Source organism: Moraxella nasicaprae, assembly GCF_025643275.1.
GTDB classification, from domain to species: Bacteria; Pseudomonadota; Gammaproteobacteria; order Pseudomonadales; family Moraxellaceae; genus Moraxella; species Moraxella nasicaprae.
Map to the genome: position 1 here is coordinate 1798530 of NZ_CP089977.1, position 115343 is coordinate 1913872.

A 115343-nucleotide genomic window follows, 5' to 3' on the forward strand; every position below is an offset into this window, starting at 1 on the left:
CGCAGGCGGTCAAAGTTAATGCCAATCCAGCAGATAACAATGTAACGATATATTTCATTTTTGCACCTATTTGTTAGTATGTTATAAATAATATTACCAAATTGTTAATTTATTTTCAATATAAATTATGATAACATAACAACATGGCATGAAATTATGATAATTGTGCTTGGTGGTTTTATGCTAATCGGTTGTTTCGTGTTAAGATTTGCTGGCGTAATGTTATCTTTCATGGATTATTTGGTTGGCGATGGATATAATATTCAGTGGTTTTTTGATGATTTTTATGGAATTAAATGATGAATTTGAATAATGAATATCGAATGGCAAAAGTATTACTTGCCCTAAGTGGTACGATTGCCACGATGTCTTTTGCTCAGTATATACAGGGCTTGACCGAACAAAATCAACAAACTCAGATGAGCAAACCGACCAATCCTTTAACCGCACCTGTGGCAACTTATGACATTAATACAGTGGTAAATCTATATCAAAATACAGGTTTGACTGTTGTACCATCTGACACCAATACCCTTGTGTCAGCTCAATCTTTTCATCAGGCAGACAAACAATCGTCCCAACAGGTGGGTAATCAGACCAACAATAAGGACTTAAACAGTAAAGATTGCACACCCAATCCAGTGGCTAAAACTGTCGGTATTTATTTTTATAAAATGCCAGAGGCAAATGCAAAAGATTTGGTCAGTGTCAATGGTTTTCGAGTGCATAAAGAGGCGGCGACATCATTAAAACAAATGCTGGCAGATGCTAAATCGAGTGGCGTTAATCTAACGCTAGGTTCGGCATTTCGCTCAGTTGCTCATCAGCAACGCATCATCAACCGCAAAATCAAGGCAGGACAAACAAATAAGCAGATTTATCATATGTCAGCACCTGCTGGTTATTCTGAGCATCATACAGGATTTGCTGTTGATTTTAGTCCAATCAATAGTGAATTTGCCAAAACGGCAGGCTATCGCTGGCTAAAAGCCAATGCTCACAAATACGGGTGGTATCAAACCTATACCCCAGAGTATTCGGCAAAAAGTGGTGTATCAGAAGAATCATGGCATTGGAAATATAAAGGTAGTGCAACCGCTGTATCCATGCTACAAAATGATGATTGTCTATAAAAATTTAAACCAAGCCATTAAAGCTTGGTTTATTTTTATATCAATACCAATGAAAAAAGCCCAAATCTTTCGATTTGAGCTTTTTAAAATTTGGAGCGGGAAACGAGATTCGAACTCGCGACCCCAACCTTGGCAAGGTTGTGCTCTACCAACTGAGCTATTCCCGCTTGATGGTTGGATATTATATATAAAAAATTTTATTTGTCAAATGGTTTTTATAAAAAGTTTATAACTTATTGATTTTTATAAATTTTTATTCTTTTGATAAGCAGACGGTGAGTTTATCATATTTGTCTTTATTGACCAATTTACAATAAGGGCATAATGATTGATACACCGCCAAAGTCTCAGCAACCATCTGCTCGACCACATATTCATGGGTCATGGCAGGTCGAATACGGTTGGATAGTTGAAATTTGATGGCTTTGCACAGGGCGATGGCACTTTGCTCTTTAACCAAACCTTGCGGGAATAACGCACTTAGAATGTCAGCAAACGCTCCTTTTGCCCAACCGATGACAGGCGTACCCAAATGAATGGCTTGCAATGCTGTCATGCCAATACTTTCTGGACGATTGGCAAGTGCCAGTACAACATTGGCGGAGGCCAGCCATTCTTTTTTATCCACAGGATTGCGACCAATGAAAGTGACGCGTTTGTCCAGATTTAGTGCGTGCAGCCGCTGCAAAAATTCTTCATAAAAGACACATTGGGTCTGTTTATTTTCTGGGTCTTCGTCCATGATGATGATGTGGATATTTTCAAATTTATGTTGTAGATTTCCTAAAATATCAACCAGCCATTCCTGCCCGTATTGATTGCCAATCGGTGTAGGGAATAACAACCATTTTTTGTGTTCCAATTCTGGATATTGGGCAAATACTTGATGCAGCCAATAGACTGAGGAATGATGTCGGTAGGGATATTTGCGAACATCAACACCACGAGAAACGCAGACCAGCTGTCTGTCATGTTTTTTGGTTAATTTTTTAAGAAAATAATTTTCGATACTTTGTGAAGCACAGATTAACACATCAGCATCAAAGATTGCTTTACTATATTGGTTTAATGGATAAAATCCATACAAGCTACTGACGATTTTTGGGCGATGCTCTACATTGATATGACGCAACGCCCAGTGCAGCACCCATGCAGGCGTGCGAGAATGCACATGAATGACATCAGGGTGATGGGTGTTAATAATGCGTCTTAACGCCCAAATATGCCGCAATGCCCACCAGCTTTTTTTGGGCATATCCAAGCGATAATAATCTGCACCATCACGAATCAGGCGAGTAACCAGCTCATCATCTTCATCAGCGGAGGCAATGACAACCGACTCATGCCCTGCCTTGATGAGTGCATGAGAAATGGCGTAAACACCTCGTTCAGACTCATCGTGTTTGAGCGATGAACACAGCTGTAAAACTTTCATAAAATTAAATGGCGGTTTTTAGAAAATCAAGCAGGTTGGTCAGGTGTTCTTTGGCTTTGACATTGCGAAAGCTACCAATCATTTGACCATTACCATCAAATACAAAAGTTGAACGCACAACACCCAGATGAGTCTTGCCATACATCATTTTTTCTTTGATGACATCAAAATGCTGGCATAATGCTTCATCGGTGTCGCTGATGAGGTCGATGGTTAAAGCGTGTTTGTTGATGAAGTTTTGGTGTGATTTGACCCCATCTCTGGATATGCCAATCACTCGGTAGCCAAGCTGTGACAGGGTCTTGATTTCTTGGCTAAAATCGGTGGCTTGAACGGTGCAGCCTTGTGTGTTGTCTTTGGGATAAAAATATAAAATCAGCCCCTGTTTATCTGCACAGATTTCATCAAAATTGGTTTGGCAATGCGTGCCATCAGCTTTGACCAGATTGACAGAAAAGGTAGGTAGGGCGATGTTTTCTTGGGTGTTTTTCATACAAAAATAAGTAGATAAATTGGTGGTTATTCTACCGCTAATTGGTTGGCGGTGCGTTGATTTTTTACAAAAAATTAGGGCTATTTTACAAATGAATACAAAAATTTGCAAATGATTAAGTTTTTATTTGTAATTCTTTGGCATTTTCAGTAAAATTAGCGGATTTAATTGATTGTTAGGGCTTGCGATTGTTGTTACATCGGCTGGTGTGATGTGTCAATGATGGCAAAATTTTGTTAATTCTTTGGATTTGTCATGTCTTTATTTTCATTTTTGCAGGTTCAAGAGCGTGGTTCATCAGTTCGTCAAGAAGTGATTGCTGGTCTAACCACTTTTTTGGCGATGGTCTATTCGGTCATCGTAGTGCCAAATATGCTATCACAAGCAGGATTTCCTGCTGAGTCGGTGTTCATCGCAACCTGTTTGGTGGCTGGCTTGGGTTCGATATTGATTGGATTGTGGGCAAATGTGCCAATGGCGATTGGCTGTGCGATTTCGCTGACGGCATTTACTGCGTTTAGCTTGGTGCTTGGGCAGGGTGTCAGTGTACCTGTGGCGCTGGGGGCGATTTTTTTGATGGGTGTGGTGTTTACGCTCATCTCGGTCACAGGCATTCGTGCGTGGATTTTGCGTAACTTACCTGCCTCAATCGCTCACGGAGCTGGTATTGGGATTGGTTTATTTTTGCTATTGATTGCTGCTAATGGTGTGGGGTTGGTTGTGGGCAATGATGCTGGATTGCCTGTCAAAATGGGGCAGTTTACCTCCTTGCCTGTGATGTTGTCATTGCTTGGCTTGGTGGCAATCATTGGTCTAGAACGCCTAAAAATCAAAGGCAGTATCTTGTGGGTCATCATTGCTATTACCGCCATTGGACTGATTTTTGACCCACAGGTCAAGTTTACAGGTTCTATCCTAAAAGTGCCTAGCTTTGGTGCAGAATCGCTGTTCATGAGCCTAGATGTAATGGGGGCGTTGAATACGGCGATTTTGCCAGTGGTATTTGCATTGGTGATGACGGCGATTTTTGATGCCACAGGTACGATTCGTGCGGTGGCAGGACAAGCCAACCTGTTGGACAAAGATGGTCAAATCATCAACGGTGGCAAGGCACTAACTTCTGACTCACTGGGTAGCATTTTATCTGGTGTTTTTGGAACTGCTCCTGCGGCAGTGTATATCGAGTCAGCAGCAGGAACGGCTGTCGGTGGCAAAACAGGCTTGACCGCCATTGTGGTGGGTGTGCTGTTTTTGTTGATGTTGTTTTTTCAGCCATTGGCGTTCTTGGTACCAAGTTATGCTACTGCACCTGCGTTGATGTATGTTGGTTTGCTCATGCTGAGCAATGTCTCAAAACTTGATTTTGATGACTTTATCGGAGCAATGAGTGGTTTGGTGTGTGCTGTTTTTATCGTACTGACCGCCAACATCGTGACAGGCATCATGCTTGGTTTTGCAACTTTGGTATTAGGTCGCTTGATTGCAGGTGAATTTAAGAAACTTAATATCGGTACGGTGCTGATTGCCATTATTTTGGTGGCGTTTTATGTACTTGGTTATGCCATCTAATCTAAGTATAGCAAGCATCAAAAAACCCTGTCGCATGGCAGGGTTTTTTATTTGACTAAAACAAGGTGATGATGTGCTGATAGATGCGTTGTCGATGTGTTTCATCGGTGGTTAATAAGTCGTCCAACCAAGCACCATCAACGGCATAGCGAATGACGGCAAATTTTGGGTCGCCATCGGTTGTCTCAAATTGGCGTAGTTTTTGATTGAGCCAGTCCTGCCATTGTGCCTGCATTTGCCCATCAGCATTGATGACCTGACGCAAATTTGCCCAAGCACTCGCCATGCCAATATTAGGGTCATAAAATAGCACATCAAGATAAGACCGAGTAAAGATACCCGCCTGCTTGGGGTTTTGGTTAATTTTTGCCAAAATCGCTGTATTTAGCTGTGCGATGAACAGTCCAATGACCGCAGCAATCAGCTCTTCTTTGCTTTTAAAATGATGAAATAATCCGCCTTTGCTGGTGCCAGCGTGGTCAGCGACTTTTTGCATGGATAGATTGGCAATGCCTTCTTTGACCATCAGGTTTTTGGCGGTCAAAATTAGGGTGTGTCTGAGTTGTTCTGGATTGTTTTTGCGTTTTTTTGGGGTATTTTGATGTGCTTGATTGTCATCAAATAAAGTGTCTGCTTGCATTGATTTGCCTTAAAAATAAAAAACCATCTGGTCGGTATTTTATAAAAAAAGCAACCAGATGGCAAGCGTGATGATGGGTTTGATGATTGTATGGATGTCGTGTGATTGCTAAATCGACACCAAAAACCAATCATCTGCAATCCATCAAGGCTAAGACAAATCTTGATAGCGAGTTTGGTCAGCCATGCCTGCTTCTAAAAATCCTTGCATACGCAAATGACAGCTGTCGCACGCACCACATGCACGCCCAGATTCATCAGCACGATAACAAGATACAGTCTGTGCATAGTCCACGCCAAGCGATGAACCTAATTGTAGTGTTTGTGCCTTTGATAAGTGCTGTAAAGGAGCAATGATTTGCAGGCGGTTGCCTTGTCTGCCAGCCACCGTTGCTAGGTTTGCCAAGCGTTCGAAAGCCTCGATGAAATCGGGACGACAATCAGGATAGCCTGAATAATCCACCGAGCTGACACCGATGACGATGTGGTTGGCTTGGGAGACTTCCGCCAATGCTAACGCATAAGATAAAAAAATCGTATTACGAGCTGGTACATAAGTGATGGGGGCAACCTGAGCCTCGTCACTATATGTGGTGTTTTCATCATAATTTGGCACAGCAAGCGTTTCATCGGTCAAGGCAGAGCCACCAAGCTGAGCAATGTCAATATCAATAATGCGATGCTCCACGCCAAGACTGCTGGCAATATTGATGGCACAGTTTAGCTCGCTAGAATGTTTTTGACCATAACGAAAACTTAGGGCAATGACTTTATCAAAATGAGATTTTGCCCAATAAAGGCAAGTGGTTGAATCCAGTCCGCCTGAAAATAGTACAATGGCGGTTTGTTGATTGGTTGTTTGCATAAGTGTATTTTGCGATGAAAATAAACTGATAAAGATAGCTTATTTTGTCTTGCATTTCAAGAATTAAGCACGCTGTGCTGTATAATTTTTCAATAAATTTATGTTATAATGACACTTTTAGATATATTGGACTTGGTTTTTTGGTCATGGATACAGAAATTATCAAAATTATTTTGGCACTACTTGTGCTGATTAACCCTTCTGGTGCATTGATTTTGTTTTTACATTTTACCAGCGATTATGATTTGGTTAGTAAACGCAAAGTGGCACAGATTGCCTGTTTGACGGTGTTCATCACGATTGCTTTTTTTGTGCTGTTTGGACAGTCTATCTTAAACGGCTTGGGCATTTCTTTGGGGTCGTTTCGTGTTGCAGGCGGGGTGTTGTTATTTTTAATCGCACTTAGCATGATGAGTGATGGCAAAAACCCTGTCAAACCAAAAGGCGATGAAGTTGCTCAGGAAGTATCGCACTCGCTTGGTATTGCGGTTGTGCCACTTGCCATTCCGATGATGATTGGTCCAGGTGGTATCTCAACGGTCATCATCTATTCTGCCCAAATGCAAACCATGATGGATAAGATGACTATTATTGTGGCAGGCTTGTGCATCAGTTTATTTTGCTATTTGTCTTTGATGGCGGCAGAACGCATCAGTCGCTTGTTGGGCGATACAGGACTGAGTGTCATCAATCGTATCATGGGCATCATTTTGGCAGCATTGTCTATCGAAATCATCGTGTCTGGCTTGCGTGCCATTTTCCCCATGTTGGCTTGATGTGAAATTTGATAAAATTAAAAAAATCCCTCGATAGGCTCATCGGGGGATTTTTTATTGGGCAAATCATGCTCAATCTGCCGTCAGAGGTGTTTGTAATCTGGGGCGATTTGGGCTGATTTTTTTGAGCAGTTCTGCATCAATAGGTAGGATACCACCTGTGATGATGTCTGCCAAAATCTGTGAACATAGCGGAGCAAAACAAAAACCCTTTGACCCCATGCCGTACATGGCATAGCGTTTATCATCATCGCCAATCATGCCGACAATGGGGTGATAGTCGGGCGTCTGAGCTCTGATGCCAGCCTTCCCAAATAAGGGTTGATGGCTGATTTGTTTGGCAATCTCTGGTAGGGCGTGTGTCAATTTATCTTGATTAAACTGATGTTCTTCATCATACACACCATCATCTGTGCTATTTCGCACAAAACTTGCCCCAAATAATAGATGTGTTTGATTGTCTTCATGAAACTGCCCACAATAGCCGTCATATTTAATCGGCGTGCTGGGTAGTTGATGATGTTCATCATTCATCGCTACCCAAGATAATTGCCCACGAATTTTGCGACAAACAAACAACTCGTCAGACAAGGTATCGCTTAAAAATCCTGCACAAATCACCACATGGTCGGCTGTGATGTGATGTGTTTGGCTGACAAGATGAGCCTGTTGGTCGTCTGTGTTGATGTGGTGAATCGCTGTTTGCACAAAATGAATATTGGGCTGTTTTTTGATGGCTTGATAAATATTAGCAGGGCTAAGCAGTCCACCCATTGGGACATGGCAAACGATGTCAGCCGTTGGATAAAGATGTGTGTCTATTTGATGAATCAGTTCATCTGGATAGGGAGCGATTTGTTCGGCTCGTTTTTGGGCGGATTTTTGGCTGGGCAACAAAAAGTCAATCACGCCCGTTTCTTCAAAGACCGACTGGTCGGTATTTAGATGGCGATAGACTCGCCAAGCATACAAAAATCCCACTGTGGATAGATGTTGATGAGCAGTTTGAATCAGACTAAGTTTTGGAGCAAACAACGCTCGTGGATTGCCTGACGCACCGCTCATTGGTGGATTTTGGTCAATGAGTGTGATGTGATGTCCACGCTTGGCAAGTGCATCAGCCAACATCACACCACTGATACCAGCACCAACAATGGCGATGTGCTTGGGGTGTTGTTGCGTTAAAGAGGACGGGGTGTCTTGATGGATTGTGGCGGTCAGCATTTCTCTTTTAAAGCCAAAGCCTTTGGTTTTTTTGACCAAAAAACCTGCCGCCATCAAACCACGCCGAACAAATCCTGCTGCGGTAAAAGTTGCCAAAGTTGCCTGATGATGGCAAAGTTTGGCAATCAGCTCAAATAATTCATCAGACCACAAATCGCTATTTTTACTGGGGTTAAAACCGTCTAAAAACCACGCCATCACACCGCCAGTCCTCCCCAGCATTGTTTGGGTCTCCAAGAGAGTGGTCAGGCTTTGTTTGGCATCGCCATACCATAAATCAAGTGTGATTTGTTCGCTGATGTGTAAGCGATGACAGCCCATCATTGGCAAGGGATAATTATCCAGCAAGGCATCAATCCAAACACTGGTATCGTCATTTCGCCATGTAAAAAGAGCGGTGCTCAAATCTGATTTGGATAGGGGGAATTTTTCGGTGCTGATAAAATGCAGATGAGCGTCTTTGGGGGCGGTTTGTTGCCACAGTAGGCAAGTCGCCAAAAAATTTAACCCTGTGCCAAAACCCGTCTCAGCAATGACAAATCGACTGCCTGATGGCAAATTGGCAAATCGATTGGGCAAATCATTGCCTGCCAAAAACACATGATGAGTCTCATCAAGCCCTCCTGCTTTTGAAAAATACACATCATCAAAGATGGGAGAGGTGGGGACAAGATGACCTTGTGCGTCTGATTGCCAGTCGATGACGGCTTGCTCAATGTGATTCATGACTAATCAATTTTTGGTAAGGCTTGTACAAAAGGCTTAATATCCACATGACTATACACCCCTGCTGTGATGTAGGGGTCGGTCTCTGCCCATGCCTGAGCCGCTTCTAGACTATCAAAATGAGCGATGATTAGACTGCCGCTCATGGCAGGTTCTGCGTGTTTGATGGGGGTGGGGCCTGCGATGACGAGACGATTTTGGGCATCTAAGGCGGTCAATCTTTCGATATGAGCTGGGCGTGCTTGTAGGCGTTTTTCGGTGCTGTCAGCAACATCATATCCGATAATGGCAAACAGTGGCATTGATTTCTCCTTGTAATTCACTGGTGTTTGATGTGGTCTAAATTAAGCATACCAAGCCAGCTTGTATGGTGCAAAAACCTTTGTGGCAGATTGCCTTGATGTGTCAAGAGTGGCTTTTGGCGATATGCTTATTTCATCATTTTTTTATTGATGATAAGGTGTTTATTGGATTTTTAGATGTTTACGCATCACAAAAAACATGATAATCATAAAGGCAAACATTACCATCATATCGCCAAAAGCGGTAAACTCGCCCCAATACTTACCATCAGCAAAAACAAAAGCAAAGAAAGTATGTAAAACTGCCATCAGGACAAACAGTCCCACCCAAGCTAGGTTTAGGCGTTGCCAGCCTGCTTTATCCAGCTCAAATACTGGGGTAAATAGCTTTTGGATAATAGGCATTCTGTCTTGATTAAACCAAGGCGACAACAGTAAACCAATGGCAAAAACAGCATTGATGATGATTGCTTTTAGGCGGATAAAATAATCATCGCTTAATGCCAGCGTAATGCCGCCAAAAACAACCGTCATCAGCAAAATAAACCATTGCTGCTTATTTAAGGAAAATTTTTGTTGAATGAATAAAAAACCATACACGATGATGCTGGCAATCAGCAAGCCTGCGGTGGCGGTCAAGGTGTGGTTATTATCCACGCCAGCCCCAAAAATCTGCAATAAAGGGTGGCTGGTGTCTTTTGGGTCGGTGGTTTTATATAAATAAAAAAAGACAAAGAGCGGAATGTAGTCAAGTAGGGCTTTCATAGATTTTGGTACGATTAAAAAACCATCATTTTACACGCTTTTGGGGGTAAAAGTAAAACAAAATACCATGCGTTTGGGCTGATGAATGAAGATGGGTGTTTGATGGCGATATTGAAGGAGTTTATTGTGATGGTAAAAACGACTTACCTATCTTAAAAATCTGCCAGCAGTCAATCAGGCTAAGGTTTTGATTTAGTTAGCATAGGATTGTGGCTTGTCTTTTTTTAAAGACTTAATGATTAAAGTTTGAATGAAGCACAAAGAGTTAATAAGCAAAACCCCACCATCAGGCAGGGTTTTGTGGGCAGATTAGTTTTTGAGTGTTTGCTCATCTGTTTTGCTTGCCACGATTGGTTTTAGTGGCATTAAAGGAGCGATTAGAGCGGCTTTTAATACCTCTTCAATCGTCTCCACAGGTTCGATAATCAAGCCTTCTTTGACATTGTTGGGAATTTCTGCTAAGTCTTTTTCATTGGACTTTGGAATCAGTACATGCTTGATACCACCACGATGAGCGGCAAGCAATTTTTCTTTTAGACCGCCAATGCGTAGCACTTTGCCACGCAAAGTAACCTCGCCAGTCATTGCAATATCAGCACGAATGGCAATGCCAGTCATCGCAGACACAATGGCGGTGGTCAGGGCAATACCTGCCGATGGACCATCTTTGGGTGTAGCACCCTCTGGGATATGAATGTGCAGGTCGGTATTCTTAAATTTTTCATATTCAATACCAAAACGCTCTCCGCCTGCTCGCACCACACTCATGGCGGCACGAATAGACTCTTTCATCACATCGCCCAAAGAACCTGTGAACACCAGCTCGCCTTTGCCTTGCATGGTGGCGGTTTCGATGGTCAGTAGTTCGCCGCCAACTGAGGTCCAAGCAAGTCCTGTGATACGACCAACCTCGGGTTCTTTTTCTGCCAAGCCATAATCAAACGGTTTAACACCCAGATAGTCATGAATATTAGCATCTGTGATGGTCAGCGTCTGAGCTGGTGCGGTGGCTGATTTTTTGCCTTTGGTTTTGGGTTGGTTTGCGTCGTGTTCAACGGCAGTGCGCACCGCTTTTCGGCTGATTTTATTGATTTCTCGTTCCAGATTTCGCACACCAGCCTCACGAGTGTAGTGACGAATGATGCTGGTGATGGCTTCATCTGTGATGTTAAGCTCATCTTTATTTAGCCCATTTTGCTCCAAGGCTTTTGGCGTTAGATAGTTTTGGGCGATGGCAAGTTTTTCATCTTCGGTATAGCCAGGCAATCTGATGACTTCCATGCGGTCAAGCAAGGCTGGCGGAATGTTCATGCTGTTGGCAGTACAAATGAACATGACTTGCGATAAGTCCAAATCTAGGTCAAGATAATGGTCATTAAAGCCGTTATTTTGTGATGGATCTAGGACTTCTAACAATGCTGATGCAGGGTCGCCACGAAAATCTTGTGCCATTTTATCGATTTCATCGAGCAAAAATAGCGGGTTTTTGACACCGACTTTGGATAAAGACTGTACAATCTTACCAGGCATGGCACCAATGTAGGTACGACGATGTCCACGAATCTCTGCTTCATCTCGTACGCCACCTAATGCCATACGCACAAACTTACGCCCTGTGGCCTTGGCGATGCTTTCGCCCAGTGAGGTTTTACCCACACCCGGAGGACCTACCAAGCACAATACAGGACCACAAATTTTTTTGACACGAGATTGTACCGCCAAATATTCTAAGATACGGTCTTTGACATCGTCTAGTCCATAATGGTCTTTATCCAAAGTTTCTTTGGCTTTATCCAGATTGATGGAGACTTTGCTGGATTTATTCCAAGGGGTGTCCAAAATCCACTCCACATAGCCACGCACAACAGACGCCTCAGAGGAGGTCGCTGGCATCATTTTGAGTTTTTTGAACTCGCTTTCTGCTTTTTTGCGGACTTCGGTAGGTAGGTCGGCTTCTTTTAGACGGTTTTCTAGTTCGTTGTCATCGTCATCAGCACCATTGTTCAAATCAGAAAGCTCATTTTTAATGGCTTTCATTTTTTCGTTCAAAAAGTATTCTCGCTGATTGTTTTCCATCTGCTTGCGAACCGTGTTTTGTAGTTCGTTTTCGATGTTGCGTTCGGTTTTGCTGCTGATGAAATATTCACTGACGGTGGTGAAATTTTGGGCAAAATCATCGGTTTCTAGCAATGCTTGTTTTTTGTCCAACGCCAAAGTGGTGCGAGTGGCGACAAAATACATCAACTCTAATAAGTCATCAATCTTGCTGGCAACACGCACCAATTCTTTGGCATTTCGCAAATTGTTTTCGGCATAATCCTCAAACAGCTCCAACAATAGGTTTTTGTGTGCCGTGATTTCATCTTGGCTAAGTGTCATTAGCACAGGAGCGGCTTGATATTGAGCAAATAGGCTGTTGGTATCAGTATCAATGATGGCTTGGTTGAGCTGCGTTCTTTCTAGACCTTCAATCAGCACTTTTAGACAATTTTTGTCCGAATCGTGCGGTATGGTGCTGATGATACGGCAACGAGTGCCAAATTGGTACAGGTCTTGAATGTCAATCTCTTCGCTGAGCGAATCTTTTTGGGAGACGACCATAATTTGCCCATCGTATTGTTCTTGGGCAAGTTCGATGGCATTGACCGACTGTTTTCGACCGACAAATAACGCAATCTGCATTTGTGGATAGACGACCACATCACGGACAGCCAGTAGGGGTAATTGGGCTGGTGCATTCATCATTGTTGTTCCTATTATTATTTATGATATCCGCTTTATGGTGGCATTGCCAAAAAATACAAGTGTTTTCTTGGTGCTGGGGCTAAAAAAATCATCAATCATCTGGCGATTTTTTGGAAAAAAGCATGAAAACAAACCAAATAAATCTTACCAAATATTTACCCCAAAGTTACAATCTTGTGCTATTTGGGGTAAAGATATTATGTAAATGATTGAATTATCATGTTTTTTAATAATGCTTAATGCTTGATAAATTGTTATAATACTGTTTTTTGCCCATAGGTGTATTTGGGCAATGATTTGTGACATAAAAAAGAGTAATTGTAATGATAAATGCTGTATTGCTTGCCGTCATTGTGATGGTGGGATTGTCGCTTTTGCGAGTGCATGTGGTGCTGTCTTTGGTGATTGGTGCATTGGTTGGCGGATTGATGGCAGGGTTGTCAATTCCTGATACCTTGACCGCTTTTCAAGATGGTCTAAAAAACGGGGCTCAAATTGCCTTGTCTTACGCCATGCTTGGGGCATTTGCGATGGCGATTGCTCATTCTGGATTGCCAAAACTGCTTGCCAATAGCATGATTGATAAGATTAAGCATGGGCAGGGCAGTAGCATCAAGTGGGTACTGTTTGCATTGTTGGTGCTGATGGCGATGGCAAGTCAGAATATTGTGCCTATTCATATTGCGTTTATTCCATTGGTTGTGCCGCCATTATTGATGGTGATGAATGGGCTAAATCTAGACAGACGAGCGGTGGCGTGTATCTTGACCTTTGGTTTGGTCAATACTTATATGTTTATTCCTTATGGATTTGGCGATATTTTTCTTAATCAAATTATCCTAAAAAACATCAATGATGCAGGCATGGCAACAGGCGATGTATCCATGATGCAGACGATGGCGATTCCTGCACTAGGTATGCTTGTTGGTCTGTTGATGGCGGTTTTTGTCAGCTATCGTAAGCCAAGAAGCTATCAAATGATTACCCCAACCACCAGCATTGAGAATACCAAGACGGTCAAAGGTGCTAATGTCATCATCGCTTTATTTGCCATTGTGGTGGCGTTTGTGGCACAGCTTGCGACTGATTCGCTGTTGATTGGCTCGATTGTTGGTTTTGCGGTATTTATGGCGACAGGCGTGGTCAAATGGCGTGATGCTAACGATGTATTCAATGATGGCATCAAAATGATGGCGATGATTGGCTTTGTGATGATTTGTGCCCAAGGCTTTGCCGAAACAATGAAAGCCACAGGGCAGATTGCCCCTTTGGTCGAGTCAGCAATGCAGATGTTTGGCGATAATAAAGCCTTGGCAGCATTGGTCATGTTGCTGGTGGGTCTGATTGTAACGCTGGGCATTGGTTCATCATTTTCAACCGTACCCATCATTGCCAGTATCTATGTGCCACTATGTATGGCGATGGGATTTAGCGTGCCAGCAACCATTGCATTGGTTGCAACCGCAGGTGTGCTAGGTGATGCAGGCTCGCCAGCGTCTGACTCTACGCTTGGTCCAACAATGGGTCTTGATGCTGATGGTCAGCACGACCACATTAAAGATTCAGTAATTCCTACCTTTATCCATTACAATATCCCGCTCATCATTTTTGGCTGGATTGCAGCGATGGTGCTATAAAAAGTGTTTTTGATAAAAAATCCGCTCAACAACTGGGCGGATTTTTTTGGTGTTTGTGATTGATGATGAGAAAAAATTGATGATGTCATCACAGCCAGCCAGCTTTACGAAACTTTTGGTATAAGAACAAACAAATCGCAATCACCGCACCCACGATGATGAAATAGGCGTATTTAAAATGCAGCTCTGGCATGTAGTCAAAATTCATGCCATAAATACCTGCCACCGCCGTTGGTACAGCAGCGATACCAGCCCAAGCAGCAAGTTTTCGCACCACATCGTTTTGCCCCATTGTAACCATCGCCATATAGGTATCCATCGCCACTGACAGCATTTCATTTAGTCCATTGACTGCATCGATGGAGCGTAGTAGATGGTCGTTCACATCACGAAAATAAGGCTTGGCAGCGGCAGGAAATGCAGAAACGAGCTCGTTTTTTTTGTGATTGATGAAAAAATTACAGACATCTTGGACGGGTAAGATGACCGCTCGCATGTGTACTAATTGAGATTTTAGCTCATACAGGCTTTTTAGGGTAGATTTGCTAAATTCGTACGAAAAAATATTGCGTTCTTGTTCTCTTAAATAGTTGCCCAAACGGTCGGTAATCGGCAAGTAGTTATCGACAATAAAGTCCATGATGGCGTGCAGGACAAAGATGGGTCCTAGTCGCAGTTTTTCTGGTCGTCGATGGCAATGCTCACGCACAGGGGTGTAGGAGTTGGACGCACCACGACGAATGGAGATGATGAAATTTTTACCCATAAAGACAGCGGTTGTGCCATAGCGGATTTGGTTATCTTCAAGTTTGGCGGTACGCACGACGACAAAGATGGTGTCATTGCCATAGCTTTCAACTTTTGGGCGTTGGTGGTCGGCAAAAGCATCTTCTAGGGCAAGTTCATGCAAATCAAAGGCATCTTGGACTTCTTGCACGGTTTCAAAACTGGGGTCATACAAACCCAGCCAGATGAATTGACCGTTATTGGTTAAGGCACGACTGACTTCGCTGATGGCAAGTGACTCGATGGGCATGCCTGTTTTACGAGAGTAGGAATAGCAAACGATGGTTTCGTTATCGCCTGATTGCTCAAAATCTTCCAGACGGTCAGCATCAGGGTCATAGACAGTCATCGTCTCAAAGGTATCTTCGTCTGTTGCCTCAGAGTCGCCATAGATATAACTGTCTTGGGTGTCGTGAAAGGTTTCTAGACTTTCTTCTTCGTCCTCATCTTTCTCATTGTCCAGTTCTTCTTCGTAGTCGTGAGCGGTCAAGGGGGTTGCTTGTTGTTCTTGGTAATCAAACTCTTCGTTTTTTTGCATCATATTACCCCTTGTGTTTGCCAATATCATATGCCTTTGAAAAAGCATGCCCAAAAAAGCTAGATTATAGCAAGTTTTGTCATCTTTTTCATCAAAAAAAGACACATAATTTGACCCTCTTTGTATTTCATTATGTGTCAATTAAGTCGTCTGACACCAGCACCGCTCATGATGCTACTACCGCCTGCTTGTTTTTCAAGCACAATTTGGGTGTCAATGCGTTCTTTGAGGCTGGCGACATGACTGATGATGCCAATGCTTTTACCATCTTGTTGCAATTCAAAGAGTGTATTTAATGCGATGTCCAGCGTGTCCTCGTCCAGCGTACCAAAACCTTCGTCCAAAAATAGCGAATCAATATGGATTTTGCGACTATTGATTTGTGACAAACCAAGTGCTAATGCCAAACTGATGATGAAACTTTCGCCGCCTGATAAGTTCTTGCTGCTACGAACCGCACCGCCTTGATGAATATCCATGACAAGCACTTCTAGGGCTTTTGGGTTGTCGCCATCGTGCATCAAGACATAGCGGTCACTCATTTTTTTGAGTGCTTCATTGGCGTGATACAGCACCAAATCAAGCGTCAGACCTTGTACAAAGTTGCGATATTTTTTGCCATCTGCTGAGCCAATCAGAGCGTCTAGTTTTTCCCAGATGGCGTTATGCGTGCCTTGTTCTGCGATTTTTTCGGTCAATCTGACCTTTTCTTCACGCTGATGTTGCTCATAAGTTTGCTGGTTGCTTAGCTCGCCAATGCGTTGATTAAGCCGACTTTGTTCTGCCTGCAAAGCGATGATTTCATTGCCTAGGGCATGGTTATCTTGACTGGCTAGTGCTGGGTTTTGTGCCAACAGTTGAGCCTGTTTGTGCTGACTGTTTTGTAAGCCGACACGGATTTGTTGATGAGTTTTTTCCAAGATTTGTGCCTGTGATGATAATTGCTCAAAACTTTCATCATCAAGGCAAGCCGCCAAAAAGTAGGTCTCGTCCGCAAAATCAGACAAAGCCAGCCGTTCTTCAAAGTCAGTTTTGCTGGCATTGATTTTGTTGGCAAGTGTTTCTCTTAATTGCGTACCATGCTCAATATCTGATAATAGTTTATTTAAAATATCTAAACTTTTTTGATGCTGTTCTTGATGTTTATCTAAGGATTGTTGAGCCAGTGTGATGGCAGATTGTAGCTGATTTTCCACCTGTTCGCTGTCATCATCACCAAATAAAGAATGCCGCTCCCAAGTCAGCTGTTGATACTGATTATCGATGGCTGATAAAGCGGCTTGGCTTTCTGTGATTTTTGGCAATAGGGCAGACAGTCTGTCTTGCTGCTGTGTGCATTGGGTGTTTAGCTTGGCAAGCTGCTGATTGGCATCTGCTTTTGTGCGAGCCAAAATCTGCTGATTGTCATGGATTGATGTTAGTTTTTGCTTAATGTTTTCAAGTTGATTTAGACAATCAAGAGTGAGTGTTTCATCAAAAATCAGTCGGTAATGTTGTAGATTTTGAGCAAGCTGTATCCAATCATTGTTTGTGTTGCCTGATGGTAGATTGATTAGCTGTTCTTGAATATGATGGCAATATTGATTGGCGTTATGCACCAAACTTGGCAAAAGAGGTGTGATGCCAAATTGCTCTGGCAGATTTATGCCAAGTTTGTGCAGATACAAAGCAAGTGCGTCAAGATGTGTGCTGATGCCTTGTTGGGTGCTGGCTAATTGTTCCATCATTTGCCCTCGCAGGGTTTGCAGGCGTTTTCCCTCATCTTCAATGCTGTAAATCTTGCTTTCATGAAGCCTAATGTTGGCGTCGGTCTGCATTAGAGCATGAATGCTTTTTTGAGCGTCATCGATGATTTTTGTTCGTTGTTCATTTTTTCTTAATATTTCATCAAGTTTGACCATGACATCATCTTTGGGCGGCAGATTGCCGGCAACATGAATTTGCCAAATTTGGCTCATTTGTGCGTGTAGGGCTTGCTGTTTATTTTTTAAATGGGTTTGCTGGTCTTGATGGTTTTGTGCATCGATAGAAAGGCAAATTTCCTTTTTTTCTAACAAAATCCATTGTTCTTGCAGTTGAGTTAGTTCTTGCTCTTTGGTGCTAAGTGCTGTCTGAGCTTGCTGTATGTTTGTCTGGGTTGCATGAGGTGGATTATCCTTATATGGATGATGGTCTGAACCGCACAAAGGGCAGGGCTTGCCATCTTGCAATTCGTCAAACAAAGATTGTAGATGAACGATTTGTTTTTGTTGCTCGGCAATCTTGGCAAGTAGTTTGTATTCGTGCTGAGCATCTTCTATGATTTTATGTAGATTTTCTTTATCATTTTTTAGGGTTTGTTGCTCAATGCTTAATTGGGATAATTTGACATCAATGGTGTTTTGCTCATCATCAAGGTTGTGATATTGCTCATAGATACGCAGAACATCTTTGATATTTTCTTCAATATCATGCTCGGTATTGGCTGTTTTTTGCAGTAGATTTAGTGCATTTTGATAATCTGATGTGGTTGGATTTTGTATGGTGTCATCAAGATTGAGTAAGCCATTAAGCGTCTCAACAAGCTGTATCCGCTTGTTATGGTCATGGTTTTTTGCTGTGCTAAGCTGTTTGTGTTCATCAATCAGTTTGGCTCTTTGGGTAAGATTATCCAGCAGGTCGCCGCCCAAGCGATTGGCTTGCAAGATATTCTTATCCAGCTGCTCTATGTGGTTTTTTAGCTGAACAAAATCAGCCTCATATTGATTGATATTATTTAGCAGATATTTAATATCCGTATCATCTAGACTTTGTTTTTTGATGTCATCAAGCTGTGATACGATGCGTGCTTGCTCCTGTTGAGATTGAGTTAGTTCTTGCTCGGTTTTGGTTTTTTCTTGGATTTGTTCATGCAAAATGCCACTGATATTGGTTTTGTTTTGTTCCACCAGTTTTAATTGACCATCTAGGCTACGAACTTGGGCGATGATGGGTTTTTTGGCTTCGTAGGCTTGTTGGCAGGCGTGTAGCTGTTCTTTGGCAGTCTTGAATGCCAGTCGCTGGTGTTCGTGGGTCTGTTTGATGGGTTCTAATGCATTATTTAGCTGATTAAGTGATTGATTTTGCTCATCATATTCTTGTTGATGTCGTTGATATTCTTGATAGATGGGCAGGATTTTTTGGGCAGATTTGGCGGCATCAAGTTTTTGCTGATTAAAAGCAAAGGCATCGATTGCCAGTTGATTTTCGGTCAGTTGTCGATGAAAATCTTCAATTTCTTGACCAAGCGTCTGATAAGTTTGCCAAAGTCTTTGTTTTTCTTGGGTATTTTGAAGCGTTTGAGCAAGTGTTTTTTCTTGTCTGCTAGTATCGATAAGTTCTTGATTTAATTGATGAAATTCTTCATCGGTCAAACATTGAATTTCATTAAGTTGAGCGGTCAGTAGTTTTAGTTGCTGATTTTGAGCCTTGTTTTTTTCAAAAGCCGCCTTGCTGATGTCCGCATAAATCTGCGTGCCTGTGATTTGTTCCAAAATCTCACCACGGTCTTTGGCATCAGACTGCAAAAACGCTGCAAAATTACCCTGTGCCAACATCACAGAACGGGTAAATTGCTCCTTATTCATGCCCAAAAGTTCTTCAATGGCTTTTTTGACCTGATTAGCTTTTTCTTCTAAGATTTTGCCTTCGTTGTCATCAGGGTGTTTTAGTTTGGCAAGCTCTTTGCTGACGGCTTGCAGTTTGCCATCAGCTTGTTGTTTGGCACGCTTTTGCGACCAAAATGCCCGATAAATCTGCCCATCAATCTCAAAAACCACTTCGCTGCTGCTGTGTGCTGTACCGATACTCATCAGCTCATTTTGTGTGGCGGAAATATTGTCAATACGAGGTGTTTCGCCATACAATGCCAAGCAAATGGCATCTAAAATGGTTGTTTTTCCAGAGCCTGTGACACCTGTGATGGCAAAGATGGCATTACCATAAAAGGCAGGGTCGGTAAAGTCGATTTGCCATTTGCCTTTGAGTGAATTGATGTTTTCAAAGCTAAGTTTTAAAATTTTCATGATATTTTGCTTGGAATATTATTTGGTGTCCGCATCGTGCATTTCTTGAAGTAGCGTTTGGTAGGCAAGTTTTAAGGCTTGCTTTTCCTCATCGTCCAGCTCTTCTTTGGCAAGCCTTTGTTCAAAAATTGCCAGCTCGTCCAATTCTTGCAGACTGGCGTTGAGTTTATTTTTTTGTAAGCTGCCTTGATATAGGGTCTTATTTTTTAGCGATAAAACAGCCAACTGACTGCCATCAAGTAGGGCGGTCAGCTGACTTCGTAGATTGGCGATGATTTTTTTGCCTGTGTATTCCACTTCAAGCCAAACAGATTCGTTTTTGGTTTTAAGGACATCAATTTGTGTGCTGATTTCGTCCCAATCACCCCAAATTTTTGCCAAATTTTGGAAAATTGGCACAAAGAGCGAATGAATCTGAATGTCTTGATTGTCTTGAAAATCAATCAATAGTACCTGCTTTTCTCGCCCAATTTCGCCAAACCCCATGGCGATGGGTGAGCCAGAATAGCGAATTTGGGTCTTGCCAGCCACTTGCTGAGCGGCATGAATATGCCCCAAAGCGACATAATCAATTCGCTCATCAAAAATCGCCCCACTGATTTGCCCAAGCGTACCAACTTGTAAATCTCGCATGCCATCATCATCTGAGGAGATGCTTGACCCAGCAGCGAATAGATGACCTGTGGCAATGATGGGAATGTGTCGTTGAGTTGTTTGTTGCAAGGCTTGTTGCTTTTGATGAGCCACCTCAAATAATTGCTGATAATGATTGGCAACGCCTTGCAGTAGTTGGTTGGTTTTTTGTTGAATGTCTTGGGCTTGACCACTGGTGCGTACATCACGGTCTCGCAGATAGGGCACAGCCATCACGATGGCAAGTGGTGAGCCGTCTGTATCTGTCAAGGTCAGCACTTCATCGCCAATATCATCGCTGATGTGCCCAATCACTTGGGTGTTTAGTACACCAAGCACTTCTTTGGTTTTTTGGAGACTGGTGGGCGAGTCGTGATTGCCAGCAACGATGACGATGTGCTTGATTTGATTGCGATAAGCATGAGCCAGAAATTGATGATACAGTTGCTCGGCACGATTGCTGGGCGTGCTGGTGTCAAAAATATCGCCAGCAACAATCAAAATATCGACTTGATGAGCGATGAGGCTTTGGTTTAACCAATCCAAAAATTTGGCAAATTCATCATAACGAGCTTGACCGTGTAATAATTTACCAAGATGCCAGTCGGCAGTATGCAAAATCCGTAACGCATTTGCTGGCTTGGCGATGGGTGTGCTGGTGTTTTGGGTGCAAAAATGGGTTTTGATGTTCGACATAATCGTTAAGTTAGCAAAAAGGCTATCCAGATGAGTATGGATAGCCTTAATAATCAGACAACAGTGCGGACAGTTTTGGCGGCAGCAAGTGCTGCATAGAGTCGGTTGACTTCTTCGGCACAGCGTAGATGTAGCGTGAGTTTGAGTGCATAAAAACGATTGGTTCTAGATGCACGCATCTGAATGCTGGCGGCATCAAATTCTGGAAATAACTCTGCCAAAATGAGCGTGACTTCGCTTAGTAGGGTTTCTTTTTCGCCTTCATTGCCGATGATGCTCATTGGGTAATCCATCGGAAATTGCCATAAGTCTGGATTTTGAATGTCGGTACGAATAGGGGAGTTCATAATTTTTCCAAAGTGCCAATGATGTCTTTTATTTGGGGGATTGAGTGCTGTTTTTCAAGTCATTAGCCTACAAAACCAAATCCGCCTTTTTGTTCCACCGCTCGTGCTGGAACATTGTCCAAATTGGTCAGTTCGGCCAAGGTCATTGGCTGGCTGATGGCGTGGGTTTGGTTGATTGATGCCAGATATTGATTGGATTTTTCGATACTCAACTTATCAAAATGATATTCAGCAATCAAGCGACCATGTCGCAGTAGGGCGTGATCAACATTGGTCAAATCAGCATTAAAAGTACAGATGAATTGACATTCTAGCACATCGGATAAGATACCATCGGCAATATTTAAGATGGTTGAGACCACATCTGAGCTATTTCCACCACCAATGCGTTCTCTGATGTAATTTTCACAATCTTCTAATACCAGCACCGAATTTTTGTGGTCAATGAGCATGGACATGAATTGAGGTTCTGCTAATGCTCCAATGAGATTGTTTGGCACAAAGATGAAATTTTTGGCAGGAATTTGGGCGGTCAGCCATTTGATGTAGTTGGTTTTGCCAGAGCCTGCCACGCCATGCAGTAATACCAAGCCTTTGTTGCCATGTGTCAAACCGTGTTTGATTTTTTGGTGAACGGCAGCAAAATCATCGTTGTACATCGTGGTCAAATCAATCGCCAAAGGCTTGATGTGATGGGATTTGAACACCAAATCTTGACCTTCTTTGAGCAATAAAGAAATCTTGGCATCTTGTGAGGTGTATTTTTCCAAATAGGCATCAAAGAATCGGCGAATGTTTGCCAGCACCTTTGGCTGATGTGATTGGTAGGACAAACGAACCACGGATAAATAGCCAGATTCTAAAATGATTTTGTCATAATCTGTGCTTAAATCTTCATCCAATAATAAGAAAAACTCATAATCTGGGTGAAAGTAGCATAATTCGCTGGCATAAAAAGTTTGACTGTGCCTGTCAAATTCCACCACTTCAAAATCAGTGCATTGTACAAAATCTTTTAGGTGTGATTTTTTGATGACGATTTCATCGCCACGAAAATTGATGGAGGCAAGCAACGAGCCTAATAATTCCTCAAAGGGCGAGTTGGTGGATTTTACTTTGTCGCACAACTCTTGGGTGACAAGATGGCATTGACCATCGATGTAATGTTCACTGATAATACGGCGAGGGCGATAAAATTTGGATTCTAATAATTTCATAACCAATTTAGAATATTTAATATTTTTATAAATGAATATAATAGATTAGCCTGTTTGATTGAACAGGCTAATTTAAAAAAACTACCAGACAGTCGCTGTCCAATCAATCATTTTCAAGGAATGAACGCAAGTGTTCTGAGCGAGATGGGTGGCGAAGTTTACGCAGTGCCTTAGCTTCAATTTGGCGAATGCGTTCACGGGTAACATCAAACTGTTTGCCCACTTCTTCAAGCGTATGGTCGCTTGGCATATCGATACCAAAACGCATTTTTAGCACCTTAGCCTCTCTTTCGGTCAGATTGTCCAGCACTTCACGAGTTGCTTCACGAAGCCCTTCTGCGGTGGCGTTCTCAATCGGACTAGAAATGGTATTGTCCTCAATAAAATCTCCCAAGTGGCTATCTTCATCATCGCCAATGGGTGTCTCCATTGAGATGGGTTCTTTGGCGATTTTTAGGACTTTACGCACTTTGGCCTCGTCCATGTCAAGGCGTTCACCCAATTCTTCTGGTGTTGGTTCACGCCCCATTTCTTGTAGCAGTTGGCGACTGACACGGTTGATTTTGTTAATCGTTTCAATCATGTGCACAGGGATACGAATGGTGCGAGCTTGGTCAGCAATCGAGCGGGTGATGGCTTGGCGAATCCACCAAGTGGCATAGGTTGAGAACTTATAACCACGACGATATTCAAACTTATCCACCGCTTTCATCAGACCGATGTTGCCCTCTTGAATCAGGTCAAGAAATTGTAAGCCACGATTGGTGTATTTTTTGGCAATACTGATGACCAGACGAAGGTTTGCTTCGACCATGTCTTTTTTGGCACGGCGAGCTTTTGCTTCCCCGATTGCCATTTGGCGAGCGACTGCTTTCATGTCCTTGATGTCCATTTGCAAATTTTGCTCATGGCTGAGGATTTTTTCTTGCAGGACAATCACCTCTGGCATGACTTTGGCAAGTGTTTCAGCAAAGGCAGGCTGACCCTCGATGCGGTGCGATAGCCATTCGGTGTTGGTTTCGTTGCTTGGGAAGGTTTTTTTGAATTCTTCTCTTGGCATACGACCACGACGAATCACCAAACGCATGATTTGGCGTTCGGTATTGCGTACATCTTCATAGACTTCACGCATCAAGTTCATCACTTGGTCAGACAGGCGGTTATTGAGTTTGATGAGCATGAAGTGATTGGCAAGCTCATCATAGGCAATCTTGGCTTTTTTGCTATTGCGACCGTGTTTTTGTAGAGCAAGCTGAGCTTTGTCGTACAAAACCTGCATTTCTTCGAAACGAACACGAACCTCTTCTGGGTCTAGGTTTGAGTCATCGCTATCGCTGTCCATTGGCTCATCGCCAACATCATCATCGTCCAAATCATCGTCCAAATCGTCAGAGATGCTGCTTGTGCTATTCTCTTTTAGGTCAAGCTCAGTCTCTTCGTGTGGGTTAAAATCGCCATCATCATTGCTTAAAAAGCCTGAAACCACATCAGAGATTTTTTTCTCGCCCGTCAAGACTTGGGCGTATTCATCTAAGACAAATTTGACCGTACCAGGCCAGTACGCCATGATGTACTGCACTTCACGAGTGCCTTCTTCGATGCGTTTGGCAATGGCAATCTCGCCATCACGAGACAGCAAATCCACCGTACCCATTTCACGCATGTACATACGCACAGGGTCGGTGGTGCGTCCTGGTTCGGTCTCAACCGATGCCAGTACAGCAGCCGCTTCGTCAGCCGCCATCTCGTCATCACTACCTGCATCTGTCAAAATCATGTCATCATCATCAGGGGCGACTTCAAATACAGGAATGCCCACATCGGTCAGCATCTGCACAATGTCTTCAATTTGGTCGCTTTCGGTGACAGAATCTGGCAGTTGGTCATTGACCTCCGCATAAGTCAGATAGCCTTGCTCTTTACCCAAACGGATAAGCTCAGCCAGTTGAGATGAAGATTCGTGGTTGTCTTCGCCATTGAAATGATGATTGGTCATAATAATGCTCTTATTAGTGCAATTTGCATAAACCCTAAATTATAATCAGTTTTGCCTGATTTTTCAATAGAAAATGGGGTGTGTATCGTTAATTTTCAAGCCCATTGATGGCGATAAAAATCGTAAAAATTCATCATCTTCATATCAATGTTGATGTGTGTTTTGGGGTGTGTGATTTTTGTTTTGGCAAGCATAAGTTTTGTATTGAAGTTTAATAAAACATTTAAAGACACAGCATCAGATGGTGGCAGGGTTAAGCAACTTGCCAGTAGCTTATCGACCAAATCATGAGCGTGGCAAATGCCCATGGTTGGCTGTGTGCATCTTGATATGGATTTTGTGTTGGCTTGATGATAATTTTCGCTGATTTTTTGGCAAAATGTGCTAGAATAAGCGGTATTTTTTACACAAAATTTCCCAGTAAAACCTAAAATCAAATTCAGTCAGTCTGTTAGCCAGTCTGATTAAGTTGTCAGATTTGGTTACCAAACCTAGTGATTACTTGCTTTATTCTGGTTTGAAGTAGGTGATGTATTGGTTTATTTGGTTTATTTTTTGGGAAGTCTATTAGATGAAGATTAAGTATTTTTAACATGATGAATTATCCAAAATCCTATGATGTCATCGTAATCGGTGGCGGACACGCAGGCACAGAAGCAGCTTTGGCGGCTGCCAGAATGGGCGTCAAAACCATGCTCATCACGCATAATATTGAGACTTTGGGGCAGATGAGCTGTAACCCTGCCATCGGTGGTATTGGCAAATCACATCTGGTGCGTGAGGTTGATGCGTTGGGTGGGGCAATGGCGTTGGCAACCGACAAAGCAGGCATTCAGTTTCGTGTACTAAACAGTCGAAAAGGGGCGGCTGTGCGAGCCACTCGTGCCCAAGCGGATCGAATTTTGTATAAAGCTGCCATTCGTCATGCTCTTGAAAATCAGGAAAATTTGGATTTATTCCAGCAGCCTGTGGACGACATCATCATCGAAAATGGTAAAGTGGTGGCGGTCGTGACGGCAAGCGGAGTGCGTATCAACACCAAGACAGCCGTTCTAACTTCTGGGACTTTTTTGGGTGGGGTCATTCATATTGGGCTGCAACACCAGTCAGGCGGGCGAGCAGGTGATATGCCATCGATTCGTCTTGCTGACCGTCTGCGTGAATTAAATTTACCTGTTGGGCGACTTAAAACAGGCACGCCAGCTCGTATTGATGCTCGTACGGTGGATTTCTCCGTGATGACCGTACAGGAGGGCGATACGCCACTGCCTGTGATGAGCTACATGGGCGATGTGTCGATGCATCCACGCCAGATTCCATGTTTCATCACGCACACCAACGAACGCACGCACGACATCATTCGTGCCAATCTAGACCGCTCGCCAATGTTTAGTGGCAAAATTGAAGGGGTGGGGCCTCGTTATTGTCCGTCTATTGAGGATAAGATTCATCGCTTTGCTGACAAGGATAGCCATCAGATTTTTATTGAGCCAGAGGGTTTGACCACGCACGAGCTGTATCCGAATGGCATTTCTACAAGTTTGCCTTTTGATGTGCAGATTGAATTTATTCACTCCATGCGTGGACTTGAAAATGCTCACATCACACGACCCGGCTACGCCATCGAATATGATTATTTTGACCCGCAAAATTTGAAACCAACTCTTGAAACCAAGTCCATTGACCAGTTGTATTTTGCAGGACAAATCAACGGAACAACAGGCTATGAAGAGGCGGCGGCACAGGGCTTATTGGCTGGTGTGAATGCTGCTTTATTCGCCCAAAATAGACAGCCGTGGACACCCAAACGCCACGAGGCATATCTGGGGGTGCTGGTGGACGACCTCATCACACATGGCACCAAAGAGCCGTACCGTATGTTCACCAGTCGTGCCGAACATCGTCTGCTACTTCGTGAGGATAATGCCGATGAACGCTTGACCGCCATTGGGCGAGAGCTTGGGCTGATTGATGATGCACGCTGGGCAAAATTTAATCAAAAACAAGAACAGATTGCCAGTGAAACCGCTCGCTTGTCAGACATTTGGGCAACGCCAAATAATGCTCTTGGCAAGGCATTCATGGCAAATACAGGCGAGATTTTGACCAAAGAAAATACATTGCTTGACCTACTAAAACGCCCAAACATCAACTTTGCTGACATTGCCAAAGTGGCGGACAGTAGTGTGTCTGACGAAGTGGGCGAGCAGATTGAAATTGCGGTCAAGTATCAAGGCTATATCGACCGTCAAAATGACGAGATTGAGCAGATGAAACGCCTTGAAAATACGCCACTACCGATGGATTTTGATTATGCCAGCGTCTCAGGATTGTCCAATGAGATTGTTCAAAAACTCTCACAGGTCAGACCAGCGACACTTGCCCAAGCAGGTCGTATCAGTGGTGTGACTCCTGCGGCAATCAGCTTGCTTGCGATGACTCTCAAAAAGCAAAAGAAAATCGCAAAAGTCACTTAGATTTTCTACCAAAGCTAACAACAAAGAAAACCTTGTGTGACAAGCTGCCAGTCACACAGGTGCTGTTTTTCTTCGATGGGTCTGACATCAAGATTATCTGTTTGCTAAGAGGTGGTATCGTAACGGGTTGATTTAAAATTGGCTTGTTTGCTAATGAGTTGGAGGGCGATGTGCAAAAAACACTCTATTTTGTTCGTCATTGTGAACCAAATTATGACAACCATAATGACAAAGAGCGAGAATTAACTGCCAAAGGGCAAGCCGATACAAGGCTTATCAATGATTTTTTTACAGAAATTAATATTGATGGTATTTATGCCAGCACCTTTAAACGAGCTTATGATACGGTTTATCCCTTAGCACAAGATAAAGGCTTGTCTGTTATTCAAATGGCAGAGTTTTGTGAAAGAAAAATAGACGATGGCTGGATTGAGGATTTTGATATTTTTTGTCAAAGACAATGGCAGGATTTTGATTATCGCCTAAATAATGGCGAAAGTTTAAGGCAAGTTCAAAACCGTTATCTTAAAGCGGTTCATTGTTTATTAAATAATGACAAAAAGACATTGGTAATTGGGTCGCACGGCACGGCATTATCGGTATTGATTGCTTATTATCAAAAACAGTTTGGCTATGATAATTTTTGTCAAATTAAATCGCTTTTTCCCTTTATTGTACAATTTGACTTTGATGGATTAAAATGCCAACGCATTGTGTTTTATGATATCATAAGCAATAATCAGTATGTTTTAAAATCATCATGATAAAGGTTGGGTAAGTATTTTGGCACGACCGCCATGACAAGGCTTACTGTCAGCAAATCGCCATCAATCATCTTGGGTGTGTGTTTTTGTTGATGAAGGTTGATATGAAACTTTGCCAATAGCAATGATGTTTTGTTTGCTTGCACCTAATCTTAAACACCCAAATACAAGACAGATAACTAAATCAATTATGAACCCCCAAGAAATCCTACAAGCCATCAGTTTTGCTTTTATGATTGTTTTTCCAAACCTAGCCTTGATGGGGCTGGGTTTTTTTATGAAAAATAAATCGCTCATTGATGATAATTTTGTCGATATTGCCTCCAAGCTGGTGTTTAATTTTGGATTGCCTTGTTTACTATTTTTTAGTGTTATTAAAAGTGATGTGGATTATCAGGCACAACTGCCTTTGTTATCCGCAGGTATTTTGACGACTTTTTTGTTGTTTTTTGGGGCGGAGCTGTACGCCAAATTTTTTGTACCAAAATTGCCAGATAAAGGCGTATTTGTGCAAGGGGTGTTTCGTTCAAATATGGCAATCATCTCGCTTTCGGTGGTTGGCAATGCCTATGGCGATGTCGGTACAGGTGTCGGTGCGGTCTATATGGGCATCTTGACCATTTTGTACAATATTTTGTCTGTCATTACATTGTCTCGCACGCAAGTTACCCAAGGTTTTATCAAGCAAGGCCTTGATATTACCAAGAAGATTTTTCAAAATCCCTTAATTATCGCTCTGGTGTCGGCTTTCATTTACAAAGCGGTTGGGCTATCATTACCACCCAAACCCATCACCAGAACAGGAGAGCTGCTTGCCAGTATTGCATTGCCACTTGCCTTGATTTGTGCAGGGGCAACGCTTGATATTCGTTCGATGTTTAGATTGTCTGGTGTATCGATGCAGGCAAGTCTTGGGCGTGTGCTGGTTGCCCCTTTGTTGGCGGTGGTCATGGGGGTGTTATTTGCATTGCCAGCCGTGCAGTTTGGAGTATTGTTTGTGATGGTGGCAAGCCCTGCGGCAGCAGCAAGCTATGTCATGGCAAAGGCGATGGGTGGTAACGATGTGCTGGCGGCAAATATCTTGGCATTGACGACGGTGGTCAGCATGATTGGCATGGCAATCGGCATGGCGTGGCTAAGAATGTTGGGATTGGTTTAATCGTTGGTGTGGTGCAAAATTGCCAAAAAATTTGCCAAAATTGACAACTTTTTGAAAAAATTAAGAAAATTTTTGCAAAATTGTCTTACAATGATGATTTTGTGTGGTACACTAGCCAAGTAAAAACGGTCGTAAAATATTGGGCAGTTTATTTAATTTTATTAAATTTATTATAAATAATAATTGATAAAATATTCCTAGCGATTGCCCATTGTTGCGTCAGATAAAAAAGACTAATCAAGAGGTTGATGTGTTGTCACAAATTACCAAAACTGATTCGAGCCAGCATTGGTTGTTGCCAGATGGTGTCGCTGATGTGTTGTTTGTCGATGCCCAAAAACAAGAGGCGTTGCGTGATGCTTTGTTGTTTATTTTGACGGCTCACGGATATCGCTTGGTGTCGCCACCGCTGATTGAATACACAGACAGTTTGTTGGGTTATGCTGATGAAGATTTAAAATTACAGACTTTTAAATTCATTGACCAAAAAACAGGCAGATTGATGGGGCTGCGTGCTGATGTCACGCCACAGATTTTGCGGATTGATGGTCAGCATGGTAAGGGCGTAAACCGTTATTGCTATGTAGAACAAGTGGTCAAAACGCTACCACAGGGGTTGTTTGGATTACGCACACCCCTACAATTAGGTGCAGAGATTTTTGGTGTGCAGGGCATTGAGGCGGAGTTATCATTGCTTGATGTGCTGACAGCACTGCTTGATGAGATTGGTTTGCCAGTGCAGGATTTACACCTTGATATTGGTCATGTGGCGATTTTTGACCGACTGTGTCAGCTACATCAGATTGATTCGCAGACGGCTGGCGAGTTGATGGCGATTTATCACAAAAAAGCCATGCCAGAGCTATCAGTACTGTGCCAGACACTCAAACCAATGGCAAAAGAGGATTTTTTGTTATTGGCAGGACTTGATTGGTGCGGTGATGGCGTGCCAACCTGTGATGATTTTTTGGGTCAGCTTTCTGAGCAGAGTCGGCAAGACCTTCAAATCATGACTGCCATCGATGAAGTGATTCGTTTGGCGGCACACGCTCGTTCACTTGGTTTACAGGTGGGTATTGATATTACCGAATTATCAGGCTACCATTATCACACAGGCATTGTGTTTAATGGCTATTTGGGTGTGGGGCAGTCGTCACAAGCTTTGGTGCGTGGTGGTCGTTTTGTGGGTGTTAGCAAACAGCAACAAGCACGCAATGCCACAGGATTTAGCATGGATTTAAATCGCTTGCTTGCTTTTGTTGAGCTGCAAGAGGATACGGTGATTTGGGTGGATTATGAGCAATTACAGACCGCCACTACCGAGCAAAAGGCTGATTTAGCCAAGCAAATCAAGACTTTGCAAGATGAGGGCTGTGTTGTCATTAAGCCAATTTCGCCAGATGATAGACCTGATGAGATTGACGGTGTATTGGAGATTGACGATAATCAAACTTGGGCGGTGCGTCTGGTTGGCGATGATTGTTAATTTGATGTTTTTAGTTATTATTTTTTTGTGAGGAATGATTATGGGTAAGAATGTTGTCGTGCTAGGCAGCCAATGGGGCGATGAGGGCAAGGGCAAGATTGTTGATTTATTGACCGAAAAAGCCACAGCGGTTGCTCGCTTTCAAGGTGGTCATAATGCAGGTCATACGCTGGTGGTCGGTGGTGAAAAGACCGTACTGCATTTGATTCCATCGGGTATTTTGCGTGAAGGCGTCACCTGTTTTATTGGCAACGGTGTGGTGCTTGCCCCTGACGCATTGCTCAAAGAGATGAACGGTCTGATTGAAAAGGGTGTGCCTGTGCGTGACAGATTGCGTATCTCGCCAGCATGTCCTTTAATCATGCCTTATCATACGGCACTAGACCAAGCTCGTGAAATCAAGCGTGGCAATGCCAAGATTGGCACAACAGGTCGTGGCATTGGTCCTGCTTATGAGGATAAAGTGGCTCGCCGTGCCTTGAAAGTCTCGGATTTATTCCGTGACGATTTGCCACAAAAGCTAGAAGCTTTGCTAGAATACCATAATTTTCAACTGACTCAGTATTATAAAGTTGATGCCATTGACTTTGAAGAGACGCTAAAACTTTGCCAAACTTGGCGTGATGAACTAAAAGATTTGGTGGTTGATGTTACCAATGAATTGGAAAATCGTCGTCAAAAGGGCGAAAACCTAATGTTTGAAGGTGCTCAGGGCACATTGCTTGATATTGACCATGGTACTTATCCTTTTGTGACCAGTTCTAATACCACCGCAGGCGGTGTATCGACAGGCACAGGGCTTGGTCCTTTGTACCTAGACTATGTGCTTGGTATTACCAAGGCTTACACCACTCGTGTTGGCTCAGGTCCATTCCCAACCGAATTGTTTGATGAAGTAGGGGCACATCTTGCCAAAGTGGGTCATGAATTTGGGGCAACCACAGGTCGTGCTCGCCGTTGTGGCTGGTTTGATGCTGTTAGTCTGCGTCGTGCTGTGGTACTCAATTCGATGTCAGGCATTTGCTTGACCAAGCTAGATGTTCTTGATGGTTTGGAGGAAATCAAAATCGCCACCGATTATCGAGTGCCACAAGAAGAGATTGCCGGTGCGGTTGATGCACAGTTTTATGAGCAAGTTGAACCTGTTTATGAAACTTTGGCAGGCTGGTCAGAATCTACCATCGGCATCACCAAATTTGAAGATTTGCCAGCCAATGCTCAGGCGTACATCAAACGCATTGAAGAGTTGGTGGGTTGCCCTGTTGATATCATCTCCACAGGTCCAGACCGTGATGAAACCATCGTATTAAGAGACCCATACGATGCCTAATCGCCCATAATAAAAAACCCAGTCTGATTGATTGGGTTTTTTTATCATGTGTTAGTTTAATCGAATAAAGCGACAATCGCTGATGATGATGTCCATGGTTTCGTCCCATGCTTGTTTGGGTAGTTGGTCGATGATTTGAAAATCATAACACCAGCCAATCGCCAGCGGCTTAGGCCTAACACTTAATGTCCTGTCATAAAAACCGCCACCCATGCCCAGTCGTACACCTTGCTTATCCACAGCTACTAATGGACAAATGATGGCATCAAGTCTGCATGCTGTGATGATGGGTTTGGTTATAGGTTCAAGCATGCCCAACTGATGTCGTTTGGTTGGTGTCTGTGCCAATGTTTTTGTTAAGGGGGCAAAGGTTAAGGGCTGACCTGTCTTAGTGATGGGCAGGTAGGCTTGATGTCCATACCGCTGGCAAAATTTCATCAAAACATCGGTTGGTAATTCGCCAAAATCATCAAGATATAGCCCAATGTTGGCATTTTTTGGTAATAAATCGTGCAGTTTTGGCAAAAAACGACTGGCCAAAAAAGTCGCCCTATGTCGTTGTTGTGAGCTTAGCTGTCGTCTTTGTTTGCGAAAAAATTGGCGAGACAGTGGATTTTGTGGCATATTCATCAAAAGATTTCATGATTATTTTAATTGATAACTATTATTGTTTGATAAATACTTGCGTTAATGGTATGCTAATCAAACAAAGTTTGCTATACAAGACTTTGTTATTTTAACAAATTTTTTAGGAAAAAGAAGATGACATTTCGTATTGAAAAAGACACAATGGGCGAAGTACAAGTGCCTGCTGATGCTTACTATGGAGCTCAAACACAGCGTAGCCGTGATAATTTTAAAATTGGTGGCGAGACTTTGCCACGCCCGTTGATTGAGGCGATGGCATTGGTCAAAAAGGCGGCGGCCATGACCAATGCTGGACTTGGGCGTATCCAAGATGAGCAAAAGCAGCTGATTGTGGCAGCGGCTGATGAGATTTTGGCAGGTCAATTTGCCGACCAATTTCCTTTGGTTGTATGGCAAACAGGCTCTGGCACACAGTCGAACATGAACATGAATGAAGTGATTGCTAATCGAGCCAATGAGCTGGCAGGCAAGCCCAAAGGCAGTTATCAGCCTGTACACCCGAACGACCATGTCAATCACGCCCAATCCACCAATGACAGTTTTCCGACAGCCATTCGAGTGGCGGCAGCTGTGCAAATTAACACCCATCTGATTCCAGCCATCAAGGCATTAAAAGACACTTTGGCGGATAAGTCTGCCCAATTTGCCAATATTGTCAAGATTGGTCGAACTCATCTGCAAGATGCCACGCCTTTGACATTGGGGCAAGAGTTTAGTGGCTATGTATCACAATTAGAGCATGGCTTGGCACGCATTGAAGATGCACTAACAGGACTTTATGAGCTACCTTTGGGTGGTACGGCTGTTGGCACTGGGCTAAATAGCCACCCAGATTATGCAATCAAGGCAGCACAGACGCTGGCGGATTTGACAGGACTGCCATTCATTACTTCGCCAAATAAGTTTGAGGCATTGGCAGCTCGTGATGCCGAAGTGTATGCTTCTGGGGCATTAAAAACTTTGGCGGTCAGTCTTAATAAAATTGCCAATGATGTTCGTTGGCTATCATCAGGGCCAAGATGTGGTTTGGGCGAGATTAAGATTCCTGAAAATGAACCTGGTTCGTCCATCATGCCAGGCAAGGTTAATCCAACTCAGTCGGAGGCGATGACCATGGTTGTGGCTCAGGTGTTGGGCAATGATACTACCATCGGCATGGCGGGTGCGTCTGGGAATTTTGAGCTGAATGTCTATATGCCTGTGATTGGCTATAATCTGCTACAATCCATTCGCTTGCTTGCTGATGCTTGCCATAGTTTTAATGAGCATTGTGCGGTTGGTATCACGCCTGTTCCAGAAAAAATTGATGAATTTTTGCATAATTCATTGATGTTGGTAACGGCACTAAATCGCCATGTTGGCTATGAAAATGCAGCAAAAATCGCCAAAACTGCCTATGCCAACAATCAAACACTCAAACAAACCGCCATTGATTTGGGCTTATTGACTGCTGAGCAGTTTGATGAATGGGTTGTGCCAAGTCAGATGATTGCACCAAAATAAACCAAGCTCATTCATTTACCAAAAACCGCTCACATCAAATATCATGATGTGGGCGGTTGAGTTGATGGTAATAAAAAAACAGCCCACTGATGAGCTGTTTGCCCAAATAAAAACCCTGAATCATCAGGGTTTTTTGATGTATTAGCCTTTTAGAGCTTTTACTGCGGCATTTAGGCGGCTCTTATGACGAGCAGCTTTATTCTTGTGAATGATGCCTTTGTCAGCCATACGGTCGATTACTGGCACAGCTTTGTTGTATGCTTCGGTGGCTAGCTCATAAGATTTAGCTTCAATCGCAGTATTCACACGCTTGATGAAAGTACGAACCATAGAACGCTGAGAAGCATTTTGCTGACGACGCTTGGTGTTTTGACGAGCACGCTTACGAGCTTGTGCAGAGTTTGCCATAGGGTTATCCTTGTTAGATAAATAATTAAAAATGGGGCAACGATTGATGACAATCGTTGGCATAATAAAGTGTCTATATTATCAAAATCTTTTGCATCTCACAATACAAAAATGCAAAATTATGTAATATTGACAAGAATTTTTGTCTATTTTACGCTATTTTGACCAAAATTGCCATCTTAAATTGGCAGTTATTGAGCAAATGGCGTATAAAATTTGACAAAATGCACCACAAGCTGATGATGCTGGCGGTGCATCAGTCCTAAAAATTAGACAGACAGCACTTGACGGATTTTTGTCAAGGCATTATCCAGCTCTTCTTTGGTGATGATGAGTGGCGGTGCAAAGCGAATCACGGTATCATGCGTTTCTTTGCACAACAGACCCAAATCTTTGAGTTTTTCACAATAAGGGCGAGCCGCTTCGTGTAGTTCAACACCGATGAATAGACCACGACCACGCACTTCCTTGATGATTGGGTTTTGGATTTTTTGTAGTTCTGCCAAGAAATATTCGCCCAGCTTAGCTGAGTTTTCGATGAGATTTTCATCAACCAGCACATCAAGAGCGGCGATGGAGACAGCACAGGCAAGTGGATTGCCACCAAAGGTTGAGCCGTGCGAACCTGGATTGAATACCCCTAAAATCTCATCGTTGGCAACCACACATGAGATAGGGAATACACCACCACCTAAGGCTTTACCCAAGATGTACATGTCAGGCTCGATACCTTCCCATTCGCAGGCAAACATTTTGCCAGTGCGACCAAGACCTGCTTGAATTTCGTCAGCGATGAATAGCACATTGTTTTGTTTGCAGACATCAAAAGCAGCTTTCATAAAGCCTTGCGGTGGGATATTGATACCAGCCTCGCCTTGAATTGGTTCAATCAAGAAGGCGGCAGTATTTGGCGTGATGGCAGCTTTTAGGGCTTCTAGGTCACCATAAGGTACCAGTTTGATACCACCAAGCATTGGGCCAAAGCCACGCTTGTAGTCAGGGTCTGATGACAAAGATACCGCACCCATGGTACGACCGTGAAAATTTCCCACACAGGCAATGATTTCGGCTTGGTCATCTGCAATACCTTTGATGTCATAACCCCATCGGCGAGCGGTTTTGATGGCGGTTTCTACTGCTTCTGCCCCTGTATTCATCGGCAATACACGAGATTTGCCAGTCAGTTTGCTGACTTTTTCGTACCACGGAGCCAGTTGGTCATTGTGAAAAGCACGACTGGTGAGAGTTGCACGGTCTGCTTGGGCTTTTAGTGCGTCAATGATTTTTGGGTGGCAATGTCCCTGATTGACCGCTGAATAAGCAGACAGCATGTCCATATAGCGATTGCCTTCTGGGTCTTCCACCCAAATGCCTTGTGCTTTACTGATGACAATCGGCAAGGGCAAATAGTTGTTTGCTCCGTATTGCTCGGTTTTTTTAATCAAATCTTGTGAAATTGTCATAATGACCTCGTTGTCTTGGAAAAATCAATTCGCCAAATCATCATTAACTTGGCGTTCCTTTTGTGTTTGCCCATTGATGAATAAAAGTCCAATCATTGTTTGGGTTGATTAAGATGCTTGACATTCATTAGGGTAATTTGACCGATGAATGAGAAGTGTTTTGTTGGTTTAATGACCACCAAAAACAAAACACCACCCAAAAAGTATGCGATAAAAAACAGTTTTTTGATAAGGCACATTAGCCTATCAGGGTTTTTTTAATCCTATTATCTTGGGATAATAGGACAAATTTGGCTTGGCATACTTGTTGGATTAGAGTCTTAAAACAATGTTCACCAAAACAGACAAACAAAGTCGTATTGTATCATTATTGTATCATTTTGCAAACACCTATAACAAAAGACAAACTTGGCGGTCAGTCGGTCAAATTTTATGCAAGATAAGATGACTTAGCCAATAAAGCCAAAAAATTGCAATAAAAACAGCACGGTAAAACCCAATAAAAAGAGCAAGCTGATGATGGCAAAAGCGTGCATTGGTGCGGATAATCGGACTTTTGCCTTGATGAGCGAGTAATTCAGATAGGCAAAAATCGGTGCGGTCACAAAGGCACTAATCATCGCAAATTTCAGCAAAATCGCTAATTGACCTAAGAAAAATGAAATCAATATATAGGCTGTTATCACAAAAAATAGCGTCCATTTGGCGACAAATGATTGAGCATGGCTGGAATTTTTGTGCATGATGAGTGATAGGTTTTCAGCATTGGTGCGAGCATAACCATCGACACAGGTGATGACCGTGCCAAACATGCACAAAAAGGCGATGAACGCCACCAATAATCTTGACCAATCGCCAATCGTGGCGGTGTACATGGCAATCAGCTGACCCACATAAGCACTGCCTTGTAGGTTGATTTCTTGTCCTGTGCCATATTGGACAAACACGCCTAATGCCAAGAAAAATAATGCCAAAATTGCCGAAGTCAGATAACCGACATTAAAATCAACCATGCCCTGAAAATGGCTGGTGTGGTCGGTTTGGATTTTTTTGGCTGTCCAAACAGAAGTAATGGCGGCAAATTCCATGGGTGCAGGCATCCAGCCCATCAGTGCAATGATAAAACCTAAGGCGGCAAGATTCCAAGGACTTGCTGGTATGAAATCAGGATTGATGGCAGATGGTTTGCCTGCGGCAATAAAAACGGCGGCGATGGTTGCTATGGTTAGGGCGATGATAATCCATTTGGTCAAGCCGTCAAGCAGTTTATAATGTCCTGCAAACAACAGTAGCCATGCACTGATGAGGACTATGGCGGATAATGCCATCGTATTTAGCTCAATGGGTAAAATATGCCCCAAGATGACCGCAGAAAGTAGTGATACCGCTCCAATGCTGATGATGCCTGATATGATACATAAGATGAAAAACACCCACATATAAATTGGGGATTTTTTGGCATAGCCTGCAACCAAACTTTCGCCTGTGCTATAAGCATATTCTGTGGCGAAGCGATAAAAGGGGTATTTAAACAAATTGGCAAGGATAATCATGATTGCAAGTTGCCAACCGTACAAAGCACCTGCTTGGGTTGATGAAATCAGATGTGAACCACCGATGGCGGCTGATGCCATCAAAATACCTGGGCCAAAGGCTTTCCAAGTCAATTTTTGGTTGTGACAAGATGGGCGTGTGGTATAAGAATTGCTATCCATGGCTAAATCCTTTTTTGTAAAAAACGATATTGTCCTTATGATTAAACATAGCATTTATTTTATCAAGATACAATACAAAATAAATATTTCTTCTAAATTTTTTTAAAAATAATCTGACCAATCAGGCGATGATGAATGGGAAGTCGCTTGAAGTCATTAGGCTTGCTGATTGATGGTTTGATGACAGATTGTTTTGTGTTGATGATGGGTGGGGATGGTGTGATTGCAGGGTTTATTTGTGGCGATGTCTGGCTTGATGGGGATTGTTTATTTTTATCAAAAACAAGTAGTCGTCATATAAGTATACTTAATTCATATCAAAACCATACGGCAAAACCGTTCGCCCCAAGCTTGCCTGCGGGCAAATTTTTCGTTATGGGCAGGCAGGCTTACTTTGAGCAAAAACCTTTGTCTGGTTTTGAATAGAATTGACTATATTTTTGTTGTTTGGGTAAAACTTATCATGGGTAATTTTTTTTGTGTGATGTTTGGATAAGCTGTACATCATTGATGTACTGATAATAAAAAATGCCCAAACGATGGTCTGGGCATTGGAGGTTTGGTGTGGCAATCACAAGACTGCCAAAGCGGCTTGATAGTCTGGCTCTTGTTTGATTTCTGGCACAAGCTGACTGTGCAGCACGGTGTTTTGTTCATCAAGCACGATGACGGCACGAGCTGACAGATTAGCCAGTGGTCCTGTGCTGATGGCGACACCCAGCTGTTCTAGTAGGGCTGGTGTACGAAAGGTGGATAGGCTTTTGACGCTTTCAATGCCTTCTGCACCACAAAAACGAGCGTGAGCAAATGGCAAATCCGCTGAAATGCACAGCACAACGGTATTATCCAGTTTGGCAGCTTGTTCGTTAAAGACACGAACCGAAGTGGCACAGATGCCTGTATCAACGCTTGGGAAAATATTTAAGATTTTGCGTTTGCCATCAAAATCAGCCAAATTAACCGATGATAAGTCGGTGGCAACTAGGCTAAAATTATCGATTTTATCGCCTACTGCTGGAAAATTACCCAAGATTTCGATAGGATTGCCCGCTAGGGTGACTGTTGTCATAAAATTACTCCGATTGACCAAAAATTCATCAGCACTGGCTAAATCCTGTGCCGACATTAACAATATGAATACGACCATCGCTGGTGCTGGCATGAATGGCCAGTCCGCCTTTGGCAGTTTCTTTGTATTTATCCATCATATCCATGCCTGTTTCTTTCATGGTTAAGATGGCTTTATCTAAGGAAACATGATGCGTACCATCGCCACGCAAGGCAAGACGGGCGGCATTAATGGCTTTAACTGATGCCATTGCGTTTCTTTCGATACAAGGCACTTGTACCAGACCGCCAATCGGGTCGCAGGTCAGACCCAAGTTATGTTCAAGTCCAATCTCAGCAGCGTTTAGGCATTGAGCAACACTACCACCCAGCACATGGGCAAGACCTGCCGCTGCCATTGCACAGGCAGAACCCACTTCGCCTTGACAGCCGACCTCCGCCCCAGAGATGGAGGCGTTTTGTTTGATTAACGCTCCGACCGCCCCAGCCACCAATAGAAATTCTCGCACGCCTTGATAGCTAAAAGAGGGAATAAACCCACGATAGTAATGCAACACCGCTGGAATGATACCAGCCGCTCCGTTGGTGGGTGCGGTCACAACTTTACCGCCATTGGCATTTTCTTCATTGACCGCCAATGCGTACAGATTGACCCAATCCATCGCCAGCAGTCCACCATCAGAAGATTTGCCGTATTCTTTGGAGAGTTGTTCGTATAAAGCTTTGGCACGACGACGCACATTAAGACCACCAGGTAAAATGCCATCGACTTGACAGCCTTGCGTAACACAGCCTTGCATGACTTCCCATACTTCGGTTAGGTAGTCTTTGATGTCATCATCTGAGCGAATGGCAGTTTCATTTAGCATCATCAGTTGGGCGATATTAACCCCTAAGGATTGGCATAATTCGCTTAACTGCACTGCACTGCCAAACGGATAAGGATAGGATACTTGCTCCAATCCTGATTCGTTTTGGGTCATTTGTTCAGCTTCTTTGATGAAGCCGCCACCGATAGAATAGTACACTTGGCTGATTTGACGACCATCGGTCAGTGTGGCGGTCAGACGCATGCCATTTGGGTGAGCAGGCAGAGGATTGTCGTCCCACAGCAGATGCTGACTTGCATCAAAAGTAATGGTGTGCCGACCGTCCAAACTTAGTTGATTTTGTTGATAAATCGGTGCAAGATACTGTTTGGTTTTGGTGGTGTCAATGGTGCGTGGCTGATGTCCTAGCAAACCTAATAAAATGGCGGTATCAGTCGCATGCCCTCTGCCCGTTGATGACAGCGAGCCATACAGTTCGATGATGATTTGACAAGTGTTAATTAAGTCATCGCCTAATTTTGCCAAAAAAGCATTGGCGGCCACCATAGGTCCTACCGTGTGCGAGCTTGATGGACCAATGCCAATTTTAAATAAATCAAAAACACTAATCATAAAAAGGCGAGCCTTATGGTTAAAAAATTATTGACAACTGACAGAGTCGCCTTTGGCATTGATACACATTTTATCGCCATTAGCAAGACTGCCAATCCATGCTTTACCAGCTTCAAAAATCAACGGCATGCTTGGGGTTTGTGGCTTGGCGTGATTCATCACAAAGCCATCTTTGTGAAAACGAAATGGAATGACTAAATCGCCACCACGATTGATGAATCCCCAAAAATCACCTTGACGCACCGCTGCCACATTCTCGCTATAATCTTTGACTTCATCAAAAGCATAGACAATCATTGTTGTGCCATTGGCATCCACAAATCCCCATTGACCATTTTGCTGGTGTGGATAAAACCCGCTGGTATTGATGATTTTTGGGGTTGTGGTGATGTTTGTGGCGGTCAAAGGTTGTGCATTGACCACAGGGGAGGGGGTGCTAACATTGACCGCTGCATTTTTGGTGGTTGGGTTGGTAGCTGGTTTGGGTGCAGGCGTGCCGTTTTGAGCAGGCTTGACTGGCACGGTTGTCTTGGTGGTTGGTGCAGTCAGAGCAGCAGCTTTGGGGGTTTCGGTAATGTGCTTGCCTTGCTTGTCAATCGGAGTATCTTTATTGTGTCGCTTGATGGTGGATTGTCCGTTCTTAAAATCACTCATCTGACTGATGGTGCGGTCAAAACCAACCACCGTACGACCACGAGTATCAATCGCACCCCAAACCCCTTGTTTTTTGACAACAATCACACCATCAGACACCGCTCTTGCCCAGTTGTTTTCAGGTAATTGGTCGTATTGAAAGTCGATACGAACCTGACCATGGCGAGTGATATAGCCAACTTTGCCATTTTTTAGTGCAGGCATTAAGCCATCTTGAAATTGATTGGCAAGCACCGCCTGATAGCCAAATAAATCGACAATTTTTGAGCCTTTTTGGTTAAGCAAAGCGACAGGGGAACCATCATCTTTGCTCGCCAAAAAAAGCCCAGACTGACTGGTGCAACTGACATTTTTGTAGTCGCTTTTTGGGATGGTGCAAGCGTGAGCGGGTAGATAAAATAATCCACACAAGCCCAAGACTAGGGCAGATTTTTTTGTCATATTTTCCATAATAACGATGCGAATAACAGATAACCCATCAAGTATAAGCCAAACGATTGGGCTTGGCAATATCTTGATAATACAATTACCACATCTTGCATCAAATCCTAAATTTGACAACATGGTCATGCTTGGCGATGTTGGTCGTTACAAATGGCAATTTTAGGGTGTTTGGGCGTGATTGTTTGATATATTAAATCTATGATGTATGAATGATAAATATTATCAAAGAAAATCATTCAAAAAATCAATAAAAATTGTTGAAAATGGGAATAATTATTGTTATGATAACAATCACAAAAGAGAATGACTTTCTTTTAAGATTTTATTCAACCAATGAGCACGATTGATTTTATCAATAAATCAATCACATGAGTCAATTAGGACGACAGTAGATATAGCGAGTTTGCCTTATGTATGTTTGTATTTGCCACGATGTCAAAGATACTCAGATTAAAACAGCCTTACAGCAAGGTGTGAATGGTATGCAGGGTTTGCAAGAAAGCCTGTCAGTTGGCACTTGTTGTGGCTGCTGCATACCCATGGTGCAGGATTTATTAGATGAACATCAAGCCAACTTTATCGCCATTGATGTGATGGCGGGTTAGTTTATCATTTTGTAAATAATATTGCTGTATTATTTCTAATAGACAAGCAAACCAAGATGGCTTTGGCTCATTTTACTGGATTTGGCATCATTTATTTTTTTAACCAATAATTATTCTTATTTAAATTTTTTTAAATGATAGTCATTATTGATTAAATTTTCATCAATTTATAAATTTTTATAATAAAATCAGAAACTTAGCTTTTTCTCCTTCCACCCAAACAGTAGCAGCGTTGTTTGGGTGATTTTTTATGTCATTTAAGAATTTTTCTTGATTTGCATAGGATTCGCAGTTCTGATTTACTACACATCGATGCTTTATTTTATTTTTTATTATGATAAGATAATGGCATATTTTTTAATCAATTTACTATTTGTTTTTTGGAGTTTATGATGAAATCATCTCAAAAAGTCATCGATTATCTAAATTTTTTGTTGGCAGGCGAGCTTGGTGCCAGAGACCAGTATTTCATTCATTCGCAAATGTATGCCGAATGGGAACTGGGCAAGTTGCACGACCGCATCTATCATGAGATGGAAGATGAGACGCTACACGCTCGTTTAATCATCAATCGCATCATCATGCTTGGCGGCACACCAAATATGCAGGTTGGTGAGATTAACATCGGTGCTGATGTGCCAGCCATGCTAAAAAGCGACCTTGACCTAGAATATGCGGTGCAAGAACATCTAAAAGAAGGTATCGCCATTTGCGAGGCAGAGCGTGATTATGTTACTCGTGATATGTTGGTAGGTCAGCTTGCTGATACCGAACAAGACCATGCTCATTGGCTAGAAAAACAGCTTCGTTTGATTGATTTGATGGGGCTACAAAACTATCTACAAACCCAAACTGCCGAACCAAACATGGTTGCTTCTGCACACTGATTTGGGGAGATTGTAATGAAAGGCGATAAAGAAGTCATTCGTGCATTAAATGCGGTGCTTGGTCAATCATTGATTGCGATTAACCAGTATTTTTTGCATGCACGCATTGTCAAAAATTGGGGCGTAGAAGAGCTAAATGACGCTTTTTATAAGCAGTCTATTCAGGAAATGAAATGGTCAGATGAGCTGATTGAACGCATTTTATTGCTTGAAGGTTTGCCAAATCTACAAGAGCTTGGCAAGCTGTTGATTGGCGAAACAGTCGAAGAGATTTTGGCGTGTGATTTGCGTCTTGAAAATCGTAAGCATGATGTGCTGGTCGATGCCATTGCCCTGTGTGAACAAAAAAGAGATTTTGTTTCTCGTCAGATTTTGTGCAAACTCAAAGATGGCAATGAAGAATATGCAGATTGGCTAGAAACACAGCAGGAAAAAATCGAGTCCATCGGTCTGCAAAACTATATCCAATCGCAAGTTGGCGAAGAATAATCACCAATTTGCTACAAACCCAGAGACTTAACAGGTGTCTGGGTTTTTTATTTGTGGTATAATGCGACTGCTGGTTGGTATTATATCCATATTGATAAGTTTGGTATTTAGTAAATAAATGACTAAGCCATTAATATTTTATTTTGGGCATAAACTTTTTTTGCCAAAACTTTTATAATATTAGCTGTGAAATTCTGATTTGTCGATAATAACAAAACAGAAAAAACTTTGGTGCGTAAACCAGACTTTGGTGTGGGCTTACGCTTTTTGTTGCACAGTCTGACTGTGTGATGTTTGATTAGGATAAACTATGACAACTTATTATAAAGATTCCGATCATCTTGAAACCCAAGAGTGGCTTGATGCGTTTGAATCGGTCATCAAAAGTGCCGATAAAGAACGCGCCCAATTCTTACTAAAAGCCCTATATAATATGGCAGTACAAGAGGGTTTGCCATTCAACCGTCTTGATACTGCTTATGTCAATACCATTCCTGCCGAAGATGAGCCAAGCTATCCAGGCGATTTACACATGGAACGCAAAATCCGTGCATTGGTGCGTTATAACGCCCTAGCGATGGTCATGCGTGCCAACCAAAATGATGATGAACTTGGTGGACACTTGGCGACTTTTGCATCAAGTGCCACTTTGTATGAGACTGGTTTTAACCACTTTTGGCGTGCACCAAGCGAAAATCACGGCGGCGACATGATTTATTATCAAGGTCATGGTGCACCTGGCATGTATGCTCGTTCTTTCCTAGAAGGTCGTTTGAGCGAAGAGCAGCTGGTGAATTTCCGTCGTGAAGTTGATGGTAAAGGTCTATCAAGCTATCCGCATCCTTATTTGATGCCTGATTATTGGCAGTTCCCAACCGTTTCTATGGGTCTTGGGCCTTTGATGTCTATTTATCAAGCTCGCAACCAAAAATACCTAACCAATCGTGGTCTAATTAAAGATGAAGACCGCAAAGTGTGGGCATTCCTAGGCGATGGCGAGACTGATGAGCCAGAAAGCTTGGGTGCAATTTCGATGGCGGGTCGTGAAAAGCTTGATAATCTGATTTGGGTCATCAACTGTAACCTACAACGCCTAGATGGTCCTGTGCGTGGTAATGGCAAAATCATTCAAGAGCTAGAATCAGTATTTCGTGGTGCTGGCTGGCGTGTGATTAAGGTTATCTGGGGCGACCATTGGGATAGCCTGCTTGCCAAAGACCATACAGGTGCGTTGAAAAAACGCATGGAAGAAGTGGTTGATGGCGAATATCAGCTATATACCGCTCGTGATGGTGCTTTTGTTCGCAAAGAGTTCTTTGGTAAATATCCAGAACTTGAAGAGATGGCAAAAGATTTGTCTGATGAAGACATCATGCGTCTAAACCGTGGTGGTCATGACCCTAAAAAAGTCTATGCAGCGTTTAGCGAGGCGATGAAAACCAAAGGTCAGCCAACCGTGATTTTGGTAAAAACCGTCAAAGGTTATGGTCTATCTAGCCAAATCCAAGCGGTGAACAAGGCTCACCAACTGAAAAAATTGGACGAAAATGGTCTAAAATACTTCCGTGACCGTTTCGATTTGCCAATCACTGATGAGCAACTAAAAGAATTGCCATTCTATCGCCCAAGCGAAGACAGTGCAGAATACAAATATCTGATGGGTCGTCGTGAATCATTAGGCGGACATTTGCCAGCTCGTCGCAGTGGTCATATTCCATTGCAGATTCCTGAGTTGTCTATTTTTGACCAAGTGCTACAAGGCTCAAAAGGCAAAGAGCAATCAACCACCATGGTGTATGTGCGTCTGTTGTCTGCACTACTAAAAGACAAAGCATTGAACAAATATGTCGTGCCAATCGTACCTGATGAAGCTCGTACCTTTGGTCTTGAAGGTATGTTCCGTCAGCTTGGTATCTACTCATCATCAGGTCAAAACTATGTTGCCGAAGACGCTGAGGCCTTGATGGGTTATCGTGAGGCAACCGATGGACACATGCTTGAAGAAGGCATCAATGAAGCAGGTGCAATGAGTGCGTGGATTGCGTTGGCGACCAGCTACTCAACCAATGCCTTGCCAATGATTCCAATGTACATCTACTATTCAATGTTTGGTTTCCAACGCATTGGCGACCTAGCTTGGGCAGCAGGTGATTGCCAAGCACAAGGCTTCTTGTTTGGTGCTACCGCAGGTCGTACAACGCTAAATGGCGAAGGTTTGCAGCACCAAGATGGTCATAGCCACATTCTATTTGGTACAGTACCAAACTGCGTGACTTACGATCCATGCTATGGCTATGAGCTGGCTGTTGTGATGCATGATGGTTTGCGTCGTATGTATGGCGAGGGCGAGCGTGTTTATTATTACATCACTTTGATGAATGAAAACTACGAACACCCAGCAATGCCACAAGGTGTAGAAGAGGGCATTAAGCGTGGTATGTATCTACTAGAAGACAATGGTTCAACACAAGTTCAGCTATTGGGTTCTGGTGTGATTTTGCGTGAAGTACAAAAAGCTGCCAAGATTTTGGCAGAGCAGTTCAACATCAAGGCGAATGTGTGGAGCGTCACCAGCTTCAACGAACTGACCCGTGATGGCATGGCGTGTGATGACTACAACCGCCTACACCCGCTTGAAGAGCAAAAAACTCCATGGGTAACTCAACAGCTTGCACCGCATTCTGGTATTGTTGTTGCAGCGACCGACTACATGCGTAACTATTCAGAGCAAATTCGTGGCTGGTTGCCTGATGCTCGTCCATATGTGACTTTGGGTACTGATGGTTTTGGTCGTTCTGACTCTCGTGCCAAATTGCGTAGTTTCTTCAATGTGAATGCTGAACACATTGTGGTTGCAACCTTGAAAAAACTTGCCGATGAAGGCGAAATCAATGTTCGTTTGGTACAAGACGCAATCAACAGTTTTGAAATCGATGCTGACCAAAAACCAGCATGGCAACCACAGCCACAATATGATTTCTTCCCAGATGCACCAGCACCAAAACCAGAAACTGCACCACGCCCAGTTCCTGAATTGATTGATGAAGCCCAGTAATAGGAGAATATGATGGAAATCAAAGCCCCCGATTTGGGTGTAGAATCAGCCGAAGTGGCAGAAATTATGGTAAAAGTTGGCGATAGCGTCAGCGAAAATGATAACCTTGTCTTGGTAGAGTCAGATAAAGCGTCGGTAGAAGTACCGTCGCCTGTCTCTGGCACAATCACTGCCGTACATATCAATGTTGGCGATCACATTGGCGAAGGTTCTGTGCTATTTACAGTAGAGGCTGGCGATTCTGCCAGCACCGCCCCAGCAGCACAAGAAGCTGTCGAACCTACTGCTCCTGTAATTGAAGAAGCTCCTGCACCAGTTGCCGCACCATCTGCTGCACCAGTTGCCAGCGAAAGCCAAACGCATAATCTGCCTGACTTGGGTGTGGATTCTGCTGAGGTTGCTGAGGTAATGGTTGCAGTTGGCGACAGCGTGTCAAATGGTCAGCCATTACTATTGGTAGAATCTGATAAGGCATCAGTCGAAGTGCCAGCACCTGTTGATGGTGTGGTTGAGAAGATTTTGGTCAATGCTGGCGACAGCGTGTCAAACGGTCAGCCGTTCATCGTGATTAAGTCTGGTTCGGCAGCTGCACCAGCACCAGTAGCCACACCTGACCCAGTGGTGCCAGCCAGTGTTTCAGTACCACAAGCTAAGCCAGTAGCACCAGCACCAGCCGCCGCTCCAAAAGCGACTGGCGAAAAATTACCTGAAAACATCGTGAACGAAAAGGCTCGTGATGTCTATGCAGGTCCTGCGGTGCGTAAATTGGCTCGTCAGCTTGGTGTGGACATCAGCCAAGTGGTGGGTACGGCAGCACACGGTCGCATTCTAAAAGAAGATTTGTTTGGCTTTGTCAAAAATATCGTGCAAAATGGCACGCCTGCCAAAGCTGCATCTACTTCAACCAGTGATGTGCGTTCTGGCTTACCAAATCTGCCTGACATGAGCAATAAAGAGATTTGGGGTGAGATTGAGGAAATTGAACTATCACGCCTACAAAAAGTCTCTATCCCACAGCTAAATCTAAATACGCTATTACCGCAGGTAACTCAATTTGATTTGGCGGACATTACTGACACAGAAGCAATGCGTGCCAGCTTAAAAGATAGCTTTAAGGCACAAGGTGTGAGTTTGACAATTTTGGCATTCATTGTTAAAGCGGTGGCTTATGCACTGACCCAACACCCAAAATTCAACAGTCATGTCTCTGATGACAATACCAAAATGATTGTGCGTAAGTCGGTGAATATGGGTATTGCAGTTGCAACTGATGATGGTTTGATTGTGCCGGTCATTCGCAATGCACAAGATAAAGGCATTCGACAGCTGGCGATTGAGATTGGCGAACTTGCCAAAAAAGCTCGTGATAAAAAACTGACCGCCAAAGAGTTGCAAGGTGCGTCATTCACCATCTCATCGCAAGGCAATATGGGTGGTACTTATTTCACACCTTTGGTCAATCACCCACAGGTGGCGATTTTGGGTATTTCAGAAAGTACCTATCAGCCACGCTGGAATGGTAAAGAGTTTGAACCTCGTCTAATGTTGCCACTATCGTTGTCTTATGACCATCGCACGATTAACGGTGCGGACGCAGCGGTATTTACCCGCTATATCGCTACTTTGTTGGCAGACCCACGCCGTATTTTGTTGTAATTCCCTTAAAAAAGGTGGCGTGTGATGCCACCTTTTTTGCAAATTTAACCCACAACTTTAACCCATGACTAGGAGCAAAAAGATGAAAAAATCATTGGTTGCCATTGCCTTGGGTACAGCATTATTGACTGCTTGTCAATCTGTACCCGCCAAACTAAATCCACTTAGCCCAAAAACACAGGAAACTGCCGTGAGTAATAAGCGTTTTATCAGTGCCTATGATTTTGCAACCACCGTTCAAAGAATTCAACAAGGTGTGAGTGATAAAGGCATGACGGTGTTTGGTGTGATTGACCATGCCAAAGCTGCCCAAAATGCAGGTCTTAACATGCAACCTGCGGCGGTCATTGTCTTTGGCAATCCAAAAGCTGGCACGCCACTGATGGTAAAAGACCCTGAATTTGCTTTACAATTACCGCTAAAAGTGCTGGTCACGCAAACCGACAAAGGTGTCTTGGTGGCAATGACTGATACTAAGGCATTGATTGCAGGTTCAAAAATCAGCTATGCAGAAGTTGAAAACAACCTAGCAAAAGCAGAAATGGTGATTGAATCTTTGGTTAAATAACCAAAACAAAAAAGCAGTCAATATTTGGCTGCTTTTTTCATTCATCATTCATCGGTTGTTGGGATTGATTGTGTGTAGAAGCTGACAAAGATGGTCAGTAGGGCGATAACCATCAAATACCAAAATGGCGTATAAGATAAATAATAGGCCATGTAACCAAGTATGAATGACAAAAATGCACCCATCAAAGCAGGAATGAGACTAAAACTGATGGCTGTGCCACGCAACCGATTTTCAGGCATGAACAGCCGCACTAGCATTGATGGCATGACACCAATCACACCACTGGTAAAGCCAATCATGGTTAAAAATAGTAAAATCAGCGAACCATCGTGTTGAATGTGAAAAATAAATAGAGCGGTTTGTAGCAATAAGGCAATGCCAGTCAATAAAAATAAGCGAGAGACACTGACAAAGTCTGCCAAAAATCCAAAAAAGATACAGCCTGTCATCATCATGATTAGAGTAAAAGCATTGCCAAAATCAGTAGAAATCAACAGCAAATCAAAGTTTAACTCAATCAATGGCAGTAGCAAGCTAGGTAAGAAGAAAAGTAAACCAATGACAATGGTGGATAATGCCAGAGCAGGGAAAAAGTTGGTTAAAAATTCTTTGCAAAACAGTCGCTGCCATTCGGAGGGATTGCCACATTCGCCATCGGTGTGCGATAGATGATTGTCTGGCATGACAGTCTTTTGACTAAATTTTATTTGCTTGATAAAGGGCAGTAGGATAAACGACACCACGGCAATCAAGACAAACATCAATCGCCAGCTTGATTTTAATAATTCAATATGACTAAAATTATTATTTAATATATTCCAGAAAATAATCTGCATTAAAAAACCAAACAGACCGCCTGCCATCGTGATGCTGCATGCTGTTGCCAATCGTTTGGCGGATATGTTCATGCTGATGATGACCCAAATAAGAGGGAATAATATACCAACCACAAAACCATTAAGAAGTCTTGTAAGCACCAGTAATACAGGCGACAGACCGCCCAGCAATGCATGACTTGGTGTCAAAGCCGTCAATAGTGTAATGATACCCAACGCCATCACACCATAGAAAAAAATCTTATTAAGATGATGACGACCGCCATAGACTGCCAATAAAACTCCGCCTAATAAACTCATCAAGTGTCCGCCAAACACATACCATAGATGAGCATTTTGATTATCTAGATTGATGAATTGCAACAAAATGCCAATATCCGCCAATCGTGAGAATGCGGCATAATTGAAAAAAATCAAACAATTAACCAATCCAGCCAAACCTATCAGTTTGGTATGGTGGTTTGATGAAGTTTTAAAGGGCATCAATGTCTTGTCAATCCTTATAACAGCCAATCAAGGGGTAGCCAGCTTAAAATGACGATATTGGCTCGGTCACCCAAGCTGGTTTTTGGTTCGTGTTGATAGATTTTGTATTGATGATTTTCTATCGTATGCCATTCAATTTTGCCTTTATCATTGAGCATGAGATGATAGGATTGCTCCATCAAGGCAGGGGTATCGTCCAGTACATCGTGCAGACGAGTGGCAAGTAGTTGGTCATAGATTAGCACGCCAAGCTCAGTATTGATATTGGCAGAGCGAGGGTCGAAATTATATGAGCCGATGAATACTTGGTCGTCATCAACAGCAAAGGCTTTGGCGTGCAGGCTGGTGCTGGTTGTTTGTTTGGTTCGCCAAAATTTATTCTCATCAGCGGCAGCATTACTGGCGGTTGATTTGACCTCATACAGATTGACCCCAGATTGTAGCAGAGTCTTTCGCCAATGAGCATAGCCTGAATGAACCAAGCCAACATCAGTGGCGTCAAAGGAATTGGTCAATATGCTGACTTTAACACCTTGATTGGCAAGTGTGCTTAGCGTGGTCACTCCTGCTTTGGTTGGCACAAAATATGAAGAAATGATGCTCAGTTTATTTTTTGGACGACCGATTTTTTGGCGTAACTGAGCAACCAAATGACGCTCTGGTTGATATTTGGGTTGGCGAAGTTTGCTGGCAGGGTCTGCCAAAAATTGGATATTGGTCCAGCGAAAAGGCAGGCGTTTTTCTAGTAGGGCGGTGCTGATGGTGGAGTTTTGCATGGCAAGTCGATAACTTCGCAATGCACGCTCGTTTTTTGTGGCAATTTGACTGTCCAAATAGTCATCAAAAACCACATCTTTGAGTAATTGGTCAAGTCTGAGTGTATTAGGGCTGACCAAAGTGGTGATGTCATAGGCACTATCGTCTTGCCAATATTCTTCAAAACTGCGAGCAACATCGCCAACCACAGAACCAATCAACAGCACATCAAGGTCGGCAAAGTTATTGATGGTGGTGTTATTAAGGTATTCATTACCAATATTGCGACCACCAATGATGCTGACTTTGCCATCAAAAGTCATGCTTTTGTTGTGCATACGAGCATTGAGCCTGCGTGCATCATTTAAAAAATTAACCCCACGAAATTTTCGGTACGCAAAAGGATTAACCAAGCGAACCGAGATATTTGGGTGGCTGGCAAAACGAATTAATACTCTATCTAGTGCCTGTGAGCCATTCATGTCGTCCAGTAGTAGGCGTACTTTTACGCCACGACCAGCCGCCTCCCATAGGTCTTTGAGCATCAGCTGTCCTGCTTCATCATTGTGCCAAATATAGTATTGTATGTCGATACTTTGCTGAGCTTTATCACTTAAAATACTGCGGGCGGCAAACGCATCAGCCCCATTGGCGATGGGATAGTAGCCAGAAAGCTTTGAATGGGTTAATTGTTCTAGGTAAGGTTGATTACTGGTTGATGACGATGGCGTCTTAGATACTGATACCTGCTTGGGCATGACGATGGGGTGTGGATTTTTGGGCAAGGTTTGACAACCAGTCAGCCATACGCCAAGACAAACAGATAGCCCAAAAGCCATCTGTTGTAAATGGTGCTTGGCGTTGGCATAAAACATCATTTAGGGACGCTTGGCGGATTGAAAACTGGCAAACAAGTCATACTCACTGGCTTCATCGATGGTCACGATGAGCATATCGCCTGCCTTGACGGTGTCATCAATTTCATCAACATAGACATGTCCGTCAATCTCAGGAGCATCTGCATAGCTACGACAAATCGCCACACCTTCTTCATGGTCAATCTCATCAACCAATACCACCAGTTCGCGACCGACTTTTTCGGCAAGTTTTTCAGCACTGATTTGTTGTTGCAATGCCATCAGTCGTTCATAACGAGCTTGTTTAATCTCTTCTGGCACAGGGTTTGGTAGGTCATTGGCGGCAGCTCCTTCGATTTCTGAATAGGTAAAGCAGCCCACACGGTCAAGGCGAGCTTGTTTTAGCCAATCCAGCAAATACTCAAAATCCTCTTCGGTTTCGCCAGGAAATCCCACCACAAAAGTAGAACGAATGACAATGTCAGGGCAAATTTCTCGCCAAACACGAATGCGTTCTAAGGTATCCTCACTCATGGCAGGGCGTTTCATTGCTTTTAGTACATTGGGGCTGGCGTGTTGGAATGGAATGTCCAAATAAGGCAACAGTCCGCCTGTCCCATTGCTGGCTTGCATGCTATCCGCCATGATTTGCACAACTTTATCGACATGCGGATAGGGGTAAACATAATGCAGACGCACCCAAATACCCAGCTTAGCAGCCGCTTCGCAAAAATCGTAGAATTTGGTTTTTAGTGGCTGACCGTCCCAAAAAGTGGTTTTGTATTTTAAATCCACGCCATAAGCAGAAGTGTCTTGTGAGATGATGAGCAGCTCTTTGACGCCAGATTTTTTTAGGGCAACCGCTTCTTTCATCACGCCATCAATAGGACGGCTGACCAAGTCGCCACGCAACGATGGAATGATACAAAAAGTACAACGATGATTGCAGCCTTCGGAGATTTTTAGATAGGCGTAATGCTTGGGGGTAAGTTTGATGCCAGCATCGTTAATCAAATCGATTTTTGGGTCGTAGGTTTTGGTTTTGGCAGGTTTTGGCACATGATGTGTGACTGCTTGAATCACTTCATCATAGGCATGAGCTCCTGTGACTGCCAATACAGCAGGGTGCATGGTGCGAATTTTGTCGGCATCTTTGCCCAGGCAACCCGTCACAATCACTCGACCATTTTGGTTGATGGCCTCGCCAATAGCATCAAGGCTTTCTTGGACGGCAGATTCAATAAAACCACAAGTATTCACCACCACCAAATCTGCACCATCATAATCTTTGGCAACCTGATAACCTTCACGAGTCAGCTCAGTAATGATGCGTTCGCTATCCACCAACGCTTTGGGACAACCCAGCGAAACAAAACCAATCTTGGGGGCAGTGCCACCATCAGCCAAAGGTGCGTTATGATTGGCGGATTGTTCAATACTGCGATTTTGGTTGTGGTTGGCTTTATGATGGTAGGCTGGCTGGCTTACGCTTTTTGGATTAAAGATGGTTGGTGTGCTTGTCATATTATCAGACTCAACATGGCTAGGATTGGCGATTTGTCAAAATCAACCCATCATTGGCAATTTTAGAGAATTTTGGTGCTAGATTTTAGCATAAAATCTGGCAAAACGCTGTCGAATTGTGCGGATATTTTGTTAAATTTTGCATGAAAAAATCCCCAAGCCAGGGGAGACTTGGGGTGAAAGTGAAAAGCTTTAAAAAAGCTACACTAAAAGTGGCGCAGCGGACGGGGCTCGAACCCGCGACCCCCGGCGTGACAGGCCGGTATTCTAACCAACTGAACTACCGCTGCTAAAATGGTGGGTGGTAACGGGATCGAACCGCTGACCCTCTGCTTGTAAGGCAGATGCTCTACCAACTGAGCTAACCACCCTAAGATAGTAAATCTTAGTAACGAACTTTTTATTGATTGATTATCAATTTGAACACTTTATGTCACCTTGTTCGTGTTCGTTCGTTGTGGTGCGTATTATATAGGATTTTGATTGAGTGTCAAATGTTTTTTGAAAGAAAATTGGGGGTTTTTGATAAAAAGTTTTTAAGATGTTGATTTTGTTGATATTTTTTATTGATAAAAATTTGATAAAATCGATGGTTATTCATGGGTGATGATGAGATGTTGTCATCAGATAACAAAATATAAAACTTTTATTATCGACTTTTGGGGGATTTCTTGATAGAGTGTGGCAACCTTTTTAAACCTTTCATTGATATTTTGGAAATTTTTATGAAAAAACCCATCAATTTACAGCATACATTGCTGGCGTTATCAGTCGCCTCAATAACAGCTTTTTTGGCATCGTGTGCCACGCAATCCACCCAAAAACCACCAATCAAAGTGATTGAACCCAATAAACCTGCTCCTGTGGTACAACAGCCTGTTGTGGTACAGCCAGTCCCAGCACCGGCCCCAAAGGTTGAAAATAAGCCTACTCAGGCTTTTTATGCCAGTTTTGATGAATGGCGTCGTGATTTCATCACTCGTGCAACCGCTCGTGGATACAACAACTACACCATCACAAGCTTACTAGAAGGAGCGACGCTCAATCAACGAGTGATTGACCTTGACCGCAGTCAGGCTGAATTTACCAAAATGCCTTGGGAATATGTTGAGTCAGCTGCTTCATCAAATCGTGTCAGTCAGGGTAAGGGCAAGTTAAACGAACATTTAAGCACATTATCAAATGCTGAACGACTGTATGGCGTACCAAAAGAAATCGTGACTGCGATTTGGGGCATGGAATCATCATTTGGTGGTGGTATGGGAAGCATGGATTTGGCGAGTGCTTTATCAAGCCTTGCCTATGATGGTCGCCGTCGTGAATTTGCCGAAAACCAATTATTGTCGATGGCAAAAATGATTGAGCGTGGCGATGCTACTCAGTCGCAATTTAAAGGCTCTTGGGCTGGCGGTATGGGGCATACGCAGTTTATTCCAGGTACTTGGCTTGATGAGGCAGTCGATGGTAATGGCGATGGCAAAAAAAGCCCTTGGCAGGTGGCAGATGCACTAAGTTCGACCGCAAGCTATCTGGCAAATGCTGGCTGGGTGCGTGGCTTGGCACCGTTTTATGAAGTGCGTTTGCCAGCAGGCTTTGACTATACCTTGTTAAATGCAGGCAAAAGAAGTCTTGATGCTTGGCGTGCGGCAGGTCTAAGCTCGGCTGCTGGTGAAAGTTTTGGCGGTAGTCAAGAGGCTGAATTATGGCTACCTGCTGGCAAAAATGGCCCAGCCTTGTTATTAACCAAAAACTTCGATGTGATTCGTGTGTATAACAACTCATCAAGCTATGCCTTGGGCGTGGCATTACTTGGCAAGCGTATCGCAGGCGGTAGCAATATTGTGGCTTCTTGGCCACGCCACGAACAGCCATTATCTCGCACCCAAGTGCAAAATCTGCAACGCAATTTGACCGCACAAGGCTATGACACACAAGGGATTGATGGCGTGCTTGGCAATAATACTCGCCGTGCATTTGCTCGTTGGCAGTCGGCAAATGGGCAGATTCCTGATGGCTTTGTCAGCCAAAGCAGTGCAGGCAGTATGACCTATTAAACCCATTAAAAAACCACGCCAATGAGCGTGGTTTTTTATTTTAGCTAAATTATAATTCTCTTGTTGAAAAAGTATCGCATTGGTTGATATCGCCAGTTTCAAAACCACGATAAAACCACTTTTGGCGTTGGGCACTAGTACCATGTGTAAAACTGTCTGGCACGCTATGACCGTGTGATTTGTGTTGTAAATAATCATCGCCAATTTTTTCGGCTGCATCTAGTGCCTCTTCGATGTCGCCTTTTTGTAAAAATTGCGTGCGTTCATGATTGTGTCTCGCCCATAATCCAGCAAAGCAATCAGCCTGCAATTCTTGGCGGACGGATAAATTGTTGGCAGCAGCTTGGCTGGCATTGGCTTGTAGCTGGCGTACTTGATTGGAAATGCCAAGCAATGTCTGCACATGATGCCCAACTTCGTGAGCAATGACATAGGCTTGGGCAAAGTCACCTGCTTGGTCATTTCGACTCAGCTGTGTTTGGTTTTGTTCGCCAGTAATGCCCATTTGTGTACGCATGTCACGGAAAAAATTGGTATCTAAATAGATTTTTTGGTCAGCAGGGCAGTAAAAAGGGCCGCTGGCAGAAGTGGCTGCACCACAAGCAGATTGAACAGAACCACTAAACAATACCAAATTTGGTTGTTGGTATTGTTTGCCATGTTGGGCAAAAATCGGTGTCCAGACATCTTCGGTGTCAGCAAGCACGGTCGCAACAAATTCACGAGATTCTGCCATGTCACTTGTTTCTTGGGTGAGGGTGGTTGGCTGTTGCTGACTTTGTAGTTGTTGTGTCACACCCAAAGTGGTCTCAGGGCTAATGCCAAACACTTTCCACACCACCAAGGCAATAATCAGACCTAAGATACTGACACCGCCTACTTTGCGACCGCCACCTGAACGCCTATCTTCGATATTGCTACTTTGTCTACGACCACGCCATTGCATAAAATTATCCTGTCAAAAAAAGAAAGTATTATACTAAAATTACGCCAACAAAACTGTTTTGGTTACGATATTTTACGAACATATAAAGATTTGGTTTCTGGCATAAATATGCTATGATGAGGTTTTTTATAGAAAAGTGAGTTGGCATCAATGACAAAACTAGACAGCGTGATTGTGACGCACAATCCAAAAAACCTACCAATCAGCAAGGCGGTCATTTGGCTACATGGGCTTGGGGCAAGTGGTCATGATTTTGAACCCATTGTTCCTGAGCTTGGCTTGTCCGATGAGGTCGGGGTGCGATTTATTTTTCCACACGCCCCAAAAATTCCTGTGACGGTCAATGGTGGTTATGTCATGCCAGCATGGTATGATATTTTGGAAATGACGCTGGATAGAAAGGTTGATGTGGCTCATATCAACACTTCTAGCCAAGCCATCAATCAGCTGATTGACGAGCAGATTGCACAAGGCATCGCCAGCCAAGACATTATCATTGCAGGGTTTTCGCAAGGGGGTGCGGTGGCGTACCACACTGTTTTGACCAACCAAAGAGTGCTTGGTGGACTATTGGCATTATCCACTTATTTTGCCACCAGCAGTCAGATTGATGCTGTGGGTGTCAATCGTTCAATCCCAGTCAAGATTGACCATGGGCAGTTTGATGATGTAGTGCCAATGTTGCTTGGGATTAGAGCCAAAGAAAGTTTGCAAAAGCTGGGATTGGCACCAACATTTAGTCAATATCCGATGGCTCATCAGGTTTGTTTGGCACAAATTAAAGAGATTGGTGCATGGCTAAATGAACGCTTTGGCGTGTAAATCTGCCCAAATCATGAATGGTCAAATCGCCCATTTTCCAAAAAGTGTATGACTTGATGGGCGGTTTGTTTATCGGTCAAAAGTCCTGTATGGCTGGCTGGTAAAATCAGGTAATCTGAGGCATTGGCAAGTGGTGTTTCAAATAAATAAACCGTCCCATCGTGAATTTTTTCTTGTTCATTTAAGTGATGACGACGACTATGCCAAGCCAAAAAAGGTACGCCAAGCCCAATGGGTTTATTGCCAGCAATGACACCAAACTCCACTTTGTCAGATATGGCAGGGCAGCGACCATCTAATGCTTCAAAAAGAGCGTGTTTAACCAGTGCACCTAGGTGATAACGCTTGGCATAACTGGCACAAATACTGCCTTGATGGGGTGTCCCTAGACTGACGCAGCGATGTACTTGCCAGTTGGGATAATGATGCATAAAATGACGAATCACCAATCCACCCAAACTATGCCCAACCAGATTGATGGGTTGGTGCTGGTCATGGTAAGTGGTCAAATAGTCGTGCAATCGACGACCATGTTGAGCGATGGATTCGGATAGACTGTGATAGTTGTGGCGATGAGTGGGAAAACCTGACGCACGAATTTTCTGCTCCAATGGTTTGGTGTACCAGTGGTTCATGTGCAATCCGTGAATCAAAATGGTTAGTGGCTTATTCATCATAAAAAAGACCCAGCGATGCCAGGTCTGATTTGGTATTAGTTTTTGCCACGATAAGTGATGCGACCCTTGCTCAAATCATAAGGGGTCATCTCAACTTTGACTTTATCGCCAGTCAAAATACGAATGTAGTGCTTACGCATTTTGCCAGAAATATGAGCGATAATCTCGTGTCCATTGTCAAGGCGAACCTTGAACAGGGTATTTGGCAGAGTGTCAATCACTTCGCCTTCAAATTCAATAATGTCGTCTTTTTTAGCCATAATTCATAATCAGATTGGTAAAAGTTGCCTTATTATACCATTTTTTCATCAAAAATCTACCGTCTTTTTTATGAGCCTGTCGGTTCATCTGCTAGGTTTAGCCAAAGTGGCGTGATGGGGGTTTTGGGCAGTAGTTGTTGAAATTTATCAGGGTAATAAGCATTGATAAAATACAAGCCATCAGCAGAGGCGGTAGGCGGTGCTAAACTGCGATTTTTTGCTTTAATAAGTGTTGGGATTTCATCTATGTGCATTTCGCCACGCCCCACAGCAAATAGTGTTCCCATGATGTTTCTGACCATGTGATGCAAAAATCCATCAGCTTGTATGTCCAGCACCAAATATGCCCCGTGCTGAATCAGTCTGGCATGACTGACCGTGCGAACAGGTTGGTTGGACTGACAAGCGGCGGCACGAAAACTGCTAAAATCATGCGTGCCGACAAACAGTTTGCTTGCTTGTATCATCTTATCAATATCAAGTGTGGCAAACTCATGCGTAATCTGATGGCGTAAGATGGCAGGGCGATAGGGTTGATTGAGCGTGATGTAGCGATAGCGTCTGGCGATGGCGGCAAATCTGGCGTGAAAATCATCAGGCATTGGCACAAGCCATCTCAGAGCGATGTCATCAGGCAGCAGGCTGTTAGCACCACGAAGCCAGTTGTGAATATCTCGTTTGGCGGTCGTGACAAAATGGGCAATCATATTGCTGGCATGCACTCCTGCGTCAGTACGACCAGCAGCAATCAACTCAATGGAGTGGTTGGCGATGGTGCTTAGAGCTTCTTCAATGACCGCCTGCACGCCCACAACCTCTTCTTGGCGTTGCCAACCACGGTAGCGAGTGCCAATAAATTCAATGCCAACAGCATAGACTTGATTTTGAGTATCCATCATACATTCCAGTTTTCTAATTTCATCGCATCATTGATGATTAGCCATAATGCTCGCCCATAGATGGCAGGTATGCCTAATTGGGCGGCTGACCATACGCCATATTCATATTGCCAAGCACCTGCCTGATAGTCGCCATTGACACCTCCAAAGGCACACATGGTGGTACAGATGATGGGAATGTTTTTGGCGTGCAGTTGTTTTAATGCCTCAATGAGTGCTGGTGATGATGGTACATTGCCAGCACCAAAACCGATGAGAATGACGGCCTTGGTATTAGGGTGCAGATGATTTAGTTCATCAGCCAATATTTGGGGTGTGTTTGGCAGGCAGTAAATCGTCTTAATGAGACTGTGATTGGCGTTGCTTAATAGGGCTTGAACGGGTAGTTTTGCTGTGATGGCTTTTGTGTGTACACTTTCTTGAATAGGCGTACCAACAAAAGCATCATTGGCTTGACTGTCGATTTTTTGGGTGTCATGAGCGTGAAAGGTTTTGTTTGCAAATTGCACAAACACGCCTGTATGATGCTTGCTGGCTGTCAGGGCATCGGTCAGATTTTGCCAAGCATCGCTATCAAGATTGATGGCATAAGTGGCAGAGGTCGGCTCTAATAATGGCTGCATACTGCCTGTAATAATAAGGCTGATGTCTGTTAAGGCAGCAAATGCATTTGCCAAAAATGCTGATAAAAAACTCAGGGTATCAGTACCTGTAATCAGCACAAATTTTCTACCACCAGCTTGATATGCCTGCAAAATAATATCATATAAGCCAACAAAGTCGCTGGGTGTGAGCGTGCTAGAATCTTTGATGATGTTATTGGGCAGGATTTTGATAAGATGGTTTGGGTCATATTGTCCCAGTCTATCCACCAGTACAGGCAAAAAAATCGCACTATCAAGTGGCGATAGTGGTACGCCATGACTGCCAAAAGTACCGCCTGCATAAATCAGATAAGTGTCGTTAGTATTCATCTTGTACCCTAAAATTACACCCTCGAAAATTTTTTTATTATAAATCAAATCCAATAAAAAAGCACACGACTAAGGTGTGCTTTTTGTCCAAGTTGGCTTAGATACGACCTTGAACAATGGCAAGCATACGGCGAAGTGGCTCTGCCGCTCCCCAAAGTAGCTGGTCACCAACAGTAAAGGCGGTTAGATACTCGCCACCCATGTTCATTTTACGCAGACGACCAACTGCCACGCCCAGCGTACCTGTCACTGCTACAGGAGTTAGGCGTTCCATGCTGGCTGGTTTGTCATTTTCAACCACATCTAGCCAAGGATTGTCGCTTTCACGCAATGCTTGTTCGATTTCTTCTAAGGGAATGTCTTTGGTCAGCTTGATGGTTAGGGCTTGGCTGTGGCAACGCATCGCACCGATACGCACGCAGATACCGTCAATGTTGATGATTTGCTCATCGGTTTTGCCAAGAATTTTATTGGTTTCAGCTTGACCTTTCCATTCTTCACGAGATTGACCATTGTCCAGTTGGCTGTCAATGTAAGGAATCAGGCTGCCTGCCAATACTGCACCAAAATGTTGTTTTGGAAAATCCGCTGAACGCTGGGTGTCAGCGATGGTTTTGTCAATTTCCAAAATGGCAGATGCAGGGTCTGAGAGTTTGTCCGCCACAGAATCTCTAAGTACACCCATGCCGCTGATGAGTTCTCTCATGTTGTTTGCACCCGCACCAGAAGCAGCTTGGTAGGTCATTGCTGAAACCCACTCTACCCAGCCACGGCGGAACAGCTCACCAATCGCCATGAGCATTAGGCTGACGGTGCAGTTACCACCAATGAAATCTTTTTTACCATCTTTAAGGGCGGTGTCAATCACATCACGATTGACAGGGTCTAAAATGATGATGGCGTCTTCTTGCATACGCAATGAACTTGCTGCGTCAATCCAGTAGCCATTCCAGCCGCTTTCACGCAATTTACCATGCACAGCTTTGGTGTAGTCACCGCCTTGGCAGGTAATGATGGCATCACATTTTGCCAGTTCGCTAATGTCGTTGGCATCTTTTAGCGTGCCAGCCTCGACACCAAAATCAGGGGCTTTGCCACCTGCATTGCTGGTTGAAAAAAACACAGGCGTGATGTGATTAAAATCGCCTTCTTCAACCATACGAGCCATAAGTACAGAACCGACCATACCACGCCAGCCAACCAGACCGACCACCATTTTTTCTGACATTGATTGTCACCCTTTACAAAATAAAAAATCAAATTTGGATTGATAAATATGCCTTGTTCTGCCACAAAAATCAAGTTATTTTTGACAAAACTGATAAATATTTTGTTTATTGTGGCTTTTATGGTTTGGTGGGTGTGGTGTTTTTTATGACAAAAAAGCCAATGGCAGCATACAAAAAATCGTTTTATCTTACTCATTGCTTAAAAAGGGTGGTTATGTGGTTTAAAGATGAATGGATAAAAGCAACTATAATCATGATTTTACTATCGGTTGGTACGTGGCGATGAGTAAAAGCCTGTTTGCTTTATGATGGGTTTTGATGTTGTTGAAAGATATGGAAGCGGTATTGGCAGCAGAACTAGGTGATGTCATGCTCATCGATGGGGGGTGTCAATGATTTATCGTTGTATGAATAACAAAAAGCCCTTCTAAAAAAGAAGGGCTTTTCTTAATATGGCTCCCCAACCTGGGCTCGAACCAGGGACACACGGATTAACAGTCCGATGCTCTACCGACTGAGCTATTGGGGAATGTCGGTATCTTTCGCTATCTGCTCAAGATGGTGCTTATTATAGCAGGATATTTTTGCTTGTCAACACTTTTTTTGAAAAAAATTCGAAAAAAAATGTGATTTTTTAAATATCAAAAAAAGAACCAAAGTGCCGCCACAAAGGGGAACCATGAACCGTGAAGTTCAAGGCGGAAAGGGATAACACTTATTACGGCTTCCTGATTCATCATCAAGATGCAGGCCTGCTCAACAAAGCATTGAATCCAAATCCTTAGATAAGATTATCGGCTCAGGATATACACTTTGTTAGCGTACACTCCAGTCGGCAAGTATTATAGCAAATTTATTTGATTTTTCAAGATGATATAGTCAATTCTATTCAAAACCAGACAAAGGTTTTGTGCTCAAAGTGAGCTTGCTTGCCCATAACAAAAACCCGCCCGCAGGCAAGCTTGGGGCGAACGGTTTTGCTGTATGGTTTTTGATATGAATTAAGATAATTTCATGGGTGGTAATCAATATCATTGATGAAAAGGTTGGTACAATGTTGCCAGATAAGAAGTGTGCCACTTACTCGTTTAATTGAATTTCCCAAGCAACAGGAAAATATTTACCCGTAATGATAAATCTATCATCATTAAGATGTGCAATGCCATTAAGTACATATTCTGGTTTTTGCAGATTAAGCGGTGAAACTAGCGTGGTAAAATCATAAGTTTTCACCACTTTTGCTGTAATGGGATTGATTTTAACAATGGTGTTACTTCCCCAGAGATTTGCATAAATATGACCATTGGCATATTCTAGCTCATTGATGTGCTTGATGGGTTTGTTATCTTGTTGAACTGATATTTCACCGATTTTTTCAAAATTTTGAGCATCTCTCATTTGCAATGTTGCCGTACCATCGGATAACCACATGATGTTTCTATCAAAATCGTATGCCAATCCCCAACCTTCTGTTGTGATGTTGGTGATGTATTGGGGTTGTAGCTTGGGCAAGGTCCACAAGATAGCAATTTTTTCTCGCCAAGTCACTTGCCAGACCCCATGTGGTGTTATGGCAATCCCTTCTGCAAAAAGGTTGCTGGGCAGGGATTGGGCGTGATATGGCATGCCTGAGAGTAGGTCAAGATAGCCGATTTGCGATTGTCCGTATAGACCCGATGAATATAGTAGTTTGCCTGTTTGGTGGTCAAACTGCAATCCTTGCATGAATAGAGGTTGGTGAATATAATGCGTTTTGATTAGAGTAAAGTCTGATGCGTGTGCAGAAAGGTTTAAAATAAAACTTAAAAGACCAAGGTAGATGAATGTGATGATTTTTGTTGTCATAAGAGTTTCCGTAAAAAACCCAGCAAATTTGCTGGGCTTTCCAAAAATCATTTGATTTTTGCTTCTTTGAATAGTACATGTTGGCGTACTTTTGGATCAAATTTTTTGATTTCCATTTTGCCAGGCATGGTGCGTTTGTTCTTGGTGGTGGTGTAAAAATAACCAGTACCAGCAGTAGAAACTAGCTTGATTTTATCTCTCATGATTGTGTCCTTTAACTTAGAAGGTTTCTAATTCATCTAAAAATCTAAAATTAGATTTTTTGACCTTGTGCACGCAAATCGGCAAGCACTTTGTCGATGCCGTGTTTGTCGATGATACGCATACCCTTAGATGAAACACGAAGACGAACAAAACGGTTTTCTGACTCTACCCAAAAACGATGGTTGTGTAGATTTGGTAGAAAACGACGGCGTGTTTTGTTGTTAGCGTGTGAAACATTGTTGCCCACTTGTGGGCGTTTTCCAGTCACTTGACATACTCGAGACATGGTGAACTCCTAATCTTGGTGGCACGGATATTGAGCGGTATCAGGTGTGCCAGTCTTGGTAGGGTGCTATTAAATGCGGTATGGACACAGCACAAAGTACCAAAGACTTTTTGTGGTTAGGCCACTCTTTGCTTACCGTTAAAGGCGACGACAATCAAGAAGTAGCAGAAAAAATTAAAGCCCATATTATACGCACATTTTTTTATTTTGGCAAGAAAAACCAAAGAAAAATTGGTGCTTGAAATATGGTTTAAGCAAAATCAATCATGATTTTGGCGACAAAGCATTTTTTGGTAAGCCAAAACCGTGCCAGCCATAGTGCATAAAATTGCGGATATTGGCATGGTCATCGCCATCAGGATTGTCTAAAACAGCACGATAATGCTCGGCAAACAAAGTTAGAGTGTCGATTTGATTTAAACCATGCAGTTTGGCAAGACTGAATACTTTGGCACTGCCTTCATTGGTGCCAGCAGGATTGGTCACTTCGCCATTGCTAAATTCAACAGGGGTGTAGTGATAATGTGTTTCAATAAAAGACAGTACATCGGCAAATTTTAGGCTGCCATTACTGACACCCGCTAGGATTTTTGAAATGTCTGTGGCTTGCATCAGGATATCTTCCAAAAGTCAAAAAATTAACGGTTAAAATAATCGTCATCGTCAAATGATGGTGGGGCAAAGTTACCTTGTTCTAGATGGCTCATGTGCATTTGCATAGAGCGTTCGTGCTGAATGCGTTGATAGATTTCTTCACGATGAACGGCGATGTCTTTTGGGGCATTGACACCCAAACGAACTTGATTGCCTTTAACGCCAAGTACGGTAACGCTGACTTCATCACCAATCATCAAGGTTTCGCCAACACGGCGGGTTAGAATTAGCATAAGATTAGCTCCTGTGTGAGAAATATGACCGATTTTGTTCTTGTACCATGATGTTCCAGTCATTTTATCGGTCTTAATATAAGGCAAATAAAAATCTGCCTAATGCAATATTATAAAACGCATTAGGCAGATTGTCAGTAACTTTACAATGATTTTGTGTATTTTTTATGCAACAAAATCCAACAAAAAGTTAGCTAAGATTACAGACCAGCTACTTTGCTTTCGCCATCTTCACGGTCAAGACCAAATGCGGTGTGCAAAGATTTGACAGCTTTTTCTAGATGCTGCTCTTGAATAAGAACAGAAACCTTGATTTCTGAGGTTGAAATCATTTGTAGGTTGATGTTCTCTGAGGCTAGGGTTTCAAACATTTTGCTGGCAACACCTGCATGAGAACGCATGCCTACACCAACGATAGAAACTTTGACGACTTTATCATCGCCAACGATTTGGGTAGCACCGATGTCGTCTTTTACTTTTTCTTCTAAGATTTTGATGGCTTTATCAAAATCGCCACGAGGTACAGTAAAACTAAAATCGGTCACGCCATTTTCAGCGATATTTTGGATAATCATATCGACTTCAATGTTGGCAGCACCAATAGGGCTTAAAATGGCAGAAGCAATGCCTGGACGGTCAGGCACGCCAAGTAGTGCAATTTTGGCTTCATCACGGTTAAAGGCAATGCCTGAAATAACAGCGCGTTCCATATCATCTCCTTCATCAACGGTAATCAAAGTACCGACATTTTGTTTAAATTCTTCATCAAAAGCACCATCGGTGCCTTCATCAAAACTAGACAGTACACGAAGCGGTACTTTGTATTTGCCTGCAAATTCAACCGAGCGGATTTGAAGAACTTTTGAGCCTAATGATGCCATTTCTAGCATTTCTTCAAAGGTGATTTTGCCCAGTTTTTTGGCTTTTGAGGTAACTCGTGGGTCGGTGGTGTAAACGCCATCAACATCGGTGTAGATTTGACATTCGTCAGCACCAATGGCGGCAGCGATGGCAACCCCTGTGGTGTCTGAACCGCCACGACCTAGTGTAGTTAGGTCATTGTTTTTATTGACACCCTGAAAACCTGCCACGATGATGACTTTGCCTTCTGCCAACTCTTTTTTAATGTTGTCAGCGTCGATATGCTCAATGCGTGCCTTGGTGTGGGTTTCATCGGTCTTGATGGCAACTTGACGACCTGTCATTGATTTGGCGTCCACACCCAAATCTTTGAGTGTCATTGCAAGTAGGGCGATGGAGACCTGCTCGCCTGTGGCAACCATCTGGTCGTATTCTCGTGGGTCAGGGTCGTTTGAGATTTCTCTTGCCAAGCCAATGAGTCGGTTGGTTTCACCGCTCATTGCCGATACCACGACCACTACTTGATGACCGTGATCATGCCAACGCTTGACACGCGCTGCGACATTTTTGATGCGGCTGGTGTTACCCATTGAAGTGCCGCCATATTTTTGTACGATTAGTGCCATGATATTTGCCTTATTTCACGCCCGATTATCCTAGGGCTTACCATGATTACACCGATTTGGTGCGTCTAAAATAAGTTTAACCAACACCAGACCTTATCTGGTGTTTTGATGATTATGCTAAGCTGCTTAGGATTTGTTGTTCCAAGGCAGCTAAAATACTGTCGAGTTTGTCAGAATTGGCAGCACCCCCTTGGGCAAAGTCGGGTTTGCCACCACCTTTACCGCCCAATTCGCCAGCCAAATGACGAATGATGTCGCCTGCCTTAACCTTATCCTGAGCAGACTTGGCAACACTGGCTGCCATTGCAAGGTCGGTTGTTTGACCAATAATGACAATAATGCCATTATTTAGGCGAGATTTTAGGGTATCCACAAGTCCACGAATGCTCTTGCCATCAATACCTGCCACTTTGGCAATCAGTACCTGATGCTCGCCTACTTGTTTGGCTTGCCCGATGAGTTCGCCAGCTTGCACGCTTGCTAATTTTTGTTGCAGTTGTTCTAGCTGTTTTTCAAGCTCTCGTTGTTTGTCGCTAAGTGCATTGATGCGTGGCAAAATCTCATTTCGTTTGGCTTTTAGGTTGCCAGCCAAAGTGCTAAGCGTGTGTTCGCCAGCTTGGATATAACGCAATGCTCCAAGACCTGTCAAGGCTTCGATGCGTCGAACACCCGCAGCAATGCCGCTTTCAGAGACAATTTTAAACATGCCAATATCGCCCGTTTGCATCACATGGATACCACCACACAGCTCGATGGAGAAGGCGGATTTATCGGCATTTTCGCCCATTGTCAAAACACGCACGGTTTCGCCATATTTTTCGCCAAACAATGCCATCGCACCTTTTTTCAAGGCGGCATCAATCTCCATGTATTCTACGCTGACTGGCGTATTTTTTTGGATTTGTTCATTGACGATTCTTTCAATGGTATTAAGGTCGTCAGTACTGATGGGGCTTTCGTGAGAGAAGTCAAAACGAAGCACTTCGCTAGATACCAAAGAACCTTTTTGAGCAACGCCAGTGCCTAGCACTTCACGCAAAGCAGCGTGTAATAAGTGGGTGGCAGAGTGGTTTTTTGATGAAGCTTTACGAATATCATCAAGCACTTGGGCGTGAGCAGGTTGAGCATCATCAATCTGACCCATTTTGACTGTGCCATAGTGAATGATGGCTTGTCCTGATTTTTTGGTGTCTTCAACAGCAAATACACCGCTTGGTGTGCTGATTTCGCCAAGTTCACCAACTTGACCACCGCCTTCGGCATAAAATGGCGTGGCAGACAGGACGATAACTCCTTGCTCGCCTTCTTGTAGGCTGCTCACCGCTTTGCCATCTTGATACAAACCTGTGATGGTAGTATCGGCAGTCAAGGTTTCATAGCCTAAGAATTTGGTCGCTACATCGGTTTTGATGGCAGCGGTGTAATCGACATCAAATTTGCCAGCATCACGAGCTCTTTCTCGCTGTGCTTGCATGTGCAGTTCAAAACCTGCTTCATCAAGTTCGATGTTTCGTTCACGAGCGATGTCAGCGGTCAAATCAACAGGGAAGCCATAAGTGTCGTATAGTCTGAAGACTGTTTCACCATCAAGCGTATCGCCATCATTGAGTTTGTCCAGCTCGCCTGACAATAGACGCAGACCTTGTGCCAAAGTTTTGGCAAATTGCTCTTCTTCTTTTTGGATAACCGCTTGGATATGTGCCTGTTTTTCAACAAGCTCTGGATAGGCTTTACCCATTTGCTCAACCAGTGCAGGCACAACCTGATAAAAGAAGCTGCCTGTTGCTCCAAGTTTGTTGCCATGACGCACTGCACGACGAATGATGCGACGCAGGACATAGCCACGACCTTCATTGCTTGGGCGTACACCATCAGCAATCAGGAATGACACAGCACGGATATGGTCGGCAATGACTTTAAGTGAGGCTTGTTCTTCGTTGTTGATGCCCAAGATGTTGGCGGCGGTATTCATGAGATTGACAAACAAATCAACTTCATAGTTGCCGTATTTGCCCTGCATGACAGAACTGATGCGTTCTAGTCCCATACCTGTATCAACAGATGGTTTTGGTAGAGGTTCTAGTGTACCATCTTTTTGACGGTTAAACTGCATGAATACGCAGTTCCAAACTTCCACATAGCGGTCGCCATCTTCTTCTGGTGTACCAGGCAGACCGCCTTCGATGTGGTCGCCATAGTCATAAAAAATCTCTGAGCAAGGACCGCAAGGACCTGTGTCGCCCATCGCCCAGAAGTTATCCGATTCGTACTGCTTGCCTTTGTCGCCAATACGAATGATGCGTTCAGGAGCCAGCCCAACTTCTTGATGCCAGATGTCAAAGGCTTCATCATCGGTGTGATAGACGGTGACATAAAGGCGGTCTTTGGGTAGTGCCAGCCATTTTTCGTCCGTCAAAAACTCCCAAGCAAACTTGATGGCGTCTTTTTTGAAATAATCGCCAAAGCTAAAATTGCCCAGCATTTCAAAGAAAGTATGATGGCGAGCGGTATAGCCGACATTATCAAGGTCGTTATGTTTGCCACCAGCACGCACGCATTTTTGGGAGGTGACAGCTCGGTTGTAGTCTCTTTTTTCAAGACCTAAAAAGGTGTCTTTAAATTGGTTCATGCCTGCATTGGTGAATAGCAGGGTGGGGTCATTGTGAGGGATTAGGCTTGATGAGGCGACGGGGGTGTGATTTTTGCTGGCAAAAAAATCAATAAAAGCCTGACGCACTTCGTTTAGTTGCATGGTTTTCATAAAAAATCCTTAGCTGTCAGTTGTCATTGCTGACAGGGTGTTATTTTGGGTTTGATAAATTTGGGTGTTGGCTTGATTGGTGTGTCAATCGGTTGATTTTCCCACAATGAATGCTGATGAATGTTGGGTCAAGCCATCACAAAATGATTGTACATATATACAAACCAGTCATTTTAGCATAAAACAACCATCTTGACAGCTATTTTGGCGAAAATCATACAGCTTTTTTATGAATTTTACCAGAAAATTAAAAACCATAAAAAAATTACGGATTTTTTGCAAAAAACACTTAACATTTTCCCAAAAAAGTTGTATAACTATATTGATTTCCTTATTCTCTTTGGGGGTTTTATGAATTTTCCATTATTAAGCATTGTGTTTACCATTGCTTTTACCGTGATTATTGGTGTTTTGTTCGTGATTGCGGTTGTGACAGGATTTGATAAAGGTTCATACATCATTGGTGTGATTATTGCTGGTGCACTTATCAGCTTACCTGTATCAGTGGCAGTAACCAAACGAATCGCCAGCCTAAAAGGTGAATAGCTGATGATTTGACGGCACAAATTTTGATGGTATAAATTTGTGCAGCTCGTTGCACGGCTTATCCAGCCGCATAACAAACAAAAAAGCGATAACCGATGGCGTTATCGCTTTTTTTGTGATTAACCAGCAAAATTATTTCAAATATGCTTTTAGCTGTTTTGCCTGCTCATCGGCATTGCCAATATAAGTCGCTGGCGTTAATGCTGCTAGGCGGTTTCTTTCACTTTCTGGCACTTGGGCAAGTTCATCGCTACCCACAAAACCTACCATCATCTCACGAGTCATTGTTTGCCCACGAGTGAGTGCTTTTAGTTTTTCGTAAGGTTTTTCAACATTATAGCGTCTCATCACTGTTTGAATCGGTTCAGCTAAGACCTCTTGAGCATTATCCAAATCTTCTGCCAAACGCTGTTCATTGAGTTCTAATTTACCAATCCCTTTTAAGCAGGCTTCAAAGGCAATCAAACTTTGAGCAAAGCCCACGCCCATATTACGCAAAACCGTACTATCGGTTAAATCTCTCTGCCAGCGTGAAATGGGTAATTTTTCACCTAAATGAGCCAAAACGGCATTGGCAATGCCTAAATTACCCTCACTGTTTTCAAAATCAATGGGATTAACTTTGTGGGGCATTGTCGAGCTACCTACTTCGCCTTCTTTTAATTTTTGTTTAAAATAACCTAGTGAAATATAGCCCCATACATCACGATTAAAATCAATTAAAATGGTATTAAAACGGCGTAGGCTATCAAATAGCTCTGCCATATAATCGTGCGGTTCAATTTGTGTGGTATAAGGATTAAAGGTTAAACCCAAACTTTCTACAAAATTTTGGCTATGTTTTGCCCAGTTAAGGCTAGGATAAGCGGATAGATGGGCATTATAATTACCGACTGCTCCGTTAATTTTACCCAGTAATTCAACTTGCTTAAATTGCTTAATTTGACGATAGAGACGATAAGCCACATTTGCCATTTCTTTGCCTAAAGTGGTTGGGCTTGCAGTTTGTCCGTGTGTGCGAGAGAGCATTGGTACATCGGCATACTTTTCTGCCAAGTTTGCAATATTATCAATAATATCTTGCATAGATTGAATTAAAATATCTCGCCCTGATTTTAACATTAAGGCGTGCGATAAATTATTAATATCTTCTGAGGTACAGGCAAAATGAATAAATTCACCAGCGTTTTTAAGTTCGTCAATATCGGCAATTTGTTCTTTTAAGAAATATTCTACCGCTTTGACATCGTGATTGGTGGTGCGTTCAATTTCTTTGATTCGTTCGGCATTTTCTAAGGAAAAATTATCAATAATGGCATTTAATTTGGCATTGGTCTCATTTGAAAATGGCGAAATTTCTGTGATTTCGGGGTGATTAGCTAGGGCTTGTAGCCAGCGAATTTCAACCGTAACACGAGCGTGCATTAAGCCAAATTCGGACAAATAAGGACGCAGAGCATCGCATTTACTAGCGTAGCGACCATCAAGGGGCGATAGGGCGGTTAAGATATTCATAAGAGTTCCTTTACAGATGAAAAAATATTTGGTTTATTATAGCAGATTTTTGAGGGTATTTGGGAAAAATGCCAAAATGATGAAATTTTATACAAAAATATGGCTAAATAGGCAGTAAATGACTGCGTTTGATGGTCTGGACAGGGACTTCGGTTTTAATGTTTAAAACATTTTTGATGTGCGTTAGGTGTCTGACTTGAAACTGACGATAGGATTCTAGGTCTTTGACCACCACTTTTAAGACAAAATCACAATCCCCCACCATCAAATAACATTCCTGCACTTCATCAACAAAACGAATGCTGTCCGCAAAGTGATTGACCGCATCTTCTGTTTGGGTTTTTAGCCACACTCGCACAAATAAGGTCAATCCGCAGTCTAATTTTTCGGCATTGAGCTTGGCGGTGTAGCCTGAAATAAACCCCTGTTCTTCAAGAATCTTGACACGGCGCAAGCAGGGCGATGGCGATAAACCCACCAGTTCGGCAAGCTGCGTGTTGCTTAGACTGCTGTCTTTTTGCAAGATATTTAAGATGCGTTTGTCGATTTGGTCGAGTTCCAAAATGCCACTCATTACTATATCCTTGAAATTTTATGCCAATAAAAATCATAATGATAAAATATTCTACCAAAATACGCCATAAAAATCTGCAAAAACGCAATCCAATAGCGTATTATTTGACATACAATGATGACCATCAATCATAGCAAACAAAGTCATTATTATAAATATGCAAACCACCATCTATACCCCAAATATTGACGCTATCCCAAGCAGCGAAAAAGCTGAATTTTATCGTGGGGCAAAAGACGCCATTCCTGTGATGTTGGGTTTTATTCCTTTTGCCATGGTGCTGGGTGCATCTGCGGTAGGGGCGGGGTTTAAATGGTATGAACTTGGGCTTTTGACCACCACCAACTTGGCAGGTGGTTCGGAATTTACTGTCGTCAGCCTTTGGAATAATCCGCTTAATATCGGACTGATTGTTGTGATGGCGACTTTGGTTAATAGTCGCCACATCATCATGGGGGCAAATTTTTCGCTATTATTAAAGGATATGCCACGCAAAAAAGCATTGGCTTTGCTGTTTGTGATGATTGATGAAAGCTGGGCGATGGCGGTGGCTGATGCCAAACAATACAATCGCACTCGCCTGAATGTGCCTTATTATTTGGGCGTGGCAGGCGTGCTGTGCTTGACTTGGGCGGTATTCACCACACTAGGTGCGTATTTTGCTCCGATGATTGGCGACTTAAAACAGTACGGCATGGACATGGCATTTACTGCTGTATTTTTGGTGCTGCTCAAAGGTATGTGGCAAGGTCTAAAACCTGCCGTGCCTTGGTTGGTTAGTCTTGCGGTGGCAGGCGTGCTATATCACACGATTGACGGTGCGTGGTATGTGGCAGGTGGTGCATTGGCAGGCGTGCTATGTGCATTTTTGATGGAGTGTGAATGATGGAATGGCAAGTGCTTTTAACCATTGTAGCATTGGCACTTAGTACCTACATGACCCGTATTGTTGGCTATTTGGCATTCAGCAATCGTACGCTTAGCCCTAGGGCAACTCGTGTGATGCAGGCGGTGCCAGGCTGTGTGTTGATTGCCGTGATTGCTCCCGTGATTGTTTCTGGTAGCATTGCCAATATGGTGGCGGTGGCAGTTACCTGCCTTGCCATGTTGCGTTTTTCGTTATTGCCAACGGTGTTGATTGCCATTATTGTTACGGGTGTATTGCGACACTTGGGTTTTTGAGCATGACAGCATTGATAGCATTGTTTCATTACCAATGAAGTAATATTTGTAATATTTATTTACATTTTCTCAACTGAAAATCATTATCTCATCTCACTATAATAAACTCATTCAAGGCGTGATGCCTTGATGGTTTCACTTAATCATGAGGATAATACAATGAAAAAATTAGCCACCATCACAATGATTGCTTTGACTGGACTATCTACCGCTGCATTCGCCGCAGGTGCTCAATCGGACGCCCGTACCGCTCACAAAAATGCCGTCAAAACCCGCACCGTGACTTATGCTTGTCAAGACCATCAAAAAGTAGCGGTTAAGTATGGCTTTAATAAACGCAACCAGCCAACTTATGCAGAAGCCAATCTAGATGGTAAGAGACGCTTTATGCCAATCAACTACAACAATAGCGATGCGACTGCTACTGAGTTTGGCGATGAGAATAATTATAGCGTGTTGTCTGATAAGATTACTTATAAGACCGCTCGCAAAGGCTCAATCCAAATCCAATCGCCTGACAGCACTATCTTATACAAAAACTGTAAAGCAGTTAAATAATTTGGTCTATTGGTGTTATAACCTTCTGTAAAACTAGTTTTTCGCTCATCCTAGGCTTGTCTATGGGGGAGCGAAAAACCGTCATGGTTTAACTTAGTTTGCCATGAATGCTTTTCTTTAATTTAGGGTTTTGCAGGAAATCTGATAAACCAATAAAAACAGCTTAGGTTGATTGCCTAAGCTGTTTTTTTACGCATCAGTTTTTTAGAATATCGACTTCTTCATCTTTTTCTAGTGTGCCAAATTTATCCACTAAGGTCTTGCTGGCTTGATTAAGACCAAAAATCTCAACCGCCGCCCCAAGTTTTTGGTATTTTTGCACCACTTTATCTAGGGCGGCAACCGCAGAAATATCCCAAAAATGAGCATGACTGACATCAATGCTGACCGATGTTGGACTGCCAGTATAATCAAAACTTGCCACAAAATCATCTTTTGATGCAAAAAACACTTGACCAGCCACGCCATACGCCAATGTCTGCGTGTCATCGGTTGGCAAAGGGCGAACTAGCATGTATCGACCAATTTTGTGAGCGAAAAATAGTGCAGACAGTAGAACGCCAGCCAAGACACCCAGTGCTAAATTGTGACTATATACAACGATGGCGACCGTGCTTAGCATCACGACATTAAAGCCAATGGGGTGGGTTTTGAGTTTTTTGATGGATTGCCAATCAAAAGTACCCAAAGACACCATAATCATCACTGCCACCAACGCAGCCATGGGGATAATTTTGATGACATCGCTCAAAAACACCACCAAAATCAACAAAAACACCCCAGCCACCAGCGCGGAAAGGCGTGTGCGACCCCCTGATTTAATGTTAATGACCGATTGTCCAATCATGGCACACCCTGCCATACCGCCAAACAGACCGCTGACAATATTGGCAAGCCCTTGACCTTGGCATTCTTTATTTTTATCGCTGTCGGTTTCGGTCATTTCATCAAGCATATTGGCGGTCAGCAGTGATTCTAGCAAGCCAACCGCAGCAAGACTGAGCGAATAAGGCAGGATAATCAATAAAGTATCAAGGTTTAATGGCACATCAGGCAATAAAAATATCGGCAAACTGTCTGGTAATTTACCCATGTCGCCCACCGTACGCACTTTAAAACCTAGCCATAAGCTGATGAGTGTGACCAAAACCACCGTCACCAAAGTGGCAGGAATGAGTTTACCAATTTTTGGCAAATAGCCAAATCCATAGACAATCACCAGCCCCAATGCGGTCAAAGCATAAGTTTGCCAAGACACACCTGCCAGATTTGGATTTAACTCTGGCATCTGTGCCATGAACACCAAAATCGCCAACGCATTGACAAAACCAACCATCACCGCCTGTGAGATAAATCGGGTCAGATTGCCCAGCTTAAACGCACCAGCCAGTATCTGAATGACACCTGTCAATAGTGTGGTGGCAAGCATGTATTGCAGTCCGTGATGTTTTACCAAGCTGACCAGTACCAATGCCATCGCACCAGTTGCTGCACTAATCATCGCTGGACGACCGCCAAAAAATGCACTCATCACAGCAATGCAAAATGAGGCGTACAATCCCACTTTGGGGTCAACGCCAGCAATGATAGAAAAAGCAATGGATTCAGGAATCAACGCCAATGCGACCGCCAGACCAGACAGGACATCAGCACGAGTGTTGGAGAGCCAATTTTGGCGAAACTCTTTGGGATTAAACGCAGAAAATAGGGTATTCATAATAAAGGATTGGTTAAAACCAGCCATTGTAACATCAAAATACAATCGTGCAAAGTTTGCCAAGCCAGATTTATATCATTGGTTTTGTTATTAAAAATTGCTTATTTTGTAAATAAAACCAATCATTAAGAGTGCAACAGCACAATAAGATGATTGGCAAAAGCCATTAGCGATGACACAACCTGTCAATTTGCTTTGTTATACTGCATTTGATGACGAGCATTGTGGGTTTTTGTTCTGATGAATGAGTTGCAAACCAACCAAAGGATCGATTTGTAATGCCTGACAATACCAAACAAATTCTACAATATCAAGGCGACGATCACCTTCTTCGACTCGCTGCACATAAGAATGAGGCTTGCCCAATCGCTGGGCAAGCTGTCGCATGGTAAGTCGATGTTCTAGCCGTTCTTGGCGTAACCAATGGCGAAGGGCTATCATTTCTGAGCTATAAATACTTTTTGTCATTCGCTATATTTACGATATATTGACAAATTACCCAAAATGAGTACAATTAGAAAATTTTGTACCTATATTGAGTACGATTTTTTTTGGGTGATATTGCTACTAAAAATCATCTTGTTCATCAAGAATGTTATGATATATTGATAATTTTATCTTATGAAATAGGAAATCAATCAATGAGCAAATCGCTGCATGAAAAATTGGCATATCGACTGGCGGATATACTAACCATGCTCAATACTGGCGAGAGTTTATCAGTCGATGATTTGGCACAAAAATATCAAGTCAGTCGCCGAACCATCATGCGAGATATTGATGAGCGTCTGGCGTTCTTACCCTTAGAAAAACAAGCGGGTCACTATCGATTGTCGGTGAATTATCTTGGACAGCTAAGCTACAAAGACATTCGCAATTTTGCTCAGATTTCTGGCATTGCTAAGCTATATCCCAATCTTGATGTTTCTTTTTTAAGAGAGATTTTAGACGAAAGAGCCGCGCAGGTGTATTCGGTCAAAGGCTATACATTTGAAGATGCTACGCAGTTTGAGGATTTAATTAGCCAAATTAAACAATCAATTCAGGAACAGCGTGAGATTTCTTTTGTATATAAAGGTGGTTCAAGACAGGTCAAACCATACCAAATCGTTCATCATCGAGGGTGCTGGTATTTGGCGGCGGTCAAAGATGATGAATTGAAAGCCTATCGCCTAAGCAGAATGAGCAAGCTGTCTATTTTGGCACAAAAATTTGATGTTCAAACCGAATTTGTAGAACAACTCAAACAAAGTGAGAGTATTTGGTTTGGCAAAAATAAAGTTGAAGTTATCTTAAAAGTTAACGCAACAGTGGCTGCTCATTTTGCTCAAAGAAAGCTGTTGCCAGAGCAAAAATTAATCAAGGAACTGGATAATGGAGATTTGTTGTTATCTAGTGTGATTGTTGATGAAAAACAGATTTTTCCTTTGGTTCGCTATTGGCTGCCGCATCTAAAAATCATCAGTCCAGATGGCTGGCAAGAACGATTGGAAGATGGGCTAAAAGATTATCTTGGTATGGGAGAGTGAGATGTCATTTATTACCCCTAATATTTCGACGCCAAAGAAGTTTAAATGCACCAGCTGTGGCAAAGTGTACACTAAGATGACAGAAGACCCGATGCCTCTACTGCATTTATTTACAAAATCAGATACGCCTCAGGAAGGTAAATGTGATGATTGCAAAAGTCTGACCGAAAAACTTCTATCACTGGCAAAGTTTAGTGTGATTCGTTGAAAGCGGTTGATAGCCAATGTGGTATTGATTATTTTTAGTGGATTAGTGTGGGTGTTTTGATCGTTCATGATTCCAATGTTGAACATATCAGATTTAACGACATTTCCTTGTACAGCTTGTGGTCAATGCTGTCGACGAATTCATCTTAGTGAAATGACAGCATTTTTGGACAGAGGGGACGGTATTTGTCACCATTTGGATTGTCAGACAAATTTGTGTCAGATTTATAATGACAGACCGCTGGTTTGTCGAGTGGAGGACTATTATAAAACTTATCTTATCAATCAAATTTCTTGGGAGGAGTTTGTTGACATCAATGTGCAAGTGTGTAAAAACTTGCAAAACTAATAGCAGACAAAGTCTAACCAAATAAAATGAATTTGCATTCTGTAATTGTAAAATTAATTTAATCATGTATAGGAGTTATCTATGAATGCCAAGCAAAGAGTTGAGCGGTTAATCAAACAGGCTCAGTTAATTTTGAAAGAAAAAAAACATCAATTAGACACAAATAACGAGTCAGAGACCCCTGTTGTTGCAACTTGGGGTTTGATGAACGCAGGTAAAAGTTATTTGCTAAATATGCTAACTCATAATATTGATAAAGAATATTTTAAAACGAATGACATTAGGGAAACTGCCGAAGTTCATCGACTGGTTGCGGATGGTTGCGTATTTTTGGACACTCCTGGTTTAGATGCCAATGCCGAAGATAATGCAGAAGCTTTAAAGGGTGTGGCGCAGGCAGATGTGGTGCTATTTGTTCATCAGCTACAAGGTGAATTAGAGCAGGTAGAAGTTGATTTTCTTAAAGAGGTGGCAAATTCTTTTGGCAAATATGCTTCTGAAAATATCATTATTGTCATTAGTAAAATTGATAAAGAATCACCAGAAAAAGTTAAAGAAATTCAGGAGAAAATCCTAAAACAATGCCGTGACGAACTAGGATTTTCACCACAATGTTTTCAAATCTCCAATACTCGCTATCACAAAGGCGAGAAAGAGCATAAAGATGTGCTGATTGAGCAAAGTCATATTTTACTTCTAAGAGACCATATCCAAAAGCTCATCAAGGAAAATGCTAATCATGTTAGAAAGCAAAGAAAAAATCATAAACTACAACAGTATCAGACTGAATTGGTGGCTATTGAGCGAGAGTTGAAGCAGTTGCAGACAGAGATATTTACGCCATATTATCAAGCTTTGAAAAAAGTCGATGACCATATCCTTGATGTGATCAGACCCGAAGTCAAAGCTCGTGAAAAGCAATACAATGAACTATGATGAGAGATTGGTATGTGGAAATATTTACTTGGTGGAAGTATTCCAACTACAACAGCAAGAAACCCTATTGAAGAAAGAATTGTTAAAAAAACACTTTCGAGTGTTTTAGGTAATAATGATGGTGATTATGACGACGATGACGGCGAGGATCTTGAAGAGGCACGCCGAGAAAAAGCTCGTTCAGAGATTTTAACTTCACTAAGTGAATACTTAGAAAAAGAAGGGAATCAGCTGATGAGCATCTTGGTTGAGCAAGGCATTGTTCAGTCGATGGTGTGTAAGCCTTATGTGGTACCTGCACGTGTTTCACTCTTCGGGTGGTTACCTATAACATTAGGGATGGAGATTAGAGTTTTCACAAATGATAAAAGTGCTCGTGATTCATTGCGTGCGAGTGAAGATGTATTTAAACCTTTATCGATCCTCGGTAATGGTAAAAGAATTGAAGAACATTCACTACCAAGTTTTATAGAAAACTCTATTCAAAACATTGATTTAAATCAAGTATTGGATAAATCAGGCAAAAAATCTGAACTCGGTCGTGTGTTTGCCACTTCTAAGAAGTGGGCGTATTTTGCTCCCACCAAAGGAGCTGATAACCAGCGATTTATTTTCCAGAGAGTGACTGCCAATTTTTATTCATTGTATGATTGTGTTTTGACACCAACTGATGAATTTTGTCAGGATATGGAGCTGTTATCCCAGCTTGATGACGCATTGCAAAAAATTGAACAAGAAGTACATCAGATAACTAAATCGGTCTGATGTTCAATACATTTATTATCTTTTAGGAGTATAAAGATGGCATTACCATTCTTGATTGGCGGTGCTGTGCTAGTTGGCGGAGCTTTGCTTGCTGCTGCTAGTAGCTCTGGTGGAAACTATGATGACGACGATGATGGCGAGGATCTTGAAGAGGCACGCCGAGAAAAAGCTCGTTCAGAGATTTTAACTTCACTAAGTGAATACTTAGAAAAAGAAGGGAATCAGCTGATGAGCATCTTGGCTGAGCAAGGCATTGTTCAGCCGATGGTGTGTAAGCCTTATGTGGCAACCATTAAAAAACCTGATGCATTGTTGGTTAGAATTTTTTCAAGAGCAAATAATGGCAAGGGTGTCAATTCCCAGAATCAATCAAGAGTTCCAATGCCAAGACGACGCAATCATGAACCAAGATTTAATGATTGGAATTCATCAATATTAGATCATGGGTTGAATTATGGCGGGAATAGACCAAGACGACGCAATCATGAACCAAGATTTAATGATTGGAATTCATCAATATTAGATCATGGGTTGAATTATGGCGGGAATAGACCAAGACGACGCAATCATGAACCAGGATTTAATTATTGGAGTTCATCAATATTAGATCATGGGTTGATTTATGGTGGGAATAGACCAAGACGACGCAATTATGTAGTTGATGATAGAATTAAAAAAGGTTTGTTATCGGATTTTATCGAGCGCTCCATGACACCTAATGAATCGGGCAGCATGTCAGCACTTGGCCATGTTTTTGCTACTTCTAAGAAATGGGCGTATTTTGCTCCAAAAAAAGGAGCTGATAACCAGCGATTTATTTTCCAGCGAGTGACTGCCAATTTTTATTCACTGTATGATTGTGTTTTGACACCAACTGATGAATTTTGTCAGGATATGAGATTGCTTTCGAGAATTAATACTACTTTGCGGAAAATTTCGCAAGAAACACATCAAACCAAACCGGTCTGATGTTCAATATATTTATTATCTGTTAGGAGTATAAAGATGCCATTACCATTATTGATTGGCGGTGCTCTACTTGGCGGAGCTTTACTTGCTGCTGGTAGCTCTGGTGGAAACCATGACGACGATGACGACGAGGATCTTGAAGAGGCACGCCGAGAAAAAGCTTGTTCAGAGATTCTAACTTCACTAAGTGAATACTTGGAAAAAGAAGGGAATCAGCTGATGAGCATCTTGGCTGAGCAAGGCATTGTTCAGTCGATGGTGTGTAAGTCTGATGTGGCAACCATTGGAAAGCCTGATGTATTGTCGGTTAGAATTTTCGCAAGAAATAATCGGCGTGCCAATACTCCAATTTCATCTCCATCAGTATCTGGTGCATCATTTGGTTTTGCCGTTAATAGTATCTTTGGTGTCCTCCTTGGTAACTCGACTCAAAAAATCAAAGAGTATTCACTGTCAAGTTTTATAGAAAACTCTATTCAAAACATTGATTTAAATCAAGTATTGGATAAATCAGACAAAAAATCTGAACTTGGTCGTGTGTTTGCCACTTCTAAGAAATGGACGCATTTTGCTCCAAAAAAAGGAGTTGATACTCATCGATTTATTTTCCAGCGAGTGACTGCCAATTTTTATTCACTGTATGATTGTGTTTTGACACCAACTGATGAATTTTGTCAGGATATGGAGCTGTTATCCCGGCTTGATGACACATTGCAAAAAATTAAACAAGAAGTACGTCAGATAAATAAATCTTTAATACATTGATTATCTTTTAGGAGTATAAAGATGCCATTACCATTATTGATTGGCGGTGCCGCTCTACTTGGTGGAGCTTTGCTTGCTGCTGCTAGTAGCTCTGGTGGAAACTATGACGACGATGATGACGGCGAGGATCTTGAAGAGGCACGCCGAGAAAAAGCTCGTTCAGAGATTCTAACTTCACTAAGTGAATACTTAGAAAAAGAAGGGAATCAGCTGATGAGTGTCTTGACTGAGCAGGGTATTCTTGAACCAACCTCATGCTCGTTTGAGACAGATGATATCGACTTAGATGATGAGTTGGAAATCTGTGTTTTTGATAGAGATGACATGAAGGAAAGTCAATTTGAGCTACTCCTTGATGAAGCCATTGAAGACATGGATCATTATAGAGATCATGAAGTCAATCTCTTTAAGCAGACGATTCGTTACAAATATCTTAATAGAATTCAGCCCGATGCCCAATCTGTATTTCAAAGAGTGTCGGTGAACTTTTATTCATTGTATAAAAATTCATTGTATAGCAATGGTTTTACACTCACTGAGGAGTTTCGCCAAGATATGAGATTGCTGTCAAAAATTGATAAAGAGCTATACAAAATCAAACAGCAGGCCGACACCTAGGCGAATTATTAAACTAAATCTCTTGGGAGGATAAAATGTCCCTTAGTGCAAAAGAAGCTCAAATATTATTAGACGAATACTTGGAGATGAGCAAAAGGCAATTGATGGATATTTTATCCAGCCATGGGATTGCTCAGCCAAGGCAATACACTTCCGCTGTCCAACTTTCTGAAAATCGTCATCGGTCTTTATTTGACAGAAATGATAAAAATGAAATATTTGGCGTATCGTTAGAAAGAACGATTGTGGAGATTAGCCGAGTTATTGAAACCAGTCGTGCCATCGATGCTGTTTCAGGTGCCACCTTTGATGATGATATTCTTGATGGTACTGATGATTATGCTTATCGATATTTTTTAAACACCATTGCTGACTCTCAACGATGGTCGCATCTTAATTTACTAAAAAGCGATGCTCAACGACTTTTCCAAAGAGTGATTTTTAATTTTGGTGTGTTGTATGAATCTGGTTTGGTACTAACAGATGAATTCTTACAGGACATCAGATTGCTTTTGGAAATCAATGACCTGCTAAAAGAAATTGCTGGTTCTTAGTGATGATTTAAACAATAAAGAGGTATATATTATGACACAACATACAATATTTAGAGAGCAGATGTTGGAGACTTTTGAAAATCTCAAGCAGGATTTTGCTCAAGCCTTAAAAGATGCTAAGCAACAAGAGCAAAATTTTGATACAGCTCTCAATCAATTTCAAAAAAATACTTTGGCTCATATTGCCAATTCCAGCAGTCAGCTTTCATCAGAAAACCCACTATCGCCAGCCTTGCAACAAATCAATGCAACCTTGCAAAGCACCATTGGTAAATGGAATGAAAAAATTCAGCAGCAGGATAAGGGCGTAGGTTTTCGTTCTGGCTTCAATGATTCTTTATTGGTATTTGTGTATGGTAAAGTAAAGTCGGGAAAAAGCTCACTGGGCAACTATGTGGCGTGGGGCAATACAGATCCAACACCTGAATTGCAAAAAAGTATTGATGTCAGATTTCACCCAGAATATTTTTCTGGCGAAAGAGCTGAATTTAAATATGGAGATGCGGAGCGAGAAGCTGAAAAAAATAAAAGTTTCCGTGTCGGTGCAACAGAAGCAACCAGTTCAATCCAGGGTTTTAGCTTGTCGGGTTTGACTTGGGTGGATTCTCCAGGTCTGCATTCGGTCAATGCTCAAAATGGTGATTTGGCAAAACAGTATGTTGAGCATTCGGATTTGATTTTGTACACCATGAAGTCCGATTCTCCGGGCAGGGAGTCGGATATCAGGGAGATTTTGGAGCTGTATAGAGCGGATAAAAAAATCCTACTACTTATCACAGGCAGTGATGATACAGATGAAGATGTCAATAGCAAGGGTGAATTGGTTCAAGTCATTGTGATGAAAGACAAGGAACGCCGCCAAAGACAAATCAATCATGTGCGAGAGACTTTGGAGAAATTGCCAGAGTTGCAAGGTAAGACAGATAATATTGATATCATTTCTTTTTCTGCCAGATATGCACAGATGAACGCGGATAATGCGGTCAATTTCCATGACAGCGGCATGGGGCAGTTGTTTGAAAAATTACACCAAGTTGCCAGTGAAGAGGGTGTTAAATTAAAACAAAAAGTTCCTATGTTGAATTTCAAGCACTACATTAACGGCTTTGCCCAAGATGTCAGTGATATTGAGACTGCATTAGAAGAATTGCACCAACCGATTCAAAGAATCCAAAGAGAAGTTCCTAGATTGGTGGGCGATGAAATTAGACACATTCAATCTACCATGTATGATATTTTGCATGAAAGATTTGATGCCATCATTGCCAATCGAGAAGATAGTGCAAGCCAGGTGGAAGCTGCATTAAATCAATTGCAAGCAACGCTACAAGAAAAGCACAATCAGCTATTTGATGAATCGCAGACCAAAATCATTACTCAGATATTATCTGAAATGGAACAAGGATTGACCGACAGCATCAAGAACAATGCAACTTTGAGTATTCCTAAGTTTCAAATTGAGACTGTAAGAGTGGCAGAGGGTAAATATGTGGCTGGCAACAGAGGCTCCAGTGCGGCGATAGGTGCGGCAACAGGTGCAGCGATTGGCTCGGCGATACCTGTGGTGGGTACAGCCATAGGTGGTTTTGTCGGCGGTTTTGTCGGTGGTCTCTTGGGTAGGTCTTCCCGCAGGGAGACAAGGTATGTCTATGAGCGTTCTGGGGATAATCTGATGTCCATTCGCCAAGCCATCAGTAGTCAACTTCAAGACATCACCAGAGAGCATATGGGAGAGTTTCAGCAGGTGTTGATAGAGAGAACTCTAAAAACAGCCACAGATTTGCAGTTAAGCATTGAGCAAGAAATTGGGTTGTTCAAAAGTGCTGTAAATAATATTCAAAACGAGATTGAGGCAAAATTGTAACAGGTGTATCATGACTAATGATTTTCAAGAATTGTTCAACACTTATGACGATGTCAAGGCTCTTGTTGAAAAAGATGATAGTCAGCAACAGGATTTTGGGTCTGTCGCTAAGTGGTTTGAAGAAAAAAAGAAAAATCCTCAACTGTCCATCATGGTTTATGGGGTTTATAATGCTGGTAAGAGTACTTTTATCAATGCATTGCTCGGAGAAGAATTGGCAGCTACCGACGACATTCCGCTAACTGCCAAAGTATCTGCATATCGGTATAAAAATTATGAGATTTTAGACACACCAGGCATTGATGCACCCATTGAACATGAAAGAATTGCTGATGAGCAGTTACTAAAATCTGACATTGTTTTGTTTGTTGTCAATCCATCAGGTGTGGTGGAGGAACAGGCAACGCTTGATAAGCTATTGTTTTTAATTGAAAAGCAAAAAAAGATTTTTTTGATTTTTAATGAAAAGCACGACTTGCAAGAGACGGATCGTATCAAATTAAAAGATCAAACTTATGCCCTAATACAGGAAAAGGCTGGTCAAAAAAATATGCATGATGTGCTTAAAGACATTCCAATTTATACCGTAAATGCAAAGCGTGCATTAAATGGTAAAAAGAAAAATAATACTCAGCTGATTGAAATGAGTCGTATTTTGGAGGTTGAGCAAGCGATAGATAGATTTATTGATGACACTATTGAGTCTAATGATGTTTATTCATCACTTAAAACCAGTTTGCATAATTATTTAGATGGATATATCAATCATCTGGATATTACAAACAATAGTGATGATGTCAAGAAAGCGTATAATAATGTTTTAAAAGAAATTGCTACCTGCAATGCATCAGTCAAAGGACTGGCTAAGAGAGATATTAAAGATGCATCTTATGAATTAAAAGAACGGGTTGAAAGCTTGCTTTTATCTGCATTAAGTGGTGAAAACGCCAATATGGAACAGCAGATTGAAGGGTTGATTAACCAACAAGTTCAGCGTGTAGATATGAGCGTCACAGATGCATTGAATGATGCAATTTTACGCATTGGTAAATATACTGATGAATTAGAATTAATGCTTCCACAGACTTCCAGTCTAAATATTCGATTGGATAATTTTAGCCCCAATCATGATTTAGAGAAATCATCTACTGCTTATGATGGTACTGGGATTAACACATCGTTATTGCAAAGCGGTATGCATATCATTGATCAGTTGGGCGTTGAGGGCATTCGTCAATCGCTTGCTGGCATTAAGATGATTGCACCAGATTTAATGAAAGGAATTGGCAATGTTGCCATGAAAAGAATGGCTGAGAATATTGTTAGATTTGCAGCCCCTATTGTTAGTGTTATTTCCATTGGAATGGAATTATGGAATGAACACAAGCAAAGAGAGGCGATGGAAAGACAGATGGAGGAGGAAAGACGAGCTAGAGAAAGATACATAGCTCAATGCCGAGATGCATCTAGAAAGTTGGCTGATGATTTTCAGATGAATCTATATCGGGAGTGGCAAAGCCAGATAGATGGATTTTTCCTACCATGGCAACAAAAATTTCAAGAACAAAATGAGATTTTAGATGGTGAAAGTCAAGAATTGTCTTTGTTGATTATGCAGCTAAGTCAGTTAAAGGCGAAATTGGCATAGTGTCTATACAACAGCAGCATTTTGCTGCTGTTGTATTTTAACATGAGATTAGTTATTTGAATGAAGTCAAGGGTTTGTTATGGCATGAGATGTATTGATTGTAATGCCTAGCAGAACATATTCAATCCAACAGGAGGTATCATGACATTGGAAATTTCCCAGTTTTATCAAGATAATCGCCATCAATATCCACAATCCATTCGTCTGCGTATCCATCGTGCATTAAGTTGGCTTGAACAAGCTGAGCGTAGTGACGATTTGGATAGTAGATTTATTTTCCTATGGATTGCGTTTAATGCCATTTATGCCAACGATTTATCACACATCAGAAATACCGACAAAGGGGCTTTTGTTGAGTTTTTATATCGCATTTGTCAGTTCGATGTGGATAGTAAAATCTATCATTTGATTTGGAATACATATTCTGGCAATATCCGTGTATTACTGGATAATCGTTATACTTTTCAGCCTTTTTGGGATTATCAAAATGGGTTGATTAGCGAAAGGGCGTGGCAAGAGGATTTTGAGCTTAGTCAAAAAAAGGCCTATAACGCACTTGCTAGCAAGGATACGGTTGTTATTTTGACGGCTTTATTTTCGCATATTTATACATTGCGTAATCAGATTGTGCATGGCGGAGCGACACATCATAGTTCTGTCAATCGCCAGCAGGTCAAAGATGCTTGTGCAATTTTATCTCGGATTTTGCCATTCATGATTGAAATTATTTTGCAAAATGCGGACAGGGATTGGGGTAAGCCTTTTTATCCTGTGGTTCAAGATTGACATTTGGGAATGCTTGTACCATCATTCAATAAAAAAACCGCTCATCATTGAGCGGTTTTTTAAAAAATCAATGACTTAGACAATTTTGGCATCACACCAATCAATCACACCACCACCCAGACAAATCTCGCCATCATACAGCACCACCGACTGCCCAAGTGTTACCGCTCGTTGTGGCTCATCAAAGACCACACGGATTTTGTCGCCCTCGGTATACACGGTGCAGGCTTGGTCGGGCTGGCGGTAGCGGGTTTTGGCAACAAGTTTTTGACCGTTTTGGGGTGGGGCAGTTACCCAGTCCAATTTATAGGCGGTCAGTTCATTGCTCATCAAATAAGGGTGGTTATGCCCTTGACCGACAATCAGGCGGTTATTTTCTAGGTCTTTGTGTAGCACAAACCACGGCTCATCAGGGCGATTTTTGACCCCGCCGATGCCAATACCGCCTCGCTGTCCGATGGTGTAATACATCAAACCATCGTGCGTACCCAGCTTGACCCCATCATCGCTATAAATGTCGCCTTTTTGGGCAGGCAGATAAGTTTGCAAAAAGTCCTTAAATTTTCGCTCGCCAATAAAACAAATGCCTGTACTATCCTTTTTCTTGGCGGTTGCAAGTCCGTATTTTTCGGCAATCGCTCGCACGGCTGGCTTTTCTAGCTCGCCCACAGGGAATAAGGTTTTGGCAATTTTATCGCCAGAGACTGCATACAAAAAATAGCTTTGGTCTTTGTTTTCGTCCAGTCCACGAAGTAATTGTGCTTTATTATCAATAAGTTGCCCTTTTCTAACATAATGCCCTGTGGCAATGTAGTCCGCCCCAAGTGTCAAGGCATAGTCCAAAAAGGCTTTGAATTTAACTTCTTTATTGCACAAAATATCAGGATTGGGTGTGCGACCTGCACGATATTCGTCCAAAAAATGCTCAAAGACATTGTCCCAATATTCGGCACTAAAATTGGCGGTGTGCAAATGTATGCCCAATTTATCAGCAACCGCTTGTGCGTCCGCCAAGTCCTCCAAAGCGGTGCAATACTCGGTGCCATCGTCCTCTTCCCAGTTTTTCATAAACAGACCCTCTACTTGATAGCCTTGTTCTAAGAGTAGGGCGGCAGATACCGAAGAGTCCACACCGCCAGACATACCGACGATGACTTTTTTGTTGGTGTTTTGGTTCATTCTCATTCTCTATAAAATTTATTTCAATTTGGGGATAAAATGTGATAATTCAAGATTTTTTGGGGTAAACTGTACTTGTTATTATTGCTCCAACAAATGCCAATGCCATATCTTTATGAGCGTCCCACATATCGCCTTGTTGTCCGTTATAATTTTCAGCGTCATTTTGGGATAATACCAAAGTCAATCCCCATTCAAACCATTCATACATCAAACTGCTTGCCATATTGATGAGTAGGGCGATGAATACGAATTGCCTGTGGGTATTTTGATAAAAGTGGCGTTTGATGACATCATAAATGAGTGGATATAATAAAAGCCCATAACCAAAATGCACCATTCTATCATACATATTTCTTTTAAAATTAAAAGTGTCGCTAATAGAAATCCCAAAAATTGCCATACTCCATTCATCATAAGGCACATAAGAATAAGACCATACCGCCCCAAAAATATGTAATAACAAAAAGGCTGTCATTGCATACAGGCTAGTGGTGCTTATTTTGTGTTTAACAAATAAATACGCCATCGGTATCATTAAAATGAGTGTGCCCATTTGATGTAGCAGATAACTTTGCCAATATAAAGGTTTGATGCTGGCAATCGTAATGGCAAGCAATAACACGCTAAGGCTTGTGATGAGCGGTTTTGGCATGGTGGTCGGGGGTGTTTTTGGGTTGATTGCAAGTTATTTTAGCACAATGCATACACAAATTGTGTTATAATTTGCCAAATTTAACCAGAGAAAATACCATGCTAAAAATCGGTCAAGGACTTGATGTTCATAGTTTTACCACAGGCGACTTTATCACGCTTGGCGGTATCAAAATCCCGCACACGCACGGCATTAAGGCACACTCGGACGGTGATGTACTGCTTCACGCTTTGATGGACGCCATGCTTGGGGCGTTGGCATTGGGCGATATTGGAATGCACTTTCCTGATACGGACGACAAATGGCGTGGGGCGGACAGTAAAGAGATGTTAAAGGTGGTAAATGATTTAATCAAATCAAAAGGTTATCATCTTATCAATGCTGACATGACGGTCATTTGTGAAGCCCCTAAACTAAGTCCGCATAATCAATCAATGCGTGAATGTATCGCTACCATTTTGGGGGTGGGTGTGGACTGCGTGAGTATCAAGGCAACCACCAATGAAAAAATGGGCTATCTTGGGCGTGGCGAGGGGATATTTGCAAGCTCTGTGGTGCTGCTACAAAAAGTGGATTAATTTTGCTGATAAAAAATTCAAAAATTAGCCAATTTGTCGGTGCGTGTATTGCACGCCAATTTAATACATTATCATAGTGGTACGCACCTGACAGATTGTAGCGGTTTTTTTAGGATGATTTGAATGGGAAAATTTATGATAAATCAAAATACCGCTCTGTTGTTAATTGATTTGCAAGTTGGTTTTGATAATCACGACCATTGGGGCGGTCATCGCAATAACCCAAACTGTGAGCAGGTTTGTTTTCATTTATTACAACAATGGCGCAATTACCAAATGCCCATTTTCCATATCAAGCATAATTCCACCGACCCCAATTCGCCACTGAGACCCAATCAAATCGGTAATGAGTTTAAGCCCCTAACCGCTCCAATGAGTGGCGAGATTGTGATTGAAAAAACGGTTAATTCTGCGTTTATTGGCACAGATTTAGAATATCAATTAAAAGTTCGTGGTATTGATACGCTGGTGATTGCTGGTTTAACGACCAATCACTGTATTTCTACCACGACAAGAATGGCAGGGAACTTAGGCTTTACCGCATTTGTGGTGGCGGACGGTACGGCAACTTTTGACAGAGTGGGCTTTAATGGCACACACTACGATAGCCAGCTTGTTCACGACATTAGCCTTACCAGTTTGCATGGCGAATTTGCCACTGTTTTGATGAGTGATGAGCTTTTGGCGGATAAATTTTGGCAAATTGGTGCGAACAAGGCTTGAAATGTGCGATATTTTCCCCAATTTATGCTAAAATAGGTCAATATCTAATTTTGGAGTACGATGATGAGTGACATTAACCCAGAAATCAAATCATTGATTGAAAATCAAATCAAAGACCATGCCGTTCTGCTATACATGAAAGGCACACCTCAGTTCCCTCAATGTGGTTTTTCTGCTCGTGCAGTAGAAGTGCTGACCCAGATTGGTCGTCCTTTTGCTTTTGTTAATATCCTAGAAAATCCTGAAATTCGTGCCACTTTGCCTCTGATTGCCAACTGGCCAACTTTCCCACAGCTATGGGTCAATGGCGAGCTGATTGGTGGTAGTGATATTATTTTGCAAATGTATCAATCAGGCGAGTTAAAGCCCTTGATTGAAGAGCACAGCCCAGAAGTCTAATCGCACGACATGGATTGACACATCGACCATCTTTTGATGGTCGTTTTTTATGGGTGTCTTTGATTGATAATGTACGAAGATTGGTAGGAATTTTATGCAAACCATCAAGCAAATCTCAGAACAAATCATTAGTATCTGCAACACGCCAAACACCGCATTGCAAGCTATTCATTTGATGATGCGACACGGTGGGGCTAGCCAGCTGGCTTGGCAGACACTCTATCATCGAGTGATGAGCGATGATGATGTCGATGGTGCTTATTATTTGGCAAGTTTTGCCCAAAAGATTGACGATTTGCCATTTGAGGTATTGCCGCTGGTCAGCTTGGTATTCACAAAAGGCGATGAGAATATGCGTCTGGCATTGCTTGACAAATTACCAGAAGATGGCAAGACTCAGCTAAAAGCCTTGGGACTGCTGGATTAGCCGTCAGTCCTTTGGTGCATGCGTGTCTCATTGAAAATGGGCAATAAACCAATCCAACGCCATGTCATAGCCCAAATCCCCCAAGCCACAAATCACACCAACCGCCTTATCCGAAAAATAAGAATGCTGACGAAACGACTCTCTGGCGTGTACATTAGACAGATGTACTTCGATGAATGGTTTGTTTAGGGCGGCTAGGGCATCACGAATGGCAACCGAAGTATGCGTGAATGCAGCAGGATTGATGATGATGCCATCAATAGGACTGCTACTTAATAACCCAACTTCTCCAATAAAATCAACGATTTGACCCTCATGATTGGACTGCAAGGTGATGAGCTTAATGCCGTGTTCTAAGGCTTTTTTGGTCAATCGATGCTCGATGTCGTGCAGCGTTGTGCTGCCGTAGATGTCAGGTTCTCGCTTGCCAAGCAGATGTAGATTAGCACCATTAATCAGGGCGATGGTTTTGTTTGTCATATAATTTTCTCTGGTGAGTTTGTTTGTATTGTAGTGCATTTATGGTGTTTTTGCATTAAATTTTCAGTACCAAGATTGTTTATGGATATTTTTTAATAAAATAGTCAATATTTTGTTGATTTTCCTGTTGTTTGCCACTTGTATTCTATTTTTATCGTGGTATGATGAAAAGGTCTGAAAGCAAATCAGACAGATGAATTAGGCGATTTTGCCGACTGTGAACTACTGGGCTTGCCCCATCGATTGTCAAGGAAATTAGTTATGTCTCGTGAACAAGGCACTGTAAAATGGTTTAATGACGCTAAGGGTTTTGGATTTATCCAGCGTGCAACTGGTGAGGATGTGTTTGTGCATTTTCGCTCAATCCAAAGCGAGGGTTATCGTTCACTAAAAGAAGGGCAGGCGGTCGAATTTGTGGTTACCGAAGGCGAAAAAGGATTGCAAGCCGAAGAAGTGACCAAATTGTGATTTTAAAAACATAACCAAAACCCATCAGTCAAGTTGATTGATGGGTTTTTTGTTGGGTTAGGGTTGTTCGTCAAGCGTGATGGCGACTGAGTTGATACAGTAACGAAGCCCTGTGGGTGTGATGTGATTATCATCAAACACATGCCCCAGATGTCCGCCACAATGATGACAAGTGATTTCTGTGCGTATCATACCATGTGAAAAATCAGCCGTTTCATCAACCGCATTGGGTAGGGCGGCATCAAAGCTAGGCCAGCCACAGCCAGAATGAAATTTACTTTGACTGGTGAATAATGGCGAATGACAGCCACGACAACGATATACACCCATGATATCTGTATCTGTATAGATGCCCGTAAAAGCTCGCTCTGTGCCTTTTTGGCGTAGCACATAGTACGCCAATTCATCGCCAAGATATGCACGCCAGTCAGCATCGCTCATCTGCTGTATGGTCTGTTTGTCTAAAACTTTTGTCATATATGCACCTATTATGGTCTATGCTGTGATTGTTATTGTAGCCCAAATGATGGTGGTGAGCAAGGTTTATGGTGATATTTTTGCAAGATTATCTTGCATTATAAAAAATAAAACAGATAATCGGTGTATTTTTGTAAAGTTATGCTTGCAAAATAATGGTCTTGCAGTTATGATACTGCCATTGATTTGATTGTGAGTTAAGCCGACCAATGAACAAACATTCCCAATATGTCGCCAATATTGACGCTGTGGCACAAGGCGAACGCCTCAAACAAAGTCGCAAAGCGTTGGGATTATCCGCCCAAGAGCTTGCCAATCAGATGACTTTGGCGGGAGCGACCGTCAGTCGTGGTGCGATTGCCAACTGGGAATGTGGCAAAAATGGCATTGTCAGTAGCAAATTACCCATTCTTGCCCAAGTGCTTGGTGTGAGCGAAAGCTATCTGTTGCGTGGCGAACCATCGGTGCAATCGCCCAATTTGCCCAAGACACAACATCAATATCATCAACATGATAATAATCCATCAAGGTACACCACTATGCCAAACCAAACCATTCAACCACTAAAAAAATCCAACAAACTTGCCAATGTCTGCTACGACATTCGTGGCGAATTATTACAAACTGCCAATCGCATGGAGGCAGAAGGGCAACGCATCATTAAGCTAAATATTGGCAATCCTGCACCATTTGGTTTGGTTGCTCCTGATGAAATCATCAAAGATGTGGCGATGAATTTGGCGGAGGCGTCTGGTTATTCAGATTCGAAGGGGATTTTTTCTGCTCGCAAGGCAATTTTGCAATATTATCAAGCCAAAGGATTGATTGGTGCGACCGATGTTGGCGATGTGTACATTGGTAATGGTGTGAGCGAACTAATTGTCATGACCATGCAGGCAATGCTTGATGATGGCGATGAGGTTCTTATTCCTATGCCTGACTATCCACTGTGGACGGCAGCCACTCATTTGGCTGGCGGTAAGGCGGTGCATTATCGCTGTGTCGAAGAGAATGATTGGCAGCCTGACTTGGCGGATATTGAAAGCAAAATCACGCCACGCACCAAAGGTATCGTGGTCATCAACCCCAACAACCCAACAGGGGCGTTGTACTCTAACGAAACCCTCAAAGCCATCGCAGACCTTGCCGCCAAGCATCATTTGGTGGTGATGGCAGATGAGATTTATGATCGTATTTTGTATGATGAAGCGGTACATACGCCCATGTGCACCATTGCCGAAGATTGCTTGGTACTGACCTATAACGGTCTGTCCAAGTCGCATCGCATCGCTGGATACCGTGCAGGCTGGCTGATGTTGTCTGGCAAAAAAGACCATGCGACTGACTTTATTGAGGGTTTGACGATGCTTGCTAGTATGCGTCTGTGTGCCAATGTACCAGCTCAATACACCATTCAAACAGCGATGGGTGGCTATCAATCGATGCAGGCATTGACCGCTCCATCGGGCAGATTGTGCAAGCAGCGAGACTTGGCGGTCAAACGACTAAATGCCATCAAGGGCATCAGTTGCACAATGCCAAAAGGGGCATTTTATTGTTTTGCCAAGATGGATCCAGCCGTCTATCCGATTGATAATGACATGAAATTCATGATGGAGCTGTTGATTGAAGAAAAGGTGCTGATTGTACAAGGCACAGGATTTAACTGGGATAAGCCTGATCATTTTAGGGTGGTGTTTTTGCCAAATCTGGCGGATTTGGAAGACGCAATGGATAGGCTTGATAGATTTTTTGCCAAAAAACGCAAAGAGTTTGACACAGACTGACCTTATTCATCAATCATTAAAAAACCGTCCATCTGGGCGGTTTTTTTATCATTGGGCATTAAAAGGAGTTTTTGCTTTGAGTTGTTCGGTACAATGCAAGCATCTCATCTTTAATTGCTAATTCCTTTTCTTTTTGAATCAGTAGCTCTTTTTGGTGGTCAATAATTAGTTGTAGGCGTGCAATTTCATCTTGGTTATTGCCAGTATATTGATGATAAGTTCCTTGAAAATTGACCGCACCATTTAGATGGTGAATAATATTGCCTTCTGTGGGTAGCAAATCAACAATACTGACCGCCAGCAGGTCAGCGATTTTTTGTAATTTATCAAGATTGAGCTTGGATTCGCCTCGTTCAATTTTAGAATATCCGCTGGGCGACATTGCAAGTTGCTCGGCAAATTCTTCCTGTGTAATCTTTTTTAATTCTCTTAACTGGCGAATTTTATCATGTGTTTGCATGGATATTCCACTTTGTCGGTAAAAACTGTCGATATTGGATTTGTGTAATATAGCCGATTATTTATAATTTCACAATACTTTATTTTATAAGGAGTAAGCAATGGCGAAACCGCCTGAGGTGTACGATAAATTGGCTATTTTTCATGAAGGTAAGGCAAAAAAGGCTTGGGCTAAGGCAAAAAATGGGGCGGAGGGCTACTATTATGCTGAAGCAAGAAAGCAATACGGTAAAGCAAAGATGCATGCACAGACCGCCGAACGCTTAAGACGAGGCGAATAATTTTTCATATTTGGAGATTTTATAATGAGTTTTTTTAAAACTTTGGCAAAAAGTGCTGTTAGTTCGATGCAGCAACAGCAACAGCGTACAAATGATGCAAAAGAATGGGCTGAATATGCATCAGATGATGAAGTGGTTAGATATGCAATTAATGGCAGTAATAGTCTTAAAAAAGCTTTGGCATTGCAGCAAGTAAGATTGCGTGGTCTTGAGCGTGAGTATCAAGCTAGAAGGTGATTTTTATTAAGATAAAAAACCGTCCATCTGGGCGGTTTTTTGCATTCATGGCATGAGTTGTATTTATCCTTTAATCATATATGGATATGCCGTATTGGAATTTTTGTTTTTTAACACAAAAAATTAACATAAGCAGTACTTTTGATAGCCATTTTGCCAATCACATAAGGAAATCTCATGTACCAATATTCCTACGCCGACCAAGCCCTAGTAAACGAACGAGTTGCCCAGTATCGTCATCAGACCGAGCGGTTTTTGGCGGGCGAATTGCCCGAAGATGAGTTTTTGCCCATTCGCTTGCAAAATGGGCTTTATATCCAACGCCACGCCCCAATGCTCCGTGTTGCCATTCCCTACGGACTTCTTGCAAGCTACCAACTTCGCACGCTTGCCAAGATTGCGGACGAATACGACCGTGGCTACGGACATTTTACCACTCGCACTAACATTCAGTTTAACTGGGTTGAGCTTCCCAAAGTGCCTGATATTTTGCAAGTTTTGGCGGACAATCAAATGCACGCCATTCAGACCTCTGGCAACTGTATCCGCAACACCACCACCGACCCCTTTGCAGGCGTGAGCGTGGACGAGATTGCCGACCCACGCCCTTATTGTGAGATTATCCGCCAGTGGAGCACCTTCCACCCAGAATTTGCCTATTTGCCACGCAAATTTAAAATCGCTGTCATCGGCTCAAAAATTGACCGCTCGGCAAGCCAACTGCACGACATTGGACTGCACCTTGTCAAGCAAGACGGTCAAATTGGCTTTGAGGTCATTGTCGGCGGAGGGCTTGGGCGTACGCCGATGATTGGCAAGGTAATTAACGAATTTTTGCCACGAGAGCATTTACTCTCTTATTTGGACGCTATTTTGCGTGTGTATAATTTAGAAGGCAGACGGGATAATAAATACAAAGCAAGAATTAAAATATTGGTAGATAGTATTGGCAAAGACGAATTTGCCAAAAAGGTGAATGACGAATGGCAATTTAGTAAAGACGGTGAATTAACTTTAACAGACGAGCATTTTAAAAAGGCGGAGAGTTATTTTACCTCGCCTGATTATCAAAATTTAGATTTGTTAAATGAAACCAACAAATTAAAAACTCAATTAGACAGCAATATCAATTTTAAAAACTGGTATGAACACAATACCGTCAATCATAAAATCAACGGCTATCGTGTGGTAGTGATTTCTTTAAAAGCAGGGCTGATTAAATACAAAGACGGCACAGAAAAATTTATCCCTTCTGGCGATATGACAAGTCATCAAATGCGTGCTTTGGCGGATTTGGCGGACAAATACAGCTTTGGTGAAATTCGTGTTACGCATCATCAAAATGTCATTTTATCCGATGTTAAACTCAGTGATTTATATGACTTATGGCAAGCCTTAGATGAGCTGTATTTGGCTCGCCCCAATATCGGTACGCTCACCGATATGATTGTTTGCCCAGGCTTTGATTATTGTTCTTTGGCAAATGCCACCACCCATAACATCGCCCAAAATATTGAAAAAGCCTTTGATGATTTGGATTATTTGTATGATTTGGGCGATATACGGCTAAATATGTCTGGCTGTATGAATGCCTGTGCTCATCATCATATTGGCGATATTGGTATTTTGGGCGTGGACAAAAAAGGCGAGCATTGGTATCAGATAAGTCTTGGTGGTAATGGCGGTAGTAATGCCAAATTGGGTCAGATATTGGGTAAAGCCGTGCCTGCTGATGAAGTGGCTGATACCATTAAAACCATTGCCAAAGTCTATAAAGACGGTCGCCAAGAAACGGCTGATGAAATAGAACGCTTTGGCGATTTTATAAATCGTGTGGGTATTACACCGTTTAAAGAAGCGGTATATGGGTAATTATCGGTTTTTATTGGTGTAGGGGCAAATTGCAATTTGCCATATGATAAAAGAAATTGAATAGGAATTAAAAATGTATTTGGTTGAATTTGAAAATCAAGAAATTACCAAAATACCAGTCAATCTTTCTTTATTAACTCATAAAGCAAGTGAGTTGCAAGAAAATGTGGTATTTGATTTTATTAAAAACCACGAACAAACGGCTAATTTTTTAAAAACGGCTGTTTTGTTTGATGAATTGGAAAATTTTAATCAAGAATGTCATACGGTCATTTTGACGGCGGATAATTCGCCCAATGATATTGAAAAATTGGTCAATGATTTTGGATTTTATGATACTATCTTTTTTGTGCAAGACTTTAAAGATGGTAGGACTTTTAGTTTAATTCGCCATTTAAGAAATTTAAGTTTTTTTGGTAGTATTTATTTGCTTGGTAATTATGGACTTGACCAAGCAGGTTATTATTTTAAATCAGGGGCGAATGGCTTTTTTGTTAAAGATGAGCAATTAGACACCATTTTAAAAACCTTAGAGGATTTAAAGAGTGGGCATTTTGGGCAGTCGGTCGCAGGATTGCCGATGTTTCAGTAATGCGTAAGGTGCGTATGATGCACCATTTTAAAGACAGATATAAAAATCGGTATTTTAAAATATCCGAATTAGGAAGTTATTTTCAAAATGAACACCTTGCCCCTATTTTTTAATTTAAAAAATCGCTGCGTATTGATTATTGGTGGTGGCGAAGTTGCCATTCGTAAAGCCACGCTGATGAAATCGGCAGGAGCGAATATTACCGTCATTGCTAAAACCATTGATGATGAATTAACACACTTATTAAAAGACGACAATCATCAATTGATTATTAAATCTTATGATAAAGCGGATTTAAATTCAGAATTTGCCTTTTGTATTGTCGCTACCGATGATAATGAGCTAAACCGTCAAATTTATCAAGATTGCAAAATTTTAAATATTCCTGTGAATGTCGTGGATACGCCAGAATTATGCGATTTTATTTTTCCTGCCATTGTGGATAGAGACCCTATTACCATTGGCATATCGTCCAATGGTAATTCGCCCGTGTTGGCAAGATTATTGCGAGCCAAAATAGAAAGCATCTTACCGCCCCATATTGGCAAATTGGCACAAGTGGCAGGACAATTTAGACAAACGATAAAAGAGCGTTTGCCTAATGTCAATGCCAGACGCAAGTTTTGGGAAAAGATTTTTGGTGAAAATTTAAATGGCGTGGGTGTATTTGCTAATAGCCAAAATATTAACCTTGATGAATTACAAAAAGCGTTATCCAATTTTGAAAAAACCAATCACAATCAAGGCGAGGTTTATATAGTCGGAGCAGGGGCAGGCAGTCCTGATTTATTAACTTTTAAAGCACTAAGGTTAATGCAACAAGCCGATGTGGTCTTATACGATGCGTTGGTGTCTGATGAGATTTTGGAATTGTGTCGCAGAGACAGCGATAAGATTTTTGTGGGTAAAAAACGCTCTTGCCACGCCAAAAGTCAAGATGAAATCAATCAAATGCTTGTAGATTTGGCAAAATCTGGCAAACGAGTACTTAGATTAAAAGGCGGAGACCCCTTTATTTTTGGGCGTGGGGGCGAGGAGATGATTGCCTGCCAAAGGGCTGGCGTGCCTTATCAAATCGTCTCTGGCATCACGGCAAGCCTAGCAGGGGCAAGCGGTGCGGGCATTCCGCTCACACATCGGGGCGTGGCGACAAGTGTGAGATTTTTGACGGGGTGCTATCAGACGGGCGATAATTTTGACGGACTAAAAAGCACTTATCAAGCCGATGAAACGCTGGTATTTTATATGGGGCTGCACGCCTTAGAAAATATTGTGGCAAGTTTAATGACCGATTTGCCAAGCGATACGCCTGTGGCGATTGTCTCTAATGCCAGTTTGCCAACTCAAAGGGTATTGGTTGGGAATTTGGGCAATATTGTACAAAAGCAAAAAATTGCCAATTTATCAGCTCCTGCAATTATTATTGTGGGTAGGGTTGTAGGACTGTATCAAAATGAGTCATCGGATTGATAAAAAATCACACATTACTGGTTGGTTTTGATAGAATACGAATATTGATGAGTTGATATTGGAGCAATGATGAGTAGTCAAACCAACCACGAGATACAACAGGCAACACAGAGTGTCGCATCGGCCGCTGCTGATGCCCAAAAAGCCGCTGAAACCGCCAAAGAAGTCGCCAAAGAGGCGGCTCATGTCACCAAAGAGACTTTGGAGCAAGGCACAAATGGCGTATTGGATTTTTTGGGTGTGCCAATCGATATTGCCACTTTGACTCAGATGAGTATTGATTTTGGCGGGCGTATTGCATTGGCATTGCTCATCTTTTTTGTGGGTCAGTGGATTGGCAAACGCTTAGTGAATGTCGCCAAGCTAATGATGGCACGAAGTCGTCTGGATAACACGGCTGCCAACTTTTTGGGCAACCTGCTATATGGCGTGATGCTGGTTGCAGTTATTTTAGCATCATTAAATAAACTGGGTGTGAATACCAACTCATTTGTGGCGATTTTGGGTGCGGCTGGCGTTGCTATTGGTGTGTCATTAAAAGACCAATTATCCAATTTGGCAGCAGGCGTGTTGATTGTGATTTTTCGCCCATTTGGTCGTGGCGATGTGGTTGAGATTGGTGGACAGATGGGAACGGTGCTAGACATTACTTTGGTCAATACCCGTATTCGTTCGGCACACAATCATGAAATCATCATTCCAAATGGCGACATCATGACCCGTTCTAGCACCAATTTTTCATCATTACCAACCCGTCGTGTGGATATTGAGGTTGGCATTGGCTATGATGCAGACATTCGTAAAGCTCGTGCTGTCATGCTTAATTTGGCAAAACAGCATCAGCTGGTATTGAGTGAACCAGAGCCAACTGTGGTGGTCATGGCATTGGCGGACAGCTCAGTCAATCTTAGTATGCGTGTCTGGACGCAAAATGAGCATTGGCTAACCGTGCAAAGTGATTTATTAGAACAGGTTAAATATGCTTTTGATGATGAAGGCATCAATATCCCATTCCCAAATCGCACGGTGCAGATTGAGGGCTTGCAGGAGCTTGCTGCAACCCTTAATCAATCAAAAAAGATTCAAGGCAAGGGTGAGGAAAATGAGTGATACGCAAGCATATCAGGCCAAGCAGCTCATTTTGCTTTGCCAAAAGCAAGGCGATTATCAAAAAGGACTGACCATTGCTCGCCAAGCATTGACGCTGGGCGAGCATCAGGCATTCTTTTTGTCTGCTGCGGCAACAATGTGTATTCGCCTTGAATATTGGCAGGAGGCGATTGATTATGCTTTACAGGCCATCAAAATTGATTCATCTGACATTAACAGTTTTGATGTGCTAGCCCACGCTTATGGAGCGATGCAAGATTGGGGAAATGCTGCTCTTTATGGTAGAGCGGCATTGGAACTAAGGCATCTTAATGTCTTGCAAAACACCAGTATACCAACTTTACCGCCGTTGCCAGATGGTAATAATAAAAGGAAGAATATCATCAGTTTTTCATTATTTGGTGATAGTTCGGCATATATTGAGCCTGCCATCATGAATGTAGCCTTGGTTGCCGATGTGTATCCTGATTGGCTTTGTCGTTTTTATGTTGATGACTCGGTGCCATCATCTGCCATTGATCGATTAACCACTTCTTGTAGCGAAGTTGTTCATGTTCAGGGTAGGGATAGGAGTCTGCCAAAAACAATGTGGCGTTTTTTGGCCATGGATGACAAGACGGTAGGTCGTGTCATTTTTCGAGATGCAGATTCGGTCATTTCGGGTAGGGAAGCGACAACTGTTGCTGAATGGATTGATAGCGGTCAAAGATTTCATACTATTAGAGATTCTGGTTCGCATACAGAGCTTGTTTTGGCGGGTCTTTGGGGTGCGTTAGCTGGCATGATTCCAAATATCACCCAAAAAATGCATGACTACATTGTCAAACATGGCGACGAGGGTCGTTTTGCTGATCAGAATTTTTTAAGGGAAGTGGCGTGGCGATATATTCATCAAGATGTGTATGCCAGCGATAGGATTTTTGGTTTTATGAACGCTAAGCCTATTTTGGATACCCATTTTGATTTTTCGCTCACGCACATTGGCTGTAATGAGGGTAGTTCTGTTTTTTGTGCCAATAGTGACCAATTTACCACAGGTAAAAAAGTGACATGGAGATTGTATTCTAGTATCAGATTACTACCTGATTTTACTCTACCTGTGCAGGTGGGCGAGGAGCGTCTGATTTGTGAATACCACACAGTTGCCAAAGATGGTCATGTTAAAGGGCTGATTCCTAGGCGTTATGCTCACGGTATTGACAAAGGGCTAAGTCGCATTGAGTTGATTACTACATAGAATAAAAGAGGCGGTGATAAAACACCGCCTCTTTATATTAAAAAATTCTATTCAAGCCATTTAACGCAGCCACACGATAGGCTTCTGCCATCGTTGGATAGTTAAAGGTGGTGTTAATGAAATACTCCAAGGTATGACCGCATTTCATCACCGCCTGCCCAATATGGATAATCTCTGAGGCGTGGTTACCGTAGCAATGAATGCCTAGAATTTCTAGGGTTTCACGGTGGAATAGGATTTTTAGAACACCTGAGCGTTCGCCAATGATTTGAGAACGAGCCAAATGCTTAAAGAAAGCCTGACCGACTTCATAGGGAATCTGCTCAGCGGTCAGTTCAGCTTCGGTTTTACCAATACTGGAAATTTCAGGAATGGTATAAATGCCCGTAGGCACGCTGTTGATGAATTCAGCGTCTTCATCACCCACCATAAACCCTGCGGCATTACGACCCTGATCGTAGGCGGCAGAGGCAAGTGACGGCCAGCCAATGACATCGCCAACGGCATAAATGTGTGGCACATTGGTGCGATAGGTTTTATCAACTTCCAATTGCCCACGACTATTGGCAGTCAGACCCACTGCTTCTAGGTTTAGGCTGTCGGTATTGCCCGTGCGACCATTACACCATAAGATGGCGTCGGATTTGATTTTCTTACCACTTTTTAGGTGTAGGATTACACAATCATCATGCGTTTCTAGATGGTCAATCTCTTCATTATTGCGAATACGCACGCCAAATTGACGAAAATCGTGTGACAATGCGTCTGAGATTTCTTCGTCCAGATAGCTTAACAATTGTTCTTTGTTGTTAATCAAATCAACCACATAGCCTAATCCTGTAAAGATGGAGGCGTATTCGCAACCAATCACGCCAGCACCATAAATGATGATGCGGCGAGCCAGATAATCCATCTGCAAAATCTTGTCAGAATCAAAGACTCGTGGGTGGTCAAAGTCCAAAATATCAGGACGATAAGGGCGAGAACCAACAGCGATGACCGCTTGATTAAAAGTGATGGTTTTGGTTGGTTCACCATCGTCAGTGGTGATTTCTAGCGTATGAGCATCAACAAAACTGCCCCAGCCGTGAATGACCTCGATTTGGTTGCGTTCATAGAACAAGCGATGGGTATTGACTTGCTGGCGAATCACTTGTCTGGCACGGTCAAGCACTTTGCTTAGCGGCACTTGATAACTGTCTTTAACTTGGTTAAATAGTGGGTCTCGGCGAAAGTTGATGACATTAAAGACCGACTGACGCAGTGCTTTGCTTGGAATTGTGCCAACATGAGCTGAGTTACCACCCACCTGATTTCTAGGGTCAATCACAACCACACGATAACCTGACTTGGCAAGTTTCATTGCTGCTGCTTCGCCAGCAGGGCCTGCACCCAGTACCACTGCATCATATTCATAACCGTGTCTGTCTTTTTCACGATGCGTTCTTAGACCGATGCGTCTGCCGTCCAATGGGCTGATGAGATTTGGATGTAGTACGGTCGATTCGATTGGTTCAAAAGTCTGTGCCATCGTACCGTGCTTGTCTTGTTCGGTGCTATTTTTGCGTCTTTTTGCCATGGAATTTCCTTATGATTAGCGAGAGGTGTGTTGAGATAGGACTTCTTGTAATTGCCAAAATCCTGTGGGGCGACCTGTATTTTGGTCGATTTCTTGGCTGGCTTTGATTTTATAACCAACCCCAGTTTTTGGCTCAAAACCCTTGATGCTGTTGTAGCCAATACCAAAAATTGCCGACAAATCATCTTGTGAACGCACCAGCAGACATTGCATTGGTGTGGCAGAATCACAAGAGGCTCTTTGGGGGAGGATTTCTAAAATTTGTGGTTCGTGCAGTGTGATTTGAGGGGTGTAAATGGGAGCTGGCGTGGGCGTGCTTTGGCAGGCGGTCAAAGTCATGCCAACGGTCATCAGCATACCAACAGCCATTGCTTGTGTGAATTTTTTCATAACATGATTACCTGATTTATCAAATCAACCAATGCGGCGTTTTAGCCCTGTCATCTGCAAAATGCGAGTGGCGATTTCTTCCACTGACATTTCTGAGACATTGAGATTGGGGATTTTTTGGGCGATATAAATCGCTTGGATTGCTCGTTGTTCTTCTTGGCATTGAGCAAGGCTGGCATAGCGACTGCCTGCTTTTCGCTCTTGGCGAATACGCACCAAGCGTTCTGTATCAATGGTAAGACCAAATAGTTTATGCTTATGTGCTTTTAGGGCAGGGGGCAGACTGCTGGTGTCTAAATCTTCTTCGGTCAAAGGATAGTTGGCGGCACGAATGCCATATTGTAATGCCAAATACAAAGAAGTGGGGGTTTTGCCAGAACGAGACAATCCCACCAAAATGATGTCTGCTCCGTCATAGTGTGTGGTTCTTGCACCATCATCATTATCTAGGGCAAAATGCACCGCATCAATTCTGGATTTGTAGTCGTCAGAATCCACTTTGCTGTGAGCAATGCCTGCGTGTGGGTCGGGCTTGTGGTTGATTTCATCAGCGATGCGAGTAATTAAACCCTCATAAATATCAAGGTTGCAGGCATCGGCTGAATTGATGATTTCACGAATGTGGTCGCTGACAATGGTGTCAAAGACCAGCGGTCTTAATCCTGTCAAATGATGTGCTTGATTGATACGCTTAACGGCTTCATAAGCACTTTCTGGCGTATCAACATAAGGAATGATTTGAATGTCAAATTCCACATCGCCAAACTGGCTTAATAGTGATTTGCCCAAAGTCTCAGCAGTAATGGCAGTGCCGTCAGAGATAAAAAATGCACTACGCATCACAGGCTTGTCAGCAGATGGGAGAGAGTTACTGGTATCGGTTGGGGTATGGACATACATGTCAATTCTTCTTCTGATTGGGTTTGGTCAAAATAAAAATATGGGTCGGTCTTTGCCGATAGCGATTTGATTTTTGATTATAGCATAAAATCGCCCTTTGGGTACAAATCATCTCATTAGACGATGATTTATTGAGTTTGGATGAATAAAAAATGAACAAGAATGGTTTGTATATATTTTTAAAATAAATGGTATCATTTTTTTGATAAATAAAAACAGCTAATGGATTGTGTATTGATAATTTTATCGCTATAATCAGACAAAATCCCAAACACCAATCTATGGTTTGGTGAATAAATAAGACGATTCGGAGTGATTTATGAGTAAACAAGTCATTGCTTTTACACAGCTTGGTAAGCACGATGTTGAGATTGTCGGTGGTAAAAACGCTTCTTTGGGCGAAATGATTAGTCATTTGGGCAATTTGGGCGTGAATGTGCCTAATGGTTTTGCAACCACTGCCGATGCTTTTAATCGCTTTTTGAATGAAACGGGTTTGCTGGATAAGATTAACAGCGAACTAAAAGGTCTTGATGTTAATGATGTTGAAAAACTTGCCGAAGTTGGTGCTAAGGTGCGTGGTTGGGTCATCGCCCAAGAGTTGCCAAAAGATTTGGAAGATGAGATTCGTGCTGCGTTTGCTGACTTGACTGGTGGTCAAGATGTGGCGGTGGCGGTGCGTTCATCAGCAACGGCTGAGGATTTGCCTGATGCCTCTTTTGCAGGACAACAAGAAACCTTCCTAAATATTCGTGGCATTGATAATGTGCTGATTGCCATCAAGGAAGTGTTTGCCAGTCTGTATAATGACCGTGCGATTGCTTATCGTGTGCATAAAGGCTTTGAACATGCAGGTGTGGCACTATCAGCTGGCGTGCAGCGTATGGTACGCTCTGAAACTGGTACCTCTGGGGTGATGTTTACGCTAGATACCGAGAGTGGCTTTAACGATGTGGTGTTTATCACCGCAAGCTATGGCTTGGGCGAGATGGTGGTACAAGGGGCGGTCAATCCTGATGAGTTTTATTTGTCCAAGAAATTGATTGAGCAAAATCGCCCTGCGGTGGTTCGCCGTAATCTTGGTTCAAAAATGAAAAAGATGGTCTATGGCGATGAGGGTAATACCAAGCGTTCGACCAAGATTGTTGATGTTGAAAAAGCAGACCGTCAACAGTTTGCCTTAACTTCTGATGAATTGACCATTCTTGCCAAACAAGCCATCATCATTGAAAAACATTATGGTTGCCCAATGGACATCGAATGGGCAAAAGATGGCGATACAGGCGAAATCTTTATCGTACAAGCTCGCCCAGAGACCGTCAAATCTCGCCAAGATAAAAATCACATGGAACGCTATGTCATCCAATCCAAAGGGGCAAAAGTGCTAACCGAAGGTCGCTCTATTGGACAAAAAATTGGCTCTGGCAAGGTTCGTATCGTTACAAACCTGAACGAAATGGGCAAGGTAGAAGAGGGTGATGTGCTGGTGTCAGACATGACCGACCCTGATTGGGAACCTGTCATGAAACGAGCTTCTGCCATCATTACCAACCGTGGTGGTCGTACTTGCCATGCAGCAATCATTGCTCGTGAGCTTGGTGTGCCTGCGATTGTTGGCTGTGGTAATGCCACCGAAGTATTGACCGATGGTCAAGAGGTAACGGTCTCTTGTGCCGAAGGGGATACAGGCTTCATCTATGAAGGCGTGCTAAACTACGAAGTTCAAAAAAATTCCATCAGTACAATGCCAGAGCTTGCCTTTAAGATTATGATGAATGTGGGCAACCCTGACCGTGCTTTTGACTTTGCCCAAATTCCAAATCAGGGAGTAGGCTTGGCTCGTCTTGAATTCATCATCAATCGCATGATTGGCGTACACCCAAAAGCTCTATTAAATTTAGGCAGTTTGCCACAAGAAACTGTCTTGGCAATCCAAGAACGCATGGCTGGCTATAACTCGCCTGTGGAATTTTATATCAATAAGCTGATTGAGGGTATTTCCACACTGGCGACAGCGTTTTATGATAAACCTGTCATCGTGCGTATGAGTGACTTTAAATCTAACGAGTATGCCAATCTGATTGGTGGTAAACTGTATGAGCCACACGAAGAAAACCCAATGCTGGGCTTTCGTGGGGCAAGTCGCTACATTTCTGAGAATTTCCGTGATTGCTTCGAGCTTGAATGCAAGGCATTAAAATATGTGCGTGATGACATGGGCTTGACCAATGTCAAAATCATGATTCCGTTCGTGCGTACCACTGGCGAGGCGAAAGCGGTCATCGAGCTTTTGGAGAAAAATGGCTTAAAGCGTGGTCAAAATGGACTAGAAATCATCATGATGTGCGAGTTGCCAACCAATGCACTGCTTGCTGATGAATTCTTGGAATATTTTGATGGCTTCTCAATCGGTTCAAACGACCTAACGCAATTAACACTGGGGCTTGACCGTGACAGTGGCATCGTCTCTCATCTATTTGATGAGCGAGATGCGGCGGTTAAAAAACTCTTGGGTATGGCGATTGAGGCATGCCGTAAGCAAGGCAAGTATGTTGGTATCTGTGGTCAAGGGCCGTCCGACCATCCTGACCTTGCCAAATGGCTCATGGAGCAAGGCATTTCATCAGTTTCCCTAAACCCTGATAGCGTGCTGGATACTTGGCTATTCTTGGGTCAGGCATGATTGACAAATAAAAGGGTTAAGCAATTAGCCCTTTTATTTTTTTTTAACAATCCTCTTGCCATAAAAATACTGATTTTGTAGAATGAATGGTGGTATTGATATTGGAGTTGGTATGAAAACATTGACTAAATTTTTGGCAGTTGCTGGCTTTTTGCCACTGAGTGCATTGGCGGTTGAATTTCAAAGTCCATCTGGCAACATTCTTTGTAGTGGCGATGAATATGAGTTAGGATATGTTTCTTGTTTCATCATGGAAACCGATAATGCCAGACCGCCAATCCCACGACCAAGTAGCTGTGATGCTGACTGGGGACAAGATTTTGGCTTAAATCGCACAGGCAGAGCCCATATGAATTGTTATAGCGATTTTCCTTATAATCAGGGTGCAAGAGTTTTAGCGTATGGACAAAGCGTCTCTGGCAAGGGCTGGACTTGCACCAGTCAGCAATCAGGAATGCGATGCACCAATAAAGATGGCAGGGGATTTTTGCTAAGTCGTAAAAAACAGACTTTGTTTTAAGAGCAAACTGATAATCATACAAAAGAGGCGGTATTTATTAGCCTCTTTTTTGTATGACCGTCCATTTTGCCAGACGATTGTTCATGGCTCATGATGAGCTTAGGAAGTCAAAAACATCGTTATATTTTAGATAAAATTTCTTTTTGTCAAATCATCATTATCAAGACTGATGACAACAAGGATTGTTTTGAGTTAATTTAGGGATTTATCATTGAAAAACTTCATCATCTACACCTTATTATCCTCCTTTGCTATTGGCTCATTTGCCATCATTGATACGCTGTTTTATTTAAAAATGGGGCTGGATTGGCATATGATTGCCCTGCTGTCATCAATTTTAAATATCACGGTGTTAATCGCTGAATTACCCACAGGGATATTAGCCGATAGAGTGGGTGTGTTTAAAAGCGTGATGATTGGCACGCTGCTTAGAGCAGCTGCGTGTTTTTGTTATGTGGTGGATTTCTCTTATCATTTTTATGTTGCCAGTATCTTGGCGGGGGTTGGTATTGCCTTTTTGTCGGGGTCAATTAACGCCAGTATCATTAAGCTCAAACAAACCCTCAAAGATGATGCCAAAAACATCAGTACCGAAAAACTATTTGCTAATATTCGTTATTATAAAAGTATGGCAACTTTATTGGGCGGTGTGGTTGGATTTTATTTGTTTCAGATACAGATTGCCTATGCGTGGGTATTGGCAGGGGTATTTTTGCTAATTTCTGCATTCTTTTTAGTTCCTTTAATTAAGGCATTTAATTTTAACAACAGCAATACTACCACCACTTTATTATCTTTTGGTGAAATATCGTGGCATTATGTAAAAACACCAATCTTTTGGGCGTGTGTGTTGTTTAGTGTTTCTGCGGTTGCTCCCATGCTAAGCTGGCAAGTGTTGTTTCATGAGTTTAATAACGGACTGCTGTTGGGATTTTTGTTGTTAAATACCGCAATATTATTGTCTTCAATTTGGCTAAAAAAATATACCATTCGACCAGCTGTTGAATATGGGGTCATCATTCTTAATTTAATCGCTTTATTTTTCATGCCTTTATTGAGAGATAACATCATTATGTTAGCGTTGTTGTTATTTTTTCATGTATTTTGCCACAGTGCCAGCAGCACCTTTATCTTTGCCAAGTTTCATGACCAAATTGATGATAAACACAGAAACAGTCTGGAATCTTTATCGTCAGCATTGGACGGTGTTTTGTTGATGCCTATTTATGCGATAACGGCTTATTTTCTCAATCAAGGTAATCAGTTTTTGGCATTTATGCCGTCGGTCATCATTGGTGGTTTGGTGTTGGTTTTGTATGTGGTCAGCCATCAACGGCGTGTGGTATAAATTTTCATTGTGCTTTTGGGAGTTTTGGTTTAAGATAGGAAAAATTTTTTTTAATGATTGTATTAGAATGCAAATTTATTTAGCAAGAAATGGCGTGCAAGCAGGGCCATACAACTTAGATGAAGTAAACACAATGCTATCAACAGGCGAGGTATTGCTTGATGATTTGGTATGGCATAGCGGTATGAGCCAATGGCAACGCTTGGGCGATTTGACAAATAATCAGCCCTATTACCAGCCAAATAAAGCAGCTGCCACACCATCTACACCAAGGGCATTTGGTGATAATCCAGAATTTCGCCCAGAACCAAAGCGTGTTTCGGTGGCTGAGTTGTATGGCAAAGCACCCACACAAAGCCAGCCTCCTCATGCTGGTTTGGCATCAAAAACTGCCAAGCAGGCTACTCAGGATACTTTGGTTTATGCCACTATTGGTGCTAGATTTTTGGCGGTGGTACTTAATGTGGCGTTGTTTGTATTGGCGTTAATGCCATTTACGCAAGCATTTTGGGCATTAAATCCCGACCCAAAACGACTACAAGCAGGCGATGTGCAGGCATTGATGGCGTATTCTGAGGAATTAGCCAGTCAGATTCCTCCCGATGTGGCGGGACTGACCAGTTTGCTGTTATTGGGCTATTTATTGATACAGCTATTGCTCATCGTGGTGCGTGGTCAATCGTTGGGCAAATTGATTGTTGGCATTCGCACGCTGGACGCAACAACACGCAGTAAGCCATCGTTCATTAAAAAACTGATGCGTGTCTTGGCGTTGTCTGTGATTTATCTGTTGGCGATGGGCATACCATTGCCTGTGAACATTACCTTAGTCTTGCTTGCCATCAATTATTTCATGGCATCAAATCATCCACAAAAACGAGGCTGGCATGATTTGTTATTTGGTACGATTGTGGTAAAAAGCTCATCAATAAAAAATAAAAAATAAACTCATGTATTTTAGCGAACAACAACAAGCCATATTGCAAAAAGTCCAGCTACCAGATGATTGGAAGATGGCGTTGGCACCTGCATTATTGAGTGATGAGATGAATGCGTTGCGTGGATTTTTGCAAGAGCAATACGCACAAGGCAAGGTAATTTTTCCGCCAAAATCGCAGATTTTTCAGGCTTTTTATTTGACACCTTTGTCGCAAGTGAAAGTGGTGATATTAGGGCAAGACCCTTATCATGGTGCAGGACAGGCGATGGGGCTGTCATTTAGCGTGCCAAAAATTATTCCTAAGCCACCAAGTTTGCAAAATATTCTCAAAGAGCTGGCTGGGGATTTGGGCATTGCTGTCAGTGAGCATGGCGATTTGAGCAGCTGGGCAAGGCAGGGTGTTCTGCTGCTTAATGCAACTTTGACGGTTGAGATGGGGCAAGCAGGCAGCCATCAAAGACAGGGCTGGGAGGTGTTTACCGACCGTGTGATTCAGGTGCTAAATGAACAAACCAGCCAGACGGTTTTTATACTTTGGGGCAGTTATGCCAAGCATAAAGGACGGTTTATCGACACCAGTAAGCATTTGGTTTTGACCGCCAATCACCCATCGCCTTTATCGGCAAATCGGGGCGGATTTTTTGGGAGCAGACCTTTTTCGAAGACCAATCAATACCTGATGTCGTGTGGCAAGACACCGATTGATTGGCAGTTGCCACAGTGATTTGCCATGTCTTCTTTTATCAACACATCAAAAAATAACCACTTAAAAAATCCAAGTCAAGTCATCATTAAGCCAGATGATGCGTTTGATGAGAAAGACCATGATTTTATGAATATTGCCCTTGATTTGGCAAGACAAGGGGCAAGGAGTGGCGAAGTGCCTGTTGGGGCGGTATTGGTTTATGACAATCAAATCATCGCACAAGGTTTTAATTGCCCCATTTCAACTTGTGATGCCACCGCTCACGCTGAAATGGTTGCCATTCGTAGGGCGTGTGAAAGTTTGGATAATTATCGTCTAATGGGGGCGACTTTGTATGTAACGCTTGAACCTTGCACAATGTGTTTGGGGGCGATTGTTCATTCAAGAATTAACCGAGTGGTATTTGGGGCAAGTGAGCCAAAGTCTGGGGTTATTATCAGTCAAGAAAAATTAAATGAAAAATCATATTTTAATCATTCATTGTTGGTAGAGGGTGGGTTATTTGCTGAACAGTCCAAAGCACTATTGCAGGCGTTTTTTAAAGAAAGGCGACAATCAAAAAAGAGCATTGGCAAGCAAAATTCGTTATAAACTTATCCTATCATCAAAAATTATTCAAATATTCAAAGGCTTATTAAAATGACCTATCCCATTATCACCATTGATGGTCCAAGTGGTGCAGGTAAAGGTACGATTGCTTATCGGCTTGCCAAGCACTTTGGTTTTAATCTATTAGATAGCGGTGCATTATATCGCATTGTTGGTTTATTGTCTTTTAAACATGGTTTACTAACCGATAAAGTATTTACTCATGAATTCAATAATGATGAACAGCGAGAATTTGAACAAGCGGTTTGTCAATTAACCCAAAATTTAACCCTAGATTTTGTGGTCAATACCAACACCGAGCAAGTTGAAATTTTGGTCAATGGCGTGTTGTTACAAGACGACATTAGAAATGAAACGGTGGGCAAATATGCCTCAAAAGTGGCAACCTTGCCTAGCGTGCGAGTTGCTCTTTTAAAGGTTCAGCAGGATATGGCACTTCGGTCTGGGCTGGTGGCAGATGGGCGAGACATGGGGACGGTGGTGTTTCCAGAGGCAGATGTTAAGATTTTTTTGACCGCCAGTAGCGTTGCCCGTGCCAATCGCCGTGTCAAACAGCTTGACGAGGCTGGCAAGCCTGCTGATTTTGAGGCGATTTTGGCACAAATCAATGCACGAGATGAACAAGACCAAAATCGCACGGTCGCCCCACTAAAACCTGCTGATGATGCGTTGGTGGTAGATAGCTCAGCGTTGTCGGTTGATGAGGTGTTCGAGCAGGTGGTTAAATTCTGCCAACAACAAGGCATTGAAGCATAATCAGATAAAAACTTAAAATTTGTGCTGATTTGTACTATTTTTTATCAAAAAACTTTGTTATAATAAAGCGTTTTATTATATTTTGTGAATGATTGACCGACAAAACCAGCGATGGGCAATCATTGACCTAACCTGAACCGTACTGTGCTGGACAGGCTACGGCTATATTTTTTTAAGGTAAACATAATGGTATCATTTGCTGAACTGTTTGAAGCAAGCCAATCAGAACAAGGTCTTAACATTGAGCGTGGCTCAGTGATTTCTGGTACTGTGGTTGCGATTGACAGCGACTGGATTACAGTAGATACAGGTCTAAAATCTGAAGGCATCGTGGCTCGTGAAGAGTTTTTGAACGAAGCTGGTGAGCTTGAAGTAACAGTAGGCGACAACATTGATGTTGTGGTTGAAGCTGTGGACAACGGCATGGGTCAAACTGTGCTTTCTCGTGAAAAAGCGAAGCGTGAAGAAAGCTGGCGTGCTCTTGAAAAACTACATGAGAATGATGAAATCGTTAAAGGTATCATCTCATCTAAAGTTAAAGGCGGCTTCACCGTTGAAGTTGGTTCAGTGCGTGCGTTCCTACCAGGTTCATTGGTTGATGTGCGTCCAGTGCGTGAAACCACTCATCTAGAAGGCAAAGAGCTAGAATTTAAAGTCATCAAAATTGACAAGCAACGCAATAACATCGTTGTTTCTCGCCGTGCCGTTATGGAAGCTGAAAACTCAGCAGAGCGTGATGAGTTGCTAAGCAAGCTAGAAGAGGGTATGGAAGTAGAAGGTATCGTTAAGAACCTAACCGAATACGGTGCATTCGTTGATTTGGGTGGTATTGACGGTCTACTACACATCACTGACATGGCTTGGAAGCGTATCAAGCACCCATCAGAAGCTGTTGAAGTTGGTCAAGACCTAAAAGTTAAAGTATTGAAGTTTGACCGTGAGCGTAACCGTGTAAGCTTGGGTCTAAAACAACTAGGCACTGACCCGTGGAACGAAGTTGAAAAATCGTATCCAGTAGGTACCATCACCAAAGCTCGTGTTACCAACCTAACTGACTATGGTTGCTTTGCTGAAATCGCAGAAGGCATCGAAGGTTTAGTGCATGTGTCTGAAATGGATCACACCAACAAGAACATTCACCCATCAAAAGTTGTTCAAGTGGGCGACGAAGTGAATGTGATGGTTCTAGAAATCGATGGCGAGCGTCGTCGTATCAGCCTAGGTATCAAACAAACCATGCCAAACCCATGGGAAGAGTTTGACAAGAAACACGAAAAAGGTCAAAAAATCAGCGGTACCATCAAGTCAATCACTGACTTTGGTCTGTTCATTGGTCTAGAAGGCGGCATCGATGGTTTGGTACACCTATCTGACATCTCTTGGACTGAAAGTGGTGAAGAAGCTATCCGTAGTTACAGCAAAGGCGACACCGTAGAAGCTGTTGTTCTTTCTGTAGATGCAGAAGCCAATCGCATCAGCCTAGGCATCAAACAACTAAATTCTGATCCATTTAACGAGTACCTATTGGCAAATGACCGTGGTGCAATCGTTAAAGGCACAGTAAAAGAAGTTGATGCTAAGGGTGCAATCATCACTTTGGCAGAAGAGGTAGAAGGCTATCTGCGTGCATCAGACATCTCTCGTGAGCGTGTAGAAGATGCATCAAAAGTATTGAATGCTGGCGATGAAGTTGAAGCGAAAATTGTTAGCGTAGATCGTAAGTCTCGCAACATCACTTTGTCTGTTAAGGCAAAAGATGAAGCAGATGAGCGTCAAGCCATCAAAGAGCTTTCAAACTCAGCAGCTGTTGAAGCACAGCCAAAAACTTTGGGCGACATCTTTGGCGAGCAACTAAAAGGCTAAGCCAAACCCCAAAAAATCAAAAAGAGTGGCAGGATTTCTTGCCACTCTTTTGTTATATCTAAATCATCATTTTTTTTGAGTTTTTATGATGGGTTTAATCAAATTCTGTTTAAATTTTTAACAAAAAATATATTCACTTTTTTTATATTTTCGGCTATATTATCGCTTTATGATGAAATCATTTGTTTGATATGGCATTGACTTTTGTCATAAAAAAACCAAATTTTTAGAAGAGATGTATGCAAGCAATGCAAGCAATAATTAACAAATCTGATTTGATTGAAAATTTGGCGGCTGATAGTGACAATCTGGACGAACACACGGTTGATGAGGCAGTTCGTTTGATTTTAGCGATGATGATTGATGAATTATCATACGATGGGCGTGTTGAAATTCGTGGTTTTGGCAGTTTTTGCCTACATCATCGAGAGGCTCGCCAAGCTCGAAATCCACGCACGGGCGAGGCGGTGACGGTCGAGGCGAAGGCAGTGCCATTTTTTAAACCTGGTAAGGCGTTGCGTGAATCTGTAAACGCAATGAATGACGAATAATAATCTAATTTTTTTCAATTTTGAGTGATTTATGCATATTTTACTAATTGTTCTCTTGGTTGTGGTTTTTGCCTACTCCATCACTTTGGTGCTGTTAAACAATAGCGAAGTAGCGGTCAATTTATTATTTGCAAATCTGGTGCCGATGAATTTGGGATTGGTATTGGTGGCAAGCATCTTTTTGGGCGTATTGATTGGTATATTGCTTGCACTACTGATGTTTAGAGTGTTGCAAAATAAGTGGGAAATCAGTCGTCTAAAAAAAGAAGTGCGTACTGTTCAGGCTCAATTAACTGAGGCGAACATCAAATTGGCACAGATGACCGAAAAGCAAGCAGAGCCAACCGTTGTATCAGAAGAACCAACCACGCTCATCAATCAACAAAACCCATGATTTTTAGGAGTTTGTCGTGAGTACACCCATCATTGTCGCTGTTGATAAGCACACCTTAGATGATGCTTTGGCATTGGCAGACCGTCTTGACCCATCACTTTGTCGTCTAAAAGTGGGCAAGGAGTTGTTCACCAGTTGTGGCAATCAGGTCATTAAAGCATTTCATCAGCGTGGTTTTGAGGTGTTTTTGGATTTAAAATTTCATGACATTCCTAATACGACAGCACAAGCAGTCTTATCAGCAGCGGATATGGGTGTTTGGATGACCAACATTCACGCCAGCGTCGGCACAGAAGCGATGCGATTGTGCCAAGAGCGACTGGTTTCAGGTGGTTATCAGACATTATTGATTGCGGTGACGGTATTGACTTCAATGACTGATGCCAATTTGTTGGAGCTTGGTATTGGTCGCAGTGTTTCTGAGCAGGTGATGCATCTGGCGGGGTTGACGCATCAGTCAGGTTTGCATGGTGTGGTATGTTCAGCACAAGAAGCAAGTATGCTTAAAGCGGCATTTGGAACGCAGTTTAAACTGGTTACGCCAGGTATTCGTTTGCCTGATGATGTCAATGATGACCAAAAGCGAATTTGCACACCAAAAGATGCGTTATCTCATGGTTCGGATTATTTGGTGATTGGTCGTTCCATCACGACCGCAGCTGACCCTAATGAGAAATTAAAACTGATTTTATCACAAATTTAATCAGCATCACGCCCATCATTCGATGGGCTTTTTTATGCCAATGATTTGATTGTGATAGGTTTTTAAACATTGATTTTGTGTGTTTTAGTCACAAAATCCGATAAAACAAACCATGATTGGTAAGCAGGCAACCAAATCATTGGTGCTTGGTGTATAAAAAGGAGTTGTCGCACCATTGATGGCAATTTGTGATAAAATACCCATGATATTTCATTGATGATAAGACTATGCAACAAATTCACCATTATGATATTGCCATCATTGGGGCTGGGGCGGTTGGTATGGCGTGTGCCATCGCTTTGGCACAAAGACAGTATAGAGTGCTACTCTTAGACCAGCAATCTAAACCTGACAGACAGGGTATGATAGATAGGCTATCTGTGCGTGATGCTCGTGTGTATGCAATGAATTTGCCAAGTATTGAGCTTTTGACACAGATTGGTGTTTGGCAAAAAGTGGTACGAAAGGCAGATTACACCCAAATGCAAGTATGGGCAAAAGACGGCAAGGGGGAGCTGCTGTTTGCCGAAGATAATTTGTTGCCCAAAACCCTAGGCTCAATGATTGAGCCATCGGTGCTGGACATGGCATTATGGGAGCGAGCGGTCGAACCAGAAGTGGCTCAATATCTCACATTGGTATATGAAGCAAAACTTGCAGCACAAGGCATCGATGTAGGCAAGGAGGTGTCTTTTTTGTATCATGCCTTAGGCGAGACACATCGAGTGGCGTGTCGCCTGCTTATCGGGGCAGATGGTCGGCAGTCGCAAGTTCGTCAAATGATGGGTATTCAGGTGAATCGATTGGACTATCATCAAAAAGCCATCTGCTGTGCCATTAAGACAACTTGCCCTCATCAGCATACCGCTCGTCAAATTATGCTACCAACTGGTACGCTGGCCATGTTACCGATGGCGGATTTGACACAGGCTGATAAAGCATGTTGGCATTCTATCGTGTGGACCTTGCCTACCGTGATGGCAGATGAGTATCTGGCATTGAGCGAGGTGCAATTGATGCAGCAACTTGCCATCGCCATGAATGATGAATTGGGAGAAATTAGCCAAATTGAGTCCATTGCCAGTTTTGCTTTATCTGCTCAAATGGCACAGGCGTATACTGTCAATCAGATGGTGTTGATTGGCGATGCGGCACATGGTGTGCACCCATTGGCAGGACAGGGGTTGAATCTAGGTTTCTTTGATGTGCTGGCATTGCTTGATGAGCTCGATAAGGTGGCAAAGCGTGGCGTGCCATTACATCAGCAGGCATTGAATGCTTATCAAAGAGCTTGCATGGCACATCATGGTGTGATGATGCACAGTTTTTCGATGATTAACTTTGCTTTTACTGCTCAATTTGCCCAAAGTGGCTTACTACCATGGGTTCGAAGCGAGATGATGGACTGGCTGTCAAAACAAAAGCCCATCGTGCGTTTTTTGAATCACAAAGCCAACGCCAGATAAAAGATGAGCAAAATTTAGCCTAATGAGCTAAAAAATACCATCAAAATGGGCGAAATCACATTGGTAATAAAACCAAAACTAATCACCACAGGCATTATCTGTGTTCCGCCAGCATTGATGATGGTTGGTAGGGTAAAGTCCAAACTGGTGACGCCGCCCAAGCCGATGGCAGATGATGCCGAATATCGCATCACGACAGGAATAAAAATCAGGGCAATGATTTCACGACCTAAGTCATTAAGC

At 42.6% G+C, this 115343-nt stretch carries 110 protein-coding genes, 4 tRNA genes, 1 other RNA gene and 1 pseudogene (2 of these 116 cut by a window edge); 60 read left to right on the forward strand and 56 right to left on the reverse strand.

Translation table 11 applies throughout. The annotated features are described in order from the left end of the window. Positions 1 to 58 carry the 5' portion of an SH3 domain-containing protein gene (locus LU297_RS08495; protein ID WP_263076091.1) on the reverse strand. It extends 551 nt beyond the left edge of the window, so 58 of the gene's 609 nt are visible here — the first part of the coding sequence; the start codon lies at positions 56 to 58; its stop codon lies off the left edge, out of view. A gap of 241 nt (positions 59 to 299) precedes the next feature. Here LU297_RS08495 and LU297_RS08500 point away from each other — a divergent pair, with 241 nt between their 5' ends. After that, positions 300 to 1133, forward strand: coding sequence for a M15 family metallopeptidase (locus LU297_RS08500; RefSeq protein ID WP_263076092.1), 834 nt, complete (start codon positions 300 to 302; stop codon positions 1131 to 1133). Positions 1134 to 1224: 91 nt separating this feature from the next. On the opposite strand, the gene LU297_RS08505 is transcribed toward LU297_RS08500, so the two are convergent. The 3 genes from LU297_RS08505 to LU297_RS08515 form a co-directional block, all read right to left on the reverse strand. Next, positions 1225 to 1300, reverse strand: a tRNA-Gly gene (locus LU297_RS08505). A gap of 86 nt (positions 1301 to 1386) precedes the next feature. Then, entirely contained in the window at positions 1387 to 2568 is a 1182-nt protein-coding gene (locus LU297_RS08510) for a glycosyltransferase family 4 protein (RefSeq protein WP_263076093.1), read from the reverse strand. 4 nt (positions 2569 to 2572) lie between these two features. Further along, complete coding sequence (locus tag LU297_RS08515) at positions 2573 to 3061, reverse strand: peroxiredoxin (protein WP_263076094.1); 489 nt, start codon at positions 3059 to 3061, stop codon at positions 2573 to 2575. A gap of 255 nt (positions 3062 to 3316) precedes the next feature. Here LU297_RS08515 and LU297_RS08520 point away from each other — a divergent pair, with 255 nt between their 5' ends. Continuing rightward, entirely contained in the window at positions 3317 to 4630 is a 1314-nt protein-coding gene (locus LU297_RS08520) for an NCS2 family permease (protein WP_263076095.1), read from the forward strand. Between the two features lie 55 nt (positions 4631 to 4685). Here LU297_RS08520 and LU297_RS08525 read toward each other — a convergent pair whose 3' ends face one another. Both LU297_RS08525 and queC read right to left on the reverse strand, forming a co-directional pair. After that, a complete protein-coding gene (locus tag LU297_RS08525; RefSeq protein WP_263076096.1) occupies positions 4686 to 5270 on the reverse strand; it encodes a TetR/AcrR family transcriptional regulator in 585 nt (194 codons plus the stop codon). Positions 5271 to 5420: 150 nt separating this feature from the next. After that, positions 5421 to 6134 carry a 7-cyano-7-deazaguanine synthase QueC gene (gene queC, locus LU297_RS08530; RefSeq protein WP_263076097.1) on the reverse strand — a complete coding sequence of 238 codons (714 nt, stop codon included), beginning with the start codon at positions 6132 to 6134 and terminating at the stop codon, positions 5421 to 5423. A gap of 146 nt (positions 6135 to 6280) precedes the next feature. On the opposite strand from queC, the gene LU297_RS08535 reads away from it, so the two are divergent. After that, positions 6281 to 6910 (forward strand): MarC family protein, encoded by a 630-nt coding sequence (locus LU297_RS08535; protein ID WP_263076098.1) that lies wholly within the window; start codon positions 6281 to 6283, stop codon positions 6908 to 6910. A 72-nt stretch (positions 6911 to 6982) separates the two neighbouring features. Here the strand turns inward: LU297_RS08535 and mnmC are convergent, their stop codons facing one another. The 4 genes from mnmC to lon all read right to left on the reverse strand — a co-directional run bounded on the left by mnmC (position 6983) and on the right by lon (position 12672). Then, positions 6983 to 8860: a bifunctional tRNA (5-methylaminomethyl-2-thiouridine)(34)-methyltransferase MnmC2/FAD-dependent 5-carboxymethylaminomethyl-2-thiouridine(34) oxidoreductase MnmC1 gene (gene mnmC, locus LU297_RS08540; RefSeq protein ID WP_263076099.1), complete on the reverse strand. Its 1878-nt coding sequence runs from the start codon at positions 8858 to 8860 to the stop codon at positions 6983 to 6985. Between the two features lie 2 nt (positions 8861 to 8862). Further along, positions 8863 to 9162, reverse strand: a complete 300-nt coding sequence (locus tag LU297_RS08545) for a YciI family protein (protein ID WP_263076100.1) — start codon at positions 9160 to 9162, stop codon at positions 8863 to 8865. Between the two features lie 162 nt (positions 9163 to 9324). After that, complete coding sequence (locus LU297_RS08550) at positions 9325 to 9927, reverse strand: inner membrane-spanning protein YciB (RefSeq protein WP_263076101.1); 603 nt, start codon at positions 9925 to 9927, stop codon at positions 9325 to 9327. A gap of 309 nt (positions 9928 to 10236) precedes the next feature. Continuing rightward, complete coding sequence (lon, locus tag LU297_RS08555; protein WP_263076102.1) at positions 10237 to 12672, reverse strand: endopeptidase La; 2436 nt, start codon at positions 12670 to 12672, stop codon at positions 10237 to 10239. 323 nt (positions 12673 to 12995) lie between these two features. Between lon and LU297_RS08560 the strand changes: the two genes are divergently transcribed. Then, a complete protein-coding gene (locus LU297_RS08560; protein ID WP_263076103.1) occupies positions 12996 to 14309 on the forward strand; it encodes a Na+/H+ antiporter family protein in 1314 nt (437 codons plus the stop codon). Positions 14310 to 14397: 88 nt separating this feature from the next. Here the strand turns inward: LU297_RS08560 and LU297_RS08565 are convergent, their stop codons facing one another. The 6 genes from LU297_RS08565 to rpoD form a co-directional block, all read right to left on the reverse strand. After that, positions 14398 to 15633, reverse strand: a complete 1236-nt coding sequence (locus LU297_RS08565; protein WP_432806289.1) for a magnesium and cobalt transport protein CorA — start codon at positions 15631 to 15633, stop codon at positions 14398 to 14400. A 137-nt stretch (positions 15634 to 15770) separates the two neighbouring features. Continuing rightward, positions 15771 to 19676 (reverse strand): AAA family ATPase, encoded by a 3906-nt coding sequence (locus LU297_RS08570; protein WP_263076104.1) that lies wholly within the window; start codon positions 19674 to 19676, stop codon positions 15771 to 15773. An 18-nt stretch (positions 19677 to 19694) separates the two neighbouring features. After that, positions 19695 to 21005, reverse strand: coding sequence for an exonuclease SbcCD subunit D C-terminal domain-containing protein (locus LU297_RS08575; protein ID WP_263076105.1), 1311 nt, complete (start codon positions 21003 to 21005; stop codon positions 19695 to 19697). 53 nt (positions 21006 to 21058) lie between these two features. After that, positions 21059 to 21352, reverse strand: coding sequence for a YbeD family protein (locus LU297_RS08580; protein WP_263076106.1), 294 nt, complete (start codon positions 21350 to 21352; stop codon positions 21059 to 21061). A 62-nt stretch (positions 21353 to 21414) separates the two neighbouring features. Beyond that, complete coding sequence (locus LU297_RS08585) at positions 21415 to 22569, reverse strand: AAA family ATPase (RefSeq protein ID WP_263076107.1); 1155 nt, start codon at positions 22567 to 22569, stop codon at positions 21415 to 21417. 103 nt (positions 22570 to 22672) lie between these two features. After that, positions 22673 to 24565, reverse strand: coding sequence for an RNA polymerase sigma factor RpoD (gene rpoD, locus LU297_RS08590; protein WP_263076108.1), 1893 nt, complete (start codon positions 24563 to 24565; stop codon positions 22673 to 22675). 596 nt (positions 24566 to 25161) lie between these two features. Between rpoD and mnmG the strand changes: the two genes are divergently transcribed. The 5 genes from mnmG to LU297_RS08615 all read left to right on the forward strand — a co-directional run bounded on the left by mnmG (position 25162) and on the right by LU297_RS08615 (position 31781). After that, entirely contained in the window at positions 25162 to 27042 is a 1881-nt protein-coding gene (gene mnmG, locus LU297_RS08595; protein WP_263077376.1) for a tRNA uridine-5-carboxymethylaminomethyl(34) synthesis enzyme MnmG, read from the forward strand. 170 nt (positions 27043 to 27212) lie between these two features. Next, positions 27213 to 27806 carry a histidine phosphatase family protein gene (locus LU297_RS08600; RefSeq protein WP_263076109.1) on the forward strand — a complete coding sequence of 198 codons (594 nt, stop codon included), beginning with the start codon at positions 27213 to 27215 and terminating at the stop codon, positions 27804 to 27806. A gap of 205 nt (positions 27807 to 28011) precedes the next feature. Then, the gene (locus tag LU297_RS08605) at positions 28012 to 28965 is read left to right on the forward strand and encodes an AEC family transporter (protein ID WP_263077378.1); all 954 of its coding nucleotides are present in this window, start codon (positions 28012 to 28014) and stop codon (positions 28963 to 28965) included. A 250-nt stretch (positions 28966 to 29215) separates the two neighbouring features. Beyond that, a complete protein-coding gene (locus tag LU297_RS08610) occupies positions 29216 to 30451 on the forward strand; it encodes an ATP phosphoribosyltransferase regulatory subunit (RefSeq protein ID WP_432806255.1) in 1236 nt (411 codons plus the stop codon). Between the two features lie 40 nt (positions 30452 to 30491). Then, positions 30492 to 31781, forward strand: coding sequence for an adenylosuccinate synthase (locus LU297_RS08615; protein WP_263076112.1), 1290 nt, complete (start codon positions 30492 to 30494; stop codon positions 31779 to 31781). A 51-nt stretch (positions 31782 to 31832) separates the two neighbouring features. Here the strand turns inward: LU297_RS08615 and LU297_RS08620 are convergent, their stop codons facing one another. Beyond that, entirely contained in the window at positions 31833 to 32411 is a 579-nt protein-coding gene (locus tag LU297_RS08620; RefSeq protein ID WP_263076113.1) for a 5-formyltetrahydrofolate cyclo-ligase, read from the reverse strand. A gap of 132 nt (positions 32412 to 32543) precedes the next feature. On the opposite strand from LU297_RS08620, the gene fumC reads away from it, so the two are divergent. Continuing rightward, complete coding sequence (fumC, locus tag LU297_RS08625; RefSeq protein ID WP_263076114.1) at positions 32544 to 33932, forward strand: class II fumarate hydratase; 1389 nt, start codon at positions 32544 to 32546, stop codon at positions 33930 to 33932. A 141-nt stretch (positions 33933 to 34073) separates the two neighbouring features. Here the strand turns inward: fumC and rpsT are convergent, their stop codons facing one another. The 3 genes from rpsT to LU297_RS08640 all read right to left on the reverse strand — a co-directional run bounded on the left by rpsT (position 34074) and on the right by LU297_RS08640 (position 37518). Continuing rightward, positions 34074 to 34340, reverse strand: coding sequence for a 30S ribosomal protein S20 (rpsT, locus tag LU297_RS08630; RefSeq protein WP_263076115.1), 267 nt, complete (start codon positions 34338 to 34340; stop codon positions 34074 to 34076). A gap of 269 nt (positions 34341 to 34609) precedes the next feature. Beyond that, positions 34610 to 35803, reverse strand: a complete 1194-nt coding sequence (locus LU297_RS08635) for an ornithine--oxo-acid transaminase (protein ID WP_263076116.1) — start codon at positions 35801 to 35803, stop codon at positions 34610 to 34612. Between the two features lie 449 nt (positions 35804 to 36252). Further along, on the reverse strand, positions 36253 to 37518 hold the full coding sequence (locus LU297_RS08640) for an NRAMP family divalent metal transporter (protein ID WP_263076117.1): 1266 nt from the start codon (positions 37516 to 37518) through the stop codon (positions 36253 to 36255). 180 nt (positions 37519 to 37698) lie between these two features. Here LU297_RS08640 and LU297_RS08645 point away from each other — a divergent pair, with 180 nt between their 5' ends. Next, positions 37699 to 37944, forward strand: coding sequence for a hypothetical protein (locus LU297_RS08645; RefSeq protein WP_263076118.1), 246 nt, complete (start codon positions 37699 to 37701; stop codon positions 37942 to 37944). A gap of 145 nt (positions 37945 to 38089) precedes the next feature. Here LU297_RS08645 and tpx read toward each other — a convergent pair whose 3' ends face one another. Genes tpx through LU297_RS08660 form a run of 3 tightly spaced genes read right to left on the reverse strand, consistent with a single transcriptional unit; the run spans position 38090 to position 41123 of the window. Next, positions 38090 to 38587, reverse strand: coding sequence for a thiol peroxidase (gene tpx / locus LU297_RS08650; RefSeq protein WP_263076119.1), 498 nt, complete (start codon positions 38585 to 38587; stop codon positions 38090 to 38092). Between the two features lie 28 nt (positions 38588 to 38615). After that, on the reverse strand, positions 38616 to 40028 hold the full coding sequence (locus tag LU297_RS08655; protein WP_263076120.1) for an L-serine ammonia-lyase: 1413 nt from the start codon (positions 40026 to 40028) through the stop codon (positions 38616 to 38618). A 27-nt stretch (positions 40029 to 40055) separates the two neighbouring features. Further along, complete coding sequence (locus LU297_RS08660) at positions 40056 to 41123, reverse strand: WG repeat-containing protein (protein ID WP_263076121.1); 1068 nt, start codon at positions 41121 to 41123, stop codon at positions 40056 to 40058. Between the two features lie 413 nt (positions 41124 to 41536). On the opposite strand from LU297_RS08660, the gene LU297_RS08665 reads away from it, so the two are divergent. The 6 genes from LU297_RS08665 (at position 41537) to LU297_RS08690 (ending at position 48386) form a co-directional block, all read left to right on the forward strand. Continuing rightward, positions 41537 to 41731 carry a (2Fe-2S)-binding protein gene (locus LU297_RS08665; protein ID WP_263076122.1) on the forward strand — a complete coding sequence of 65 codons (195 nt, stop codon included), beginning with the start codon at positions 41537 to 41539 and terminating at the stop codon, positions 41729 to 41731. Between the two features lie 392 nt (positions 41732 to 42123). Further along, complete coding sequence (gene bfr, locus LU297_RS08670) at positions 42124 to 42618, forward strand: bacterioferritin (RefSeq protein ID WP_263076123.1); 495 nt, start codon at positions 42124 to 42126, stop codon at positions 42616 to 42618. Positions 42619 to 42633: 15 nt separating this feature from the next. After that, positions 42634 to 43107: a bacterioferritin gene (gene bfr / locus LU297_RS08675; RefSeq protein ID WP_263076124.1), complete on the forward strand. Its 474-nt coding sequence runs from the start codon at positions 42634 to 42636 to the stop codon at positions 43105 to 43107. Positions 43108 to 43417: 310 nt separating this feature from the next. After that, positions 43418 to 46162, forward strand: a complete 2745-nt coding sequence (gene aceE / locus LU297_RS08680) for a pyruvate dehydrogenase (acetyl-transferring), homodimeric type (RefSeq protein WP_263076125.1) — start codon at positions 43418 to 43420, stop codon at positions 46160 to 46162. Positions 46163 to 46174: 12 nt separating this feature from the next. Continuing rightward, positions 46175 to 47818 carry a 2-oxo acid dehydrogenase subunit E2 gene (locus LU297_RS08685; protein WP_263076126.1) on the forward strand — a complete coding sequence of 548 codons (1644 nt, stop codon included), beginning with the start codon at positions 46175 to 46177 and terminating at the stop codon, positions 47816 to 47818. 82 nt (positions 47819 to 47900) lie between these two features. Then, a complete protein-coding gene (locus LU297_RS08690) occupies positions 47901 to 48386 on the forward strand; it encodes a DUF302 domain-containing protein (RefSeq protein ID WP_263076127.1) in 486 nt (161 codons plus the stop codon). A 44-nt stretch (positions 48387 to 48430) separates the two neighbouring features. Here the strand turns inward: LU297_RS08690 and LU297_RS08695 are convergent, their stop codons facing one another. From LU297_RS08695 to LU297_RS08715, 5 genes are all read right to left on the reverse strand, one after another. Beyond that, complete coding sequence (locus LU297_RS08695; protein ID WP_263076128.1) at positions 48431 to 49642, reverse strand: MFS transporter; 1212 nt, start codon at positions 49640 to 49642, stop codon at positions 48431 to 48433. A gap of 83 nt (positions 49643 to 49725) precedes the next feature. Then, positions 49726 to 51345, reverse strand: a complete 1620-nt coding sequence (locus tag LU297_RS08700; protein WP_263076129.1) for a phospholipase D family protein — start codon at positions 51343 to 51345, stop codon at positions 49726 to 49728. Continuing rightward, complete coding sequence (gene rimO / locus LU297_RS08705) at positions 51346 to 52848, reverse strand: 30S ribosomal protein S12 methylthiotransferase RimO (protein WP_263076130.1); 1503 nt, start codon at positions 52846 to 52848, stop codon at positions 51346 to 51348. A 213-nt stretch (positions 52849 to 53061) separates the two neighbouring features. Continuing rightward, positions 53062 to 53138: transfer RNA gene (locus LU297_RS08710), tRNA-Asp, on the reverse strand. Between the two features lie 5 nt (positions 53139 to 53143). Continuing rightward, a tRNA-Val gene (locus tag LU297_RS08715) sits at positions 53144 to 53219 on the reverse strand. Between the two features lie 354 nt (positions 53220 to 53573). Between LU297_RS08715 and LU297_RS08720 the strand changes: the two genes are divergently transcribed. Further along, positions 53574 to 54902, forward strand: a complete 1329-nt coding sequence (locus tag LU297_RS08720; protein ID WP_263076131.1) for a lytic murein transglycosylase — start codon at positions 53574 to 53576, stop codon at positions 54900 to 54902. A gap of 49 nt (positions 54903 to 54951) precedes the next feature. On the opposite strand, the gene ypfJ is transcribed toward LU297_RS08720, so the two are convergent. Next, positions 54952 to 55848, reverse strand: coding sequence for a KPN_02809 family neutral zinc metallopeptidase (gene ypfJ / locus LU297_RS08725; RefSeq protein WP_263076132.1), 897 nt, complete (start codon positions 55846 to 55848; stop codon positions 54952 to 54954). Positions 55849 to 55998: 150 nt separating this feature from the next. Between ypfJ and LU297_RS08730 the strand changes: the two genes are divergently transcribed. Continuing rightward, complete coding sequence (locus tag LU297_RS08730) at positions 55999 to 56670, forward strand: alpha/beta hydrolase (RefSeq protein ID WP_263076133.1); 672 nt, start codon at positions 55999 to 56001, stop codon at positions 56668 to 56670. 11 nt (positions 56671 to 56681) lie between these two features. Here LU297_RS08730 and LU297_RS08735 read toward each other — a convergent pair whose 3' ends face one another. From LU297_RS08735 to alaS, 14 genes and pseudogenes are all read right to left on the reverse strand, one after another. Next, positions 56682 to 57347: an alpha/beta hydrolase gene (locus LU297_RS08735; RefSeq protein WP_263076134.1), complete on the reverse strand. Its 666-nt coding sequence runs from the start codon at positions 57345 to 57347 to the stop codon at positions 56682 to 56684. 35 nt (positions 57348 to 57382) lie between these two features. Beyond that, positions 57383 to 57607: a translation initiation factor IF-1 gene (infA, locus tag LU297_RS08740; RefSeq protein WP_078306721.1), complete on the reverse strand. Its 225-nt coding sequence runs from the start codon at positions 57605 to 57607 to the stop codon at positions 57383 to 57385. A 68-nt stretch (positions 57608 to 57675) separates the two neighbouring features. Beyond that, entirely contained in the window at positions 57676 to 58503 is an 828-nt protein-coding gene (gene truA, locus LU297_RS08745) for a tRNA pseudouridine(38-40) synthase TruA (RefSeq protein WP_263076136.1), read from the reverse strand. Beyond that, positions 58503 to 59480: an asparaginase domain-containing protein gene (locus tag LU297_RS08750; protein WP_263076137.1), complete on the reverse strand. Its 978-nt coding sequence runs from the start codon at positions 59478 to 59480 to the stop codon at positions 58503 to 58505. The genes truA and LU297_RS08750 overlap by 1 nt, the downstream gene beginning before the upstream one ends. Positions 59481 to 59577: 97 nt before the next feature. Then, the gene (gene asd / locus LU297_RS08755) at positions 59578 to 60696 is read right to left on the reverse strand and encodes an aspartate-semialdehyde dehydrogenase (protein ID WP_263077380.1); all 1119 of its coding nucleotides are present in this window, start codon (positions 60694 to 60696) and stop codon (positions 59578 to 59580) included. A 466-nt stretch (positions 60697 to 61162) separates the two neighbouring features. Beyond that, a tRNA-Asn gene (locus LU297_RS08760) sits at positions 61163 to 61238 on the reverse strand. A 117-nt stretch (positions 61239 to 61355) separates the two neighbouring features. Next, positions 61356 to 61547, reverse strand: a non-coding RNA gene (ssrS, locus tag LU297_RS08765) — 6S RNA. Between the two features lie 242 nt (positions 61548 to 61789). Further along, a complete protein-coding gene (locus LU297_RS08770; RefSeq protein ID WP_263076138.1) occupies positions 61790 to 62554 on the reverse strand; it encodes a glutaminyl-peptide cyclotransferase in 765 nt (254 codons plus the stop codon). A 47-nt stretch (positions 62555 to 62601) separates the two neighbouring features. After that, positions 62602 to 62757, reverse strand: a complete 156-nt coding sequence (rpmG, locus tag LU297_RS08775; RefSeq protein ID WP_078253122.1) for a 50S ribosomal protein L33 — start codon at positions 62755 to 62757, stop codon at positions 62602 to 62604. Between the two features lie 50 nt (positions 62758 to 62807). Further along, positions 62808 to 63044 (reverse strand): 50S ribosomal protein L28, encoded by a 237-nt coding sequence (gene rpmB / locus LU297_RS08780; RefSeq protein ID WP_076554403.1) that lies wholly within the window; start codon positions 63042 to 63044, stop codon positions 62808 to 62810. Positions 63045 to 63308: 264 nt separating this feature from the next. Then, a complete protein-coding gene (locus LU297_RS08785) occupies positions 63309 to 63656 on the reverse strand; it encodes a HopJ type III effector protein (RefSeq protein ID WP_263076139.1) in 348 nt (115 codons plus the stop codon). A 107-nt stretch (positions 63657 to 63763) separates the two neighbouring features. After that, a pseudogene (csrA, locus tag LU297_RS08790) lies at positions 63764 to 63931 on the reverse strand (carbon storage regulator CsrA); the annotation flags it as partial. Positions 63932 to 64131: 200 nt separating this feature from the next. Continuing rightward, the gene (locus tag LU297_RS08795) at positions 64132 to 65418 is read right to left on the reverse strand and encodes an aspartate kinase (protein ID WP_263076140.1); all 1287 of its coding nucleotides are present in this window, start codon (positions 65416 to 65418) and stop codon (positions 64132 to 64134) included. Positions 65419 to 65530: 112 nt separating this feature from the next. Then, positions 65531 to 68179, reverse strand: a complete 2649-nt coding sequence (gene alaS, locus LU297_RS08800; RefSeq protein ID WP_263076141.1) for an alanine--tRNA ligase — start codon at positions 68177 to 68179, stop codon at positions 65531 to 65533. A gap of 351 nt (positions 68180 to 68530) precedes the next feature. On the opposite strand from alaS, the gene LU297_RS08805 reads away from it, so the two are divergent. After that, positions 68531 to 68725: a hypothetical protein gene (locus LU297_RS08805; RefSeq protein WP_263076142.1), complete on the forward strand. Its 195-nt coding sequence runs from the start codon at positions 68531 to 68533 to the stop codon at positions 68723 to 68725. A gap of 132 nt (positions 68726 to 68857) precedes the next feature. On the opposite strand, the gene purB is transcribed toward LU297_RS08805, so the two are convergent. Both purB and LU297_RS08815 read right to left on the reverse strand, forming a co-directional pair. Continuing rightward, complete coding sequence (gene purB, locus LU297_RS08810) at positions 68858 to 70240, reverse strand: adenylosuccinate lyase (protein WP_263076143.1); 1383 nt, start codon at positions 70238 to 70240, stop codon at positions 68858 to 68860. 103 nt (positions 70241 to 70343) lie between these two features. Further along, entirely contained in the window at positions 70344 to 70814 is a 471-nt protein-coding gene (locus LU297_RS08815; RefSeq protein WP_263076144.1) for an Lrp/AsnC family transcriptional regulator, read from the reverse strand. A 157-nt stretch (positions 70815 to 70971) separates the two neighbouring features. On the opposite strand from LU297_RS08815, the gene LU297_RS08820 reads away from it, so the two are divergent. From LU297_RS08820 to LU297_RS08830, 3 genes are all read left to right on the forward strand, one after another. Next, on the forward strand, positions 70972 to 71700 hold the full coding sequence (locus tag LU297_RS08820) for an AzlC family ABC transporter permease (protein ID WP_263076145.1): 729 nt from the start codon (positions 70972 to 70974) through the stop codon (positions 71698 to 71700). Further along, on the forward strand, positions 71697 to 71996 hold the full coding sequence (locus LU297_RS08825; protein ID WP_263076147.1) for an AzlD family protein: 300 nt from the start codon (positions 71697 to 71699) through the stop codon (positions 71994 to 71996). Before LU297_RS08820 ends, LU297_RS08825 begins: the two co-directional genes overlap by 4 nt. Positions 71997 to 72155: 159 nt before the next feature. After that, the gene (locus LU297_RS08830; RefSeq protein ID WP_263076148.1) at positions 72156 to 72554 is read left to right on the forward strand and encodes an ACP-like domain-containing protein; all 399 of its coding nucleotides are present in this window, start codon (positions 72156 to 72158) and stop codon (positions 72552 to 72554) included. 196 nt (positions 72555 to 72750) lie between these two features. Here LU297_RS08830 and LU297_RS08835 read toward each other — a convergent pair whose 3' ends face one another. Both LU297_RS08835 and LU297_RS08840 read right to left on the reverse strand, forming a co-directional pair. Beyond that, entirely contained in the window at positions 72751 to 74271 is a 1521-nt protein-coding gene (locus tag LU297_RS08835) for a SulP family inorganic anion transporter (protein WP_263077381.1), read from the reverse strand. Between the two features lie 198 nt (positions 74272 to 74469). Continuing rightward, entirely contained in the window at positions 74470 to 74739 is a 270-nt protein-coding gene (locus tag LU297_RS08840) for a helix-turn-helix domain-containing protein (RefSeq protein WP_263076149.1), read from the reverse strand. 173 nt (positions 74740 to 74912) lie between these two features. On the opposite strand from LU297_RS08840, the gene LU297_RS08845 reads away from it, so the two are divergent. The 12 genes from LU297_RS08845 (at position 74913) to LU297_RS08900 (ending at position 85261) form a co-directional block, all read left to right on the forward strand. Next, positions 74913 to 75800: a helix-turn-helix transcriptional regulator gene (locus tag LU297_RS08845; RefSeq protein ID WP_263076150.1), complete on the forward strand. Its 888-nt coding sequence runs from the start codon at positions 74913 to 74915 to the stop codon at positions 75798 to 75800. Between the two features lies 1 nt (position 75801). Further along, positions 75802 to 76008 carry a hypothetical protein gene (locus tag LU297_RS08850; RefSeq protein WP_263076151.1) on the forward strand — a complete coding sequence of 69 codons (207 nt, stop codon included), beginning with the start codon at positions 75802 to 75804 and terminating at the stop codon, positions 76006 to 76008. A 75-nt stretch (positions 76009 to 76083) separates the two neighbouring features. Then, positions 76084 to 76356 (forward strand): YkgJ family cysteine cluster protein, encoded by a 273-nt coding sequence (locus LU297_RS08855; protein ID WP_263077382.1) that lies wholly within the window; start codon positions 76084 to 76086, stop codon positions 76354 to 76356. 81 nt (positions 76357 to 76437) lie between these two features. Then, the gene (locus tag LU297_RS08860) at positions 76438 to 77292 is read left to right on the forward strand and encodes a GTPase (RefSeq protein WP_263076152.1); all 855 of its coding nucleotides are present in this window, start codon (positions 76438 to 76440) and stop codon (positions 77290 to 77292) included. Positions 77293 to 77304: 12 nt separating this feature from the next. Beyond that, complete coding sequence (locus tag LU297_RS08865; protein WP_263076153.1) at positions 77305 to 78057, forward strand: hypothetical protein; 753 nt, start codon at positions 77305 to 77307, stop codon at positions 78055 to 78057. A 36-nt stretch (positions 78058 to 78093) separates the two neighbouring features. Then, on the forward strand, positions 78094 to 79026 hold the full coding sequence (locus tag LU297_RS08870; protein WP_263076154.1) for a hypothetical protein: 933 nt from the start codon (positions 78094 to 78096) through the stop codon (positions 79024 to 79026). 36 nt (positions 79027 to 79062) lie between these two features. After that, positions 79063 to 79791 (forward strand): hypothetical protein, encoded by a 729-nt coding sequence (locus tag LU297_RS08875; RefSeq protein ID WP_263076155.1) that lies wholly within the window; start codon positions 79063 to 79065, stop codon positions 79789 to 79791. A gap of 21 nt (positions 79792 to 79812) precedes the next feature. Further along, positions 79813 to 80409: a hypothetical protein gene (locus LU297_RS08880; RefSeq protein ID WP_263076156.1), complete on the forward strand. Its 597-nt coding sequence runs from the start codon at positions 79813 to 79815 to the stop codon at positions 80407 to 80409. 35 nt (positions 80410 to 80444) lie between these two features. Continuing rightward, positions 80445 to 80963, forward strand: coding sequence for a hypothetical protein (locus tag LU297_RS08885; protein ID WP_263076157.1), 519 nt, complete (start codon positions 80445 to 80447; stop codon positions 80961 to 80963). A gap of 31 nt (positions 80964 to 80994) precedes the next feature. Next, positions 80995 to 82827 (forward strand): dynamin family protein, encoded by a 1833-nt coding sequence (locus tag LU297_RS08890; protein WP_263076159.1) that lies wholly within the window; start codon positions 80995 to 80997, stop codon positions 82825 to 82827. A gap of 10 nt (positions 82828 to 82837) precedes the next feature. Further along, positions 82838 to 84475, forward strand: coding sequence for a GTPase (locus tag LU297_RS08895; protein ID WP_263076160.1), 1638 nt, complete (start codon positions 82838 to 82840; stop codon positions 84473 to 84475). Between the two features lie 141 nt (positions 84476 to 84616). Next, the gene (locus tag LU297_RS08900) at positions 84617 to 85261 is read left to right on the forward strand and encodes a HEPN domain-containing protein (RefSeq protein WP_263076161.1); all 645 of its coding nucleotides are present in this window, start codon (positions 84617 to 84619) and stop codon (positions 85259 to 85261) included. 75 nt (positions 85262 to 85336) lie between these two features. On the opposite strand, the gene mnmA is transcribed toward LU297_RS08900, so the two are convergent. Beyond that, the gene (gene mnmA, locus LU297_RS08905; protein WP_263076162.1) at positions 85337 to 86440 is read right to left on the reverse strand and encodes a tRNA 2-thiouridine(34) synthase MnmA; all 1104 of its coding nucleotides are present in this window, start codon (positions 86438 to 86440) and stop codon (positions 85337 to 85339) included. A 49-nt stretch (positions 86441 to 86489) separates the two neighbouring features. Further along, positions 86490 to 87095 (reverse strand): DUF2238 domain-containing protein, encoded by a 606-nt coding sequence (locus LU297_RS08910; RefSeq protein WP_263076163.1) that lies wholly within the window; start codon positions 87093 to 87095, stop codon positions 86490 to 86492. Between the two features lie 98 nt (positions 87096 to 87193). Here LU297_RS08910 and ispF point away from each other — a divergent pair, with 98 nt between their 5' ends. From ispF to LU297_RS08930, 4 genes are all read left to right on the forward strand, one after another. Further along, positions 87194 to 87673: a 2-C-methyl-D-erythritol 2,4-cyclodiphosphate synthase gene (gene ispF, locus LU297_RS08915; protein WP_263077383.1), complete on the forward strand. Its 480-nt coding sequence runs from the start codon at positions 87194 to 87196 to the stop codon at positions 87671 to 87673. 135 nt (positions 87674 to 87808) lie between these two features. Then, complete coding sequence (locus LU297_RS08920; RefSeq protein WP_263076165.1) at positions 87809 to 88396, forward strand: cysteine hydrolase family protein; 588 nt, start codon at positions 87809 to 87811, stop codon at positions 88394 to 88396. Positions 88397 to 88459: 63 nt separating this feature from the next. Then, positions 88460 to 88795, forward strand: coding sequence for a Grx4 family monothiol glutaredoxin (grxD, locus tag LU297_RS08925; RefSeq protein WP_078277525.1), 336 nt, complete (start codon positions 88460 to 88462; stop codon positions 88793 to 88795). Positions 88796 to 88889: 94 nt separating this feature from the next. Beyond that, positions 88890 to 89222 carry a hypothetical protein gene (locus LU297_RS08930; RefSeq protein WP_263076166.1) on the forward strand — a complete coding sequence of 111 codons (333 nt, stop codon included), beginning with the start codon at positions 88890 to 88892 and terminating at the stop codon, positions 89220 to 89222. A gap of 27 nt (positions 89223 to 89249) precedes the next feature. Here the strand turns inward: LU297_RS08930 and aroQ are convergent, their stop codons facing one another. Beyond that, entirely contained in the window at positions 89250 to 89702 is a 453-nt protein-coding gene (gene aroQ, locus LU297_RS08935) for a type II 3-dehydroquinate dehydratase (protein WP_263076167.1), read from the reverse strand. Between the two features lie 261 nt (positions 89703 to 89963). On the opposite strand from aroQ, the gene LU297_RS08940 reads away from it, so the two are divergent. Then, positions 89964 to 90170 carry a cold-shock protein gene (locus LU297_RS08940; protein WP_263076168.1) on the forward strand — a complete coding sequence of 69 codons (207 nt, stop codon included), beginning with the start codon at positions 89964 to 89966 and terminating at the stop codon, positions 90168 to 90170. A gap of 57 nt (positions 90171 to 90227) precedes the next feature. Here the strand turns inward: LU297_RS08940 and msrB are convergent, their stop codons facing one another. Then, complete coding sequence (msrB, locus tag LU297_RS08945; RefSeq protein ID WP_263076169.1) at positions 90228 to 90647, reverse strand: peptide-methionine (R)-S-oxide reductase MsrB; 420 nt, start codon at positions 90645 to 90647, stop codon at positions 90228 to 90230. Positions 90648 to 90967: 320 nt separating this feature from the next. Between msrB and LU297_RS08950 the strand changes: the two genes are divergently transcribed. Further along, a complete protein-coding gene (locus LU297_RS08950; RefSeq protein WP_432806290.1) occupies positions 90968 to 92434 on the forward strand; it encodes an aminotransferase class I/II-fold pyridoxal phosphate-dependent enzyme in 1467 nt (488 codons plus the stop codon). Positions 92435 to 92492: 58 nt separating this feature from the next. On the opposite strand, the gene LU297_RS08955 is transcribed toward LU297_RS08950, so the two are convergent. Next, the gene (locus tag LU297_RS08955; RefSeq protein ID WP_263076171.1) at positions 92493 to 92894 is read right to left on the reverse strand and encodes a helix-turn-helix domain-containing protein; all 402 of its coding nucleotides are present in this window, start codon (positions 92892 to 92894) and stop codon (positions 92493 to 92495) included. A gap of 100 nt (positions 92895 to 92994) precedes the next feature. Here LU297_RS08955 and LU297_RS08960 point away from each other — a divergent pair, with 100 nt between their 5' ends. The 7 genes from LU297_RS08960 (at position 92995) to LU297_RS08990 (ending at position 99692) form a co-directional block, all read left to right on the forward strand. Further along, complete coding sequence (locus LU297_RS08960) at positions 92995 to 93174, forward strand: hypothetical protein (RefSeq protein WP_263076172.1); 180 nt, start codon at positions 92995 to 92997, stop codon at positions 93172 to 93174. Between the two features lie 24 nt (positions 93175 to 93198). After that, the gene (locus tag LU297_RS08965; RefSeq protein ID WP_263076173.1) at positions 93199 to 93411 is read left to right on the forward strand and encodes a hypothetical protein; all 213 of its coding nucleotides are present in this window, start codon (positions 93199 to 93201) and stop codon (positions 93409 to 93411) included. Positions 93412 to 93588: 177 nt separating this feature from the next. Then, positions 93589 to 95283, forward strand: a complete 1695-nt coding sequence (locus tag LU297_RS08970) for a nitrite/sulfite reductase (RefSeq protein ID WP_263076174.1) — start codon at positions 93589 to 93591, stop codon at positions 95281 to 95283. Positions 95284 to 95356: 73 nt separating this feature from the next. Further along, positions 95357 to 95875 carry a DUF934 domain-containing protein gene (locus tag LU297_RS08975; RefSeq protein WP_263076175.1) on the forward strand — a complete coding sequence of 173 codons (519 nt, stop codon included), beginning with the start codon at positions 95357 to 95359 and terminating at the stop codon, positions 95873 to 95875. An 87-nt stretch (positions 95876 to 95962) separates the two neighbouring features. Next, positions 95963 to 97345, forward strand: a complete 1383-nt coding sequence (cysG, locus tag LU297_RS08980; protein WP_263076176.1) for a siroheme synthase CysG — start codon at positions 95963 to 95965, stop codon at positions 97343 to 97345. A 69-nt stretch (positions 97346 to 97414) separates the two neighbouring features. Next, complete coding sequence (locus LU297_RS08985) at positions 97415 to 98455, forward strand: mechanosensitive ion channel family protein (protein ID WP_263076177.1); 1041 nt, start codon at positions 97415 to 97417, stop codon at positions 98453 to 98455. Further along, positions 98448 to 99692 carry a tetratricopeptide repeat protein gene (locus LU297_RS08990; RefSeq protein ID WP_263076178.1) on the forward strand — a complete coding sequence of 415 codons (1245 nt, stop codon included), beginning with the start codon at positions 98448 to 98450 and terminating at the stop codon, positions 99690 to 99692. The genes LU297_RS08985 and LU297_RS08990 overlap by 8 nt, the downstream gene beginning before the upstream one ends. 37 nt (positions 99693 to 99729) lie before the next feature. On the opposite strand, the gene sthA is transcribed toward LU297_RS08990, so the two are convergent. The 3 genes from sthA to ppsR form a co-directional block, all read right to left on the reverse strand. Continuing rightward, positions 99730 to 101223: a Si-specific NAD(P)(+) transhydrogenase gene (gene sthA / locus LU297_RS08995; RefSeq protein WP_432806291.1), complete on the reverse strand. Its 1494-nt coding sequence runs from the start codon at positions 101221 to 101223 to the stop codon at positions 99730 to 99732. Positions 101224 to 101286: 63 nt separating this feature from the next. Continuing rightward, positions 101287 to 101661, reverse strand: a complete 375-nt coding sequence (locus tag LU297_RS09000; RefSeq protein WP_263076180.1) for a DUF4377 domain-containing protein — start codon at positions 101659 to 101661, stop codon at positions 101287 to 101289. Positions 101662 to 101685: 24 nt separating this feature from the next. After that, entirely contained in the window at positions 101686 to 102561 is an 876-nt protein-coding gene (gene ppsR / locus LU297_RS09005) for a posphoenolpyruvate synthetase regulatory kinase/phosphorylase PpsR (protein WP_263076181.1), read from the reverse strand. A 319-nt stretch (positions 102562 to 102880) separates the two neighbouring features. On the opposite strand from ppsR, the gene ppsA reads away from it, so the two are divergent. From ppsA to LU297_RS09065, 12 genes are all read left to right on the forward strand, one after another. Further along, positions 102881 to 105244 carry a phosphoenolpyruvate synthase gene (gene ppsA / locus LU297_RS09010; protein ID WP_263076182.1) on the forward strand — a complete coding sequence of 788 codons (2364 nt, stop codon included), beginning with the start codon at positions 102881 to 102883 and terminating at the stop codon, positions 105242 to 105244. A 112-nt stretch (positions 105245 to 105356) separates the two neighbouring features. After that, complete coding sequence (locus LU297_RS09015) at positions 105357 to 105764, forward strand: DUF6636 domain-containing protein (RefSeq protein WP_263076183.1); 408 nt, start codon at positions 105357 to 105359, stop codon at positions 105762 to 105764. Between the two features lie 211 nt (positions 105765 to 105975). Beyond that, positions 105976 to 107112, forward strand: a complete 1137-nt coding sequence (locus LU297_RS09020; RefSeq protein WP_263076184.1) for an MFS transporter — start codon at positions 105976 to 105978, stop codon at positions 107110 to 107112. A 67-nt stretch (positions 107113 to 107179) separates the two neighbouring features. After that, a complete protein-coding gene (locus LU297_RS09025) occupies positions 107180 to 108058 on the forward strand; it encodes an RDD family protein (RefSeq protein ID WP_263076185.1) in 879 nt (292 codons plus the stop codon). Between the two features lie 4 nt (positions 108059 to 108062). Further along, entirely contained in the window at positions 108063 to 108776 is a 714-nt protein-coding gene (gene ung, locus LU297_RS09030; protein WP_263076186.1) for a uracil-DNA glycosylase, read from the forward strand. Between the two features lie 6 nt (positions 108777 to 108782). Next, positions 108783 to 109349, forward strand: coding sequence for a tRNA adenosine(34) deaminase TadA (gene tadA, locus LU297_RS09035; protein WP_263076187.1), 567 nt, complete (start codon positions 108783 to 108785; stop codon positions 109347 to 109349). 48 nt (positions 109350 to 109397) lie between these two features. Further along, entirely contained in the window at positions 109398 to 110123 is a 726-nt protein-coding gene (gene cmk, locus LU297_RS09040; protein WP_263076188.1) for a (d)CMP kinase, read from the forward strand. Between the two features lie 183 nt (positions 110124 to 110306). Further along, on the forward strand, positions 110307 to 111986 hold the full coding sequence (rpsA, locus tag LU297_RS09045) for a 30S ribosomal protein S1 (protein WP_263077384.1): 1680 nt from the start codon (positions 110307 to 110309) through the stop codon (positions 111984 to 111986). A gap of 248 nt (positions 111987 to 112234) precedes the next feature. Continuing rightward, a complete protein-coding gene (locus LU297_RS09050; protein ID WP_263077385.1) occupies positions 112235 to 112537 on the forward strand; it encodes an integration host factor subunit beta in 303 nt (100 codons plus the stop codon). Positions 112538 to 112568: 31 nt separating this feature from the next. Then, positions 112569 to 112931 (forward strand): LapA family protein, encoded by a 363-nt coding sequence (locus LU297_RS09055; RefSeq protein WP_263076189.1) that lies wholly within the window; start codon positions 112569 to 112571, stop codon positions 112929 to 112931. A gap of 16 nt (positions 112932 to 112947) precedes the next feature. Further along, a complete protein-coding gene (gene pyrF / locus LU297_RS09060) occupies positions 112948 to 113634 on the forward strand; it encodes an orotidine-5'-phosphate decarboxylase (protein ID WP_263076190.1) in 687 nt (228 codons plus the stop codon). 227 nt (positions 113635 to 113861) lie between these two features. After that, positions 113862 to 115100, forward strand: coding sequence for an FAD-dependent oxidoreductase (locus tag LU297_RS09065; protein ID WP_263076191.1), 1239 nt, complete (start codon positions 113862 to 113864; stop codon positions 115098 to 115100). Between the two features lie 14 nt (positions 115101 to 115114). On the opposite strand, the gene LU297_RS09070 is transcribed toward LU297_RS09065, so the two are convergent. Beyond that, a protein-coding gene (locus LU297_RS09070; protein ID WP_263076192.1) for a LysO family transporter crosses the window boundary here: on the reverse strand, positions 115115 to 115343 show its final stretch. It continues 686 nt past the right edge of the window; the window shows 229 of its 915 coding nt (coding positions 687-915); the start codon falls outside the window, past its right edge; its stop codon occupies positions 115115 to 115117.

What these genes read in the sequence shown, in the direction of transcription:
- LU297_RS08500 (WP_263076092.1), top strand. Translation starts at nt 300, where the DNA reads ATGAATTTGAATAATGAATATCGAATGGCAAAAGTATTACTTGCCCTA.
- LU297_RS08510 (WP_263076093.1), bottom strand. Translation starts at nt 2,568, where the DNA reads ATGAAAGTTTTACAGCTGTGTTCATCGCTCAAACACGATGAGTCTGAA.
- LU297_RS08515 (WP_263076094.1), bottom strand. Translation starts at nt 3,061, where the DNA reads ATGAAAAACACCCAAGAAAACATCGCCCTACCTACCTTTTCTGTCAAT.
- LU297_RS08520 (WP_263076095.1), top strand. Translation starts at nt 3,317, where the DNA reads ATGTCTTTATTTTCATTTTTGCAGGTTCAAGAGCGTGGTTCATCAGTT.
- LU297_RS08525 (WP_263076096.1), bottom strand. Translation starts at nt 5,270, where the DNA reads ATGCAAGCAGACACTTTATTTGATGACAATCAAGCACATCAAAATACC.
- queC (WP_263076097.1), bottom strand. Translation starts at nt 6,134, where the DNA reads ATGCAAACAACCAATCAACAAACCGCCATTGTACTATTTTCAGGCGGA.
- LU297_RS08535 (WP_263076098.1), top strand. Translation starts at nt 6,281, where the DNA reads ATGGATACAGAAATTATCAAAATTATTTTGGCACTACTTGTGCTGATT.
- mnmC (WP_263076099.1), bottom strand. Translation starts at nt 8,860, where the DNA reads ATGAATCACATTGAGCAAGCCGTCATCGACTGGCAATCAGACGCACAA.
- LU297_RS08545 (WP_263076100.1), bottom strand. Translation starts at nt 9,162, where the DNA reads ATGCCACTGTTTGCCATTATCGGATATGATGTTGCTGACAGCACCGAA.
- LU297_RS08550 (WP_263076101.1), bottom strand. Translation starts at nt 9,927, where the DNA reads ATGAAAGCCCTACTTGACTACATTCCGCTCTTTGTCTTTTTTTATTTA.
- lon (WP_263076102.1), bottom strand. Translation starts at nt 12,672, where the DNA reads ATGATGAATGCACCAGCCCAATTACCCCTACTGGCTGTCCGTGATGTG.
- LU297_RS08560 (WP_263076103.1), top strand. Translation starts at nt 12,996, where the DNA reads ATGATAAATGCTGTATTGCTTGCCGTCATTGTGATGGTGGGATTGTCG.
- LU297_RS08565 (WP_432806289.1), bottom strand. Translation starts at nt 15,633, where the DNA reads ATGCAAAAAAACGAAGAGTTTGATTACCAAGAACAACAAGCAACCCCC.
- LU297_RS08570 (WP_263076104.1), bottom strand. Translation starts at nt 19,676, where the DNA reads ATGAAAATTTTAAAACTTAGCTTTGAAAACATCAATTCACTCAAAGGC.
- LU297_RS08575 (WP_263076105.1), bottom strand. Translation starts at nt 21,005, where the DNA reads ATGTCGAACATCAAAACCCATTTTTGCACCCAAAACACCAGCACACCC.
- LU297_RS08580 (WP_263076106.1), bottom strand. Translation starts at nt 21,352, where the DNA reads ATGAACTCCCCTATTCGTACCGACATTCAAAATCCAGACTTATGGCAA.
- LU297_RS08585 (WP_263076107.1), bottom strand. Translation starts at nt 22,569, where the DNA reads ATGAAATTATTAGAATCCAAATTTTATCGCCCTCGCCGTATTATCAGT.
- rpoD (WP_263076108.1), bottom strand. Translation starts at nt 24,565, where the DNA reads ATGACCAATCATCATTTCAATGGCGAAGACAACCACGAATCTTCATCT.
- mnmG (WP_263077376.1), top strand. Translation starts at nt 25,162, where the DNA reads ATGAATTATCCAAAATCCTATGATGTCATCGTAATCGGTGGCGGACAC.
- LU297_RS08615 (WP_263076112.1), top strand. Translation starts at nt 30,492, where the DNA reads ATGGGTAAGAATGTTGTCGTGCTAGGCAGCCAATGGGGCGATGAGGGC.
- LU297_RS08620 (WP_263076113.1), bottom strand. Translation starts at nt 32,411, where the DNA reads ATGAATATGCCACAAAATCCACTGTCTCGCCAATTTTTTCGCAAACAA.
- fumC (WP_263076114.1), top strand. Translation starts at nt 32,544, where the DNA reads ATGACATTTCGTATTGAAAAAGACACAATGGGCGAAGTACAAGTGCCT.
- rpsT (WP_263076115.1), bottom strand. Translation starts at nt 34,340, where the DNA reads ATGGCAAACTCTGCACAAGCTCGTAAGCGTGCTCGTCAAAACACCAAG.
- LU297_RS08635 (WP_263076116.1), bottom strand. Translation starts at nt 35,803, where the DNA reads ATGACAATTTCACAAGATTTGATTAAAAAAACCGAGCAATACGGAGCA.
- LU297_RS08640 (WP_263076117.1), bottom strand. Translation starts at nt 37,518, where the DNA reads ATGGATAGCAATTCTTATACCACACGCCCATCTTGTCACAACCAAAAA.
- LU297_RS08645 (WP_263076118.1), top strand. Translation starts at nt 37,699, where the DNA reads ATGACAGATTGTTTTGTGTTGATGATGGGTGGGGATGGTGTGATTGCA.
- tpx (WP_263076119.1), bottom strand. Translation starts at nt 38,587, where the DNA reads ATGACAACAGTCACCCTAGCGGGCAATCCTATCGAAATCTTGGGTAAT.
- LU297_RS08655 (WP_263076120.1), bottom strand. Translation starts at nt 40,028, where the DNA reads ATGATTAGTGTTTTTGATTTATTTAAAATTGGCATTGGTCCATCAAGC.
- LU297_RS08660 (WP_263076121.1), bottom strand. Translation starts at nt 41,123, where the DNA reads ATGACAAAAAAATCTGCCCTAGTCTTGGGCTTGTGTGGATTATTTTAT.
- LU297_RS08665 (WP_263076122.1), top strand. Translation starts at nt 41,537, where the DNA reads ATGTATGTTTGTATTTGCCACGATGTCAAAGATACTCAGATTAAAACA.
- bfr (WP_263076123.1), top strand. Translation starts at nt 42,124, where the DNA reads ATGAAATCATCTCAAAAAGTCATCGATTATCTAAATTTTTTGTTGGCA.
- bfr (WP_263076124.1), top strand. Translation starts at nt 42,634, where the DNA reads ATGAAAGGCGATAAAGAAGTCATTCGTGCATTAAATGCGGTGCTTGGT.
- aceE (WP_263076125.1), top strand. Translation starts at nt 43,418, where the DNA reads ATGACAACTTATTATAAAGATTCCGATCATCTTGAAACCCAAGAGTGG.
- LU297_RS08685 (WP_263076126.1), top strand. Translation starts at nt 46,175, where the DNA reads ATGGAAATCAAAGCCCCCGATTTGGGTGTAGAATCAGCCGAAGTGGCA.
- LU297_RS08690 (WP_263076127.1), top strand. Translation starts at nt 47,901, where the DNA reads ATGAAAAAATCATTGGTTGCCATTGCCTTGGGTACAGCATTATTGACT.
- LU297_RS08700 (WP_263076129.1), bottom strand. Translation starts at nt 51,345, where the DNA reads ATGATGTTTTATGCCAACGCCAAGCACCATTTACAACAGATGGCTTTT.
- rimO (WP_263076130.1), bottom strand. Translation starts at nt 52,848, where the DNA reads ATGACAAGCACACCAACCATCTTTAATCCAAAAAGCGTAAGCCAGCCA.
- LU297_RS08720 (WP_263076131.1), top strand. Translation starts at nt 53,574, where the DNA reads ATGAAAAAACCCATCAATTTACAGCATACATTGCTGGCGTTATCAGTC.
- ypfJ (WP_263076132.1), bottom strand. Translation starts at nt 55,848, where the DNA reads ATGCAATGGCGTGGTCGTAGACAAAGTAGCAATATCGAAGATAGGCGT.
- LU297_RS08730 (WP_263076133.1), top strand. Translation starts at nt 55,999, where the DNA reads ATGACAAAACTAGACAGCGTGATTGTGACGCACAATCCAAAAAACCTA.
- LU297_RS08735 (WP_263076134.1), bottom strand. Translation starts at nt 57,347, where the DNA reads ATGATGAATAAGCCACTAACCATTTTGATTCACGGATTGCACATGAAC.
- infA (WP_078306721.1), bottom strand. Translation starts at nt 57,607, where the DNA reads ATGGCTAAAAAAGACGACATTATTGAATTTGAAGGCGAAGTGATTGAC.
- truA (WP_263076136.1), bottom strand. Translation starts at nt 58,503, where the DNA reads ATGGATACTCAAAATCAAGTCTATGCTGTTGGCATTGAATTTATTGGC.
- LU297_RS08750 (WP_263076137.1), bottom strand. Translation starts at nt 59,480, where the DNA reads ATGAATACTAACGACACTTATCTGATTTATGCAGGCGGTACTTTTGGC.
- asd (WP_263077380.1), bottom strand. Translation starts at nt 60,696, where the DNA reads ATGGTGGTCGGTCTGGTTGGCTGGCGTGGTATGGTCGGTTCTGTACTT.
- LU297_RS08770 (WP_263076138.1), bottom strand. Translation starts at nt 62,554, where the DNA reads ATGACAACAAAAATCATCACATTCATCTACCTTGGTCTTTTAAGTTTT.
- rpmG (WP_078253122.1), bottom strand. Translation starts at nt 62,757, where the DNA reads ATGAGAGATAAAATCAAGCTAGTTTCTACTGCTGGTACTGGTTATTTT.
- rpmB (WP_076554403.1), bottom strand. Translation starts at nt 63,044, where the DNA reads ATGTCTCGAGTATGTCAAGTGACTGGAAAACGCCCACAAGTGGGCAAC.
- LU297_RS08785 (WP_263076139.1), bottom strand. Translation starts at nt 63,656, where the DNA reads ATGCAAGCCACAGACATTTCAAAAATCCTAGCGGGTGTCAGTAATGGC.
- LU297_RS08795 (WP_263076140.1), bottom strand. Translation starts at nt 65,418, where the DNA reads ATGGCACTAATCGTACAAAAATATGGCGGCACTTCAATGGGTAACACC.
- alaS (WP_263076141.1), bottom strand. Translation starts at nt 68,179, where the DNA reads ATGAAAACCATGCAACTAAACGAAGTGCGTCAGGCTTTTATTGATTTT.
- LU297_RS08805 (WP_263076142.1), top strand. Translation starts at nt 68,531, where the DNA reads ATGAATTTTCCATTATTAAGCATTGTGTTTACCATTGCTTTTACCGTG.
- purB (WP_263076143.1), bottom strand. Translation starts at nt 70,240, where the DNA reads ATGAATATCTTAACCGCCCTATCGCCCCTTGATGGTCGCTACGCTAGT.
- LU297_RS08815 (WP_263076144.1), bottom strand. Translation starts at nt 70,814, where the DNA reads ATGAGTGGCATTTTGGAACTCGACCAAATCGACAAACGCATCTTAAAT.
- LU297_RS08820 (WP_263076145.1), top strand. Translation starts at nt 70,972, where the DNA reads ATGCAAACCACCATCTATACCCCAAATATTGACGCTATCCCAAGCAGC.
- LU297_RS08825 (WP_263076147.1), top strand. Translation starts at nt 71,697, where the DNA reads ATGATGGAATGGCAAGTGCTTTTAACCATTGTAGCATTGGCACTTAGT.
- LU297_RS08830 (WP_263076148.1), top strand. Translation starts at nt 72,156, where the DNA reads ATGAAAAAATTAGCCACCATCACAATGATTGCTTTGACTGGACTATCT.
- LU297_RS08835 (WP_263077381.1), bottom strand. Translation starts at nt 74,271, where the DNA reads ATGAATACCCTATTTTCTGCGTTTAATCCCAAAGAGTTTCGCCAAAAT.
- LU297_RS08840 (WP_263076149.1), bottom strand. Translation starts at nt 74,739, where the DNA reads ATGACAAAAAGTATTTATAGCTCAGAAATGATAGCCCTTCGCCATTGG.
- LU297_RS08845 (WP_263076150.1), top strand. Translation starts at nt 74,913, where the DNA reads ATGAGCAAATCGCTGCATGAAAAATTGGCATATCGACTGGCGGATATA.
- LU297_RS08850 (WP_263076151.1), top strand. Translation starts at nt 75,802, where the DNA reads ATGTCATTTATTACCCCTAATATTTCGACGCCAAAGAAGTTTAAATGC.
- LU297_RS08855 (WP_263077382.1), top strand. Translation starts at nt 76,084, where the DNA reads ATGTTGAACATATCAGATTTAACGACATTTCCTTGTACAGCTTGTGGT.
- LU297_RS08860 (WP_263076152.1), top strand. Translation starts at nt 76,438, where the DNA reads ATGAATGCCAAGCAAAGAGTTGAGCGGTTAATCAAACAGGCTCAGTTA.
- LU297_RS08865 (WP_263076153.1), top strand. Translation starts at nt 77,305, where the DNA reads ATGTGGAAATATTTACTTGGTGGAAGTATTCCAACTACAACAGCAAGA.
- LU297_RS08870 (WP_263076154.1), top strand. Translation starts at nt 78,094, where the DNA reads ATGGCATTACCATTCTTGATTGGCGGTGCTGTGCTAGTTGGCGGAGCT.
- LU297_RS08875 (WP_263076155.1), top strand. Translation starts at nt 79,063, where the DNA reads ATGCCATTACCATTATTGATTGGCGGTGCTCTACTTGGCGGAGCTTTA.
- LU297_RS08880 (WP_263076156.1), top strand. Translation starts at nt 79,813, where the DNA reads ATGCCATTACCATTATTGATTGGCGGTGCCGCTCTACTTGGTGGAGCT.
- LU297_RS08885 (WP_263076157.1), top strand. Translation starts at nt 80,445, where the DNA reads ATGTCCCTTAGTGCAAAAGAAGCTCAAATATTATTAGACGAATACTTG.
- LU297_RS08890 (WP_263076159.1), top strand. Translation starts at nt 80,995, where the DNA reads ATGACACAACATACAATATTTAGAGAGCAGATGTTGGAGACTTTTGAA.
- LU297_RS08895 (WP_263076160.1), top strand. Translation starts at nt 82,838, where the DNA reads ATGACTAATGATTTTCAAGAATTGTTCAACACTTATGACGATGTCAAG.
- LU297_RS08900 (WP_263076161.1), top strand. Translation starts at nt 84,617, where the DNA reads ATGACATTGGAAATTTCCCAGTTTTATCAAGATAATCGCCATCAATAT.
- mnmA (WP_263076162.1), bottom strand. Translation starts at nt 86,440, where the DNA reads ATGAACCAAAACACCAACAAAAAAGTCATCGTCGGTATGTCTGGCGGT.
- LU297_RS08910 (WP_263076163.1), bottom strand. Translation starts at nt 87,095, where the DNA reads ATGCCAAAACCGCTCATCACAAGCCTTAGCGTGTTATTGCTTGCCATT.
- ispF (WP_263077383.1), top strand. Translation starts at nt 87,194, where the DNA reads ATGCTAAAAATCGGTCAAGGACTTGATGTTCATAGTTTTACCACAGGC.
- LU297_RS08920 (WP_263076165.1), top strand. Translation starts at nt 87,809, where the DNA reads ATGATAAATCAAAATACCGCTCTGTTGTTAATTGATTTGCAAGTTGGT.
- grxD (WP_078277525.1), top strand. Translation starts at nt 88,460, where the DNA reads ATGAGTGACATTAACCCAGAAATCAAATCATTGATTGAAAATCAAATC.
- LU297_RS08930 (WP_263076166.1), top strand. Translation starts at nt 88,890, where the DNA reads ATGCAAACCATCAAGCAAATCTCAGAACAAATCATTAGTATCTGCAAC.
- aroQ (WP_263076167.1), bottom strand. Translation starts at nt 89,702, where the DNA reads ATGACAAACAAAACCATCGCCCTGATTAATGGTGCTAATCTACATCTG.
- LU297_RS08940 (WP_263076168.1), top strand. Translation starts at nt 89,964, where the DNA reads ATGTCTCGTGAACAAGGCACTGTAAAATGGTTTAATGACGCTAAGGGT.
- msrB (WP_263076169.1), bottom strand. Translation starts at nt 90,647, where the DNA reads ATGACAAAAGTTTTAGACAAACAGACCATACAGCAGATGAGCGATGCT.
- LU297_RS08950 (WP_432806290.1), top strand. Translation starts at nt 90,968, where the DNA reads ATGACTTTGGCGGGAGCGACCGTCAGTCGTGGTGCGATTGCCAACTGG.
- LU297_RS08955 (WP_263076171.1), bottom strand. Translation starts at nt 92,894, where the DNA reads ATGCAAACACATGATAAAATTCGCCAGTTAAGAGAATTAAAAAAGATT.
- LU297_RS08960 (WP_263076172.1), top strand. Translation starts at nt 92,995, where the DNA reads ATGGCGAAACCGCCTGAGGTGTACGATAAATTGGCTATTTTTCATGAA.
- LU297_RS08965 (WP_263076173.1), top strand. Translation starts at nt 93,199, where the DNA reads ATGAGTTTTTTTAAAACTTTGGCAAAAAGTGCTGTTAGTTCGATGCAG.
- LU297_RS08970 (WP_263076174.1), top strand. Translation starts at nt 93,589, where the DNA reads ATGTACCAATATTCCTACGCCGACCAAGCCCTAGTAAACGAACGAGTT.
- LU297_RS08975 (WP_263076175.1), top strand. Translation starts at nt 95,357, where the DNA reads ATGTATTTGGTTGAATTTGAAAATCAAGAAATTACCAAAATACCAGTC.
- cysG (WP_263076176.1), top strand. Translation starts at nt 95,963, where the DNA reads ATGAACACCTTGCCCCTATTTTTTAATTTAAAAAATCGCTGCGTATTG.
- LU297_RS08985 (WP_263076177.1), top strand. Translation starts at nt 97,415, where the DNA reads ATGAGTAGTCAAACCAACCACGAGATACAACAGGCAACACAGAGTGTC.
- LU297_RS08990 (WP_263076178.1), top strand. Translation starts at nt 98,448, where the DNA reads ATGAGTGATACGCAAGCATATCAGGCCAAGCAGCTCATTTTGCTTTGC.
- sthA (WP_432806291.1), bottom strand. Translation starts at nt 101,223, where the DNA reads ATGGCACAGACTTTTGAACCAATCGAATCGACCGTACTACATCCAAAT.
- LU297_RS09000 (WP_263076180.1), bottom strand. Translation starts at nt 101,661, where the DNA reads ATGAAAAAATTCACACAAGCAATGGCTGTTGGTATGCTGATGACCGTT.
- ppsR (WP_263076181.1), bottom strand. Translation starts at nt 102,561, where the DNA reads ATGTATGTCCATACCCCAACCGATACCAGTAACTCTCTCCCATCTGCT.
- ppsA (WP_263076182.1), top strand. Translation starts at nt 102,881, where the DNA reads ATGAGTAAACAAGTCATTGCTTTTACACAGCTTGGTAAGCACGATGTT.
- LU297_RS09015 (WP_263076183.1), top strand. Translation starts at nt 105,357, where the DNA reads ATGAAAACATTGACTAAATTTTTGGCAGTTGCTGGCTTTTTGCCACTG.
- LU297_RS09025 (WP_263076185.1), top strand. Translation starts at nt 107,180, where the DNA reads ATGCAAATTTATTTAGCAAGAAATGGCGTGCAAGCAGGGCCATACAAC.
- ung (WP_263076186.1), top strand. Translation starts at nt 108,063, where the DNA reads ATGTATTTTAGCGAACAACAACAAGCCATATTGCAAAAAGTCCAGCTA.
- tadA (WP_263076187.1), top strand. Translation starts at nt 108,783, where the DNA reads ATGTCTTCTTTTATCAACACATCAAAAAATAACCACTTAAAAAATCCA.
- cmk (WP_263076188.1), top strand. Translation starts at nt 109,398, where the DNA reads ATGACCTATCCCATTATCACCATTGATGGTCCAAGTGGTGCAGGTAAA.
- LU297_RS09050 (WP_263077385.1), top strand. Translation starts at nt 112,235, where the DNA reads ATGCAAGCAATAATTAACAAATCTGATTTGATTGAAAATTTGGCGGCT.
- LU297_RS09055 (WP_263076189.1), top strand. Translation starts at nt 112,569, where the DNA reads ATGCATATTTTACTAATTGTTCTCTTGGTTGTGGTTTTTGCCTACTCC.
- LU297_RS09065 (WP_263076191.1), top strand. Translation starts at nt 113,862, where the DNA reads ATGCAACAAATTCACCATTATGATATTGCCATCATTGGGGCTGGGGCG.